The 115,343-nt window shown below is 51.5% G+C and carries 82 protein-coding genes and 1 tRNA gene (2 of these 83 cut by a window edge); 34 read left to right on the top strand and 49 right to left on the bottom strand.

Annotated features, from left to right (window positions below):
* Positions 1–25: the 5' end (the start) of a dethiobiotin synthase gene (gene bioD / locus ACJJI3_RS14945; protein ID WP_413664193.1), read on the bottom strand. 674 nt of this gene lie to the left of the window's left edge; the window shows 25 of its 699 coding nt (coding positions 1–25); it begins with the start codon at positions 23–25; its stop codon lies beyond the left edge, outside the window.
* Between the two features lie 233 nt (positions 26–258).
* Here bioD and ACJJI3_RS14950 point away from each other — a divergent pair, with 233 nt between their 5' ends.
* Positions 259–747 (top strand): L,D-transpeptidase family protein, encoded by a 489-nt coding sequence (locus tag ACJJI3_RS14950; protein WP_282934516.1) that lies wholly within the window; start codon positions 259–261, stop codon positions 745–747.
* Between the two features lie 46 nt (positions 748–793).
* Here ACJJI3_RS14950 and bioC read toward each other — a convergent pair whose 3' ends face one another.
* The 3 genes from bioC to bioB are packed head-to-tail and all read right to left on the bottom strand — an operon-like array spanning position 794 to position 4,574.
* The gene (gene bioC / locus ACJJI3_RS14955) at positions 794–2,338 is read right to left on the bottom strand and encodes a malonyl-ACP O-methyltransferase BioC (protein ID WP_444940157.1); all 1,545 of its coding nucleotides are present in this window, start codon (positions 2,336–2,338) and stop codon (positions 794–796) included.
* Entirely contained in the window at positions 2,335–3,528 is a 1,194-nt protein-coding gene (gene bioF, locus ACJJI3_RS14960; RefSeq protein WP_413664190.1) for an 8-amino-7-oxononanoate synthase, read from the bottom strand. Before bioF ends, bioC begins: the two co-directional genes overlap by 4 nt.
* Positions 3,525–4,574, bottom strand: a complete 1,050-nt coding sequence (gene bioB / locus ACJJI3_RS14965; protein ID WP_444894787.1) for a biotin synthase BioB — start codon at positions 4,572–4,574, stop codon at positions 3,525–3,527. The genes bioF and bioB overlap by 4 nt, the downstream gene beginning before the upstream one ends.
* A gap of 180 nt (positions 4,575–4,754) precedes the next feature.
* Here bioB and ACJJI3_RS14970 point away from each other — a divergent pair, with 180 nt between their 5' ends.
* Together ACJJI3_RS14970 and ACJJI3_RS14975 are read left to right on the top strand one after the other, a co-directional pair.
* Entirely contained in the window at positions 4,755–5,447 is a 693-nt protein-coding gene (locus tag ACJJI3_RS14970; protein WP_444906553.1) for a ComFC family protein, read from the top strand.
* Between the two features lie 159 nt (positions 5,448–5,606).
* Positions 5,607–6,752 carry a beta-ketoacyl-ACP synthase III gene (locus ACJJI3_RS14975; RefSeq protein WP_444940158.1) on the top strand — a complete coding sequence of 382 codons (1,146 nt, stop codon included), beginning with the start codon at positions 5,607–5,609 and terminating at the stop codon, positions 6,750–6,752.
* A gap of 135 nt (positions 6,753–6,887) precedes the next feature.
* On the opposite strand, the gene ACJJI3_RS14980 is transcribed toward ACJJI3_RS14975, so the two are convergent.
* A complete protein-coding gene (locus tag ACJJI3_RS14980) occupies positions 6,888–7,376 on the bottom strand; it encodes a DUF1203 domain-containing protein (RefSeq protein ID WP_444912000.1) in 489 nt (162 codons plus the stop codon).
* Between the two features lie 96 nt (positions 7,377–7,472).
* Positions 7,473–8,018 (bottom strand): PadR family transcriptional regulator, encoded by a 546-nt coding sequence (locus ACJJI3_RS14985; RefSeq protein WP_444906556.1) that lies wholly within the window; start codon positions 8,016–8,018, stop codon positions 7,473–7,475.
* Positions 8,019–8,260: 242 nt separating this feature from the next.
* Here ACJJI3_RS14985 and alaE point away from each other — a divergent pair, with 242 nt between their 5' ends.
* The 5 genes from alaE to ACJJI3_RS15010 all read left to right on the top strand — a co-directional run bounded on the left by alaE (position 8,261) and on the right by ACJJI3_RS15010 (position 12,863).
* Positions 8,261–8,758: an L-alanine exporter AlaE gene (alaE, locus tag ACJJI3_RS14990; protein ID WP_413664185.1), complete on the top strand. Its 498-nt coding sequence runs from the start codon at positions 8,261–8,263 to the stop codon at positions 8,756–8,758.
* Positions 8,759–8,798: 40 nt separating this feature from the next.
* Positions 8,799–9,500, top strand: a complete 702-nt coding sequence (locus tag ACJJI3_RS14995) for an aspartate/glutamate racemase family protein (protein ID WP_444906557.1) — start codon at positions 8,799–8,801, stop codon at positions 9,498–9,500.
* 374 nt (positions 9,501–9,874) lie between these two features.
* On the top strand, positions 9,875–11,248 hold the full coding sequence (locus tag ACJJI3_RS15000) for a response regulator (protein ID WP_444911999.1): 1,374 nt from the start codon (positions 9,875–9,877) through the stop codon (positions 11,246–11,248).
* Positions 11,249–11,416: 168 nt separating this feature from the next.
* The gene (locus ACJJI3_RS15005; RefSeq protein WP_413664182.1) at positions 11,417–11,770 is read left to right on the top strand and encodes a DUF4870 family protein; all 354 of its coding nucleotides are present in this window, start codon (positions 11,417–11,419) and stop codon (positions 11,768–11,770) included.
* A gap of 373 nt (positions 11,771–12,143) precedes the next feature.
* On the top strand, positions 12,144–12,863 hold the full coding sequence (locus tag ACJJI3_RS15010; protein ID WP_413664181.1) for a cysteine hydrolase family protein: 720 nt from the start codon (positions 12,144–12,146) through the stop codon (positions 12,861–12,863).
* A gap of 562 nt (positions 12,864–13,425) precedes the next feature.
* On the opposite strand, the gene ACJJI3_RS15015 is transcribed toward ACJJI3_RS15010, so the two are convergent.
* Positions 13,426–14,733 carry an NAD(P)/FAD-dependent oxidoreductase gene (locus ACJJI3_RS15015; protein WP_444911998.1) on the bottom strand — a complete coding sequence of 436 codons (1,308 nt, stop codon included), beginning with the start codon at positions 14,731–14,733 and terminating at the stop codon, positions 13,426–13,428.
* 1,188 nt (positions 14,734–15,921) lie between these two features.
* Positions 15,922–17,796, bottom strand: a complete 1,875-nt coding sequence (locus ACJJI3_RS15020; protein ID WP_444918875.1) for an MFS transporter — start codon at positions 17,794–17,796, stop codon at positions 15,922–15,924.
* Between the two features lie 322 nt (positions 17,797–18,118).
* Between ACJJI3_RS15020 and ppc the strand changes: the two genes are divergently transcribed.
* Positions 18,119–20,782 carry a phosphoenolpyruvate carboxylase gene (gene ppc / locus ACJJI3_RS15025; protein ID WP_444940159.1) on the top strand — a complete coding sequence of 888 codons (2,664 nt, stop codon included), beginning with the start codon at positions 18,119–18,121 and terminating at the stop codon, positions 20,780–20,782.
* Positions 20,783–20,853: 71 nt separating this feature from the next.
* Here ppc and ACJJI3_RS15030 read toward each other — a convergent pair whose 3' ends face one another.
* The gene (locus ACJJI3_RS15030; protein WP_444940160.1) at positions 20,854–22,098 is read right to left on the bottom strand and encodes a DUF945 family protein; all 1,245 of its coding nucleotides are present in this window, start codon (positions 22,096–22,098) and stop codon (positions 20,854–20,856) included.
* Positions 22,099–22,778: 680 nt separating this feature from the next.
* Between ACJJI3_RS15030 and ACJJI3_RS15035 the strand changes: the two genes are divergently transcribed.
* The 3 genes from ACJJI3_RS15035 to ACJJI3_RS15045 all read left to right on the top strand — a co-directional run bounded on the left by ACJJI3_RS15035 (position 22,779) and on the right by ACJJI3_RS15045 (position 24,885).
* Positions 22,779–23,165, top strand: a complete 387-nt coding sequence (locus ACJJI3_RS15035) for a hypothetical protein (RefSeq protein ID WP_444940161.1) — start codon at positions 22,779–22,781, stop codon at positions 23,163–23,165.
* 215 nt (positions 23,166–23,380) lie between these two features.
* The gene (locus ACJJI3_RS15040) at positions 23,381–24,238 is read left to right on the top strand and encodes an NADP-dependent oxidoreductase (protein WP_444942564.1); all 858 of its coding nucleotides are present in this window, start codon (positions 23,381–23,383) and stop codon (positions 24,236–24,238) included.
* 47 nt (positions 24,239–24,285) lie between these two features.
* Positions 24,286–24,885, top strand: coding sequence for a DUF1287 domain-containing protein (locus tag ACJJI3_RS15045; RefSeq protein ID WP_444940162.1), 600 nt, complete (start codon positions 24,286–24,288; stop codon positions 24,883–24,885).
* 27 nt (positions 24,886–24,912) lie between these two features.
* Here the strand turns inward: ACJJI3_RS15045 and ACJJI3_RS15050 are convergent, their stop codons facing one another.
* The 3 genes from ACJJI3_RS15050 to ACJJI3_RS15060 all read right to left on the bottom strand — a co-directional run bounded on the left by ACJJI3_RS15050 (position 24,913) and on the right by ACJJI3_RS15060 (position 26,640).
* A complete protein-coding gene (locus ACJJI3_RS15050) occupies positions 24,913–25,767 on the bottom strand; it encodes an AraC family transcriptional regulator (protein ID WP_413664174.1) in 855 nt (284 codons plus the stop codon).
* 80 nt (positions 25,768–25,847) lie between these two features.
* Entirely contained in the window at positions 25,848–26,150 is a 303-nt protein-coding gene (locus ACJJI3_RS15055; protein WP_444940163.1) for a DUF1330 domain-containing protein, read from the bottom strand.
* A gap of 58 nt (positions 26,151–26,208) precedes the next feature.
* A complete protein-coding gene (locus tag ACJJI3_RS15060; protein WP_143729557.1) occupies positions 26,209–26,640 on the bottom strand; it encodes a DUF4345 domain-containing protein in 432 nt (143 codons plus the stop codon).
* 209 nt (positions 26,641–26,849) lie between these two features.
* Here ACJJI3_RS15060 and ACJJI3_RS15065 point away from each other — a divergent pair, with 209 nt between their 5' ends.
* From ACJJI3_RS15065 to ACJJI3_RS15080, 4 genes are all read left to right on the top strand, one after another.
* A complete protein-coding gene (locus tag ACJJI3_RS15065) occupies positions 26,850–27,764 on the top strand; it encodes an SDR family NAD(P)-dependent oxidoreductase (RefSeq protein ID WP_444940164.1) in 915 nt (304 codons plus the stop codon).
* Between the two features lie 117 nt (positions 27,765–27,881).
* The gene (locus ACJJI3_RS15070; protein WP_444940165.1) at positions 27,882–29,789 is read left to right on the top strand and encodes a multicopper oxidase family protein; all 1,908 of its coding nucleotides are present in this window, start codon (positions 27,882–27,884) and stop codon (positions 29,787–29,789) included.
* A 565-nt stretch (positions 29,790–30,354) separates the two neighbouring features.
* Positions 30,355–30,681, top strand: a complete 327-nt coding sequence (locus tag ACJJI3_RS15075) for a hypothetical protein (protein WP_444940166.1) — start codon at positions 30,355–30,357, stop codon at positions 30,679–30,681.
* Between the two features lie 128 nt (positions 30,682–30,809).
* Complete coding sequence (locus tag ACJJI3_RS15080) at positions 30,810–31,172, top strand: hypothetical protein (protein WP_444940167.1); 363 nt, start codon at positions 30,810–30,812, stop codon at positions 31,170–31,172.
* 50 nt (positions 31,173–31,222) lie between these two features.
* Here ACJJI3_RS15080 and ACJJI3_RS15085 read toward each other — a convergent pair whose 3' ends face one another.
* The 7 genes from ACJJI3_RS15085 to ACJJI3_RS15115 form a co-directional block, all read right to left on the bottom strand.
* Positions 31,223–32,122: a hydroxymethylglutaryl-CoA lyase gene (locus ACJJI3_RS15085; protein ID WP_444936772.1), complete on the bottom strand. Its 900-nt coding sequence runs from the start codon at positions 32,120–32,122 to the stop codon at positions 31,223–31,225.
* Positions 32,122–34,122 carry an acetyl/propionyl/methylcrotonyl-CoA carboxylase subunit alpha gene (locus tag ACJJI3_RS15090; protein ID WP_444940168.1) on the bottom strand — a complete coding sequence of 667 codons (2,001 nt, stop codon included), beginning with the start codon at positions 34,120–34,122 and terminating at the stop codon, positions 32,122–32,124. Before ACJJI3_RS15090 ends, ACJJI3_RS15085 begins: the two co-directional genes overlap by 1 nt.
* Positions 34,123–34,127: 5 nt before the next feature.
* Positions 34,128–34,925, bottom strand: coding sequence for an enoyl-CoA hydratase/isomerase family protein (locus ACJJI3_RS15095; RefSeq protein WP_282934596.1), 798 nt, complete (start codon positions 34,923–34,925; stop codon positions 34,128–34,130).
* Positions 34,926–34,997: 72 nt separating this feature from the next.
* A complete protein-coding gene (locus tag ACJJI3_RS15100) occupies positions 34,998–36,605 on the bottom strand; it encodes a carboxyl transferase domain-containing protein (RefSeq protein WP_371838961.1) in 1,608 nt (535 codons plus the stop codon).
* Positions 36,606–36,723: 118 nt separating this feature from the next.
* The gene (locus tag ACJJI3_RS15105; RefSeq protein ID WP_108731530.1) at positions 36,724–37,893 is read right to left on the bottom strand and encodes an isovaleryl-CoA dehydrogenase; all 1,170 of its coding nucleotides are present in this window, start codon (positions 37,891–37,893) and stop codon (positions 36,724–36,726) included.
* Between the two features lie 110 nt (positions 37,894–38,003).
* Positions 38,004–38,420: a MerR family transcriptional regulator gene (locus ACJJI3_RS15110; RefSeq protein WP_444911985.1), complete on the bottom strand. Its 417-nt coding sequence runs from the start codon at positions 38,418–38,420 to the stop codon at positions 38,004–38,006.
* Positions 38,421–38,518: 98 nt separating this feature from the next.
* Positions 38,519–39,631 carry a hypothetical protein gene (locus ACJJI3_RS15115; protein WP_444940169.1) on the bottom strand — a complete coding sequence of 371 codons (1,113 nt, stop codon included), beginning with the start codon at positions 39,629–39,631 and terminating at the stop codon, positions 38,519–38,521.
* Positions 39,632–39,941: 310 nt separating this feature from the next.
* Between ACJJI3_RS15115 and serB the strand changes: the two genes are divergently transcribed.
* On the top strand, positions 39,942–41,051 hold the full coding sequence (serB, locus tag ACJJI3_RS15120; RefSeq protein ID WP_444940170.1) for a phosphoserine phosphatase SerB: 1,110 nt from the start codon (positions 39,942–39,944) through the stop codon (positions 41,049–41,051).
* 427 nt (positions 41,052–41,478) lie between these two features.
* Here serB and ACJJI3_RS15125 read toward each other — a convergent pair whose 3' ends face one another.
* A complete protein-coding gene (locus ACJJI3_RS15125) occupies positions 41,479–43,422 on the bottom strand; it encodes a M1 family metallopeptidase (protein ID WP_444940171.1) in 1,944 nt (647 codons plus the stop codon).
* 311 nt (positions 43,423–43,733) lie between these two features.
* Between ACJJI3_RS15125 and ACJJI3_RS15130 the strand changes: the two genes are divergently transcribed.
* Complete coding sequence (locus ACJJI3_RS15130) at positions 43,734–45,395, top strand: alkaline phosphatase D family protein (RefSeq protein WP_444940172.1); 1,662 nt, start codon at positions 43,734–43,736, stop codon at positions 45,393–45,395.
* A gap of 68 nt (positions 45,396–45,463) precedes the next feature.
* On the opposite strand, the gene ACJJI3_RS15135 is transcribed toward ACJJI3_RS15130, so the two are convergent.
* Positions 45,464–47,551, bottom strand: a complete 2,088-nt coding sequence (locus ACJJI3_RS15135) for a GGDEF/EAL domain-containing response regulator (RefSeq protein WP_444940173.1) — start codon at positions 47,549–47,551, stop codon at positions 45,464–45,466.
* A 381-nt stretch (positions 47,552–47,932) separates the two neighbouring features.
* Positions 47,933–48,973, bottom strand: coding sequence for an EF-P beta-lysylation protein EpmB (epmB, locus tag ACJJI3_RS15140; RefSeq protein WP_444940174.1), 1,041 nt, complete (start codon positions 48,971–48,973; stop codon positions 47,933–47,935).
* A gap of 749 nt (positions 48,974–49,722) precedes the next feature.
* On the opposite strand from epmB, the gene ACJJI3_RS15145 reads away from it, so the two are divergent.
* The 4 genes from ACJJI3_RS15145 (at position 49,723) to epmA (ending at position 53,322) form a co-directional block, all read left to right on the top strand.
* Complete coding sequence (locus tag ACJJI3_RS15145; protein WP_444940175.1) at positions 49,723–50,433, top strand: iron-containing redox enzyme family protein; 711 nt, start codon at positions 49,723–49,725, stop codon at positions 50,431–50,433.
* Positions 50,434–50,635: 202 nt separating this feature from the next.
* On the top strand, positions 50,636–51,430 hold the full coding sequence (locus ACJJI3_RS15150; RefSeq protein WP_444911975.1) for an aldolase: 795 nt from the start codon (positions 50,636–50,638) through the stop codon (positions 51,428–51,430).
* Positions 51,431–51,742: 312 nt separating this feature from the next.
* Positions 51,743–52,315, top strand: coding sequence for an elongation factor P (gene efp, locus ACJJI3_RS15155; RefSeq protein ID WP_108731510.1), 573 nt, complete (start codon positions 51,743–51,745; stop codon positions 52,313–52,315).
* A 53-nt stretch (positions 52,316–52,368) separates the two neighbouring features.
* A complete protein-coding gene (gene epmA / locus ACJJI3_RS15160; RefSeq protein WP_444940176.1) occupies positions 52,369–53,322 on the top strand; it encodes an EF-P lysine aminoacylase EpmA in 954 nt (317 codons plus the stop codon).
* Here epmA and ACJJI3_RS15165 read toward each other — a convergent pair.
* The 13 genes from ACJJI3_RS15165 to ACJJI3_RS15225 all read right to left on the bottom strand — a co-directional run bounded on the left by ACJJI3_RS15165 (position 53,309) and on the right by ACJJI3_RS15225 (position 65,490).
* Complete coding sequence (locus ACJJI3_RS15165; protein ID WP_444940177.1) at positions 53,309–54,121, bottom strand: GNAT family N-acetyltransferase; 813 nt, start codon at positions 54,119–54,121, stop codon at positions 53,309–53,311. The two genes, epmA and ACJJI3_RS15165, sit on opposite strands and share 14 nt — an antisense overlap.
* A gap of 92 nt (positions 54,122–54,213) precedes the next feature.
* Positions 54,214–55,041: a serine O-acetyltransferase gene (gene cysE / locus ACJJI3_RS15170; RefSeq protein WP_413664156.1), complete on the bottom strand. Its 828-nt coding sequence runs from the start codon at positions 55,039–55,041 to the stop codon at positions 54,214–54,216.
* Between the two features lies 1 nt (position 55,042).
* Complete coding sequence (locus ACJJI3_RS15175) at positions 55,043–56,029, bottom strand: SrkA family protein kinase (RefSeq protein ID WP_444918853.1); 987 nt, start codon at positions 56,027–56,029, stop codon at positions 55,043–55,045.
* Positions 56,030–56,188: 159 nt separating this feature from the next.
* Positions 56,189–56,659: an ankyrin repeat domain-containing protein gene (locus ACJJI3_RS15180; RefSeq protein WP_444940178.1), complete on the bottom strand. Its 471-nt coding sequence runs from the start codon at positions 56,657–56,659 to the stop codon at positions 56,189–56,191.
* Positions 56,660–56,715: 56 nt separating this feature from the next.
* Positions 56,716–58,215, bottom strand: a complete 1,500-nt coding sequence (locus ACJJI3_RS15185) for a catalase (protein ID WP_444940179.1) — start codon at positions 58,213–58,215, stop codon at positions 56,716–56,718.
* A gap of 165 nt (positions 58,216–58,380) precedes the next feature.
* Positions 58,381–58,767, bottom strand: a complete 387-nt coding sequence (locus ACJJI3_RS15190) for a DUF6632 domain-containing protein (RefSeq protein WP_444940180.1) — start codon at positions 58,765–58,767, stop codon at positions 58,381–58,383.
* Between the two features lie 25 nt (positions 58,768–58,792).
* Positions 58,793–59,170 (bottom strand): VOC family protein, encoded by a 378-nt coding sequence (locus tag ACJJI3_RS15195; RefSeq protein WP_444892625.1) that lies wholly within the window; start codon positions 59,168–59,170, stop codon positions 58,793–58,795.
* Between the two features lie 146 nt (positions 59,171–59,316).
* A complete protein-coding gene (locus ACJJI3_RS15200; protein ID WP_444906581.1) occupies positions 59,317–59,733 on the bottom strand; it encodes a hypothetical protein in 417 nt (138 codons plus the stop codon).
* Positions 59,734–59,930: 197 nt separating this feature from the next.
* Complete coding sequence (acs, locus tag ACJJI3_RS15205; RefSeq protein WP_444940181.1) at positions 59,931–61,868, bottom strand: acetate--CoA ligase; 1,938 nt, start codon at positions 61,866–61,868, stop codon at positions 59,931–59,933.
* A gap of 216 nt (positions 61,869–62,084) precedes the next feature.
* Entirely contained in the window at positions 62,085–62,450 is a 366-nt protein-coding gene (locus ACJJI3_RS15210) for a cupin domain-containing protein (RefSeq protein ID WP_444914935.1), read from the bottom strand.
* A 40-nt stretch (positions 62,451–62,490) separates the two neighbouring features.
* On the bottom strand, positions 62,491–62,865 hold the full coding sequence (locus tag ACJJI3_RS15215; protein ID WP_444940182.1) for a 2-thiouracil desulfurase family protein: 375 nt from the start codon (positions 62,863–62,865) through the stop codon (positions 62,491–62,493).
* Positions 62,866–62,921: 56 nt separating this feature from the next.
* Positions 62,922–64,730: an Ig-like domain-containing protein gene (locus ACJJI3_RS15220; protein ID WP_444940183.1), complete on the bottom strand. Its 1,809-nt coding sequence runs from the start codon at positions 64,728–64,730 to the stop codon at positions 62,922–62,924.
* Positions 64,731–64,995: 265 nt separating this feature from the next.
* Entirely contained in the window at positions 64,996–65,490 is a 495-nt protein-coding gene (locus ACJJI3_RS15225; protein WP_444940184.1) for a 2-thiouracil desulfurase family protein, read from the bottom strand.
* Positions 65,491–65,668: 178 nt separating this feature from the next.
* Between ACJJI3_RS15225 and ACJJI3_RS15230 the strand changes: the two genes are divergently transcribed.
* Positions 65,669–66,586 (top strand): polysaccharide deacetylase family protein, encoded by a 918-nt coding sequence (locus ACJJI3_RS15230; protein ID WP_444940185.1) that lies wholly within the window; start codon positions 65,669–65,671, stop codon positions 66,584–66,586.
* A gap of 44 nt (positions 66,587–66,630) precedes the next feature.
* Here the strand turns inward: ACJJI3_RS15230 and panD are convergent, their stop codons facing one another.
* Together panD and panC are read right to left on the bottom strand one after the other, a co-directional pair.
* Positions 66,631–67,017 carry an aspartate 1-decarboxylase gene (panD, locus tag ACJJI3_RS15235; protein WP_413664143.1) on the bottom strand — a complete coding sequence of 129 codons (387 nt, stop codon included), beginning with the start codon at positions 67,015–67,017 and terminating at the stop codon, positions 66,631–66,633.
* Positions 67,018–67,030: 13 nt separating this feature from the next.
* Positions 67,031–67,879: a pantoate--beta-alanine ligase gene (gene panC / locus ACJJI3_RS15240; RefSeq protein WP_444895400.1), complete on the bottom strand. Its 849-nt coding sequence runs from the start codon at positions 67,877–67,879 to the stop codon at positions 67,031–67,033.
* Between the two features lie 293 nt (positions 67,880–68,172).
* On the opposite strand from panC, the gene ACJJI3_RS15245 reads away from it, so the two are divergent.
* From ACJJI3_RS15245 to ACJJI3_RS15270, 6 genes are all read left to right on the top strand, one after another.
* Positions 68,173–68,871, top strand: coding sequence for a DUF6515 family protein (locus ACJJI3_RS15245; protein WP_413664141.1), 699 nt, complete (start codon positions 68,173–68,175; stop codon positions 68,869–68,871).
* A 232-nt stretch (positions 68,872–69,103) separates the two neighbouring features.
* The gene (gene speA / locus ACJJI3_RS15250; protein ID WP_413664140.1) at positions 69,104–71,026 is read left to right on the top strand and encodes a biosynthetic arginine decarboxylase; all 1,923 of its coding nucleotides are present in this window, start codon (positions 69,104–69,106) and stop codon (positions 71,024–71,026) included.
* A 72-nt stretch (positions 71,027–71,098) separates the two neighbouring features.
* Positions 71,099–72,292 carry a saccharopine dehydrogenase family protein gene (locus tag ACJJI3_RS15255; protein ID WP_444906588.1) on the top strand — a complete coding sequence of 398 codons (1,194 nt, stop codon included), beginning with the start codon at positions 71,099–71,101 and terminating at the stop codon, positions 72,290–72,292.
* Positions 72,293–72,361: 69 nt separating this feature from the next.
* Complete coding sequence (gene nspC, locus ACJJI3_RS15260; RefSeq protein ID WP_444940186.1) at positions 72,362–73,555, top strand: carboxynorspermidine decarboxylase; 1,194 nt, start codon at positions 72,362–72,364, stop codon at positions 73,553–73,555.
* Positions 73,556–73,618: 63 nt separating this feature from the next.
* Positions 73,619–74,491: an agmatinase gene (speB, locus tag ACJJI3_RS15265; RefSeq protein ID WP_413664138.1), complete on the top strand. Its 873-nt coding sequence runs from the start codon at positions 73,619–73,621 to the stop codon at positions 74,489–74,491.
* Between the two features lie 111 nt (positions 74,492–74,602).
* Positions 74,603–75,301 (top strand): DUF6515 family protein, encoded by a 699-nt coding sequence (locus ACJJI3_RS15270; protein WP_444940187.1) that lies wholly within the window; start codon positions 74,603–74,605, stop codon positions 75,299–75,301.
* On the opposite strand, the gene ACJJI3_RS15275 is transcribed toward ACJJI3_RS15270, so the two are convergent.
* The 6 genes from ACJJI3_RS15275 to rpsF form a co-directional block, all read right to left on the bottom strand.
* A complete protein-coding gene (locus tag ACJJI3_RS15275) occupies positions 75,291–76,382 on the bottom strand; it encodes a winged helix-turn-helix domain-containing protein (protein WP_444940188.1) in 1,092 nt (363 codons plus the stop codon). The two genes, ACJJI3_RS15270 and ACJJI3_RS15275, sit on opposite strands and share 11 nt — an antisense overlap.
* A 54-nt stretch (positions 76,383–76,436) precedes the next feature.
* Positions 76,437–77,879, bottom strand: a complete 1,443-nt coding sequence (gene dnaB / locus ACJJI3_RS15280; protein ID WP_282930237.1) for a replicative DNA helicase — start codon at positions 77,877–77,879, stop codon at positions 76,437–76,439.
* A 109-nt stretch (positions 77,880–77,988) separates the two neighbouring features.
* A complete protein-coding gene (gene rplI, locus ACJJI3_RS15285; RefSeq protein WP_282930238.1) occupies positions 77,989–78,435 on the bottom strand; it encodes a 50S ribosomal protein L9 in 447 nt (148 codons plus the stop codon).
* A gap of 36 nt (positions 78,436–78,471) precedes the next feature.
* Positions 78,472–79,314 carry a hypothetical protein gene (locus tag ACJJI3_RS15290; protein ID WP_444940189.1) on the bottom strand — a complete coding sequence of 281 codons (843 nt, stop codon included), beginning with the start codon at positions 79,312–79,314 and terminating at the stop codon, positions 78,472–78,474.
* A 43-nt stretch (positions 79,315–79,357) separates the two neighbouring features.
* The gene (gene rpsR / locus ACJJI3_RS15295; RefSeq protein WP_108731487.1) at positions 79,358–79,588 is read right to left on the bottom strand and encodes a 30S ribosomal protein S18; all 231 of its coding nucleotides are present in this window, start codon (positions 79,586–79,588) and stop codon (positions 79,358–79,360) included.
* Positions 79,589–79,600: 12 nt separating this feature from the next.
* Positions 79,601–80,044, bottom strand: a complete 444-nt coding sequence (gene rpsF / locus ACJJI3_RS15300) for a 30S ribosomal protein S6 (RefSeq protein WP_282930240.1) — start codon at positions 80,042–80,044, stop codon at positions 79,601–79,603.
* A 353-nt stretch (positions 80,045–80,397) separates the two neighbouring features.
* Here rpsF and ACJJI3_RS15305 point away from each other — a divergent pair, with 353 nt between their 5' ends.
* Positions 80,398–81,225 carry an alpha/beta fold hydrolase gene (locus ACJJI3_RS15305; protein WP_444895409.1) on the top strand — a complete coding sequence of 276 codons (828 nt, stop codon included), beginning with the start codon at positions 80,398–80,400 and terminating at the stop codon, positions 81,223–81,225.
* Positions 81,226–81,447: 222 nt separating this feature from the next.
* Complete coding sequence (locus tag ACJJI3_RS15310) at positions 81,448–82,254, top strand: isocitrate lyase/PEP mutase family protein (protein WP_444940190.1); 807 nt, start codon at positions 81,448–81,450, stop codon at positions 82,252–82,254.
* Positions 82,255–82,701: 447 nt separating this feature from the next.
* Here the strand turns inward: ACJJI3_RS15310 and ACJJI3_RS15315 are convergent, their stop codons facing one another.
* From ACJJI3_RS15315 to rnr, 3 genes are all read right to left on the bottom strand, one after another.
* Positions 82,702–84,606 carry an RCC1 domain-containing protein gene (locus tag ACJJI3_RS15315; RefSeq protein ID WP_444940191.1) on the bottom strand — a complete coding sequence of 635 codons (1,905 nt, stop codon included), beginning with the start codon at positions 84,604–84,606 and terminating at the stop codon, positions 82,702–82,704.
* A gap of 772 nt (positions 84,607–85,378) precedes the next feature.
* Complete coding sequence (gene rlmB, locus ACJJI3_RS15320; RefSeq protein ID WP_444914946.1) at positions 85,379–86,134, bottom strand: 23S rRNA (guanosine(2251)-2'-O)-methyltransferase RlmB; 756 nt, start codon at positions 86,132–86,134, stop codon at positions 85,379–85,381.
* A gap of 12 nt (positions 86,135–86,146) precedes the next feature.
* Positions 86,147–88,885: a ribonuclease R gene (gene rnr / locus ACJJI3_RS15325; protein WP_444940192.1), complete on the bottom strand. Its 2,739-nt coding sequence runs from the start codon at positions 88,883–88,885 to the stop codon at positions 86,147–86,149.
* 244 nt (positions 88,886–89,129) lie between these two features.
* On the opposite strand from rnr, the gene ACJJI3_RS15330 reads away from it, so the two are divergent.
* Positions 89,130–89,216, top strand: a tRNA-Leu gene (locus tag ACJJI3_RS15330).
* Positions 89,217–89,385: 169 nt separating this feature from the next.
* On the opposite strand, the gene ACJJI3_RS15335 is transcribed toward ACJJI3_RS15330, so the two are convergent.
* From ACJJI3_RS15335 to ACJJI3_RS15345, 3 genes are all read right to left on the bottom strand, one after another.
* On the bottom strand, positions 89,386–109,080 hold the full coding sequence (locus tag ACJJI3_RS15335) for a filamentous hemagglutinin N-terminal domain-containing protein (protein WP_444940193.1): 19,695 nt from the start codon (positions 109,078–109,080) through the stop codon (positions 89,386–89,388).
* A gap of 61 nt (positions 109,081–109,141) precedes the next feature.
* Positions 109,142–111,109, bottom strand: a complete 1,968-nt coding sequence (locus ACJJI3_RS15340; RefSeq protein ID WP_444940194.1) for a ShlB/FhaC/HecB family hemolysin secretion/activation protein — start codon at positions 111,107–111,109, stop codon at positions 109,142–109,144.
* Between the two features lie 83 nt (positions 111,110–111,192).
* Positions 111,193–113,814 carry a bifunctional serine/threonine-protein kinase/formylglycine-generating enzyme family protein gene (locus ACJJI3_RS15345; RefSeq protein WP_444940195.1) on the bottom strand — a complete coding sequence of 874 codons (2,622 nt, stop codon included), beginning with the start codon at positions 113,812–113,814 and terminating at the stop codon, positions 111,193–111,195.
* A 589-nt stretch (positions 113,815–114,403) separates the two neighbouring features.
* On the opposite strand from ACJJI3_RS15345, the gene ACJJI3_RS15350 reads away from it, so the two are divergent.
* Entirely contained in the window at positions 114,404–114,892 is a 489-nt protein-coding gene (locus tag ACJJI3_RS15350; RefSeq protein ID WP_444940196.1) for an Hcp family type VI secretion system effector, read from the top strand.
* Between the two features lie 164 nt (positions 114,893–115,056).
* Positions 115,057–115,343: the beginning of a type VI secretion system Vgr family protein gene (locus ACJJI3_RS15355; protein ID WP_444940197.1), read on the top strand. 1,621 nt of this gene lie beyond the right edge of the window; 287 of the gene's 1,908 nt are visible here — the first part of the coding sequence; its start codon is at positions 115,057–115,059; its stop codon lies off the right edge, out of view.

Here is a 115,343-nt window from a genome sequence, read left to right on the forward strand (position 1 = left end):
CGGCGATAAAATAGGTTTTTGCCAAGGCCTAACCCCCTCCTCTAATAAAAGTTAACTTTTTTTATAACGTGACTTTTCACGCCACTCAGATGGTGATAAATTAACCCGGTAGCGCAAATTTTGAACAGATCAAGCCGTACATCGATAAGAAGGCACGGGGTTGCGCTCACACAATAACCCCCCTCTTAAAGGGGACAGACAGCAGGGATGCGGTGTCATTGCGAAATAACCGACAACTACCCGAACTGCTTAAAGACCATGCGATACCTGACCTTTGCCCTGCTCCTGCTGGTGCCAATCTTTGCTTCAGCGAAAGTTGATCCCGTTGACCACGTCGTAGTTTATAAGTCCAAGAAACTCATGCAGCTGATACGGGACGGCCGTGTCGTGAAAAGCTATACCGTGTCTTTTGGGGATAACCCCAGGGGACACAAAGTTCGCCAGGGGGACGAGCGCACCCCTGAAGGCCGCTACACACTGGACTGGAAGAATCCCAACAGCCGCTTTTACCGTTCAATCCACGTGTCCTATCCCAACAAGCAGGACCGTGCACGGGCAGCCAAAATGGGGGTCAGTCCCGGCGGTGACATTATGATCCACGGTATCAAGCCCCAGTGGTCCTATATGGAAAGACATCTGCGCCGCACCAACTGGACCGATGGTTGCATCGCGGTGGCCTCCAACCGTGAAATGGACGAAATCTGGGCTCTGGTGAAGACGCCAATCCCTATCGACATCTACCCCTGATCTCTTCAATCTTGCACCCGGCTCCCTGCGTTGCGATAGGCGCAGGTCAGCCGGATTTTTTTGCCCTGCAAGCGGTGAGATTCATATAGATCACCTCGTAAGTTACCGGCAATCCTCGCTCTTCCCGCTTATTTTCATAGGCTACGGACAAGTGCTGCAGTTTGCGACGACCTGTCATACCTTTATCCGCCGCCCGGTTAATATTGTGTGCACCCACTCCCTTAAGCTCCCGCATCAACTGCCGCAGGCTATCAAAGTGCAGTAGGCGCAATTCATCCGTAACCAATCCGCTGAGGTCACTGTGCAGTGCCGCTTCACGCCATTGCTCGGCGGGCAGGAACTGATTGACATGTACACCCTCATCCACTTGAGCCCAACTCTGTTTCAATTCCACCAGGGTTTTAGGGCCAAGGGTGGCAACCAGGCACCGCCCTTCAGGGGCCAGTATTCGCTGCAACTCAGCAAACAATTGCGGCAGGCGGTAGCACCATTGCAGCGCCATACTTGAAAACACCAAATCAATACTACCCGCCGCCAGGGGTAACTGCTCGGCATCGGCCGCAATGTAACCATCAGCTTCGGGTCTTTGCGTCCGGGCAAACTTCAGCATCCCCTCCGCCAGATCCAGGGCAATAATTTGCGACTGAGGAAAGTGCCGCCGCAACAGTTCAGTACCGAATCCGGTGCCACTGCCCAAATCGAGGATCGTACGGGGTGCACAGCTGTCATCGGCTTGGGCCAACAGTTGCCGGCAGACTGCCCGCTGCAGATGGGCGCAATCATCGTAGCCCTGTGCTGCCCGGGTAAAAGAGCGAGCTACCGCAGCCTTATCAAACGGCTCAGCCGGGGGATTTCCAATAGACTCGAGAAGCTCGAATAGATATTCAGCGACGATGTCAGCTTTGGTGCAATGGGGTAAATGGCCCGTCTCGGGTATGACTTTGACGGTGCCCCCACACGCCTCAATGGACCGAGCAGCTTCAATGGGAACCAGGGCATCCCTGTCACCAAACAGGTGCAGTGCCGGCACGGACAGATGTTCCAGGTATTGGCGATTATCCAGCTCTGCCAAGCAGCACAATGCTCCCCGCCAGGCATCACTATTTATTTGTGGTTTTTGTGCCTTTAGGTCTTTAAGCAAAGAGCGCATGGAGCTATCACCCCGCGCCTGTAGTGAGCAAAAACGCTCCCAGGTACTCTCCGGAGATGATGTAAAAGCATCGAAAAATGCCTTGAAAGTGCTCTCGGCCATGCCTGGCCAGCCGTCTCGTTCCACAAAGCAGGCATTGGCAGCTATGGTCACTAAACCCAGAACTTTGTCCTGCTTCGCTATAGAAGCCAGGCGAACGGCCAGCATACCGCCGAGGGAGTGGCCAACCAGGATACAGCTAGGGGGAAGTTGCTGGTAAAGCTTCTGCAGCAAAGCTTCTAGTGGGGGCCAGTCTTCAGCACCTTGTGTAGCAAATCCAGGTAACTCAATACAGTGGAGTTGCACTTCTGTACGACGCGCCAGGGATTCTATAAGCGGCTGCCAAAGGTCTGCACTCCCGCCCCACCCGTGCAGGGAAACCAAGTGTTCAACCCGTGTCACTTATCCAGTACCCCTGCGCCCTGCAAAATCTGCTGCAGTGCGCCTAGTAGCTCATCGATATCCTCGGCCAGATGAGCCGCGCTCAGGGTAATGCGCAAGCGTGCAGTGCCCAGCGGCACTGTAGGCGGGCGAATGGCACCCACCAGGAATCCACGCTCCTGCAATTCTCTGGCAACCGCCATCACGGTGTTTTCACAGCCCAACACCAGCGGCTGTATCGCACTGGCCGACGCCTGTAGAGGTAAGCCGAGCTGTAGTGCCCTGCGGCGGAAATAAGCGATATTTACCCGCAAGCGCCCTTGTAACTGAGGCTCATCGCGAATCAATTCGATAGCAGCCAAGGCACCGGCAGCCACTGCTGGCGTCATTCCGGTGGTATAGATATAGGGCCGCGCAAACTGGGTGAGGAAATCTATCAGTGCCCGGGAGCCCGCAATAAAGGCACCGGCATTGCCAACCGCTTTACCCAAGGTACCCATCACAACCGGGGCTTGTTCCTGGGTCAGCCCCGCCAGGGCACAGCTGCCCGCCAGCGGGTATGCTTCACTACCCATTACGCCAAAGCCGTGGGCCTCATCAACCATTAACCAGGCGTTGTATTGCTTACACAGAGTGGCAATCTCAGCCAGAGGGGCCAAATCACCATCCATGCTGTAAACGCCATCCACCGCTACTAAAGTAGCGCCACCCCGGCTAGTAGCGCGCTGCAATTGGCGTTCAAGGCCAGCGAGATCGTTATGGGCAAAGCGCAGACTGTTGGCGCCACTCAAGCGGGCACCGTCAATCAGTGAGGCATGATTAAGCCTGTCCGAAACAATATTGTCGGCTCGCCCCAACAGGGCACAAATAGTGCCGATATTCGCCATGTAGCCACTCGAGAATATCAGCGCCGCTTCTCGCCCACTTACTTCGGCGATGCACTGCTGCAAGCGGTGATGAATATCCAGGTGACCATTAACCAGGTGAGAGGCTGTGGCGCCTGCACCACACTCTGCTCCCGCCTTCTGTGCTGCGATGACTTCCTCGCGGCTGGCAAGCCCCAGGTAGTCGTTACTGCTAAATACCAGTAGCTCCCGCCCATCGACCCGGGCTCGCGGCCCGGGTGCGCGATCGAGGGTTTTTAGTTCCCGGTACAGATTCTGCTGGCGGCGCTCGGCGAGGCGCTGTTGCAGGACTTCATTCAGGGTCATTTGGCCGCGTCGTAGAAGAAGGCATCATTTTGCTGTTCGGTGATCTGCGCGTTCAATTCCGCTTCCACCTCAGCCTCATCGGCGTACTGCTGATACTCTTCTGGCTTAATACCCAGGCGACTGAACAACTGCATATCTTCGTTAGCTTCCGGATTCGCAGTCGTCAGCAGTTTTTCACCGTAGAAAATAGAGTTGGCGCCGGCGAGGAAGGCCATTGCCTGCATCTCATCGCTCATCTGCTCGCGACCGGCGGATAGGCGCACATGGGATTTCGGCATCATGATACGGGCCACAGCAATGCAGCGAATAAATTCGAAGGGGTCCAAGTCCTTTTGTTCTTCCAGCGGGGTACCTGCGACTTTTACCAGCATATTGATGGGCACTGATTCGGGGTGCTCCGGCAGGTTCGCCAATTGCATCAATAACCCGGCGCGATCTTTATCGCCTTCACCCATTCCCACAATGCCACCAGCACAGACCTTCATTCCCGCTGAGCGCACTCGCCCCAAGGTTTCCAGGCGATCCTGGTAAGTGCGAGTGGTAATAATCTCACCGTAATATTCCGGCGAAGTATCCAAATTGTGGTTGTAGTAATCGAGGCCTGCATCCGCCAACTCCTGGGCCTGATCATCATTTAACATGCCCAGGGTCATACAGGTTTCCATACCCAACGCCTTTACTTCACGTACCATCTGGGTCACGTAAGGCATGTCTTTTTTCTTGGGGGAGCGCCAGGCGGCCCCCATACAGAAGCGGGTAGCACCGCCGGCCTTAGCTGCCCTTGCCTCCTGCAACACCTTTTCAACCTTCATCAGTTTTTCCCGCTCCAGCCCGGTGTCATAGCGGGCACTTTGGGGACAGTAGGCACAGTCCTCAGGGCAAGCACCGGTCTTGATAGAGCAAAGGGTACTGACCTGTACCCGATTGGCATCAAAATAAGCTCTGTGCACTTGCTGCGCGGTAAACATCAAGTCGCTAAACGGCATGGCGAAGAGGTCCAGTACCTGCTCGCGGGTCCAGTCGTGGCGGATCTCTGCGGCGGGCATTTGCTGGGCGGCAGTCACAGGGCGTACTCTCTCTGTTGCTTATTAAAATCGGATACTCACAGCCTGTTAGCAGGCTCTAGTGGAATCGATCAGCGGGCTCTAATTCAGCCTCTGCCGTTCAATCCACCAGACTGGCCAGTTTAGCCACGGCCAAACCGCTGTCAACTCGGAAGAGACGATATGGTTTACAAGCTTTTCAGTAGAAAACTTGCCCAAAGTCTGGCCCGCTGCCTGCTGTGCGGCGGAGTATCGGGAGAGGTTGGAATCTGTTCTGCCTGCACTCAGGAACTACCGGCGCTAGGCCGCGGCTGCCGCTACTGCGCCCTACCCTTGGCGGCGGCAAAAGATAATATTTGCGCGGCCTGTTTACAGAGGCCACCCGCCTTAAAGAAGATCAGTGCTGCCTGGCAATACGCTTACCCAATCAACCACTTAATCCAACATTTCAAATACCACCGGGACCTGGCCGCCGGACACAGCCTTATACAGCTAGCAGCCCGCCAATTGGGGCTTCCAGAGGATATGCCTGACATACTTACCCCGGTTCCTCTGCACTGGCGTCGCTATTGGCAACGCGGTTACAACCAGGCTCAACTTATTGCCAGTGGTCTGGGGCAAAACTGGTGCCTGCCAGTAGATCTGCAACTACTGCGCAAAACAACTTCCACCAAAACCCAGTCTCAACTCAGCCGCAACCAACGGCTGAAAAACCTGTCTGACAGCTTTGCCGTGCGCGGAGAAATATCGGGTGCCCATATCGGCCTGGTAGACGATGTTGTAACCACGGGAGCGACCCTTGAAATCATCACTCGCCAGCTACTCACAGCCGGGGCAAAACAGGTCAGCGCCTTCGTTTTGGCCAGAACGCCATGACTGTTCGGCGCGACTACAAATAGACCCATAGTCACCCCAACGTCACAATAGCTTACCTTGCCGTTCTGGCGCCTCAGTCCCTCATCTGCCAGCACTGCTAAGGTTCTAACAGCGACTAAATTGCCCGCATTTCTGTTGTCGCGGGCCAGGAATTCAGCGATGAGTGAATACAAGTTGCCACGGGGCATTGTCATCAGCGGCACAGGCCTGTGGACCCCACCGGAATCTATTAGCAATGAAGAGTTGGTAGATGCCTATAACACCCATGCCCAGCAGTACAATCTTGAGCATGCTCAAGAGATTGAGGCCGGTGAGCGTGCGGCAAAACCTTTCTCTTCTGCAGAATTTATCGAGAAGGCCTCAGGCATCAAGAGCCGCTATGTGGTGACCCGCGATGGCATCCTTGACCCGAAGCGCATGCGCCCCCTTATTCCCGAGCGCGCAGATGACGAGCTAAGTGTACAAGCCGAAATGGGCTTAAAGGCCGCCAGACTAGCCCTGGAGAAAGCCGATAAGCAGGCGTCTGACATTGATTTGGTCATTGTCGGTGCCTCCTATATGCAGCGCGCCTACCCCGCTATTGCTATTGAAATCCAAGGTGCACTGGGTATCGATGGTTTTGCCTTTGATATGGAAGTGGCTTGCTCCTCAGCCACCTTCTCACTTCAGCGTGCGGTGGATGCGATCTGCTCAGGCTCAGCCAAAGCTGTACTGGTCATCAATGCCGAGCTGGCTTCACCACAAGTGGATTACACCGACCGAGACAGCCACTTTATCTTTGGCGATGTAGCCGTAGCCAGCATTATCGAGCGCAGAGAAACCTGTACTGTCGAAAGCGCCTGGGAAATTCTCGGCACCAAAGCGAAAACCGTTTTCTCCAACAATATCCGTTCGAACTTTGGCTACACCGCTCGCGCCGCCGATGTGGACCCTTTTGGTCCCGGTAAGTTGTTCCGCCAGAACGGCCGAAAAGTATTTAAAGAAGTTTGCCCCATGGCGGCGTCTCATATTGAGGCCCACCTGCAAGAGACAGACACCGATCCTCACAGCGTGCGCCGCTACTGGCTCCATCAGGCCAATATCAATATGAACAACCTGATCGCCAAGAAGCTAATGGGTGACAATGCAAGCGTTGAACGCGCGCCCATCGTTCTGGACCGCTACGCCAACACGGCAAGTGCCGGCTCAGTTATCGCATTTAATTTGCACAGCGATGACTTGCAGGTCGGTGACCGGGGAATTATCTGTTCCTTTGGCGCAGGCTATTCTATTGGCAGCTTGGTATTGGAAAAAATCTCCATTTAATTTTGAAATATTTTCGGAGTTCGGGAATAAATACTGAACTCCGAAACAACCACCAAAAAGACCGGTGGTTCTCACTACCACTGACACCAGGATTTTATTAACCGGCGACCTGGCCTTCACAAATATCTATTAAAACTATGCGCGATCCAGCCGCAGCGCATAGCAACCATAAGCAGCGAAGCGCAGCAGAGCGAAATCAATCTGATCCTGCATAAAATATTCACTCACTTCTGTTTTTATTTGTTCAGGGCCCACCAATTTCGCAGACACGATATGCTCTTCAGCGCTATAGGCGCGAAGCACTAGTGGCACACCATTCTTGAAATAATCTTCCGCATTATTATTTAGCGGGGGGAAGCTGTTCTGTACTCTGAAGTTTTGTTCCGGCTGTGGCTGCGCCAGTACAAATACAGGCCCGTACTCCCGATAAGGACCGGCAAAAGAGAAAGGGCAGTAGCTGGCCAGGAGGATTTTCTCCCCGGGCCGTGCGCGCCGCCGCACATCACGACATGGCTCACCGCCCTGGGCGCTCAGCTGCCGTACCGGTTGCCCTAGATCATCTAGACCTGCTTGACGAACCTTTTCTAAAAAATCTTCGCGGATAGGTGTTACGGTAAAAGTCATGGCTAAGGTCACCCCACTTGCTAAAAGAGCGAGGTTACTGAACACCAAACAGCATCGCTGGCCAGATTCGGGCGCGTCATTCCAAGTGAGTAGCAGTTATTTTTTTGCGGACTCTTCAAGCTCACTCAACAGACCTTCCGCCCAACTGATCCAGGTCTTTTCCGCCTCAATACCCAAAAGCAGGGTTTGATGTGCCAACCAGTAGCGCTCCTGGAGCGCTGTATCACTCTTTAATACGCGCTCATTTTGCTCCTGGTAACTTTCCAGAGAGCTGCGATGTTGGCGCAGTTGGCCCTCCAGAGCATCTCGCATTTCATCCTTGCTCAGGTTGTGACCGGCGAACATACGCACCAGAAAAGGCTCGCGAATCTTCTGCGGCGCACTGGGCTGAATGACCCAGTCACGCAGCTCGGCGCGGCCTAGATCCGTGAGGCTATAGACCTTCTTGTCCGGCTTGCCTTCTTGGGCCTGCTCCTCACAGTCCAGCAGGCCCTCCTCATGTAACTTGTGCAGCTCGCGATACATCTGCTGATGGCTGGCACTCCAGAAGTGGGAGACGCTGCGCTCAAAGCGCCGCTTAAGGTCATATCCACTGCCGGGCTCAATATCCAGCAAGGTGAGAACGGCAAAGCGCAGAGACATGAAAACTCCAACTCATCTTATGCAAAGAGTTGCATATTAACCGGAGCCAGCCATTTATGACCAGCTGCCGGGTTTTCATAACAAGATAATTAGATTAATAAAACATTAAAAAATAGGACAAATGTATCGACAGAAACTAACAGTCGAGATGTAAGGCTAGCTTTTATGCAAATTGGAGATATAATCGCCGGCTTGTCGCCAAAGTCGTTTAGGCGACCACTGTCTACGAGGTTGTTTGCCCAATGTCCGCGCCCGCACTATCCCCATCCAGTCCAGATGCCCCAGATGAAAAGGCTTCTGGTGCGCGCCGCTGGGACTTTATGCTGGACATCTTCGCCATGAATAGCTTCTCTTGGGCTGTAGCGATCCCCATCGAGCTGGTTCTGGCGGGTATGAGTTGGAACGAACACCTGAAAGTTCGCCTGATGGCCCTGGTATTCAATACCCTTATCGCCCGCCCATTCAGTATGTATCGCAACTGGATTGTGAACCGTTTTGGGGGTGGCGGCTTTATCAATGCCTACCTGGTAGACACCTTTGTATTCCTCAGCTTCCAGTTCCCGCTATATATGGCCAATATGCGCCTCGGTGGGGCCAGCTGGGACGAAATTGCCACCGCCAGTATTACTTTTATGCTCATCGCGGGAGCTCTTGGCCGCCCCTACGGAATTTATCTCGACTGGGTGCGCCGAGTATGGATTAATACGCTTGTCCCCCTGTGGAGCAAACGCGCTGCCTGAGGGGTCACCGATACTCGATTAGGCATTACGAGAGAGGAACATGACTGTGTTGACCGATAACGCCATTGAAAACAGTTCCATGACCGTTGGCGTGGTCGCCGGCACCCCCACAGATACCCGCTTCGGGTTGGACTTCCTCGCCGCGCGCCAACTTCGTGGCGTGGGCCTGTCCCTATCCTCGTCTCCCCAGGCCCAGACTCAATTGCAGGCGCTGGAGCGCGACGCCCTTACCCAACAATTGATCGAAGCCATTGAGCAGCTGTACCAGGCCGGTGCAGAAGCGGCCATGATCTACTGCAACTCTCTTTCCGGTGCTGTGGATATGACGGTGGTAAAAGCTGCCTCCCCCATTGAGGTGGTATCCCCTCTCGAGGTCTACGCTGAGCTTACCCAGCGCTATCGCAACTTTGGACTGTTGGCCGCCAACTGCCAGAGCTGCGCCAATATCGAGCGGGAAATACTCGAGCGCAATACAACCGCCAAAGTCATCGGTATTGGCAACTTGCAAATTGTGGAAGATATCGAGGACGGCCTCGCCGCAGAAATGATTGTTCGCCAACATGCCCTTGATGACTTGGTCGCGGCATTGGTGAAAAGCGGCGTACAGATCCTGATTTTGGGCTGCACCCATTTCGATTATTTTTATCGGGAATTGCTCGCACACTGCGATGGCATTCGCCTTTTCCTTCCCTCAGAGCGTATGTTGCAATTGCTGCAAGAGCGCATTCCCCAGGCTGCCTGAATACTATTTCCTCACGGCAGCTCCCGCGCAATTTGTTCTGGAGCTGTCGCTAAACTACCCATCCAACCTAGTAAATTGCTGCTAGATCCCTCTATGTAATCAGATGCAATCTGTGGATTAACTCCCTGCCAACAACCCGGCTACCCGATCCAAGGGCTGAACAGACGGGGCTGGCAGGCTACTTCTCTATTGGTACGTTCACTGAAGCGCCTCTGCTCCCCCCACAGCAGAAGGAAAATTTTTCTTGTACCAAAAGCGGGCTTATTGCAGTATCAAAAATCTCCGATGTGCCTGGGTATCCATTACAACAAGTCGTATTAAAACCTTTTTGGACTGCAGGATTTAGTCCAATTTAAATAACGTTGGTTACAAGGATGATAGAAACCACTTTGTCTGGGGGAATTCCCTCTCGTCACGTATTCTTGCGTGCCATATGCCTCGGCCTATTGGTCTCGGGTTCGGTATTTTTATCGAGTACTGCACAGGCCGATGTTATTACCACACTAAAAAGTCAGGTCCCGCTCTTTTGGGTGGGAATACCCGCTGTACTTGTACTGCTAATTTGTGCGTTTGCAATAAATAGGCAAGTTAAATTACGCCAATTAACCCTCGATACCAATGCTCGGCTTAAAAATTTGAGCAAGGAAAATAGCAATCTTTTCCAACAGGTACACAGTCGTAACAGCGAATTTGTCGCACTGGAAAAACAACTTGCTGATGCCCTTAGTGAGCTTGAACAATTGCGCCAGGAAAAATCTGATCTCCTCACCATAACCCGGCACCATTTACAGCATCCCCTGGATACACTTCTCGGCACTTTGAATTTATTAGCTCGCAGCGAAGACAACAATACGCGCGCCCTGGTAGAAATCGGGAAAAGACAATTAAACAGCGCCCTTAAATCCCTGGAGAACTTACATCAGTGCGGTAATGTTGAGACAGTAGAATTAAAACTCCCCACTGAAAGCCATCGTGCGCCCGGCAAACGGCTCTCTGTTTTACTCGTTGAAAACAGTAAGCATGACTCCCTTCAACCCACCCTGGAAACCATGGGCCATAACGTACAGCGGGAGTGCAATGGGATCGATGGGAGCAGCGCTGCACTGCAAAAAAACTTCGATCTTATTTTGGCAGATACCCATCTTCCGTTGATGGATGGCGTTGAAGCAGTGCGGGAAATCCGTAGGGAGAGAGGTGCTGAACTACCTATTTTTGCCCTGTTACAAAATGCCAGCTCTGGCGATAAGGAGCGCTACCAGGCCAGAGGCTTTACCGGGGTATTGACCCACCCGATCGGCGACCGACAGCTGATGCAATTATTGAGCTGGGCTGTTCGCCGAAGCCAGGGCATTGCAGGCCCCCAGGGAGCAAAGCCCACTCGACTCCTTAATACCAATACCCTATTTCGCCTGCGGGATACATTGGACCACCATACGTTTGCCGAATTACTCAGCGAGCGTACCGCCACCCTGCCAAAACAAATAACGTCATTAACCAGCGCTATTACTGGACGCCACTGGCTTGATGCAGAACAGCAGGCACAAAGACTGGCTCGCTCAGCTATTGAGGTCGGCCTCGAAACAATAGCTTCTCGCTTACGTACCCTGGCCGCAAACCTCTCTATCGATAGTGAAAGAGAACACTGTCGCCAACAGCGCACAGAGCTGTTACAGCTTATGCGCGAATCTGTGCGCCAACTAAAGGCCTGGCGCGAGCGCAATGTTCACACTGAGTGGGCATTAAAATAAACCACCCTACTGTGGCCCGATTTCGAGTCACAGTACTCTTACTGGGAAACAATGGGGCGGAAGAGGCGTCTGCAGTCCACCGCGCAAATAACACATCCCAGCGCAGCTAAGTTGAAATGCACTATTTGCACCACACTATATTGGAGTGAATAGTAGAGAGAACAAGTTATGTCAGAGCAGTATCCCGAACGCAGCCACGAAGCCCGAGAACAAAGCGGGCGCGACCTGGCCATCATGGTTTACCTGATCCAGGCGATCAGCTTATTTACCGCAGTACCATTTTTTATCGGGGTATTAATCAACTACTTTAAGCGCAGCGATGTTCGCGGAACCCTGGCCGAGTCCCATTTCCGCTGGCAGATTCGCACCTTCTGGTTTTGGCTGCTGTGGACCATTGTTGGCTCCCTAACCATTTGGGTACTGGGGCTGGGCTATCTGATTCTGGCAATTAACTGGGTGTGGGTAATCTATCGGGTTATTCGCGGCTGGCTGATGCTGGTAGACAGACGTCCGACCTATTAAAAGTAAGCCTTCAATTTGGGGCCCGAGTGATTGTGGGCCCTTGTAAAATTCTGAGTTATTTAAATAAATTCCCCACTTCGAATATTTAATCCACTTTCACACTTCAATACTTCGGACAGTTTTAAGAGATGAAATGGGTAGGAATTATGGGCAGGTATTGCCTAACGTCTCATGGACACAACTTTCAACGACTTAGATCTAGGTCTAAGATGTAGAAAAGTTGCCAGTATTTATGAACGGTATAGTGACTACGGGGCTATAGCTGGATAAAGCCTTCCGAAGTGTTACGATTTAAGAATTACAAGATAGTACTGCTGTGGGGCTGCTATAACAGTTTTGTCTCATCGATAACCCCAACAACTAAGACTTGAGTATGGCTGATGATGGAGATGACAATGTGGTAAATTATCTGTCAACGAATATCAGCGCGGCTCTGGTTGTTGTCGACATGCAAAACGATTTTTGTTGCGCGGGGGGCTATTACGACCGTAGGCGACAGGGTTCCAGCAATATTGAGCTTGAAACTCCGTCACCAAGTAGAGATTGGAGTCCGCGGATCATCCGCAAAGGTGATGATCTGAAAAAGGTAGTTAATAATATTATTTTATGTATGAGGGTTGCCAAAGAGAGAGAGATTCCTATTCTTCTGTTAAAGACAGTTATTAAGCCAGATCATAAATATCTTAATTCTTTTCTTCGTGGCGAGGAAAATAGAGGTAGGTGTTACTATCCGTGTAAGTTAGGTACTTGGGGTGCGGAAATTATAGAGCCTATTTGGCAGATGGCAGAAGAGGGGGTAATTGTAGTTGAAAAGCATGTTTATAACGGCTTTGTTGGTACCTCCCTGGAAGAGGAATTACTAAGTTTAGGGGTTGATACAGTTTTTATTGTCGGTGTGGAAACACACATATGTGTCCTGGCTACTGCACAAAGTGCTTCATTTCGCTTCAAGACGTATGTTTTTGAAGATGCTGTTTGGAGTGCCAATTGTGAGCTTGCTAAGCATGCACTTTCAATATTTAAAGATGGTTATGGTTATATCGCTGACCACAAGATTTTGTATTTTGTGGGGGTATCACATGGCTCTCCATAAACAATATTTTAGAGTTGGTTTATCTTGAATTTAGTTTTCTGTCTAAACTATTTCGAATAGCTTGCCATATCCTAAAAATTTCGCGCAGTTTTAGGCTGTAAAACAGGCCGGCCCTTGGGTAGACCCTGAGGAAAATAAGGTTCGGCCCTTCCGGGTATCTCGCTAAGATAGTAAAACTGTCAAGCGAGGTTAAGTATGAAAACAAAAAGTACACGAAGGAAATTCAAGCTGGAATTCAAGAAAGGGGGCTGAGCTCTAGTCTCTGAGCAAGGATATTCATTTTCTAGGACTGCAGAGGCTGTAGGAACCAATACCTGCGACGTGAGGTAAAGCAGTTGTGTATGGAGAAAGAAATCATAATTTTTTTCATGGGGAGGTTGTCTTCCTGTCGATATTACTAATAAGCCAACTCCCCGATCCCTGAAGACCTTTTGCCCTGCTCGCGCCTCAGTATCCTATGCATTGTCACTACTTCAGTGCCCCCCGGTGAGGATTAACCTTAAACAGGGCGACTTCGGTGTGTAGTCATCTTTTTGTCGTGATAGTTTTTTATTTATCCTTATCAGTGCATTTTAAGACCGGGATTCAATGCTCGATTGGCTTGACTAAGTAAATAGAGCAGTATGGCCTTGGGCCAGCCGTGGATTGCCGCCAAGTGCATTTGGTAAAGGGAGTGGTAGGCCAAACTGGCAATACGGCCCTCAAGAGTAAGGTTTCTTCTTACAAAAGACCCCCTTAAGTTTCCTACAGCAGTGTTTGTACTAAGAGAAACCAGCGAACCACGATCCCGGTAATAGAAGTGCCCCAGGGATTTTTTTTCTATCAGGGCGATCAGGTTGGTGGAACAGAGCTTGGCCATCTGTTGTGCGGCGAGTGCGCGTGATGGTACACGCCGTTTGTTACCGTCGATGCAGCTGGCACAATCCCCTATAGCAAAGACATGGGGGTCATTTTTGCTTTGCAGGGTGGTTTTCACCTCTATCTGGTTGAGTTGGTTGGTGAAGAGACCATCCAACTGAGTGAGGAACTCCGGTGCCTTAACCCTGGTGACCCAGGCTCGAATTGCTGCGGGGATCTCTTTGCCGTCATCGGTAGTGAGGCTGTTGGCACTTGCAGTCTTAATATGGCAGTTGGTAAGTATACGAACCCCCATTTTAGATAGTTCTCGCGCGGCGCTGTTGCCTAATCTTGCCGGTAATCCCGGTAGTAACTGAGGCTCGGCCTCGACTAATGTAATGTCAATGGCACCGGTTCGGATACGCCCATATTGACTAACCTGTCTACTAGCAGCCATCAGCTCCGCAGAAAGTTCCACCCCAGTACAGCCACCGCCGATAATGGCAATTTGTAATGTTCTATCGGGGTGTGTTTCTAGGCATAAAAAGTAATCGAGCAGTTGCTTGTGAAATTTGTGTGCCTGCTCAATGCTGTCGAGAGGAATGCAGTGCTCGCGCACTCCTTGTGTATTGGAGTCATCGCTTATGCTGCCAACGCAGATCACTAGATAGTCGTACTCTAGCTCGCGCGGAGGTATTAGTTCGCAGCCTTTGTCATTCAGCACCGCCCCTAGGGTCAAAATCTGGCGCTTCCTGTCGAGGGATTGTAGTGAGCCGAGCTGGAATTCATAGCCATTAGAGCTGGCGTGAATTTGGTAGTTAAGAGCATCCATGCTGGTATCTAATGTGCCAGTGGCCACCTGATAGATTAGGGGCTTCCAGATATGGGTGCGATTCTTATCGACTAAAGTGATCTGAGCAGATGGGGCCTTACGCTTAAGCCCAAACATCCGAGTAGAATTGAAATGGCGTCCAAGTCGAGTTGCTAAATGAAGGCCGCTGGCTCCGCCACCGATGATCACAATCTTTTTCATGAAGGTTGGTCATCCTGTTTATTACTTAAAAAGTTGACTCACTAATCTTTTTATAACTCTTGTTATATATAGGTGCTTGTCGGCGTCAATTTTGACGTCATAAAACTCAGAATTAACGGCGATAAAGTAATTTAGGCTAGTACGGGATTATCACACTTGGCTGTGTTCCGCTTCGTTATCGCGGGTAAGTAACTGCCGTCATTAGCCATTTCTACGCAGGTTTACCTTTGGGTGTGGCTTCTCATTGCTACTGATCACATCAATGATAGAGGCTTGGCTGCAACTCTCTACGGTAGTGCGCACACACAGGGCTCCACTTTGTCTGCCGCCTCTGCAACGAACAGGCCACCACAGTCCTATGGATCTATGAACAGGGCCCAATGTCGCAGGGATTGCCATTCTCGCAGGTTTTATACAAAAGCCGCGATACAGGTACGCGCCCGGCAACGGATTAGTAGCCCACATTTACAACGCTATGGCGTGGGCGTGGGAAATCTATCTCTATTGAGTAGACGCCAACCTTTTGGATAGGGTAGGAAAAAAATGGTGAAAATACAGAGTGAAGAACATGTATATCGAATACTCAAGAGATTTCAAAGTTAGAGTGGTAGTTCTCATTAATCAACTGAAAGTAGAGAAGGCAAATTGGTCGAGAGGCCCAGCCGTAGAATAAGTATGAAAAAGACAGCGAAATCTCAATCTCAATCTCAATCTCAATCTCAATCTCAATCTCAATCTCAATCTCAATCTCAATCTCAATCTCAATCTCAAAATGATGATAATGAGATAAAATGTTTAAGAAAATAGGTTAAGAAATTATAGAAGGAGGAAGCTTCCCTAAAAAGTGGGAAGTATTTCTGAAAGATTCGCGTGGGCAGCCCTTAATCCGTAGGGAATTGGTGTCAGGTACCTATGTAGATATTTGAGCGATTCACCCCAGGAGTTTTATAAGTGGCTTCACCGTGATGAGAGTGATCGAGACATAGAAAATTGGCGAACTCTAGAAAGCACTTTCTCTCATGAGAATGCTATAGAAGGAGCGCGCGTAGCTTCCTACCGTGAGTATGAGTCAGTTAAATATACAACTTGGCTTCAGGTAATATAAAGGAATTATTGATTTTCTGAGCTAAGAATAACTAAGCCTCTGTACGCATTCTCGTTTCTATCGTTCCTATCGTTCCTTCCTTATTAATTTTCCTTAAGATCTCGCATTTGTTTTTGTAGGCTTTCCGAATCTGTATTAATACTTTCTACCGGTTGCCCTGCGATAACAAGAACTTCGGGAAATAAGCGTCGTTTTCTTTTCTTTTTAAACTGCTGCACTGAATTCTCGGCTTGGGAACCGGCTCCATGTAAGGCAATGGGAATAACCGGAACAGACTTGCGCTTTAAAATTTCCTCAAGGTCTTTCAGAAATGGCTGCAACTCGCCATCTTCGCTGATTTTTCCCTCAGGAAAAATACAGAGTAATTCCCCATTTTCAAAACTTTCCACTATGGTTTTGTAAGTGCGTTCACGGCTGTTTGGATCATCGAGATCCAAACCTATGGGAATAGCATCGCTCATATGCAATATACATCGCAGTAAGCGGGACTTATAGATTTTAGGGTGTGCGATAAAGCGCACATAACGCTCGATGGTGTCCGCTAATATTACTGGATCTAGAAAACTGATGTGGTTACTGATAATGAGGGCGGGTCCCTCTCTGGGGATTTGATCCAATCCTTTTAGGCTGACCCGATAGAGGATTCGTGCAGGCAGCAATAGCAGCCCGCGCATGATGAACTCTGGTAGCTTGGCAAAAATCAGGGTGACCACAATCAGGTTTAGTAAAGCGATAATGATGAAATATGTGGGGATAGAGATCTTTAGGATATCCAGGAAAGTGATACTCACGAGAGTAGCGGCCACCATAAACAGTGCATTGACCATATTGCTGATCGCGATAATCTGCGAGCGGATCTTTACACTTGAGCGGTCTTGGATCATTGCGTACAAAGGAACAGTAAAAATACCGCCAAAAATACCAAGGAGCGCCATATTGAGAAGGATCCAATAGGAACCATGATGATTAAAAAATTGAGTCAGGTTTGCGTTGGGAAGTGTATGAAAACTATTGGATTGGAGACCCAGCGCCAATCCAGCGCAAGTGATGCCAATAGCACCCAATGGCACTAAACCCGATTCGATACGACCTCGGGATAGCCAGTTGCACAGCAACGACCCCAAGGCAGTGCCCACAGTGAGGCTGCTCAACAACAAAGTGATAACATCTTCATTTCCACCAAGAGTATCGCGGGTAAAGTTGGGAATCTGCGCAAGGAATGCGGTGATTGTCAGCCAGAACCAGGAAATAGCGAAAATGGAGTAAAACACTGGAGGTGTCTGCCATGCCAAGTACATGACACGCACGACGTGTGCCACCGGGTTCCAATTGATGTGCAGTTTCGGAGATAAAGGCGGGGCCTTAGGAATTGCACAACTTGCCAGAAAACCAATGACGGCCATGAATACCAAAATGACCGCGATAAATGTCAATCCGTGTTGGCCGGGATGGGTGAATCCGACCAATATAGTACCGACAATTGTTCCGGTCAGGGTACCAATAAAAGACCCCATTTGGATTAACGCATTGCCAGCGAGTAGCTCACTTCTATTTAATTGCTGGGGTATCAGGGAAAATTTTGCCGCACTGAAAAGTGTAGAGGAAGTGCCATAGCAGAAAAAGACCACCATGCTCAGGGCATAATGCTGGGTAAACATAGCAATAATACCCACGATACCTATGCCTATTTCGGCCAATTTGTAGATTCTGATGAGCTTACTTTTATCGAACTTATCGGAGATTTGGCCTGCCAAGGAGGAAAAGAGGAAGTAGGGCAGAATCATCAGGCTAAAGGCAATATTGATCAGCGTGTTAGCTTCTTCTTCAGCCATACGGAATGCGAGTAGAACTATTAACCCATTCTTGTACATATTACGACTGAAAACTGCAAGAACCTGGGTTACAAACAGCGGTAGAAAACGCCGCGTACCGAGCAGCTTAAACTGGTTTTGAGCCATTACTTATCGCTCTTGTGGGCAATGCTCCGCATGGTGGCTGTGGCGCTATAGATTGCTGCTTAAAGATCCAATGATGCTTATGCAGCTATGGATCTATCGGCTGAAATCCGAATCTGTACCTGAATATAGCGAATTCAGTAAACTGTCCGAAATGTTGACACTTTAAAACCGCCACAATCTGGCTGGACATTAACGCACCGATATTTCCCGTTATTTTTCCGCCAAAAGTTGCAGCTGCAACATTGCATGCTTCATCACAAAGTGTGCGAATATGCCCATCCGATTGACTTTCACCGCGTTGTTAACAGGGAGAAATAGATTCGTGAACCAGGACCAGAATGCCCCCTTGCGGGAAGATGTACGCTTGCTGGGTGAAGAACTCGGCGCAGTATTACGATACCAAGTTGGCGAGCCACTATTTGATACCGTTGAAAATATTCGTCAGGCGGCCGTTGAAAGCCGCAGCAAAGGGGCTATGCAGGCCGACCACTTACGAGAGCTACTCGACCCCCTGGATGATGCGACCCTATTGGAAGTTGCCCGGGCATTCAGCCAATTTCTAAACCTGGCCAATATTGCCGAACAGCGCCATCGCGAGAGACTGCACCGCCAGCACCAGCGCTTTCCCGGAGATCCCGATACTGACCGCGGCCTGCGACAGGTACTGGCGGAGTTAAGCAAAGCGGGTAAGTCTCCCGAGGAAATCCACGGAACACTTAAAGAGCTATCCGTAGAACTGGTCCTAACCGCTCATCCCACCGAAGTGACACGCCGTACCCTAATTCGCAAATACGATCGAGTCGCAGACCTGCTCAACACACTGGACAGGCCCGACCTGACCCCAGAAGAATCCCAGGATTTACGTCGCCACCTACAAGAGCAGATCCTTTCTGCCTGGAGCACAGACGAGATCCGCCGCTCCAGGCCCACCCCAGTTGATGAAGCCAGGTGGGGCTTTGCCACCATTGAACAATCCCTGTGGCAGGCACTTCCCAGAAGTATGCGGGAAATAGACAGTGAATTGGCCCTGGCCAAGCTGCCCCCATTACCGGTGGATTGGGTTCCCATCCACTTTGCCTCTTGGATGGGGGGAGACCGGGACGGCAACCCCAGTGTCACCGCGAGCGTCACCCGGGAAGTCCTGCACCTAGCCCGCTGGATGGCCGCCGACCTCTATCTGCGCGATGTGGAAAACCTGCTCGCAGATTTGTCCATGCATCGCGCCAGCGAAGAACTTTTACAGCGCACTGGCCCCAGCCACGAGCCCTATCGCCTGGTACTGCGCCAGGTTCGCGACCGTCTCAAAATAACCCGGGAAAAAATGGAGGCCCGCATTGGTCGACGCGCAGAGCCTTCCGGCCTCGCGTTTACCAGCAGCGAGCAGCTGGCCGACGAGCTGCGACTGATCGACCGCTCCTTGCGCGCTGTGGGCCTCTCAGCCATCGCCGATGGCCAACTTAAAGATACCCTGAGGCGACTCAACTGCTTCGGCATCACTTTATTGCGCTTGGATATACGACAGGAATCCACCCGCCACGCTGACACCCTGGATGCCATTACCCGCTATCTGGGTATGGGCAATTACAGCAGTTGGAGTGAAGAGGAGAAACAGGAGTTCCTGGTGTCCGAGCTAGACAGCCGCCGCCCACTGGTGGACAAAAGCTTTTACCGCAGTGACTTTTGTGACGAAGAGGTAAGCGAGGTCTTACAGACCTGCAAGGTCATTGCCGAACAGGGTCCCGAGGGATTAGGTGCCTACGTTATCTCAATGGCAACCACACCTTCCGATGTTCTCGCAGTAATGCTGCTGCAAAAAATTGCCGGGGTGCAGGTGCCAATGCGAGTGGTTCCCCTGTTTGAAACCCTCGACGATCTCGATGGTGCAGCTACCACTATGAGTACCCTGCTGAATATCCCCCTCTACAAGCAGCGTGTCCTAGATGGCCAGGAAGTGATGATCGGCTACTCGGACTCCGCCAAGGACGCTGGCTTCCTGGGCGCCGCCTGGGCCCAGTACCGCACACAGGAAGCTCTCACCGGAATATTCCGCAACCACGGTATCCCCCTAACTCTGTTTCACGGCCGGGGCGGCTCCATATCCCGGGGCGGCTCGCCTACTCGTATGGCCCTGCTGTCGCAACCACCGGGATCAATAGCCGGGCGTATTCGCGTTACCGAACAGGGAGAAATGATTCGCTTCAAATACGGCCGTCCCTCTGTAGCCGCCTACAACCTGGAGCAGTATGTCGCCGCAACTCTGGAGGCGACACTGATGCCCCCGGCAGAGCCGCGTTCGGAGTGGCGCGTAGAGATGGACCGGCTCACGGAAGTCTCCGTCGGCAACTATCGGGAAGTCGTGCAGGATGATCCAGCCCTGGTGGCTTACTTGCGCACTGTCACCCCGGAAACCGAGCTGAGCCGCCTGGCCCTGGGCAGCCGCCCGGCAAGGCGTAAACCCGGTGGCGGTGTCGAATCACTGCGGGCGATTCCGTGGGTGTTTGCCTGGACCCAGATACGACTGATGCTACCGGCCTGGCTGGGCACTGGCGCCGCCTTGGAGAATGCCCTCAAGCACGCAGATGAAACTGATATCTTGCGGGATATGAGCCGCCAATGGCCCTTTTTCCAAGGCGTTGTGGATATGCTAGAAATGGTACTGGCCAAGGCCGATCCCCGCGTTGCCTCCTGGTACGAAGAACGACTCACCCAGGATGCAGACCTAATCCAACTGGGTGTCAGTTTGAGAGAGCGACTGGCTCACACCGTAGAGGCCCTAAAACAGCTTACCGGGCGGGAGAGCTTATTGGATAACAATCCCGTAATGCGCTGGTCCATCCGCGTGCGCGATCCCTACACTGACCCTTTGCACCTATTGCAGGCCGAGCTGATGGCACGTTTGCGCGAACGGGAAAGTGATGCGGTACTGGAAAGTGCGCTGATGGTCACTATCGCAGGGATTGCAGCGGGCATGCGCAATACGGGTTAAAAGACCCCGGTAGCTGCGATGATACAGGGATTTGAGGCCTGCTTTTTTCACAACAGCAGGCCCCCAAGCAATCAGAATCTGCCGGTAAGTGCCATCACGAACAGGTCTGCCGGCAACTGCTCTCCATTCACCTCCAACTGGCCTCGGTTGACCTTGAGATACATTTGCAGCTCACCCTTGTCTTCGATCAGCAGGCCATAATCTCGCAGAAGCATTGCCTGCCCTACCAGGGGGGACTGCAAAAGCGCCTGCTCTGCAGCGCTAACGGTCATACTACCTACCAGCGGTTTAAGCCACTGATCGATTTCACTGGCACCTCGGCGGGAGGATTTGCGCATACCCCGCCAATCGAAATCAGCATCTACTAACACAGGGCCATTGCGAGATTGAATCGCCAGCTGTTGCTCCAGGCGCAGCGGGCGGCTCATTTCACGAGCCCAATTCCGCTCAGGGGCCGGCAACAATACACGCAGGTAGTGCCCCAGATCCGCAGTCTTAATTCTCGGCAAGGTCATCTGCTGGCGCACAGAGGTAATCGGTGTTGCCGAATCCACCGTGGGAAGCTTCAGGTCACTGATAATTTTCAGGGTCTGTGCCGCCAATTCTTCCAAGGTCAGGTCCAGGGTAACATCGCGCAATTGAACTGGCCCGGAATCTGACTCTGCCCTCAGCAACGACAAGCGCAGCTCCGCATTACCGCCCTCGCCGGGCGTATATTCAAACTCGCCCTCAAGGGGCTCGGTAAACAGTACTTCGATACCTTCACGAATTTGGCGCAAGCTTCCCAGCTCCACGACACCGTTCAGCACAGCACCGCTGTAATCCGTAGATACGGCAATCTCCCCACCATCAAACTCCAGCTCCCCGAGTGGGCCGGTAGTTTTGAAGGGATCTAGACGCAAGGTATTCAACACCCGGTTGTCGGCGGTAACCAGGGTTTCCAGAACTACAGGACTCGCCTGCAAGGCGCCATAAATGGATTCCAATTGAGCGCGCAATTCAGGCTGTAGTTGATCCAGCTCCAGCCGGGTTTCGGTATAAACCACACCCAGGCGCGGCCCCTTAGACGTAAGCAAAACCGGCCCATGATGGATCTCTGTATTGAGCTGGGTAGTGCCATCCGGCAATGCCACCTCAGTATTGGTTTCAGCACCAAACCATCCGCGTTCGTAACCCGTGGAATTCCCCCCCTGCAAGCGGCCCAACTGCTGCTTCCAAATTTCCTCTACTTTGGGGCCAATAAAACCCGGCGCAGCCAGGGCAGATATCACCATTAGGGCAAGCACAATAAATAGAAGTGAACGCAGTAGTTTCATAAAAAATCATCTAGCGAAGGGGTTTGCGCCGATGGTATCAGATTATGAGGCTATTAGTGCGACAAGAGCCTCGTTACTTGGTACGAGTGTGAACATTCATCAACCACGGCATAAGGACTTACGACCCATTTCTAAAGAGCAGAATCTCGGCTTGTAAATTAGTAAATCTAATATTTCAAAAGCTCTGATCAAGCCTAAGAAGAGGGATTTGTAAGCGGCCATAAATTGAAATTGACCATTATCGCTAGAGATCACCTCACAAGTCTCTTGATCCCCTGTGGCACGCCTGAGTAATTTTATGGCTCGATGACAGTTTTAAACAACAATGTAATTTTTTAAACCACCCTTTAACTTCCCTTATTCAGAGCCGTTTAAAAGGTAGCTAACAATCTATTTTTCTTGTATTTCAATCTAACCCAGATTCCTATCTCCACGATTTAGCTTTCTTAAAAATACCTCCGCAAAATAAAGGTCCCGATTACTATAAGAAAACCTCTATCTAGGAAATTTTTTTGATTTCTACCTATTCATGTAAAAAATAATTATTGAATTCATAGCCGTTATCTCGATCAGATCTTAAAAGATACCTTTACAACAACCGAAACTTCCATTACCGCACGTTGGGACACTCCCCCAGTTTGAGTAGACTTGTGGCCAAACTAGGAGAAGGAGAAGACGTTATGCGATATCTTGTTTCAATGGTGCTCTTGTGTTCTCTCGCAGGTTTCAGTTATGCAGATGACCGCATGACGCGCCTCCCATCCAACGCTGAACCCGTGCAGATTCTCGGCAAGACTTATTATCAAAGTGGTAATAATTTCTATGCCTTTAACGAGCAGGGCCGCTATTTCTACAGAGTACAGCCCCCCACCCGTATTCGTAGCTATGAGAATCCCCGGGATATGTATATCCGCGGTTCACAACCCCGCCCCCAAACTTGGGGTCTGACTAGAGACCAGGTAGAAGGCTGTATGAATGCCGCTGCAGATATGGCAAATGCTAACCCTGCGGTAGGTGGTAAGATTTATATTCGCGAATATAACCGCTGTATCAGTAACTTGCGCTAGCCATTATGGCTATATTTACTGCTACAAGGGGCCTTCGGGCCCCTTTCTCAATTGTTGTTTTTTTACAGTTACTCAACTAGTAAGTCTTTCAACACACTTAAGCTTTCAATCCTCTAATTTTAGAGCTGTGAAATATGCTAGCCGCTATTATCAGGTCTTATGGCAATCCCATCGAAATGGCAGAGATGCCTAAACCCTCACCGGACTAAAATAGTATTTTAGTAAAGGTTCAATCGGCCAGTATCAACCCCCTCGATAACTGGGCAATATCAGGGGCTTTACAAAATGTAATGCCTGTAAAAATGCCGCATATTGTCGGGTACGATGTTACTGGGAAAGTAGTAGAAATTGGCAGCGCTGTCAGAAATTTTAAAATTGGCGATCTGATATTTGCACGCCCCGATACAAATCAAGCAGGTACGATTGCCGAATACACTTCAATCAAAGCAATGGACGCAGCTATCCGCCCCAGCAATCTTTCCAACAATGAGTGTGCCGCTTTCCCTCTCGTGGGTTTAACAGCCTGGCAATCTCTCGTTGAAGTGGGAAAGTTACAGAAAGGACAAAAAGTTCTTATTCATGCCGGCTCTGGCGGAGTCGGTACTATCGCTATTCAAATTGCCAAATATATAGGCGCCTTCGTAGCCACAACCACCAGTGATGCCAACTTTACATTAGTCAAACGGCTCGGTGCCGATACTGTTATCAATTATAAAACCGAAAAATTTGAGGAATTACTCGAGGATTATGACCTTGTACTCGACTCTTTAGGCGGAGAAGTATTAGAAAGGTCTGCCAAAGTTCTTAACAAACATGGTCTATTAGTATCAGTCTCCGTCAAAGCTAAAGGGGCATATACCTTAATTGAAAAGATGAGGCAGCGTCTCCAACTAGTCTATTCATGGCCAAGTGGCACTACTCTCGCAGAACTTGCTTCATTACTTGAGAAAGGATTTTTGAAACCGGTTATTGATCGGGTCTACCCCATACATGAAACTCAAGCCGCACTCGACTACCTAAATAAGGGAAGAGCCAAAGGTAAAATAGTTATTGATGTGTTGCAGGGTAAATAAACGATAGTATAGGATTTCAGCCTAGACTCAAAAAAACTGGAGCCCTAGTGAAACGGATATTTCTATTTTTGGGTACCCTGATTTCTGCCGCCAGTTATGCACAAAATATAACTTTGGCCGAAGCTGCTCTGGAGCGAACCTATCATAAGGTACGCTACGATCCTGCTTATGTGTCTATTCCCTATCCAAATGGAGATGTGCCGGCTGATACCGGTGTTTGTACCGACGTAGTGATTCGATCATATAGGAAGCTGGGGATCGATTTGCAAAAAGAAGTTCACGAGGATATATCGGGTCATTTTCAAGCCTACCCATCTAAACGCATTTGGGGACTTTCCAGGCCAGATAAAAATATTGATCACCGGCGATTACCCAATCTACAGGCTTTTTTTACTCGCAAAGGGCAATCACTCTCAATAAGTGACAAGGCAGAGAATTATCTACCAGGGGACATCGTTACCTGGATGCTGCCCGGTAATTTACCACATATCGGTATTGTGACTGCGAAACGCTCTCTAAAGACCAACCGGTACTTGGTCGCACACAATATCGGGGCTGGACCCGTGTTGGAAGACATGCTGTTTTCCTTTAAAATTACCGGGCATTACCGATACAACGCAGGTCAGGCAACCGAAAAGATTGAGTAGCGAAAAAACTACGCTATTGCCAAGCGATTACGGCCTTTCTTTGACCGGGATATGGAGAAACATTTCCGCTGTCGGGCTGGTAACCTGGTATCTGGGTGGGTACAGCTCAAAGTCTGGCCTCTCAATATAGTCGTAATTGGACTTTGGCAACCAGCTTCCCCAAATATACTTCAATGTCTGTTCCAGGGTGGTAATAGATCCGCGGTGAACAAATTTTGCATATAGCTGCTCCGGTAGTTCCCGCGCCACCATTCCCTCGGGTACCTGAGTCAGGTCGGCAACCGGCGCACAGCAGACATACTTAAACTGAATTTCATCACCCGCTTCCTCATAACATTCATAGATACCAAAAGATTCATCGCTGATACGATTGGGGATTTTATCCCTGTAGGGCCGAAATGCAGACCAGAGCTTTGGCAAGCTGAGATTTTCATGGTCGTATTCCTGCGCTACCCCCACCAATTGCATCGCTGGCCGCGAAATAATTTGTGGCTCCATGGACAACTCATTTTGCAAGAAGTGCAGCATATGAGGGCTAAATTGATCCTTATACAACAACCGAAAAGGATCCTGCTGCTTTCGATACTGTGCCGGGGTTACGTTAAATAAAGCTTTAAACGCGCGAGTAAACGCTTCTTGGGAGTCAAATTGGCACTCCATGGCAAGCTCAAGAATACCAATATCTTCACTCAACAACCTCTTTGCGGCGACGGTCAATCGGCGCTTACGCAAATACTCTTTCGGTGAGTCCCCCACTAATGCCTTAAAAATACGGCTGAAGTGGTAGGTGGAGTAATGAGAGGCAGCAGCAATTTCGTGAACAGAAATTTTGTCATATAGATGCTGCTCTACGAAGTTAATACTTTTAAAAAATCGCTGCATGAGAGGCTCCTTTACTGCCAGTCTACGTTGGGACGGTGAAATTTTCGAACAATACCTTCCCGGTTTAGTATGCCTTTAAATTAAATTCGCTCACTAGTGATAAAAAAGCGTAAATGGGCAAATGCTTTGTCCCTCAAAGGAATAATAGCCTGGTAGGCTGGATCATTAAAGAATGCATAGATCGCCTCCCGATCCGGAAAAGATACCACAACAAATGCCCTTGGTGACCGCCCCCCGTCCAGGGCCTCTTCCACATCATAAGAAGCAATAGGCACCCCCCCATACTGTTGCATTAATTGCGGTGCCAGACCACTATACTGCTGAAGAGCCTGCAATTCCTGTAAGTTTGGTGAAGACTCTATATGTAAAAATACTGGTAACAAAGTAATAACCTCTTAAGTGTAAATAAATTTTAGTTGCTTAACTAAGAGCTTCTAATGACTAACTTTGAGAGGCTACTCGCCTATGCCAAAAAACCAGAAGTGGAACTATCGCAAGCTCAATAATCGTAGGGGGTAAGACCTGATCATCCACCAATCCAAATTCCAGAATATTGCTTAAGCGGCCCAGACCGCCAATAAAGAGGGATAAAGCCACGAAGTAAAACAATGCTTTATGTTTTTCGATATTGCTCAGGAAATACAGTAGAACCAATCCCTGGGCAAAGAAAACACCAAAGGCAAATCGATATTGATTATCCCCAAATCCTCTCAAGGGGCTATCCGGGCCAAAAATCATAGCACCACCACTCAGAGCTGCACTGCCATTCAGCCCTCCAAATGCACTGATACCACCGGGTACAAAACAGATCACCGCTAGCGCTACCACTAACAATTGGAAAATTTTTCTTTCTATAGAACTCGCCTGATTCATAGTGTCACCTTAGTTTGCCGTATTTGGAGTGATGACCTAATCATATTGGCCAGTAAGGCCCTATTTTTGATATTTCTTGCGGTCTTGGTATCCCACTAAGACAGCAAGAAATGTCAAAAGACGAGGCGCTTAACCGCTTATCTTTCTCTCCAACAGCCGGGTATATCCATATCCGGGCACCAGTTCCCAATATCCACAGAGACAGAAAGATGATTAAGAGTGTTTTGATTACCGGAGCCAATGCAGGCTTAGGCAGGGAATGCGCCAAGCAACTGGCGGAATACCAGCAGATTAACAAGATCTATCTCGGCTGCCGCAATCTGCACAAAGCCAAGGAAGCCCAAGCCGATCTGGTGTCGGTAACAGGCAGGAATATCTTCGAAGTATTGCTGATCGATGTCGCGGATCAACAATCTGTGAAAGAGGCAGTTAAGAACCTGGACTTCCCAGTTGATGCGCTGGTTATGAATGCTGGCGGTACCGGGGGGAAAGAGTTTTACAACAAGACCCCCGAAGGAGTCACACAAATTTTCGCCGTCAACCTGCTTGGGCATGCTCTACTGACTAACGAGTTACTGAAAGCCAATAAATTAACCCAGACTGCTATCTATGCCGGCTCCGAGGCCGCTCGCGGCGTAAAAGAGATGGGTATGAAGCGACCAGACCTGAAAAGCGCCTCTGTGGAGGAATTTATGCAGATCTGCGAAGGAGAGCTCTATGCCAGTACCAAAGACGCTACTGTACCCTATGGTCCGATAAAGTATATGGGCGCCCTATGGATGTCTTCCATGGCACGGGAATTCCCCCATATCCGCTTCGTAACCATGAGCCCCGGGGCTACGGTAGGCACAGAGGGCTTCAATACACTGTCGTTATTCAAGCAATATATGATGAAGGGCATGATGCGGATTATGCTGCTACTTGGCAAAGTCCACAAAGTAGAAATAGGCGCCAAGCGCTATATCGATGCCCTACTGGATACAAGATCCTTCCGCACAGGTGTTTTTTACGGCAGTGAACACGGATTAACTGGACCTCTTGGTGAACAGCGAAAGCTTTTCCCGGACCTGGACAACCCTACCTATCAGGACAATGCCAAAACGGCGATCAATCGCTTTATCTAATGAAAGTTCGCATCAGGGAAGGGCCCTGTACACCCTTCCCTGCCCCCAAGTTAACGCCACCGATACCGCTTGTTTACCTATACTTGACTGTTAAATACTTACTGCTAAAAACAGCCAATGTTTCGGGTAATCTTTTCCCTGCTGTTGTTAATTCCCCTTGCCCTGACTGCTGCTGAAGATGTAGCTAAAGCAACTCCCCTGCGGCTGCTGGATCCAGCAACTGTGGATAAGTTCGTCAATGAACTGCCAATACCCGCAGAAATCCGCCCTCAGGGCTCAGCCTCGATTAAACTACCCGCCCGCCCCACTGAAGTTTGGATGGGGCTACGGGATAAGGAAGGCAAACGTTTAATGACAAAAGCCTGGGGTTTTGAATATGCAGGTCGCATCCACTCTCCTGGCCCTACTATTCGCGCCCGAGAAGGCCAACCGGTATTTGTACACTGGGCCAATGAGCTACCGGGTCCACATCTATTTCCTGTGGATCGATCCATTCACCTCGCCGACGTAAAAGATCCAAAAGCTGTACCTATGGTTATCCACCTTCACGGCGGGCATACAGAGTGGAAAAGTGACGGCAACCCCCTCGCTTGGTACACCCGCAATTATCGTGAGACGGGACCATTATTTGAGAAAAAGATTTACGAATACGACAACTCCCAGGATGCCGCCACTATCTGGTATCACGACCACACCCTGGGCATGACGCGCCTTAATGTTTACGCAGGTCTATTCGGTTTTTACCTGGTTGGCGATGACAATGAAGACCGTCTGATACAGGAGAAACTGCTCCCTGCAGAAGAGCGCACTTTTGTAGCCGCTATTACAGACAGCTTGTTTAGCTCCGATGGGCAGCTGTATTTTCCTGGCTGGAGGGACCAGCCTCCATCACCGGTTTCCCATGAGGTGGTTAAGGCCAATTGGCCCAATCCCTCCCATCTCGACGAATTTTTTGGCAATTTTATTCTGGTAAACGGCATGACCTGGCCCAAAGTCAGTGTCACCCCACACGTCTATCGATTGCGATTACTCAACGCATCTGATACTCGCACACTGATACTCAGGATCGACGAAAATACACCCTTTGTACAAGTCGGCGGTGACGGCGGATTTCTCGATTACCCTGTAAAATTGAACGAGTTGATATTGGCACCCGCAGAGCGAGCAGATGTTTTAGTAGATTTCAGCGGTTATGAAGGACGTGAACTAACACTGCGAAACTTTGGACCGGATGTCCCTTTTAAAGGCTTTGTAGAGGCCAATGACCCAAAGAGTTCGATTCCACTTGTCTACAACCCGGGAGGTAAACGCGTATTAAGCGATGGACGCGGCGGCATCACACCAGCTACCGATCCAAATACTACAGGCCAGATCCTACAATTTCATATTACTTCAACACCGATAAACACCCCGTCTAATAAACAGAAATCAGAGATTAAAAATAACATTGGAGATTTAAAACTCACCCTAAATACTCCCTTGCGCGCCCCACTTAATAGGCTTAACCAAGCCAGTCGCACACGACAACTTGCCACCTACCGGTTAGACGATCCTTACGGCCGTAACTTGCTGATGCTAGGTCCATTAAAGGAGGGCTCCCTATTTTTTGAAGACCCTACTACAGAAATAATCCAACACAACGCCGTTGAGATCTGGGAGATATACAACCCTACAGTATCGGCCCACCCTATTCATATTCACTTGGTGGAATTTCAGGTGCTGAACCGCCAGCCTTTTAAAGGAAAGCTTATCCCCAAACCACAGAGATTTATGCACACAGGTGAAGTATTTCAGGGAGCACGACTGGAGATAGAATCTCTACAGGGAAAACCTCTTCCGCCACAGCCAGAAGAAAGCGGCCCCAAAGATACAGTCATCGCGCTTCCCGGCCAAGTGACCCGGGTAATTGCGCGCTTCGACCGCGAAGGCCTTTATGTATGGCACTGCCATCTGCTCTCCCATGAGGATTACGATATGATGAGGCCGTTTAGGGTAATGGAATCAGAGCCAGTAAATAGCAACTAATCTACCAACCTTAATTCAGTGCCTTAGGGCAGCAAAAAAGCAAATAAATCAAAAAGTGTCTGGCCGCCAATTAGATCCGAATACGGCTTTAACTATTAAATTACAAATATAACACCAACAATAATCTTAACTTCCTCAACGACATCTACATCTTCCACCACTTAAAAGCCAATTAAAGCAACAGAACTTTAAAAATAAAATATCGATGAAACGCACCATCACTGGCAATTACAATTCATCAGCCGCACTTGAGAAATCAGCCCTGCAAAGATATTTACAGAAAATAATGAAAAAAATAAAAACATCAATTATTTGCTAAACAATAAGATATCTCCACCAATAGTGCCACGAAAACCAAACCTTAAGAGATTAAAACATCTAGAGAAGTTCAGCATTGAGAGTAACAAAAGACACAACCCCCCTCAAAATCTGGACATACAATCCACCAAGCAAAATCTCAAAAAGGAAAAAATTATATGCAAAAACATAAAATTATTTTATACTAAAATATAAACTATCAAATCAAAATATAATCATTCTGATTAAAACTAATCAAGAGATTCAGATGAAGAAATTTTTGGCTGCAACTATATTGCTTGCATTCTCCGCAAATGTTTTCTCTGCTGCTTGGACAGCAAAAATAACAAAGATCCAGGCCGAAGGCATTGGAGAGAACTATAATGTTTTATATCTTGATACCGATATAACTAACTCTATGTGTGAGAACACAAATGCACAAGATAGAATTACCATAGTAAATGAAGCCCAGCATAGCACTGCTCTTGCTGCATTGATGGCAGGGAAAATTGTACAAGTTATGGAAAGTGGCGCAAATTGTAATGAAGCTGGGCTAGCCAACATAAATTATATAATGATTTACTCTGATAAATAAGCGCTGGCGATGACTATTCTATTATTAGAAATAACGTTACTTGCACAAGCAACATCACAGAATAGAAAAACCACTTAATAGTTTCCATCCTATTTGTAGAGAACCAAAAAATATTAGTTTTTATGAAAATGAAAAATTTATTCTCCGGACTACTATTCGCGCTACTATCCAGCACCAGTTTTGCATCAAGTACAATTGAGCCTAATAAAACTATCGAAGGCATTACTACCTATAAATATTATGCAGTAATTAAATTCTCACCAGATGCTAGCGGCGACGAATTAGGGGAAGACTGCTCATCTGGGTCAAGTAACCATGTAGTCATAGAGTTCGATCACAATGATGGAACAGACAATAATGACACTAAAGAGCAATTTTCATCACTTCTGGCTGCATATTTTGCTAAATCTAATACCGTAGGTTTTGGAGTAGAGGGTTGCAGAGAGGGTAACGGAAATAACCACCCTCTGATTTATCGGGTAGATATCTGATCTTCAAGTTTGTAGTTTCAGGGCGGTGCTCTAACCGCCCCAGAAATTCCTCAGCAGGGCATCAAAGCCTTAGCCACACGAGAGTTGGTCTCCCTTCCCAGCTGTTCAGAAATAAAGTTCCCAGCCTCTGCCAGCAACTGTAAATCCACGCCGGTTTCAATACCCATGCCATTGAGCATATAAAGTACATCCTCACTGGCAACATTACCGGAAGCGCCACGGGCATAGGGGCAGCCGCCCAGGCCGGCTACGGCGGAATCTACTACTGCGACACCCATTTGTAAGGCCGCGTAGATATTGGCCAATGCCTGGCCGTAGGTATCGTGGAAATGCACCGCAAGTTTTTCCACAGGCACGCGGGCCATTACCTGCTCCAGCATACGCTTGGCGGATTCCGGGGTGCCGACACCGATGGTGTCGCCGAGGGAAATTTCGTAGCAACCCATTTCCAATAGAGCGGCACTAACTTCTGCCACTTTGGCCGGATCAATATCGCCTTCATAGGGGCAACCAAGTACGCAGGATACGTATCCGCGCACGGGTATACCGTCTTGCTTCGCTTTTTCCACCAGTGGACGGAAGCGCTCAAGACTCTCAGCAATACTGCAATTAATATTTTTCTGGGTGAAGGCTTCTGAGGCCGCGCCGAATACGGCGACTTCATCCGCTTTGGCTTCCACTGCGCGCTCATAGCCTTTTAAGTTTGGCGTGAGCGCGCTGTAGATAACTCCGTCTTTGCGCTGGATACCCGCCAGCACTTCCTCGCTGGCGGCCATTTGCGGTACCCACTTGGGGCTGACAAAACTGCCGGCTTCAATAACCGACAGCCCACTGGCACTGAGCTTGTCCACCAGAGCGATACGGGTCTCCACAGAGATAGGCTGCTTTTCATTTTGTAGCCCATCGCGGGGGCCCACTTCGACGATTTTGACCTGTTTGGGCAAAGTCATTATTGCTCCTCCCCGGCAAAATCCACCAGCAGACTACCGCCATCCACTAATTCACCTTCGGCACAGAAGAACTGCTGCACGGTGCCGGCGGCTGGAGCCCGCAGGGTGTGTTCCATTTTCATGGCTTCCATTACCAGTAGCGGCTGGTCTTTTTCCACCGCAGAGCCGGGCTCAACCAGCAGCGAAATTATGGTGCCGTTCATGGGGGCATCGAGGCCGTGGGCCTGGTCATTGCTCTCGCCCATATCCGGTGGCAACAGCTTGAATTCCACCTGGGTGCCATCGATAAATACAGCACCGCCATCGCGGGTATCCACGGCGGAGAAACTCATGCGGCGGCCATCCACCAACATCAAGTCACGTCCCGGGAGCAGGCGAATCTCACCGCTGTTTTGTTCCTCAGGCAAGGCATCGCAAGTCCAGCGCAGGCTATCGCCCTCCGCAACAAAGCGAATTTGAGCGTGCTGGCCACGGTAGTCCACCGTCTGGGTGCGACTGCCAGCCAGAGCATTGCGCCAGTTATCACCATTGTGCCAAGGAGAGAAAGGATCCCGCTGAGGTGCGCTATTGCGCAGATCGCGCTCTTCACGCTGCTGCAAATAACCGGCAATAGCAGCACATTTCAGCGGCGTCAGTGTCTGCTCCTGGTGCAGTACTTCCGCCTCGTAGTCCTCGATAAAGTGCGTCGAAATACAACCGCTGGCAAATGCCTGGTGATTGATCACTCGGCGCAGGAATTCGATATTGTGGCGCACACCAGCAATCTGGTAATCACGCAGTGCGCGATCCAATTTGGCCAGGGCTTCTTTGCGGGTGCGGCCGTGGCAGATTAATTTGGCGATCATCGGGTCGTAATGCACGCTGATTTCATCGCCGGTCTGCACACCGGTATCCACTCGCACACCCTCGCCTTCCGCCGGGGGCTGGTGGCGCACCAACACGCCCGTTGCCGGCAGGAAATCATTGTCCGGGTCTTCGGCGTAGATCCGCACTTCCATGGCGTGGCCGTTGATCTGCAGCTCATCCTGGCTCATGGGCAGGGTATCGCCAGCGGCAACTGACAGCTGCCAGGCCACCAGGTCCTGGTCGGTGATCATTTCCGTCACCGGGTGCTCCACCTGCAGGCGGGTATTCATTTCCATAAAGTAGAAGGCACCGCTGGCATCCAGCAGGAACTCCACCGTGCCGGCCCCCACGTAACCAATCGCGTGGGCCGCGCGCAGGGCCGCTTCACCCATGCGGGCGCGCAGCTCCGGAGCCATGCCCGGTGCGGGAGCTTCTTCCACTACTTTTTGGTGGCGGCGCTGCACCGAGCAATCCCGTTCAAACAGGTAGACGCCATTGCCCTGCTGATCACAGAACACCTGGATTTCCACGTGGCGGGGACTCACCACATAGCGCTCTAGCAACATAATGTCGTCGCCAAAGGCATTCATGGCCTCACGCTTGGCAGCGGCCAGAGCTTCGTGGAATTCATCGGCACTGTCGACACGGCGCATGCCCTTACCACCGCCGCCGGCAGCAGCTTTCAGCAATACCGGGTAACCGATGCGATTGGCATGGCCTTCCAACAGCTCTTCATTTTGATTGGTGCCATGGTAACCGGGCACCAGGGGCACATTGGCCTCTTCCATAATACGCTTGGCTGCGGACTTGGAGCCCATCGCCTCAATCGCGCCGGTGGGTGGGCCGACAAAAATAATGCCGTTGCTATCGCAGGCGCGGCAAAACTCCGCGTTTTCCGACAGGAAGCCATAACCCGGATGGATGGCATCGGCACCAGTCTGCTTGGCAGCACCCAATACTTTGTCGATATCCAGATACGAATCCCTGGCCGGGGCCGGACCCAGGTGCACCGCTTCGTCCGCCATCTGCACATGCAGAGCGTCGGCATCCGCATCGGAATAAACGGCGACAGTGGCCACCCCCAGGCGGCGCGCGGTCTTGATAATGCGACAGGCAATTTCGCCGCGATTAGCTATTAACAGTTTGCGAATCATAAAAATTACCCTTCGCTACCATTCATCCAACTGGGTGCACGCTTTTCCAAAAACGCACTCAACCCTTCCTGTCCTTCCGGCGACACACGCACGGCAGCGATCAGCGCGCTGGTCTGGCCCTGCAATTCATCGTTGATAACCCGGTTGGACATGGACATAGCCAGTTGCTTGGCCATGGCGACTGCCTTGGGGCCATTGTCGGCAATGGCATTCACTAATTTCTGCACATGCAGGTCCAGATCAGCCTCGGCACAGACTTCGGATACCAAACCGATCTGTTCCGCGCGCTCGGCGGGGAAACGTTCCGCTGTGACAAAGTAACGACGCGCATGGCGAGTGCCGATAGCATTGATGACATAGGGACTGATGGTGGCGGGCAGCAACCCGATTTTGACTTCGGACAAACAGAAGCTGGCGCGCTCAGAGGCCACGGCCATATCGCAGCAGCTCACCAGGCCCACGGCCCCGCCAAAAGCGGCGCCCTGTACTCGCGCAATGGTGGGCGCAGGAAAAGTGTCGAGCTTGTACAGCATGGCGGCGAGCGCAGCTGCGTCGCGGCGGTTTTCCTCTTCTGAATAAGTCGCCATGCGCTTCATCCAGTTGAGGTCGGCTCCGGCAGAAAAGCTCTTGCCATTGGAGGCCAGTACCAACACACGTACAGCGGGGTTTTGCGCCAGGGTGTCAAAGGTGGTGGCCAGCTCGTGGATCAGTTCATCATCAAAAGCGTTGTGGATTTCCGGCCGGTTCAGGGTGACCGTGGCCACGCCCTCGCTATCCACTTCGCACAGCAATTTATCGCTCATTGTAATTCCTCGATTGGGGCGTCTATCAAAAGCGGCACCGGAACATTTCGCTGGCGCCGCAACCACGGTTCCTTACATGCGGAACACGCCGAACTTGGTCTCTTCCGGTTCCTTGTGGCTGGCCGCCGCCAGGCACAGACCGAGCACGCGGCGGGTATCCGCCGGATCGATAACGCCGTCATCCCACAAGCGCGCGGAGGCGTAATAGGGATGCCCCTGGTGTTCGTAGTTATCCACAATCGGCTGCTTAAACTGGCGCTCTTCCTCTTCGCTCCAGGATTCCCCTCGGGCGGCCATCTGGTCGCGCTTCACCTGGGCCAATACGCCAGCAGCCTGTTCCCCTCCCATAACCGAGATACGCGCATTGGGCCACATAAACAGGAAGTTGGGATCGTAGGCGCGGCCACACATACCGTAGTTACCGGCGCCGAAAGAGCCGCCGATAAGGATGGTAATTTTGGGCACCTTGGCGGTAGCGACAGCGGTCACCATCTTGGCGCCGTGTTTGGCGATACCGCCCGCCTCGTACTGCTTGCCCACCATGAAACCAGTGATATTTTGCAGGAAAACCAATGGAATCTTGCGCTGCGCGCACAACTCAATAAAGTGCGCGCCCTTCTGCGCACTCTCCGCAAACAGGATGCCATTATTGGCAACAATTCCCACCGGATAGCCCTGGATACGGGCAAAACCGGTTACCAGGGTGGTGCCGTACAACGCTTTAAATTCATCGAACTCAGATCCGTCCACAACCCGCGCTATAATCTCGCGCACGTCAAACGGCTGGCGCGAATCTTTGGGCACCACGCCGTAAATGTCTTCCGGTGGATAAATCGGCTCCACAGGCTTTTGGATATCCAGGCCAGGATTTTTGATACGGTTCAGGCGAGCTACAGAGCGGCGCGCTAACTGCAGGGCGTGTACATCATTATTGGCGTAGTGATCGGAAACCCCGGAAGTGCGACAGTGCACCTCGGCACCGCCAAGTTCCTCCGCGGAAACTTCTTCACCGGTGGCCGCTTTCACCAGGGGCGGGCCCGCCAGGAAGATGGTGGCCTGCTCTTTCACCATAATGGATTCGTCTGCCATGGCCGGCACATAGGCTCCACCGGCGGTGCAGCTACCCATAACCACCGCGATCTGCGGAATATTCTGTGCAGATAGATTGGCTTGGTTAAAGAAGATGCGACCGAAGTGCTCACGGTCTGGGAAAACGTCGTCCTGGCGCGGCAAATTAGCACCACCGGAATCCACCAGGTAAATGCATGGCAGATTGTTCTGCTCGGCGATGGTCTGCGCGCGCAGGTGTTTTTTTACTGTGAGGGGATAATAGGTTCCACCTTTTACAGTGGCATCGTTAGCTACTATCACACAGGGCTGACCGGAAACGGTGCCAATACCGGTAATAATACCCGCGGCCGGAACATCCTCACCGTAAACCTCGTGAGCCGCCAGCTGGGAGAATTCCATAAAAGGGCTACCCGGATCGAGCAGCGCATCGATACGGTCCCGTGGCAATAATTTTCCTCGCGCCAGGTGTTTTTCCCTTGCGCGCTCGCCGCCGCCCTGGGCGATGGCTTCCACTTTCTCGCGCAGGTCTGCCACCAGCGCCTGCATCTGCTCGCGGTTTTCGCCAAAGGCGGCGTCGCGCGTGTTTATTTTGCTCTGCAACTGATTCATAAAGTCCGATTCACTTTCCCGGAGAAAAGACCTCCACAGGGCGCAGCTTATTGCCGCAGTGCCCGGCTGGAGACAGCTGCCGCCGACAGGCGCCGGCGGCGAGAAGAAATGCCCAGCCTTAGCGGGTCTCTTTAAACAGCTCGCGACCAATCAGCATACGGCGCACTTCAGAAGTGCCCGCGCCGATTTCGTAGAGCTTGGCATCGCGCAGCAGACGACCAGTGGCGTACTCGTTGATGTAGCCATTGCCGCCCAGTGTCTGGATAGCCTGCAGGGCCATCTGTGTTGCGCGCTCCGCAGTAAACAGGATTACAGCGGCGGCGTCCTTGCGCGAGTCCTCACCGCGATCACAAGCCCGGGCCACAGCGTACAAGTAAGAGCGGCTGGCATTCAGGTCAGCGTACATATCGGCGATCTTGCCCTGCATCAGCTGGAACTCACCGATGGCCTTGCCGAACTGCTTGCGCTCGTGAATATAGGGAACCACCACATCCAGGCAGGCCTGCATAATTCCGACAGGGCCTCCAGAGAGAATCGTGCGCTCGTAGTCGAGACCGCTCATCAATACGCGTACACCGCCGTTCAGTTCACCGAGGATATTTTCTTCCGGCACTTCACAGTCTTCGAACACCAGCTCACAGGTGTTGGAACCGCGCATGCCCAGCTTGTCGAGCTTTTGCGCCTGGGAGAAGCCGGCAAAACCGCGCTCAACGATAAATGCAGTGATACCACCGGAGCTGATGCCCGGTTCGGTGCGAGCGTAGATCACATAGGTATCGGCATCGGGACCGTTGGTGATCCACATTTTATTGCCGTTCAAAATAAAGCGATCACCGCGCTTCTCGGCGCGCAGTTGCAGACTTACCACGTCGGAACCGGAGTTGGGTTCACTCATGGCCAAGGCGCCTACATGTTCACCGGAACATAGCTTGGGCAGGTACTTGAGCTTCTGCTCGCGGGTACCATTTTTACGGATCTGGTTTACGCACAGATTGGAGTGGGCACCGTAGGACAAGCCCACAGAAGCAGAGGCGCGGGAAATCTCTTCCATGGCCACAGCGTGTGCCAGGTAACCCATATTGGAACCGCCGAACTCCTCTTCCACGGTCATGCCCAGCAGACCCAGCTCGCCAAACTTTTTCCACATATCCGCAGGAAACAGATTGTCTTCATCGATCTGCGCCGCGCGCGGGGCCAGCTCCGCCTGGCAGAACTTGTAAACCATGTCACGGAGCATATCGATGTCTTCACCGAGACCGAAATTCAGGGTTGGGTAGGAGGTGTTCATAACGGCTCCACTGATATTTAAAAATGTCTTTAATTCAAATAACCGCCTTGGCGGCTGTTCAATACCACATGAGGCAACTGCGCCACTCTTGGCACAGTGCCGAAATCTGTTTAGGAAACGCTGCTGTCATCGCTTTGCGCCAGGGACTCACGGGCCCTGGATTCAGCTTCATCCAACTCTTCCATCAGGCTTTCGATATCCCGCAGTTGCTGTTGTAACTGCAGTCGCTTTTGCGCGATGCGCTCCAATAGACGGTGCAACTGCTCTACATTGCCGTGGGCCGGGTCGTACATATCGATAATTTCGCGGCTCTCATCCAGGGAGAATCCCAGCCGCTTTCCGCGCAGAATCAGCTTTAGGCGCACACGCTCTTCGGGACTATAGACGCGAGTCTGGCCGCGACGCTCCGGATTGAGCAGGCCCTTGTCCTCATAGAAGCGGATGGCGCGAGTAGTGATATCGAACTCCCGCGCCAGCTCGGAAATGCTGTAACTATGGGGCTCCATTTGGCTTGCTTCTGCTTTCATAACGACTTCCTCAAGATGCCATCAAGCCTAGCAAGAGTTTACGTTAACGTAAACGTAAAGCACGCGCCAAAAAAGAACCCTAAGGCACTTCCAGTCACTTAGCCTACGGGGGTCCTGTGGGGAGTAGACTCAGCGCCGAGCAGCTGTTGCAACTGATTGTTGAGAAGTTTTTGATAGGAAGGGGTTAGGCCGGTCACCTCCAATGCCCAACCGGCACCGTGGTGCTCAATTCGCCCCACCAGGGAACTGTCCTCAAGAAGTTCCGGGTGCAAAAACAAGCCACGGGACTGGTTGAGTAGCTGATCGGCACAGAAATCCGGACTCTGTGGCTGGGATGGGACTACCGCCAGAGCCAGCTTCAAACCGGTCGCACGGCTAACGCTCTGCATCTCCCGCAGCAATAAACCACAGCAGACTGCGCGGAAGGCCGCATCAGTTCCAGAGAAATCCAGGCCGATCTGTGGCCCAGCGCAACTCAGGGGGGTGGCACCGTATATGCGCTGCAGCAAACGCATACGTCCATCTAGCTCCCGCTGCAAACCCTCCAGGGCGCTGCGACTTAACTGGTTGCCCAACTGCGCCCAGTTGAGGGGGCGAAGATAAAGCCCAACGCTGGGCTCGGTAACTTCAGCTACAGCTTGAGCAGACTCAGTAACTTGTGCGGGCAATTTGCGCTCCCGGGACAAGCTACCGGTAAGCAGGGCCGCAGCTGCACTAAATGGCAGGGCAAAAACGAGGGTCAGCAACAAGCTGGCCCAAGGGAAGGTAACGGAATTACCGGGCTCAAACGCTACGGTAATATTGCCGGCAATACTATCGTGCAGGACCACTGGCTCGGTGATCGTCTCCCCCTCTTTCAGGTCCCCCACTTCGGCCAGGGAATTCGATTCCACATCCTCAATTAAAATGCCAGAAACCATTGGAAGCTCCAGCAGTTGGCGAGCGATCAGCTGTAAGCTGATACGATCCCCGGCCACAATACTCTCCAGGCTCTGCCCCGCGAGAATAGTCGCTGCCGCCTTCGCAGTAATTCTGTCTCGCTCTATCTGACCATCGCGCTGCTGACCATAAAAATGCCCCAGTGCCGCCGCACAGAATATTGCCAGTGTTAGCCAGATAACCAGTGCCAATAGGCGCTGACGGGCGCGTTTGGACAACTGTGCTAATTGAGCCGGTATTTTGCGAAGAGTAGATACAATGGAAACTGACATAAACGGCGGCAGACATCTTGCGTATTGTTTTTTTACTATTGCCCCAGCTGTTTTGGAGCAGCGAGCATTTTAACGGTAGGCACCAAAATTGTGCATACCCAATTAATTCCTGAGCGATTGGTAAAGCAGGCGGCGAAATAGTTCAACTCAACTCGCACAATTCGAAAAGAAATTTTACTCCCCACTCGAACTGAGCCCATTAAAAACCCTACTGACCGGCAATCAATGAAATTAAAGCCCGGCAATTTTAGCGAAGAATCTCATAAGAGCTATAATGCGCCGGACATTTAATTCAATCGGGACAGAGCTTATGGGTGATCAAATAAATTCACAGGAATTCCACCTCTCCCTGAAACAGATTTCCCAGGCTTCAGGAAGTGGCACCCTGCGCTACCTGAGCTTCCGAGATCAAGTCGCCAAGCTCGGCCTGGAGTATTCCGGTGAAGCCCCTTTTCCCGGTGAGGCTACGGACTTTACCCCGCCCCCCGAAGAACCGAGTGCACTTGAAGCCATTTGGTGTATCACCCTGCTGAGCCCCTCTGTCTCCCTGGCTCAACTCCAATACCTTCTGCGATTTTTTGATGAACAACAGTGGAGCCTATTCGCCGCTGATACTTTGGCACAAAGATGCGATCGCACCGTAATCCGCTTCCAAATTGATGGCGATCTCGATTTTGACAGCGCGCGCCTGGCCTGCCTTGGAGTGGCCGATGAGTTGGGAGTAGACCTAACAATCCAGGCTTCTGTTACCCAGAGGGTGCCAAAGCTGGCGGGCTTTGATATGGATTCAACCCTCATCGATGCCGAGGTTATCGATGAACTGGCAAAAATTACCGGTATCGGTGATCAGGTCGCCGCCATTACTCAGGCCACAATGGCCGGTGACATGGATTTCTGCGAGAGTTTTAAACGGCGCATGGCCCTGCTAAAAGGCTTTTCAGAGCAGCGTTTGGCAGAAATTGCCCGGGAATTGCCGTTAAAAGAAGGGGCCTATGAATTGCTGGCAGCCTTGCGCGCACTGGGCTGCAAAACGGCACTGCTTTCTGGCGGCTTTACCTACTTCGCAGAATTCCTGCAGCGAGAGCGCCTGCCCCTGGATTATATCCATGCCAATGAACTGACATTTGCCGAAGGGGCCCTCACCGGCGAAGTAGTGGAACCCATTATTGATGGCGATCGCAAACGCAAGTTACTGCAGGAAATTGCCGGAAGCTTAGATTTGGCACTGGAAAGTGTGGTTGCTATGGGTGACGGCGCCAACGATATTCCCATGTTGAATTTAGGGGAACTGGGTATCGCCATTCACCCCAAGCCCAAGGTGAGGCTACAGGCCCCCCAGGCCATCAATCTGTTTGGCCTGGACGCCGCCCTTTACTTGTTTGGTCTCAATGACCAACAAATTGCCAAGCTCGGGGTATAGCCCGGCTTAGCTCTTAAAGCATCGCGTGAGGAAAAGGGAAACTCGGCCGCTTGTTGTGATCTGTGCAAGCACTGGGCCCGGGTTTCTGCCCACAACTGGCAAGAAAAAGCCCCAGGACAACTATTAGTAAAGCCCGTTTATACATAGGTGCCTCCCTTCCTGAGTAAAATCTCTGCGCAGCAGAGTACGCAAAGGCAATCCATTTGAACAGCCATTTAATGATTTTTATGCCAGAAATCTGGCGTATTAATCACGTAATCGTACCAGTTCACTTAGCCATAAAAATAAACTGAAAGAATGCCCATAAAAAATATTTTGTGGAGCAAACTTTAGCATTAGCCAAAGTGGAAAGGAAAAAGAAAGGGTAGAGTTGTCGCAACTCTCATATTGACCTATGGGAATTGCGACAACTGGGAAAAGAGAGCGATTAACTCTCTTTTTTACCGTAAATAACTAGGCTATTTACTTTTACCGTCAGCGGGTGATAACCCACCTTGGCGCGCTCAAAAATGCGTGCAGCCACGTCTTTTTTACCGGTCTCAACCATATTGCGATATAGCGGGCGCAGGAACTTGTTGCGGCCGATACTGGTGAGGAAATTCTCAAGGCGCTCGAAGGCCGGCTCGTAGTCGTTGCGCACTGCGATCATCAGCCAGCTGAAAGCCACCTCGTTATTGCGGGATTCGGTCAGGCCAAAGGCGCCGTCCAATTCCTTCAACTGCGCTTCCGTCAGTTTTTCCGGCATACCATCGAGGAAGTACTTCCACTGGTGGAAAGTCCAGCCTTTGGTATCGATATCCTTCGCCGCCAGTTTGCCGTCCAACCACTGTTGACGCACTGGATCCAATTTAGTGAAGGCATCGGACTTCGGATGCGGCGCACCTTCGGGAATACCCGGATCGAAGATCCACTGAAGGATGCGATCGCGGTCCAGCTTGTCGGCGTGCTCAACCAACAGGGTCTTGTCGAGATACTTAACGAAGTCCTCGGTGGTGATGCTCTGGAAGGAGAAGTGGTTGAAGTACTCCATCAGGAAGCGGTCAAACGCTTCGCGACCTACTTTCTGCTCCAGCTCATACAGGAATAGGGAGCCTTTCTCGTAGGGAATATTGGAGAAGACTTCATCGGGGTCACGTCCGCGCAGGTCGATCGCCATAATCTCATCGCGAGGCTCTTTATCAGCCAGATCCGCTTGCAGGTCGTCATAGCCCAGGGCCATTTCCATCTGATAGCGCTCATCACCGTAGACGAACTGCATAATGCGGTTAGTCAGGTAGGTGGTGAACCCTTCATTCAGCCAAAGATCACGCCAGCTGGCATTGGTCACCAGGTTGCCAGACCAAGAGTGGGCCAGTTCGTGGGCAATCAGGGCTACCAGGCTCTTATCGCCGGCGATCACCGTCGGAGTGATAAAGCTAAGGCGTGGGTTTTCCATACCGCCGAAGGGGAAGCTGGGCGGCAGAATCAGCAGGTCGTAACGATCCCAGTGGTAGGGGCCATAAGCCTTTTCAGTCACTTCCAGCATGGATTCGGTATCGGCAAACTCCGCCGCCGCAGATTCCAGCATGGAAGGCTCGGCATAGACACCAGTGCGCTCGCCCATGGGCTTGAACTTCAGGTCACCAACCGCCAGGGCAATCAGGTAGGAGGGAATGCGCTGGGGCATCTCAAACTCATAGACGCCATCTTTGGCCGCCTGCGGGTCATTGTTCGCACTCATGACTGCGCGGAGTTCTTTCGGAGTGCGTACAGTGGCGTTGTAAGTGATACGAACTTTCGGGGAGTCCTGCAGTGGAATAAAACTGCGCGCGTGAATCGCCTGGGCCTGGGTAAACAGGAACGGATGCTTTTTACCCGCAGTTTGCTGAGGCTCCAGCCACTGAACGCCGGAGGCGCCCGGCGCTGTACGGTAGCGGATAGTAATGCTGTCGGCATCTTCCGGCAGCTCAATATTCAGCGGAGTGCCCAGGTGACTGTCTTTCTCGCCCATGGAGAATTTTACTGGCGCGCCATTAGCGGATACAGAAACCACTTCCAGTTCGCGGGTATCCAGTACCATCGGCAGGTTCTTGTCGTTGAGACGCTTGAAGTCCAACTTGGCTTCACCTTCAAGAACCTTGCGGGAGAAGTCGACAGTCAGGTCCAGATCCAGGTGCAGAACCTGGTAATCATTGCTGTTGGCAAAAGAGTGGTAATCCACTCCGGACTGGGGCGCTTTTTCAACACCCGGCTTCTTCTCGATCACAGCGGACGCCTTCATCGGCGCGCTCGCACTGTCTAATTCGGCCTTGGAAGGCTCCGACTTGGAACAGCCACCGGCAACGGCAAGGCCGCCAACGATCAGACTGGTACACAGTAAACGGGGCAACATGGGTCTACTCCCTGAGTTCAGCTTTTCAATTTGCGCCACAGGATACCTGACAGAGCGCAGATGAGAAACGACAGGGGACTCTGCACTCGCCGTAAGGGGGCACACCGATTACCCGCTCGAGCCACGGGTACCGACGGTCATGCCGCGTTTTGCCAATAAACCAGATTAATGTCTCAGTTTCCTCGCCTTAGGACGAATTTCATGACTAATAGCAGCAAGGGAAGAAAAATACTGACCGTGAATTAATACATCGTTCACTTTCAAGATTCAGACTGCGGTTCTTTTATAACAAGCACTATAAGGAGAACCCCATGTCTCTGTCCCGGAGGCGGTTTTTACAATTTTCCGGCGCAAGCCTGGCGGCCCTGCCCCTACTGAAAGCCTACGGTTCCGGCCAGGAGCCCTTCCAGCACGGCGTAGCCAGCGGTGACCCCCTGGCAGATCGCGTAATTCTCTGGACTCGTATCACTCCGTCTGCCGATCCAGAATTCCAGTCCATGGTGCCCTACACCTGGCAGGTCGCTCTAGACCCGGAAATGGCCATGGTGGTCAATAGCGGCAGCGGTATTACCGGGCCCGATGTGGACTACACCATTAAAGTGGATGCCAGCGGTCTGCAACCCGGCACCAGTTACTATTACCGCTTCTACTCTAACGGTATCGACTCGCCCATAGGCCGCACCCGCACACTGCCCATCGGCCATGTGGATAAGCTGCGCTTTGCGGTGACCAGCTGCTCCAACTATCCCATGGGTTATTTCAATGTTTACCGGGAAATTGCCCTGCGTGCAGACCTGGATGTGGTGCTGCACCTGGGGGATTACATTTACGAGTACGGACCCGGTGGCTACGGTACCGGCACGGGCCTGGGGCGAGAGCCAATCCCCGCCAAGGAAATGGTGGATATCCAGGATTACCGCCTGCGCTACGCCCAATACCGCTCCGACCCGGATTTACAGGAAGTACACCGCCAACACCCGTTTATCTGTGTCTGGGACGACCATGAAACCACTAACAACGCATGGGCTGGCGGTGCTGAGAACCACAATGTCCAAGATGGCGAGGGCGACTGGTTTGTACGCCGCTCGGTAGCCAACCAGGCCTACTTCGAGTGGATGCCCATCCGCGATAACGGCATCTTTGATCTATTTGGTGACAGGGCCATCTACCGCAGCTTCCGCTTCGGCAATCTGATGGACCTGATGATGCTGGATACCCGCATCGCCGCGCGCTCCGAGCAGGCCAACTGGTTCGATCAGCAGACCGCCGACGACCCGGAGCGCAGCATCCTCGGTACCCAGCAGGAACAATGGCTGCACAACAGCCTGACCCAGTCCCAGTCGGATGGCGTGCGCTGGCGGGTATTGGGGCAACAGGTAATGATGGCGCAACTCACCCTGGCCAGGGATTTGTCTGTGAATATGGACCAGTGGGATGGTTACACCGCATCCCGCGAGCGTCTGTTCGACCACATTGCCGACAATAATATCGACAATTTTGTCGTCCTCACTGGAGATATCCACAGCTCCTGGGCCTGGGACCTGGCCAGCAATCCTTTCAGCATCTTGAAATACGGGCGCCTGACCGGACGCGGTGCCCTCGGCGGTGAGTTTGTCACTCCCGGAGTAACCTCCAGCTTCCTGGACAAATCCCACCTGACGGATGTTGCAGCGATCGCTATGGACGGATTGATACCACACCTCAAGTGGGTGGAGATAACCCAGCGCGGTTACCTGTTGATGGATGTTTCCCACTCCCGCGCCAAGGCCCACTGGTATCACGTGGATACAGTCACCAGTCAGAATTACAACGCCAGCCTGGCAAGGATTTATAAGCAGGAAACGGGGCAGAACCATATCCAACGTGCCTGGAGTGAAAGCACAGCTGATGAGTTGGTACCGGCACCGGCACCGCAGTACGGCGCCCTGGCGCGCAATACCATCGCCGCCCTACGCAGCCGCTACAACGTCTGATTTGCAGGCAATAAAAAACCGCACCCCTGTAAGGCGGTGCGGTTTTTTAAAAAGCTTACAGAGAGAAATTATTCGAGACTGAAATCGAAGTTCATATCCTCCGCCGGCGCCTGCACATAGTACCCCTGAATATAATCAGTACCGGTCTGCCACAAAGTCGGCAGCATACTGGCCTGCTCAATATGGGGCACTATCACCTTGGTATCCGCCTCACCCAAGCGCTGTACCAATCCTGCCAGGGAGTCACTGCTCTCGCCTTCATCCTGGACCTCGCGCACGAAGGAGGGATCGATCTTGGCGATATCCACTTTCACATGCTCAAGAGCCTTGAACGGATTGAGCCCGGTGCCGAAATGACAGACCGAAACGCGACAACCCAATTGCTGGACCTGAGTGGTAAAGTCCCGGGCAGCGTGCAGGTTGCTGTTGATATCCTCCTGACGCAACTGGAAGATCACCGTTCCCGGCGCAACCTTGGCAGCTTTGAAGGCAACCCCCAGCCAGCCGGGTAAGCTGCTGTCCACCAGTGAAGCAGTGGTGATATGCAGCATCAAAGAAATATTCTTACCTTCAGCCCTGGCGGCTGCGGCGGCCTTGATCGCGGTAATAATTATCCAGCGATCCATTTTTGCGGACAGGCCCGCATCGCCGAGTTCCTGCAGGAAGGCCAGCGGCGCCAGCTCTTCCTTGTCATCGAGCATACGCACCAATACTTCGTACAGTTGCTCGCCAGTTCCCTGCAAACTGAGAATTGGCTGGTAGAGCAGCTTCAGGCTGCCGGCCTCCAGGGCCTGAACCACCCGTGCACGGTGATAGGTATCGGCGTCGGCACCACCTTCAGTATCCGGCTCGTAGAGCGCAAAATTCCCACCTTTCTTCTCTTCACCCAGAGCCTGCTTGTGAGCAGATAGCGCTTGGTCCAGCACTTGTTGCGCACCGCTGGAGGCCTCACTCATCAGGGAAATACCGATAGAGGCAGTAATTTGCAGGGTTTTGCCATCTGCATCGAAGATGGTGTCGGAAATCTTCTTCAATATATCCTGCGCGCGTTGCTCGATGCTGTCCGGAGTTGTATTCGGGCTGAGCAGGCAAAAGGCATCTTCACTGTAGCGGGCCAGGGTATCGCCACTGCGTTGGCAGGACTTGAGTAATTCCGCCATGCCTTTTTGCAGAGCATCGGCACCGGCCACTCCAACAACTTTTAACACTTCATCTTCAAAGCGATCCACTTCTATCAGCATCAGACCGCCAGTATTGTGGGAGTCCGCTGCAGATTTGATGCTGGAATCCAGTACCTGCAGGAAGTGCTGACGATTGAAAAGCCCGGTCAGCGGATCGCGGTTCTTGATATCGCTGAGCTGCGCTTCCAATTGCTCCGTATCACCCCGGCGCGAGGCAATACGCACCTGCAAACAACGCTCATCGTCGTAGGTGGTACTGAGTACTTCTGCGCGAGTGGGCAGGGATTCGCCAGAGGCGGTCTTAGCGGTAAATTTCCACTCTTTCGCCTCCAGCTCATTGTTATCGATAGCGCAGCTTTTGAGGAATTCACGCCCCTCTTCCTGCTCATTTTCAGCCAGCATATCAATCAATGGCTGGTATTCAATGTCCTCGCCAGAGTCGTAACCAAAGCGCTCTGCAAGGGAGTCATTGGCGTAGACGATCAGACCATCAGATATATAAGCGATGGCATCTTTGGAGCTATCGAGTAGCTCCTTGGCACGGTTAAGGGTCGCGTGATAGCGGCGGTCGTGTAGGCGAGCCTGACGGCGATTGGCGAGCGCCCCCAGCTCCCGCTGTATCACAAAGAGAAGGTGTTGGTCTTCATCCACCACTACGACATCGCGGGCTCCGAGCTTCAAACCTTCCACCACGGGTTGGGCACCGGTGCGCTCGGTCAGCATAATTACCGGGACATCTTTTTGCAGCTTGCTGATGGTACGTAACGCCACTGAGGGGGGCACCTGAGTACTGCTTTCAGCCGCAATCACTAAATCCCAGGTTTTATCCTGGAGTAGGCGGTTAAACACAGCCTCGCTGGCCACATGCTGTGCTCGGTTGGGACGGCCTGCGTTGTGCAGCATACTCACAAGGCGCTGGGCTTCCGACGGGGTATCGTGAATCAGGAGAAGTCGTATTGTGTCGTTGCTACTCATTATTTGCTCTATTTTTTTAATGGCGGCACACAGCTACCGCTGGCGGTAATTTTAGGGGGCGTCAAGGATGGCATACAAGGGTAGATCAAACTGGTACCTGTGATCTAAATCACACAACGCTCCCCTATAAAAGCTTCCGCCTTTCCCATTTGCGAAACCACAGCCGCTAATCAAACTTTCCCAACCTAAGAAGCCCCTGAATACAGCGCTATAAAGCGAAATAGCAGCTGCTGAATAGGTCGACCGGACAACTATATCTGGCACTGGCGTTACGGGGTTAGCCTAGATCAATTTGGCGGTATTTATTCGTCCAACCTATCTCTCTTTATGAAAATCCCTGTCGAATACACAAAGATAACCCATACAGCTATCAGCTGAGGTTTAGCTATGTTCAGCAACTATCGGGGATTTTGATGGGACGCCGGGGATTTCACGCACCAGTTTTGGTACCAGATAACCGGGTAACTGCTGGCGGAGATGTTCGATTAACTTCAGCGCTTTCGCATCAGAGACTTCAAAATGTGCGGCACCATTTACTCGATCCAGCTGATGCAAATAGTACGGAAGTACTCCTGCTGCAAAGAGGGATTCGCTCAACGCGCCCAGCGCCTCGCGACTATCATTGACGCCTTTTAATAGCACCGCTTGGTTGAGCAGGGTGACCCCTGCGCTTCGCAACTGTTGCAGAGACTCCCGCACCTCACTATCAATTTCATTAGCGTGGTTGCAGTGCAACACCAGCACGGGCTTCAAGCGGGAACCAGTAAACCAATCCAACATTTTCTGGTTTACCCGGCTGGGAGCAACTATCGGGAGGCGGCTGTGAATTCGCAGCTTATCCACATGGGGAATCTCGGCCAGCTCATCGGTGAGCCAGGCCAGTTGACGGTCACTCATTACCAAAGGATCACCGCCACTCAGAATCACTTCGCGCAGCTCAGTGCGCGCGCGAATGTAGTCTAGAGCTGCCAGGCTCTGTCTGCGAGTTAGGTGGTTGTCACCGTAGGGGAATTCACGTCGGAAACAGTAACGACAATTGACCGCACACTGGCCCGCAGTGATCAGCAGTAGGCGCCCGTGGTATTTGTGAACAACTCCAGGCAGAGGGTTAGCTTCTGCCTCTTCAAGGGGGTCTGAACTAAATCCCGGCACTTTCTCCAACTCATCCGCACCGGGTAAAACCTGTAACAACAATGGGTCTTCGGGATCGCCGCAACGCATGCGCCGGACAAAGGGGCGCGGCACGCGCAGGGAAAAGCCAGAAGCTGCTTGCAAGGCCTTGGGGAGCTTACGCGGGTCTAGCTGTAGTAATTGAATCAACTCTGCCGGATCAGTGACCAGATCAGACAACTCATCCTGCCAGCAGCGGGATTCCTGTGTGTCGATAAGCTCTATACCGGGGGCCGATGATGACGCCATCATGGAGATACACTACAAAATAAGAGATTGTATCAGATCCCCCACAGCAATCTCCCGCCACCACTGACAGTGATGCCCCACAAAGGGTTAAGTGACCAGGTAGACATGGTAATTCGCACAAACCCATTAGAGAAATAGCATCTGTTTCAGACCCTATCTAGTGAGTTAGTTGAACCCTCAAATCGATTCCCTAGGGTAATTACATAAACTGAATTTATTTTTGCAGAAACCCTATCAACATAATCAAAAAATCTTCACCAATCTTCTGTGGAAAAATATCGGATAGTTGGACTGTATCTTTAAGCAACCAGAGCCTTAACTCTTCTTTACCCGAATTTAGGAATAGACCCATTATCGGTGAAGCAAGTATTCACTCTACCTACCAATAAAAACCCTTACCCCACAAAACACTCCACTGCAACAAAGAAAATCTACACAGTCGACATTTCCACAGTGAATTCAGGGAGCAAAAAACATTTTCTTTGATAAATCCAACAAGGATAAAGCAAAGCAAAAATTATTTATTAATAAAATTTTTATCACTAGAAAAAACATCTTCCAAAAACCATCAACAAATATCAAAAAATTCATAATTCCCTTATTCACAATAGGGATAATTCGGTGTTAATTTAAACGCCGGCAAAGAAAACCATTTTGTCGACCCCGCCAAAGGCGGGCACTATCAAGAAATAAATAAAACACCTAAAAGGTGTTCAAACAGTAAGTTTAGAATTACAAAAAGGAATTACCCAATGGAAATGCAGCTTGAATTGCTTGAAGCCAATAAAGACCTACTGATTGAGCAAACTCGCGCACATCCTTTCTTGAAGCGTTGCCGTGAAGGCTCCATTACGCTGGACGAATTAAAAATATTTTTGGTTCAACAAGGTATTTACAGTGGATTTTTTGTTAGATATCTCTGTGCAATGATGGCAAACCTCCCGAGTAACCACGAAGTCCTGGAGCTTGCCGAAAATCTAATGGAAGAGCTGGGCCTGGAACCAGACAGCCCCAAACCCCACGCAGAAATCTATCACGAAACCCTCGAGCATTTTGGTTTGACCCTGGAAAACGCAGAAGTTTTACCAGGCACTCAGCACCTGATCGATACCATGTTCAAAAACTGTCGGGACCTCAGGGCCAGCGCAGGATTGGGAGCCCTATGCCTGGGAGCCGAAGCCCTGGTACCCGATTTATATACAGATATTGTTGCCGGATTCCGCTCTTGCGGCGTAACCGATGCAGAAATGCAATTTTTCCTGCTGCATATTGAATGTGATGACGGCCATGCAGAAACCATTCGCGATATTATGGTAGATATCGGCTCCAAGGATCCCAGCCAACTGGACATAATGCTTGAAGCCGGGCGCCACCTTGTAGAGGCCCGCTTACAATTCTTCGATTCTATTGAAACCGCCTACCACTCCACTAAACATAAAAAAGTTGAAGCTGTTACAGCTTAATGAGCAAGCACTTATCAACCCACTCACAGGTGTTGTTGGAGAAAGCACGGGCATAGGGAAATGCCACCAACATAAATTCGACAGAGATCGAATCATTTTGAGTTAGGTTTTTAAAAATTATTCTGCGATAAGAAAATAAAAAAGGAAAATTTATTAAATATCGCAGAATTAATATGACTTGCTGTGAGAATTGGAGACAACAATGGCTGAAACACTATCACTGGCAAAAAACGAACTGGTTGAACGAGCCAGTGAAGCAATGAAACAGCACCTCAGCACCCCCGAGTGGTCTCTGAGAGAAAAGCTTGCGCTGACTTGCCGAATTTTATTTAACGATGGCCACGACTCCGGCCTGGCTGGGCAAATTACCGCCCGCGCGGAAAAACCCGGTACTTATTACACCCAACGCCTGGGCCTCGGCTTCGATGAAATTACCTCATCCAACTTATTGGAGGTCAACGAAGACCTCGAAGTACTGTCCGGAGAGGGCATGGCCAATCCGGCCAACCGCTTTCACTCCTGGATCTACCGGGCGCGCCCCGATGTGAACTGCATCGTGCATACCCACCCCATGCACGTATGTGCACTTTCCATGCTTGAGCGCCCGCTAAAGATTTCCCATATGGACGCCTGCATGTTGTATGAGGATATTGCCTTCCTCAAAGACTGGCCGGGTGTACCCGTGGGTAACAGCGAGGGCGAGCTGATTTCCGCCGCTATTGGGGACAAGCGCGCAATCCTACTGGGACACCACGGCCTGATTATGGCCTGTCGCTCTGTAGAGGAAGCCTGTGTAATGGCAGTTCAGTGCGAGCGCGCTGCCAAACTGCAAATACTGGCTGAATCCGCCGGCACCATCCAGGATATTGATCCCGAACTGGGCCGCGAAGCCCACGACTGGATCCTCCAGGAAAAACGCACGCAAGCGACTTTTGCTTACTTTGTGCGCCGCATGCAGAGAAAAGGTTATGGCGGCGGGGACGACCCATTAAGTTAAGTGCTTTTGTGCAATGGGCTAAAGCCCATTGCACTGCCGGCTGCCCCAATAATTGCAGCTTGGCGATAACAACCGGAACGCCTCCCCTCCATTTCTCTCTGGTATTCGTTCAAGCTCCCACCCTCCTGTATAATCCCGCTCCATCATGCAGGGCTGGCGGTGAAGTCTCTTTTCCCCAGCCAGACGAGTTACCTGCGGCTACCATTTGTGGCGGAAGCGGAGGGCGTTAGCCCAGCCTTGGCCGGAATCGGCTAGAAACAAAAAACTCGTTAAAAATCATATAGATAAATGACTTAAAGGGCTCTATTTGCTATGGCTAGTTACTCCACTAACGAATTCAAGGGCGGCCTCAAGGTGATGCTGGACGGCGACCCCTGCTCAATCGTGGAAAACGAATTCGTCAAACCTGGTAAGGGCCAGGCGTTCAACCGCGTGAAGCTTCGCAATCTGAAAACCGGTCGCGTATGGGAGCGCACCTTCCGCTCCGGTGAAAGCCTGGAAGCGGCGGATGTGATGGATCGCGAAATGGAATACTTGTACAACGATGGCGAGTTTTACCATTTCATGGAGCCCGAGACTTTTGAGCAGCACCAAGCCAGCAGCGATGCTGTGGGCGATGCTTCAAAATGGCTCAAAGAGCAGGATATCTGCACTGTAACCCTGTACAACGGCTCTCCGCTGGCAGTTACTCCGCCCAACCACGTTATCCTGGAAATTACCGATACCGATCCGGGCCTGCGCGGAGACACCGCCCAGGGCGGCACCAAGCCGGCCACTTTGGCTACCGGCGCCGTTGTGAAGGTTCCTCTGTTCTTGGAAATCGGTGAAACCATCAAGGTAGACACCCGCACTGCCGAATACCTGGGCCGTGCCAAGGAAGACTAAGCACCTCCTCCCCTCGAGCGGCCTACGGTCGCTCGTCTCCAGAGCTACCCCCCATGAGCACAGATACCTGGCGCCCCACCGCCACTATTGCAGCCCTGCGCCAACGCGCTGCGCTACTCGCTGAAATACGCACATTTTTTGCTGAGCGAAATGTTGTAGAGGCCGAAATTCCGGTGCTATCCCAGCGCGCCACCAGCGACCCCCATATCGAGTCCATCACCACAGAGTGCCGGGGCGAAAACGCCTACCTGGCCACCAGCCCCGAATTTGGTTTAAAGCGTTTACTCGCCGCAGGACTCGGAGATTGCTACTACTTGGGTAAGGCTTTTCGCCAGGGCGAATCCGGCGGTCGACACAACCCCGAGTTCACCATGTTGGAGTGGTACCGCTGCGGTTGGGACGATCACCAACTGATGGAGGAGGTCGCCAAGCTGCTCTGCGGTATTTTGGCGACGGACCAGGTTCAGTCCCTCAGTTACCGGGAATTGTTTTTAAGGGAGCTACAACTGGACCCCCACAGTGCCAGCGAAGCCGAGCTGATTTCCTGCGTCAAGCGGGAAATAGAATTGTCTTTTGTACCCCGTGAACGCAGTGAGTGCCTGGACCTGCTGATGAGCCACCGCCTGGAACCCACCATGAGTGAGGGCATCACCCTGCTCTACGACTTCCCCGTAGAGCAAGCGGCACTGGCAAAAGTGGTGACGGACGAACAGGGGACCCCCGTAGCCAGGCGCTTCGAAGCCTATGTCGGTGGATTGGAACTGGCCAATGGCTATTGGGAGCTGACCGACAGCCCAGAGCAGCAGCGCCGCTTTGAAAAGGATCTGGAATACCGCCGTGCTAACCAGCGCCCTGTACACCCCTTTGAAGAGCGCCTGGTTGCGGCCCTGGATCAAGGCATGCCCGAGTGCGCCGGGGTCGCGCTGGGAGTCGACCGACTGCTGATGTTAAAAGCCGGTTACCAATCGATTGATGAAGTTATCGCCTTCCCTTTCAGTCGGGCTTAGCGGCCGCCGGCGCCGGAGTGTATTGATAGCGGGCAACCTCGCCAACTGCAAAAAAGCCACTAGCGAGTAATAACTGCTGGCGATCCGCCGGCACCAAAGCCACCAGATTTTTATGGTGGCTGCCCTGGGCAGCGGTAAGCAGATGCTTGAACAGAGCCCGGCCAATCCCGCGACCCCGGTAGTCCGGAAGCGTCACCATGTCATAGAGTCCCAGTGCATCCGCTGCCGCAAACAGACACCCAGCGGCCACCGGCACACCATCCAGCTTAGCCAGAAATAATTTCAGTCGCCCGCGTCGCTGCTCGGGGATTTCCTGCAGGCCCTGATAGAAGTGCGCCAACTGTGCCCCCTCCAGCTCCCCTGCCGCCGCTGCCTGCACCGCGCCGTAATCAGGCAAGGCCTCCTTTTTCACCGCACTAATAGTCAGCTGTTCCACTACCGGAACCTCGGCAACGCTGAGTCGGGGTATCTCGGCGGCCATAGCTACCAGGGACTGGCGCCGCTTTAGCCCAAGCTCATCCAAAGCGTCATTGTCCAGGGGTTTGGTGGCACTGTGCCAAAGGGTGAAGGGGCTGTGCCGCTCGGCAAAATAATCCAGCGCAAAACGCTGAATAATGCGCGGCGGCATTACCATATTGGAAATCACCTGATTGAGCCCAATGGAAGGCAGGCCGCTATCACTGCGGACAATACCTGTAATTTCCTTGGTGCAATCTGGAGTTACCAGGCTCGCGCGGTAATCCGCATAAGCCTCCAAATTTCGGCAGGTAAGATTTTTAGCGCTGAGACTATATTTCATGGGTCAAAGGATAGTGCCAAAAACAGTGCCGTTGCATCATTTCCCCAGTGATCCCAGCCCCGCAGCCGGTGTTCGCTACGGGGCGACAAGCCTTACTTCTGTACTTGCGACAGGGCACACTGATCCATGGATAATGCCGGTTCAGCACAGGTGGCTGCCCCGACAACTTTTGCCGGCACTCCGGCCACTAACACCTTTGCCGGTACCGTTTTAAGAACCACACTTCCGGAAGCAATTTGGGCGCACTCGCCAATTTCAATATTGCCCAGCACCTTGCTGCCCGCACCGATTAAAACCCCGTGGCGGATTTTCGGGTGGCGGTCCCCGCTCTCTTTGCCAGTGCCGCCCAGTGTAACGGACTGCATGATGGAAACATTGTTTTCCACTACAGCCGTTTCACCTATAACGATACCGGTCGCGTGATCCAGCAATATACCGTCACCCATACGCGCAGCCGGGTGGATATCCACACTGAATACGACAGAGACACGGTGCTGTAAGAACATAGCCAGGGAGCGGCGCTGCTGCTGCCACAGCCAGTGGGCCACACGGTGAACCTGCAAGGCGTGAAAGCCCTTAAAGTACAGGAAGGGCTCGTGCAGGGAGTGGCAGGCGGAATCCCGCAGGTAAATTGCGTTCAAATCCGCTCGCGCCGCATGCCCTATGGAAGGGTCAGCTTGTAGCGCCTCATCGATAACCTCGCGAATTAACAGCGCCGGTGCCACCGCATTGTCCAGCTTGTTGGCCAGGTGAAAGCTGAGCGCCGCCTCCAGGGAATTGTGGTTCAGGATGGTCGCGTGTAGAAAGCTGGCCAGGATCGGCTCCCGCTCTACCTGCTGCGCCACCTCTATACGAATCTTCTCCCAGATCAGATCCGCCTCAGCCTCGGTGCATGTCGCATCCATTATTGCTTTCTCCATGTTACACAGCCCCCAGGGTCAACGGGGGCTCCAGCAGCGCAGACTGCTGCTCGCGCAATGCCAGTATATGCTCTGCCCAGTAACGGGCAGTATTAAACCAGGGAAACGCCTGGGGAAAAGCCGGGTCCTGCCAGCGTCGCGCCAACCAGGCGGCGTGGTGCATCTGCCGCAGGCAGCGCAGAGGCTCCACCAGCTGCAACTGCTGGGGATCAAAACTATAGAAGGTTTCATAGCCTTCCAACACTGCATCCAGGTAAGCGGTTTGCTCTGCGCGATTGCCGGAAATCAACATCCAGATATCCTGGATCGCCGGCCCCATCAGGCAGTCGTCCAAGTCCACAAACCAGGGAGTCTCATCCCGCCACAGGAAGTTGCCACTGTGACAATCACCGTGCAAGCGCAGCATATCCCAGTCCCGCTCAAACAGCGGGGCTATCTGTTCGATAATGTGGCCCGTGACGGAAGCGTAGGCCTCGCGGTTCTCACGTGGCAGGAAATCTCCATTCAGGATAAATTCCCGGCTATCAATTGCGAATCGCTGCAAAGTGAGGGATGGGCGATAGCTGAAAGGTTTGGCGCTGCCGGCCGCATGAATGCGACCCAACATGGTCCCCACCTGCTCCAGGTGATCAAAGTTATCCAGCTCCAACTGGCGACCGCCCCGTCGGGGGAAAAGCGCAAAACGGAATCCAGCGGACTCCATCAGGGTGCGCCCATCAAACTGTATCGGTGCCACCACAGGAATTTCGGCCTCTGCCAGCTCCAGGGTGAACTGGTGCTCCTCCATTATCTGCTCATCACTCCAGCGCCCCGGGCGATAGAACTTGGCAATCAACGGCTCGGCATCCTCAATACCCACCTGATAGACGCGGTTTTCATAACTGTTTAGAGGGAAAATACGCGCATCGGAAATCAGCCCGGTAGTCTCGACACAGTCGATCACCACGTCCGGCGTGAGGGCTTCATAGGGATGATGATTCGACGTCATAGCGGGTACCAACTGGATTGCAGCTGGCTATGCTAACGCGGTCGCGGGGGCCGGGACAAACTGAGAAATGTGCCGCAAGCTAAAGCGGCCAACTCAAGAGGATTTCACGCAGGACAGGAGCGGTGACACCATCCAATGCCAACCGCACAAAAAACTGCCTTAGTCGCCATTTGCCCGCTGTTGCTGCAATAGTCGAACCATCTGGTCACGACCAAAGACTTCGGCAAAATCCTCTGCGGAGTGGCCGGCCTTATTCACCTGCTGCGAATCGCAATCCTGCTTTAGCAGGGTTCGTGCAAGGGCAAACTCACCGCGAAAAATCGCTGCCATCAGCGCAGTATTGCCACGGCGATCCTGGGCACAGGCATCTGCACCTCTCTGCAACAGGTAGTCCACAGCCTCCCCGTTGCCGTTGTAAGTGGCAATCATCAGTGCTGTGTAACCTTTCGGGTTGCGTACATCCAGGGGGAAACCCGATTGCGAAAATTCACGCAGCACCTCGGTATCACCAATCCTGGCTGCGGCAAAATAATACTGGGAGAGTTCGGTAAAATCAGATTCCGTTTTTTCCGGCTCCCCTGCCTGAACCCCCAGGGTGAGAAAGAGTAGTGCGAATAAAAATGATCTCATAATTTCACCTGTATAAATTTAGCGGGCGACAGAGGTCGCCCGCACTTGGGTAAAAATTACCGGGCCAGTTTTTTCACGCGATCCAGATTTCCACCAACTGCTTTGGTTAAGCGCTGTCCGTAGTCCTTGTCCGCTTGGTAGAAGTGACTCAGCATAATGTGCTTAGTGTTTTCATCACTCACTTTACCCAGATCACCAGCGAGGTTTTCAATCAGATTCCGGCGCTCTTCAGGACTCAGGCTGCGGTAGAAAGCACCCGCCTGGGCAAAAGGCAGTTTCTTTTCAATGGCCTTTTGCTGGGTGCTGCCATTCAATGCCTTGTTGCTATAAAGACCTTTGGGGTCCTCGGTGCGCGCATCGATACGGCTCGGCTGATAGTTCACATCTGAAGTCTGGTGGCCGTAATTACCCGCCCCATCCTGGTTCCAGTTACTTACTGCAACACGGGGGCGGTTGATAGGCAATTGCTGGTGGTTGGCCCCCAGGCGATACATTTGCGTATCGGAGTATGAGAACACGCGGCCCTGTAACAAGCGGTCTTCTGAAGGCTCAATACCCGGAACAATATTGGCCGGCGCAAACGCGGATTGCTCAGTTTCCTGGAAGAAATTAGTGGGTACACGGTTGAGTGTCATGGTGCCCACTTTGGTTTCCTTCACGTCCAACCACATTTTGGTGGCGTCCAGGGGGTTGTAATTAAAGCTGTTAAGCTGGGAGGGCTTCAGTACTTTAATAAACAGATCCCACTGGGGGTACTCGCCTTTTTCAATCGCGGCATACATATCGCGAGTTGCGTGGCTGAAGTCCTTGCTCTGAATTTCTGCTGCCTCTTCCGCAGTCAGGTTCTTGATACCCTGACGGGTTTTCCAGTGGAATTTCACATAGTTCACTTCACCCTTGTCATTGATAAATTTATAGGCGTGAACACCCCAGCCATCCATCTGGCGCAAATTAGCCGGTGTACCGTAATCGGAATAGACCCAGCTCAGCATATGGGTGGATTCCGGCACATGGCTAAAGAAATCAAAGAAACGGTTGGGGTCCTGTTGATTAGTCACCGGGGAGGGCTTTAGGGAGTGAACCATATCCGGGAATTTAATCGCGTCGCGGATAAAAAATACCGGCAGGTTGTTACCCACTAAATCCCAGTTGCCTTCTTCCGTATAAAACTTGGTGGCAAATCCACGGGGATCGCGCAGGGTTTCCGGGGAACCTTTTGAGTGGATTACTGTTGAAAAACGCACAAACACTGGCGTTTTACTACCGCGCTCAAACACCGCTGCGCGGGTTAAATCACTGAGATCAGCCGTCGCAACAAATTCACCGTGAACACCAGTTCCACGAGCATGAACTACACGCTCGGGAATACGTTCACGGGCAAAACGCTGCAATTTTTGAATCAGTTGAACATCTTGCAGCAAATTACCGCCATTTTCTCCAGCAGTTTGTGCGTTCTGGTTGTCTCCGACAGGTGCGCCATTATCGCGAGTCAATGTCTCTGCATTGGCACCGCCTATCAGACCGATAGTTAATGCAAATAAGGGTAAGTATTTCATGGGATTATTTATCTCTACTGCCATCTCTATTACAGGAGTAGAGCTTATAGGGGAGAACAATAAGCGGGAAATTAGACCTTGTTATCGCTCTTATAGCAGAGATCAATAACTGTGAGTCAGAAAGAGCAATTCAGATTTTTTAGCAGGTCAAAATTAAGTAACTGTTCAATCAGATTTTTTCCGCTTGGGCATAAGGTACCAAAGCACAGCGGCAATCAAAAAAAGTGCGGGAATATCTCCCATCAAATTGATTCGCTCTGTTTTATCCACCAATGCCTGCACCAACATAATGACGGCGTGTACAAGGCTGGACCATATAGTGAACCAAATTAAACTGGCATTTGCGGCGGGATTTTTTGCAGCGCGTATCAAGAACACCCCCAAGGTGACATAAATACCGATAATCATTTGCTCGTATTCCGGCTGCCGTGGGGTCCAGCCCCACCCTTCCGGCCAAATCCACATCATCATCGGGTAAATCGCCAGAATAAAAAGCACTCCTACAACGACCAACGCTATTTGCAGGTACTTTGCTCGGGTTGCCTCGTTCATAAATTACTCCCAAATCTCGATCGACTTATTCCTGTAAGTCCCCCGGTAAATGACACACCACTTCCAGGTTATGTCCATCGGGATCAAGTACGTAGGCGGCGTAATAATCCGGGTGATATTGTTCGTAGACAGCCGGTGCGCCATTGTCCTTGCCCCCAGCCTCCAAAGCCAAGCGATAGAACTCCCTGACCACTTGCCGCTCTTCAGCGCGAAAGGCGATATGCAATTGTGGAGTGGTGCTGGTCCCGCCACGAATCCAGAGTTCCGCTTTATCCGCCCAGCCAAAGCCCGCCCAATCCTCAAACTCCATCACTAACTGGTATCCCAGCGGCATCAGCGCCTGCTGATAGAAGTCCTTACTGCGTTCATAGCTGTGCACATAAAGGCGAATATGATCAAGCATCGTATAAACCTCGGGAGGGAAGCGGATACTTCTGCAAGATAGCCTAGAGAGGCCGGCAGCGCCGACTTTTAAACGTACGAGACAAAGAGGAGGTTGTGGCAGGTGGTTCACTTCATGCAATCATACCCGCCACTGCAAGGTTGGGATTAGGGGGAGATATACCAGTGATAAATACCGTAAGAAGCGACGCCCAGACCAAAGAACAGCTGCCCCACCAACAAAACCCTGAAAGCGAAAGTGTAACGGGCCAAGTCACCTCGACGAATGGCATCGTTGGAAAAAATTCTCGCTTCCTCCGGGAATCCCATTTCCAGGGTTTTCAGTGCCGGAACAGCAAGCTTGAGAAGCTGGCGGCTGCGAATGTCCATCAGCCAAAATACGGTTACCAGTATGACCACAAACCCTCCCAGCAACGCCAGGATTAGAGGGTGGAAGTCTTTCTCCATGGCAGTGAAAATTCCGCCCTCAACAAACATGGTTAACACAACAAAAAAATTAAAAACCTTGAGGCGCTGATCGGCGGCGAAGCGGTAGTGATCACAGAGGTACTGTCCCTGTTCCAAACGGAATCTCCTTAACTGTAAATACCCTTAAAACAATATCCGGAGTTAGAGGGTTACTAACTGTGCAAAGCAGCAGGCATTTACTTGTCTATTTAGCTGAAAATGGCGCAAAAATCGGGGAGGAATTTAACCTCTTGCCCCAATGAAAAGGCCGGGCTATGCCCGGCCAATAAAACCTTCACGCGCCACACCTATGGTCAGCGATTTTCGCGGTGATCAATCAATGCGTCAACCACAGTGGGATCGGCAAGAGTGGAAACATCTCCCAGATTATCCAGTTCATTGCAGGCAATCTTCCTCAGGATACGCCGCATGATTTTGCCGGAACGGGTTTTTGGCAGTGCAGGCGCCCATTGGATAAAGTCAGGCTTGGCAATTGGCCCTATCTCCTTGCGGCAGAGCTCAATTAATTCAGCCTTCAGCTCATCACTGGGCTTATGGCCAGATTTGAGCATTACAAAGGCATAAATCCCCTGCCCTTTGATATCGTGGGGATAACCTACCACCGCTGCCTCCGCCGTATCATTGTGCAGTACCAGGGCGCTCTCAATCTCCGCTGTTCCCAGGCGGTGTCCAGAGACATTTAACACATCATCAATGCGCCCAGTAATCCAGTAATAACCGTCACTATCGCGGCGGGCGCCATCGCCGGTAAAGTAATAACCGGGGAATGCAGAAAAATAAGTATCCAGCATTCTCTGGCGATTGCCGTACACATCCCGAATCATCGAGGGCCAACTCTTTTTAATCACCAGAGAGCCCTCGCCCTCCCCTTCAATCTCCCGGCCTTCACTATCCAGCAGCGCGGGCTGTACCCCAAAGAAGGGCCGGGTTGCCGACCCGGGTTTCAGAGCCATGGCACCGGGCAGTGGAGTGATCATCTGCGCACCGGTTTCAGTCTGCCACCAGGTGTCCACAATCGGGCAGCGCTCATCGCCCACTACGCTGTAATACCACTCCCAGGCCTCCGGGTTTATGGGCTCACCCACGGTGCCTAAAAGTCGCAGGGAGCTGCGCTCGGCGGCTTTTACAAACTTGTCACCCGCTCCCATCAACGCCCGAATCGCTGTCGGCGCAGTGTAGAAAATATTGACCTGGTGCTTATCCACAACCTGCCAAAAGCGTGAAGCATCCGGGTAAGTGGGCACTCCCTCAAACATCAGGCTGGTGGCCCCGGCACACAATGGTCCATAGACGATATAGCTGTGCCCAGTGATCCAGCCCACATCGGCAGTACACCAGAAAATCTCTCCCTCGCGATAATCAAAGGTATATTTGAAAGTCATGGTGGCCATCAGCAGATAGCCGGCAGTGGTATGCAGGACCCCTTTGGGTTTACCGGTCGAGCCCGAGGTATAAAGGATAAACAGCGGGTCCTCCGCTCCCATTACTTCAGGCGCGCAGTCCGGCTCCATCTCACCTATGGATTCGCCATACCAGATATCCCGCTTGCTATCCCAGTCTACCGGTGTGCCCGTATGTTTAACCACAATAGTCGTATGCACATTGGGGCAATCCACCAGCGCTTTATCCACATTGGCTTTCAGCGGTACTCGCTTACCGCCGCGAACCGCTTCATCAGCAGTGATCACCAGGCGACAATCGGAATCGAGAATACGGTCTTTCAGGGACACCGGGGAGAAACCACCAAATACTACCGAGTGCACAGCGCCGATACGGGCACAGGCGAGCATGGCGTAGGCCGCCTCGGGGATCATCGGCATATAAATACACACCCGATCTCCCTTTTTAACTCCCCGGGATTTCAGCAGGTTGGCCAAGCGACACACATTTTCATAAAGGCTCTGATAGCTGATTGCCTTACTGTCAGCGGGATCATCTCCTTCCCACAGAATTGCGGTCTGCTCGCCACGGCTTGCCAGGTGCCGATCGATGCAGTTTACAGTTACGTTCAACTGGCCATCGGAGAACCAGGCGGTATGACCTTTGTGCAGATCCTCCTCAAGAACCTGAGTGAACGGCTTGTCCCACTGCAAAAAGTCCTTGGCCTGTTGTGCCCAAAACGCCTCTGGGCTCTCTACCGACTGGCGGTACATTGTCTCGTAGTCTTCGGCGCTAATAAGCGCATTGGCAGCAAAACCGGGGGAGACTGGGCGGGTATGCACTTCAGACATCATCTTCTCCTTTATTATTAGCGCGGCATGGCTAGCCTAGAGAAATCTGAGTTTATTAGAGCTTTATTCTTGTCACTTTATAACATAGCCGCTGCGAAACAGTCCCCTCATCTCAAAATTTGGCATGGGGCGAAGACAATCCAACGCAGGCCCTGAAAGGTGCAAGTTAATCAGACAAGCAAACAGTAAAAGAAAGTTGATTAACAGCTCAATCACTTAGATCCAGACATCATTTTTCGCAGTTAGATCTCCACCGGCATCGCCCGTATTAACGACCCCTTTAGGCTCAATCAATAGTACTTCACATTCCTGTTCAGCTCTGGGTTTATGCTCCACACCCTTTGGTACTACCGTCATCTCACCAGGTCCAAGGGATATGACACTATCGCGAAACTCGATCTGCATATGCCCGGAAATTACAACAAACACCTCATCGGTATCGGGATGATCATGCCAGGTAAATTCACCCTGGATCTTAACCAATTTAAACTGGTAATCGTTCATCTCGGCAATCACTTTAGGGGACCAATGCTCCGAGAACAGGTTCAATTTTTCTTTAAAATTGATAACTTTAGAATTCACTTTTATACCTACCTTTAATATGACTATATATCTGGAAAGCTTAGTTATCTCTGGATACTTCCAAAAATTTCCTAAGCCTGCCCACAATATTCTGGTTAAATACCTGTATGCCCTCCCTCTTCAGTAGTGCAGACACAACGCCAGAACCAACTATTTTCGCACCAGAAAAACTACCATCGTAAATATAATCACTACCACATGATGGGCTATTTTCCGTAAGTACTGCGTATTTAATATTGTGCTGCAGACATAGCTGTAATGCCCGTTTAGCTCCCCGTATAAATTGCCCAGTTAAGTCTTCTTTATTTATCCCTAAAACTTTGGCTGAGCCCGCTAAAACCTCTGCACCTCTACCGCCGCTAATCTCAGCCGGAACCCTGGGAACAGGCAGTCCGACTGCAACCTCAGAAAACAAATCAACTTAAGTTTGCCTGTACCGGGTTACCAGCCCGGTACATTTAGGAGAGAAAACTAACGAGATTGGAAAATAAGAAAGCGGTTATTACCCGAGTCGTTGATAATCAACTTATCTTCATAAGCGGTAATTCCGTCGGGCCATTTCAACGTAGCAGCACTTGGCAACTCCCCCTCGTCAGCAACCCCATTTTGGTTGCTGTCGTTGAAGGCACTGCGATCAAAATCTCCCTGCCCCAAGACAACATCTGCTGGAGCGAAATTTTCCTGTGGCCACTGGTTCCAGATCAACACTCGGTTATTTTCGCCGTCCACCACAAAAAGCTGAATGCCGTTAGACCAGATACCCCGCTCTAACAAACTCAGGGTTTGTCGACTCGGGGGCTGACTTTCATCACTGACAAAATCTGCTTGCCCCAAAACTATATCCGCCGGAGCAAAGCTACTAGTAGGCATTGAGTTCCACAGAAGTACCCGGTTATTTTCCGAGTCGGTGATAGCTAACTTTTCTCCATCGCTCCACACATCTCCGGGCGTAGCCAATGTGCGAGCACTGGCCTGCATAACCGAGCCATCTTGCTCACGGTCGTTAGGGGTGCAGTTTTCCAGTGTGGATTGGCCCAGCAGCCAATCCGGTGCCGTATCTTCCATTGAGGGCAAGTCATCCCACACCACCATTCGAGCTTTAGACCACGAGGCCGCGAATACGCGTCCCTCCGCAATCATTGCACTGGAATATACGGAGCCGTTACCCTGGCAGCTGTCCTGCGGCAGTTTGGCACTAGGCAGTGCCCGACCATCTTCGGGAATAGTATCGTAAACAAAAATACTGTGGCCCCGAGTACCAAACAAGTAATTTATTAAAAGTTTTCCACTATCAAAACTTATGCTTGTGGGCCCGCCACCAAACTCTCCCCCGCTGCTATCGTCAAGACTATCTTTATTGAGCGCCGCATTGGCCGGCGCTCCATTGCTTGTGGGGACCGAATTAAAAATTAACACCCGATTATTTGTATAATCGGGTACGAACAACTTCCCCTCATCAGTAACGGCAGCGGAACCCAGGGGCCCCTCGCCAAGATTTTTTGCACTGATGGCCGTCAAAGTACTAGAAAAATCATCCTGGCCTATCACGACCTGCGCACTGTCAAAATTCTCAAAGTACAATGGCACAGTAAAATTGTGCTGTTCAGCGGGGAGATCCAGGCCAGCGGGGTCTTTGGCTTCAAGGTGCAGGTTGCGATTCTCCCCGGACAGCCAGCGGCTCTTGGGAGCTATCACCAAGGTGTCGTCATTAAAGCGCGACTGGGACCAGGCCAGAGTGTATTCATCATCCAGCAACGAACCGCTAATTTGCAGGCTGTCGCGATCTATCGACTCGGAAAACTGTATCGTGATTGCGCCATCCTTTTCCAAACGCTCCTGTGCTGGGGATACACTGACTACGGAAGGGGCAATTTCATCCACGGTATAGTGAGCATCAACCTCTGCCATCTGGTTGCCAGCCGCATCCTGCGCGGCAATTGTCAGGGAGAGTTCTAGTCCCTTTGCCCACTCCGCTATCGGGGTTAAGATCAGGGTGTCCTGATCGACTTGAGAGAGCTCTCCCATTTCCTGCATGGCGCCACTTAGAGACACATCCTCCATTGCCACCGCTTCGCTAAAATCCAGCAGTAGGGTGCCGGTTGCTGCAATAGAGGCCCCGCTGGCGGGAGTCAGTGTCAGGCTCGGCGGAGTGGTATCCACAGGCGCAGGATCTTCATCACCACCGCTGCCACCGCTGCAGCCATAAAACGCGGAACTGATCGCCAGTACCAATGCGGCTTTGATAAACTTGCTATCGGCTTTAAAAAACTTGCCTTCCACCACTGCCTCCTGCAGCCATTTAAATAGCCAACAGGGTATTCAGTCTTACCTGTTTATTGCCACAGCAGTCACTGCCAATCTGGACCCTAAAAATGACAAAACCTAACAGGCTGGGTGCTGCGTCACAAAAGGAGAATTTTCAGGGACACTGCGCTAATCGTACTGACATCTGGGAGCCACCGGCTTCGCTGGTATTAATCAACCTATAGGGCCTAACTGTGACCAATGCCCTTTTTACCGATCTAATTTTATTGATGCTAACAACTTAGTTAGCTCTGGATACACTTATCAAGTCTCTAAGTTGCCCAACAGTATGTTGACTAAAAACTTTTATTCCCATCCTTTGAAGAAGCGCAGACACAACACCAGAGCCCATTATTTTTGTCCCTGAAAAACTGCCATCGTAAATATAGTTACTTCCGCAAGAGGGACTATTTTCCGTAAGCACTGCATACTGGATATTGTGTTTCCTGCATAATTCGAGAGCCAGTTTAGCCCCCAGCATAAATTGCTCAGTTAGATCTGTTCTATCACTACCTATAACCCCAGCAGTTCCATCTAACACCTCTGTTCCATTTGCGCCATAGATCTCAGCCGGCGCCCTCGGAATAGGCAATCCCGCCGCCACTTCCGGACACAAGGAAACAATTTCCTGAGTATCCACAAGCCACTCAAAATCATCGCTACAAGCCTCAACACTACTACCGTCATAGCGCACGGCGCAGTTCAAAAGGCAGGAACTAACAAGTATTTTGGCCATATACATCTGAAGCTATAGTGGACACAATAGGAAACCGTACTCTACCGCAACTGAGCCTAGGCTACTGGACAACGCAGGTTATCTGACTAGTAAATTAAGACAGAAAACCTGAATAGAAGGACAACTAAATCCTAGCCTGGCGAACAGCTCGTAAATAAACTCATTAGAGTAATAAACCATGCAGCGTTCAGTCATATTATTGATAATTTACTTATTGGCATTCCCAGTCGCTAACGCCAAACAACTGGCAATTACTTTCGATGATGCCCCCCGTAAAGCCGATGGTTATTTTGATGGACCAACCCGGGCCAAAACGTTAATTGAAAACTTAGAAGAATATAAAGTTGGCAAAGTAGCCTTCTTTTCCAATACTCAATCCTTCGATAAGGAAGGGGTGGAGCGGATGAACCGCTACGATAAGGCTGGGCATATTATTGGCAATCACACCCATAGCCATCCCAACTTTCTGGAAACAGGGCTATCCACTTATCAAGCGGATTTTTTGCAGGCCCACCAGCTGCTTCAACAATTTGACAACTTTAAACCCTATTTTCGCTTTCCCTATCTGCGCGAAGGCGAAACTGTCGAAAAACGCGATGGTATCCGGAGGCTACTACAGAAAAATAACTATCAAAACGCCTATATCACTTTAAATAACTACGACTGGTATATCGAAGAACTTTTCCAAACGGCAGTGAAAAATGGGAAATCAGTTGATATGGAAAGACTCTCCAATTTTTATGTCGACGTTCTTATGGCGAGTATTAAGTACTACGACGATATGGCAATTAAATATCTCGGGCGCTCCCCAAAGCACGTCATACTGTTGCATGAAATGGACATTTCAGCCCTGTTTATTGGTGATCTGGCTGAACGACTGAGGAAGGAAGGCTGGGAGATAATTCCTTTAGAGGAGGCCTATCGGGACCCCATCGCCAAATACCAACTCGCCCAACCGATCAAATATAACCCTGGCAGAATCGGCGAAATCGCTTTAGCTAAAGGACAAAAGAAAAACCTCTGGCACTACACCCTGGACGAGTCCTACTTGGAAAAGAGGTTTAATCAGGAAGTGTTATTAATGTCTGGTCAATAAGTGGCGGGAGTGCTACAGGGCACAACGCCCTGTAGCGAGAAGAGTCAGGCTTCGGCTAGCTGAACCGGAATCGTATTAGTGCTGCGCTCTACTTTGTTGTTCTCATCCAGGTAGACCAGCTTGGGCTTGTGGTTATCGGCTTCGCCCTCTGTCATCTGCGCATAGGAAGCGATAATAATGCGGTCACCCACCTGCACTCTACGTGCAGCGGCGCCGTTCATGGAGATAATACCGGAACCGCGCTCGGCGAGGATCACATAGGTGTGGAAGCGCTCACCATTACTCACATTGTAAATATCGATCTTCTCGAATTCGCGCAGGCCAGCCAGTTCTACCAGGTCCTCATCAATTGCACAGGAACCGTCATACCAGAGTTCGGCCTGAGTCACTGCGGCCATGTGCAACTTGCACTTCAACATTTCAATTTGCATAGTTGGATGCCCCTCAGAGTTCCAGGGAAACATTGTCGATCAGGCGCGCTGCACTGGTGTACATAGCTCCCAGGATCGTGATTTCTTTATCATCATCTGCCGCTGGCTGTAAATCCTTGCTGTAACAGATGGAGAAGTAGTCAACTCGAAAGCCACTCTCTTCAATTCGCTTGCGCGCCTCTGTCTCGAGGTCGGCGAAATCCCGGCGTCCAGCCACAATTTCATCCTTAGCCCAGTTAAGTAACTGGTTGAGTACAGCAACCTTCGGTCGCTCTTCCGCAGTGATATAACCATTCCGAGAGCTCATTGCCAAGCCATCTTCCTCACGATGCACCGGCGCCGCCACAATTTCCACCGGCATACACAGGTCTTCCACCATACGGCGGATCACTGCTAACTGCTGGAAATCCTTAATCCCGAAAATAGCCTTATCCGGCTGCACAATGTTGAAAAGCTTCGAAACTACGGTGGTGACCCCTTCAAAGTGACCCGGTCGGCTGGCGCCGCACAGGACATCGGTCATCGCCGGACAAACCACGCGGGTCTGCTGGTCCATGCCGTTGGGGTAAATCTCACTCTCATCCGGATGGAACAGGAAGTCACAGTCCGCTTCCCGCAGGCTGGCCATATCCCGCTCCATAGTGCGCGGATACTTATCCCAATCCTCATTCAAACCGAATTGCAGTCGGTTGACGAAGATGGATACCACAACCAGATCGCAGTGTTGCTGGGCGATTTTGACCAGCTCTATATGGGCATCGTGCAGATTGCCCATGGTTGGCACAAAGCCGACGGTCTTGCCGTCTTTGCGGGCCTGGGCCAGCGCCTCGCGCAGACTTGCTACGTGGTGGAAGACTTGCATCTTGCTACCGCTCACTATGAATCAGCGCGGCATCATACTCGCTGAGACCAGGTGTCTCAACATAGCAAAATTGCCGCTCTCAATAAGATTTCGCCGCAGAATCCAGCCTGTGGCCCCACCAGACAATCTCTACCCATACCTGAACTATTAGTCACAATCTACGCCGTCGACTGCCGCCGAATTTTACCCCATTCAGTTCAGGAAGTGTTCAGACCCGCCAGGGCAAACTTCACGCCAAGATACACAAAAGACCTGATCTGAAAGAAAAGAGCCCCACGCTCGGGAGAGATGTTATGAAACACCTCACTACTGCCATCGCCACCCTAAGTCTGCTGCTGATCGCAGCACCCGCCCTGTCCGAGTCACATCGCGGGCACCAGCGCGCCATGGACGACCACCACAAATATGGAAGAGCCGAACGCGAGCAGCGCCATTTAAAGAAACAGCACGACAAGCATCACGACCGCCAGCAGGAAAAGAAACGCCGCAGACAAGAGCGCAAGAAAGAAGAGCGCAGACGTGAACGCAGAGAGGAGCGCCAGCACCGCCGCGAAGTTCGCCACGCCTATAAAGAGGGCTACAACAAAGGCTATAACAAAGGGCATAGAAAAGGCCACAAGCAGGGCCACCGCCACGAATATCGCGCGGCACACAGACCGGTTTACCGCCACGGTTATCGCGGCCACCGCCCCCACTACCGTCCCTCGCACTACGGTTATGGCTACCGCTGGCGCCACCTGCCGCGTAATTTCGTCAGTATCAGTATCGGAACAGCGGGCTTCTACTATAGCGATGGAATTTTTTATCGCCCGGCTTCTCACGGCTACGTAGTAGCCCAGGCCCCCCACGGCGCTATCGTGCACAGCCTGCCAGCATCAGCACTGACCGTGGTAGCCGGTGGACACAATTACTACGTGGCCTATGACACCTACTACCTGTGGGACCATAGCCACCGCGGCTACCGGGTTGTCCCCAAGCCGACCTATTACTGATTACCCAATCCCCCCCTCCCTGCGGCCCTCGGGCCGCCTTTTTTTACTCAAATTTGCGCAGATCAATCACCTTCTTAAGTCCCCTGTCGCAGAGTGCAAAAGAGCTGGCCATCCACTCGCTCCCCATTTACTTTTCAGTGCGCAAAAATTAGCGTTTTTTTATCTATAGTTATTGCTTTCCGGCCCTGCTGGGCCCAAGATTCGCGCCCGCCAATATCAACAGAAAGGCGCCATGAAAAAGCAACAAGTAAAAGACTGGACTTGCGAAGATTCGGCCGAGCTCTACGGCATCCGCAATTGGGGCGCCGGATATTTCGATTTGAACGAAAATGGTGAAGTTTCACTGCAAGTCGACGGCCCCAACGGGGTAACACACAGTGTTTCGCTGATGGACATTGCCCGAGGCGCCACCGAGCGCGGCCTGGGTATGCCCCTGCTATTGCGTATTGAGAATTTACTCGAAGCGCAGATCGCCCGGATTAACGAATCCTTTGCTCGCGCTATCGACGATTGCGGCTACGGCAATGTTTTTCGCGGCGTGTTCCCCATTAAGGTGAACCAGCAGTGTCAGGTCATTGAAGAAATTGCCAATGCCGGCCGCCGCTTTAACCACGGCCTGGAGGCGGGCAGTAAAGCAGAACTTATCGCTGCCCTATCCATTCTGGATAACACCGAATCCCTGATCGTTTGCAACGGCTATAAGGACGAGGAATTTATTAACCTCGGACTGCAGGCCCAACGCCTGGGCGTACAGGTTTTCTTCGTCGTGGAAACGCCCTCGGAAGTGGAGACCATTATCCGCTGCGCCGAGCGCGAGCAGGTGCGCCCCAATATCGGCGCACGGGTAAAACTCGCCTCCAAGGTGGGCGGCTACTGGAATGCGACCAGTGGCGACCGCAGTATTTTCGGTCTGGGCAGTAACGACCTGATCGCCATGGTCGATCAACTGCGCAACCACGATATGCTCGACTGTCTCAAGTTGTTGCACTATCACCTGGGCTCACAGGTACCGAATATCCGCGACATCCGCACCGGAGTTCTGGAAGCCTGCCGCTACTACGCCGATCTGGTGGAAGAAGGCGCACCCATGGGCTACCTGGATCTGGGCGGTGGCCTGGCGGTGGATTACGATGGCAGCAAGACCAATTACACCCACTCAAAGAATTACTCCCTGGACGAGTACTGTGTCGATGTAGTGGAAGCCATTATGGGCACCCTCGATAGCGAGGGAGTCGAACATCCGGTGATTATCACCGAATCCGGCCGCGCCACTGTAGCCTACTCCTCTGTACTGCTATTCGATATTCTCGACACTACCCGTTTCGAGCCGGTGGAGCTGGAGCACACCAAGATCAGCGAAGGTGACCACCAGATGCTGCTCAACCTGCAGGACGCAGTGCGCAGTATCACTCCCAAAAACCTGCAAGAGAGTTACAACGACGCACTCTACTACCGCGATGAAGTGCGCTCTCTGTATCTGCACGGCCAGGTGAGCTTGCGCGAACGCGCCAATGCGGAAAACCTGTTCCTGCAGAGCGCCCAGGATATTCGCAAATTACTCGATGAGGCCGAAGAGATTCCCGCAGATCTGCAAGCTCTGCCGGAGGTACTGTCGGATATCTACTACGCCAATGTGAGCGTATTCCAATCGGTACCGGACATCTGGGCTATCGATCAGGTATTCCCACTGCTGCCGATCCACCGCCTGGACGAAGCCCCGACGCGCTCCGCCATCATCGCCGACATCACCTGTGACTGTGATGGTAAGATCGACCGCTTTATTGGCCGGGAAAAAGAGCAGAAAACCCTGCCTTTACACGAGCTAAAGGATGGCGAGGACTATATTCTCGGCACCTTCTTAATTGGCGCCTACCAGGAGACCCTGGGTGACCTGCACAACCTGTTTGGGGACACCAATGTTGTGAGTGTGCGCATCCAGGAAGACGGCAGCATAGACTTCAGCCACGAGATTCACGGTGACAGTATTTCTGACGTGTTAAGCTACGTGGAATACCAGCCCAAGGCGCTGTTTGAGCGCTTCCGCCGCCTGGCAGAACGCGCCGTCAAGCAGGGGTTGATTACCGCCGCCCAACGCAAACAGATTTTGCAAACCTATACCGCCAGCATGAGCGGTTACACCTACTTTGAAAAATAAATTTTAAAAATGAGGCGCCAACGCCTTTGAGAATATAGCGGTAACATTAGCCGCAGATTTAAGGAGATCTTTATGGCCAACGTACTGATCATCGGCGCCGGCGGTGTCGGCCAGGTGGTTGCGCACAAGTGCGCACAGGTTGCTGAGGTATTTGAAAATATCACCCTGGCAAGCCGCACCAAAAGCAAGTGCGACAAGATTGCCGCTATGCTGCCGCGCAAAATCGACACCGCTGAAGTAGATGCGGACAATGTGCCTGAATTGGTAAAGCTGATCGAAAAAGTGAAGCCGGACCTGGTCATCAACGTGGCCCTGCCCTACCAGGATCTGCACATTATGGATGCCTGCCTGGAAACCGGCGTGCACTACCTGGATACTGCCAATTACGAACCGCCGGAAGAGGCCAAGTTCGAGTACAAGTGGCAGTGGGCCTACCAGGAGAAATTTGAGAAAGCCGGCCTGATGGCACTGCTGGGCAGCGGCTTCGATCCCGGCGTCACCAGCGTATTTACCGCCTACGCCAAGAAGCACCACTTCGATCGTATCCACACCCTGGATATTCTCGACTGTAATGCCGGCGACCACGGCCTGCCGTTCGCCACCAACTTCAACCCGGAAATTAATATCCGCGAGATCACCGCCAACGGTCGCTACTGGGAAAATGGCCAGTGGGTTACCACCAAGCCGATGGAAGAGAAACGCGTATTCAACTTCCCAGAAGGCATTGGCGATAAGGATATCTACCTGCTCTACCACGAAGAGCTGGAATCCCTGTCCAAGCACTTTCCGGAAATTGAGCGCGCGCGCTTCTGGATGACCTTTGGCGAGAGCTACCTGAAGCACCTGGAAGTTCTGCAGAACGTCGGTATGACCGGCATTGAGCCAGTGGAATTCCAGGGCCAGCAAATTGTACCTATCCAGTTCCTTAAAGAGCTGCTGCCAGATCCCGCCAGCCTCGGCCCGCTGACCAAGGGCAAGACCTGCATCGGCAACATTATTCGGGGCACCAAAGACGGCGAAGAGAAAATCTACTACGTCTACAACACCTGCGACCACCAGGACTGCTACCAGGAAGTTCAATCCCAGGCGATCTCCTACACTACCGGCGTACCGGCCATGATCGGTGCCAAGATGATGCTGGAAGGCAAGTGGATGAAGCCCGGCGTGTGGAATATGGAGCAGATGGATCCAGATCCCTTTATGGATGACCTGAACAAGTACGGCCTGCCCTGGCAAGAAACCTGGTTGGATAAGCCCTTCCAGTAAATCGCTTCTTTCCCGACCTAGCGGGGCGGACTCCAGTGCCCGCCCCGCCGCACCAGGATATAACGCACCATGGACCTCACTCCCCCCGTTGACTATTTCGGCAGCTTCGATCCCTACCGCGTTCCCTCTCCCTGTTTTGTGATCGATGAAATTGCCCTGCGCAATAATTTGGCATTGCTCGCCGATGTACAGGAACGCAGCGGTGCCAAGGTACTGGCAGCGCTCAAGGCCTTTTCCATGTTCAGCACCGGGCCCATCGTGGCTGAATATCTATCCGGGACCTGTGCCAGTGGCCTGCACGAAGCCAAACTGGGGTTCGAGGAGTACGGCGGTCGCGACAAAGGCAAGGAAGTTCATGTCTTCAGTGCCGCTTACAAGGATGAGGAACTGCGGGAAATACTGCAATTTGCCCACCACGTAATTTTCAATTCCTTCTCCCAGTGGAAGCGTTTTCGGGAGTTGTGCCTGGATATGCAACAGCAGCGGCCAGAGCTGCGTTTTGGCCTGCGTATCAACCCCGAGCACTCCGAGGGCCACACCGATCTCTACGACCCCTGCGCCCCTTGTTCGCGCCTGGGCATCGTGCGCTCGCTGTTTGAAGGGGAATCCCTCGAAGGCATCAGCGGCCTGCACTTCCACACGTTATGTGAACAAGATTTCAAACCTCTGCAGCGCACAATCGCTGCCGTGGAGGAGAAGTTTGGCGATCTGATACCACAAATGGAGTGGATTAATTTCGGCGGCGGCCACCATATTACTCGCCGGGATTACCAGGTGGATGAGCTGGTCGAAGCGGTGCGCAGCTTTTCCGACAAGCACAGTGTACAGGTCTACCTGGAACCCGGTGAGGCCATCTCCCTGTTCGCAGGAGTCCTTGTAGCTGAGGTAGTGGATATCGCCTGGAATGGTGAAAACCAAGCCATCCTCGACGCTTCTGCCACCTGCCATATGCCCGATGTTCTGGAAATGCCCTACCGACCGGAAATTACCGGTGCCGCTCGCCCCGGTGACTTACCCCACACCTATCGCCTGGGCGGACAGAGTTGCCTGGCCGGCGACAGCATCGGCGAATACAGCTTCAGTCAACCACTGCGGATTGGCGAGCGACTGGTATTCGAGGAAATGGCCTACTACACCATGGTGAAAACCAATACTTTTAACGGTATCCCCCTACCGGCTATCGCCCTGTGGAATTCGGATACCGACGACCTGAAGATGATCAAAACTTTCGGCTACGAAGATTTTAAGGAACGCCTCTCCTAAACAGTGCCGATAGAGATAGGTGCGGCAGGCAATGAGTTATTGCCTCCGCCAGAGGACCAGTAGATGTTGTCAGAAAACGAATACCCTATTTTTCTCGGCTCCGAAATCGAGCAGCCGAAACCGGAAGACGCCCTCTTTCACATTATCCCCATCCCCTATGAGGAGACCGTCTCCTACGGTGGCGGCACCGGCAAGGGCCCGGCCTCCATCCTGGAAGCATCCTGGCAACTGGAAACTTTTGATAACTTCTCCAACCCCTGTGACCTGGGCATCTACACCCGCTCGCCGGTCTCGGTTTCCGGCCCTGCAGAACAGGTGATGGAGAATATCGCCGCCGCCACCAAAGAAGTGTTGGCGCTTGGCAAGATGCCGGTGGGTATCGGCGGTGAGCATTCGGTGACCTGGGGTATTATCAAAGGGCTACTGGACGCCGGTGAAACCGATTTTGGCGTGGTGCAGATCGATGCCCACGCCGATCTTCGCGATCGCTATGAGGGCCACAAACACAGCCACGCCAGCGTGATGCGTCTAGTGGTAGAAGCCGGTGTCCCCCTGTTCCAGCTGGGTATCCGCGCCTATTGCGAAGAGGAAGTTCAAGCCCGCAAGGACCACAACGTGGGCTACCTGGATGCCCACCAACTGGTGCCCAACAACGTGCAGGAATTCCAGTTACCGGAGAATTTCCCCAAGAAAGTCTTCTTTACCCTGGATGTGGACGGTATGGACCCATCGGTCTTCCCTTCCACCGGCACCCCGGTACCCGGCGGTCTCGGCTGGTACCAGACCCTCAACTTATTCGAATCTGTTGCGCGACAAAGAGAGATAATTGGCTTCGATCTGCTGGAATTTGCGCCGATCGAGGGCTTTCACGCCTATGACTTTGCCGCCGCACAGCTGATGTATAAGCTGATGGGAATCATCCAGCGCAACCGCTGACCACTGATCCAGCCTCCGGCACTTTGACAATTCTTAACCGATTAACCTGTCTTAAATGTCAGGATAAGGGTTAGTATGTCAAATGTGAGTAATCACTTCGCTGGAGAGACTGTGAATAAACTGAGTATCATAATCGGCGCTAGTGCATTTCTGGCACTGGCCGCTTTTGCCTTTAGCCCACCGGCAGACGCTCGCGGCTATGAACGACAACACCACAAGCACCCACCACCGCCCCCTCCCAAGGCCGGAGTTTATCGCGGGCCTCGTGTTTCGATCGGATTTGTTGCGCCCGTACTACCCGTTGGCCATGTGCGTGTCGCAGTTGGCGGACGTCCCTTTTACTACCATGGCGGACACTTCTACCGCCACGGTCCCCGTGGTTACGTCGTTGTCGCTGCCCCCCTGGGCGCCTCGGTAGTCACCCTGCCAGCCAGTGCGGTAAGAGTCCATGTAGGCGGGGTTACTTATTACAAGTATGGCAACGCCTACTATCAGTGGTACCCTGCTACCCGAACTTATGTCGTAGTAGCACCACCTGCAGTGGCTGTAGCTCCAGCACCCGTGGCCGTTGTTCCAGCGCCTGCGCCGGCTGTAGCCGTTCCTGTTGCAACGGCAGTAGCTCCCGCTACTGTGCCTGCAACCCCGAACCCGGGCCCGCAGGGTTTCCAGCCCGGACAAGTGGTGGAAACCCTACCCAATGGCTACGCCGCTGAAATTATCAATGGCATCCAGTACTACCGCTATGGCGGCAATTACTTTATGCCGACCCAGCGCGATGGCCAGGAGGTCTACGTAGTCGTCAAGCTGTAAGCGCAGCTTCGCTTTCCAGCCCGTGAAAACGGGCAAACTGCCCCAGAGCCCGGTGGTAACTCGCCTCCAGCGAGACACCGGGTTTCTTGTCCCAGTGCAGGGCCTCTACCCGCAATACACCCGCATCCCGGTCAGCCTTCAAGTCCACCTGCCCCACGAATTGATCGCCGTATAAAATCGGCAGGCAAAAATAGCCATAGCGGCGCTTGGCCGCCGGTACATAGCACTCCAATTGATATTCAAAATCAAACAGCCGGCGCAGGCGTTTGCGCTGCAATATCACTGGGTCGAATGGGGATAACAGGCGCACTTTGCGCGATGGTCGTACTGGCTCCCAATCCAGATGCTCGGTGAGCATCAGCTCTTTCCCCCACTGGGTGAGTTCACCGGTTGCCAACATGCGCTTAATTGCCAGCTGGATAAGGGGTTTGTCGTCCCTGCGCAGGTAAGCAATTTCCTCCGCTCGGCCAATCCCCTGGCACCCCAGGAAAGTGCGCACCAGATGGCTACCATACTCAATTTCCGAGGCAGCACTGGTCGAGATTTTTGCTGGCAGTATCCGCTCCGGGAGATCGAAGACTTTTTGAAAGCCCTCCCGGTGGCTGACCATCAGCTCACCTTCATGAAACAACTGCTCCAGGGCTTTCTTTTCATCGGACCACTCCCACCATCCACTCTTGGTGCGCACAAAATCACTGGCCCTCAGGGCGCCCTCCTCTCGCACACGATCGAGAACATAGCGACACAGCTTGGCATTCTTTTCAAACCAGTGGCGCTGACCGGCGCGGATACGATCCATACGCACCCGCGCATAGGGGTAGTGGGCCATTGGCAGGTAGGCAGTGGCGTGGGACCAGTACTCGAAAATTTCGCGGCGCTCTTCAGCTTCAGCCAGGTGTGACTCGCGGTAACGGGGCAGGCGATTGTAGAGCTGGTGGTGATGGGCCCGGGTAATTCGCTGGATAGCATCCAACTGTAGGGCGCCAAGGTGTTGCAACAACCCCGACAACCCCTCAGTCCAAGAGCTGTGGATAAATTGGCGTTGCAGCACCAGTGCGCGGATCTTTTGCTCGGATAACAAGAAGTGGCTCCCCTAGGCTCGGATATTCGATAGCCGCAAACCTAGCAGAAAGGCTTATTCGCCCTGGTAGTATTCCGGCGCCAGATTATCGAAGCGAGTGTATTTGCCCACAAAGGCTGCGCGGCAGGTGCCGATCTCACCGTTACGCTGCTTGCCGATAATCAACTCGGCCATCCCTTTATCCGGGCTGTCCTCGTTGTAGTATTCATCGCGGTAGATAAACAGGATCACGTCAGCATCCTGCTCGATCGCCCCGGATTCCCGCAGGTCCGAGTTCATCGGCCGTTTGTTGGGGCGCTGCTCTACTCCCCGGTTGAGCTGCGACAGGGCAATCACCGGGCACTCGTATTCTTTCGCCAGCGCCTTGAGAGAGCGGGAGATCTCGGAGATCTCCTGGGTGCGGCCCTCAGTAGACCCCTTCACCTGCATCAGCTGCAGGTAGTCCACCATAATCATGGCGGGCATACTCTTGGCCTCGGCGTCTTCGCGGCTTAACTTGGGGTTCTCGCGCATCAATTTGTTGATGTGATCGCGCACCGTGCGCTTGGTACGGGCGCGCACCTCGCTGGGACTCAGTGCCGGCGTATCATCGATATATAGGGACTTGCCTTTCATCTTCTGCACGGCGCTGGATAGCTTGGGCCAATCCTCTTCCTGCAGCTTGCCGTTCCTGATGCGCCCCTGGTCGATACGACCAATAGAGGACAACATCCGCATCACCAGGCTGTCCGAGGGCATCTCCATACTGAAGACCAGTGTCGGGCTCTCCTGGCAGAGCATGGCGCTCTCGATAAAATTCAATGCCAGTGCGGTCTTACCCATGGAGGGACGCGCGGCGAGAATAACCAGTTCGCCCGGCTGCCAGCCGGAGGTGCGCTGGTCCAATTCGGTAAGACCGGTACTGATACCGGTGATATCACCCTCGGTCTTGAATAGCTCATCGATGCGCTCGACGGTCTTTTTCAGCAGGGTATCCACGCCGACAAAGCCGCCCTCTTTGGCGCGCCCCTCGGCGATTTCCGCCACGCGGCGCTCGGCCATCTGCAGCAGATCGGCGGAAGCGAGGCCACCGGGATTAAAACTGGTGCGGCTGATCTCACCGGCGGCGGCGATCAACTGGCGCAGCATGGAGCGCTCACGCACGATCTTGGCGTAGGCGACGATATTCGCTGCGGAGGGAGTGTTTTCAGCCAATTCCGCCAGGTAGGCGGGGCCACCCACTTCACCGAGCAGGTCGCGGCTGGCGAGGCCTTCGGCGAGAGTAACGATATCCAGGGGCTGTTCGCCATTGCTCAGCTCGCCCATAACCGCAAAGATCTTGCGGTGGCTAGCACTGAAGAAGTCCTCTTCACTCAGCTGTTCGGCAACGGCATCAATACGGCCCGGGTCCAGCATCAGGCCGCCGAGCACAGACTGCTCCGCCTCTACCGAATGCGGCAGGGGTGAACTCTCTTCGCTGTGGATCTCTTCTTCAGGGGCGGCGTATTCGTCGATCATGGGACTTTACTGGATAGTAAAAACAAAACAGGCGCTGGACCCGATAGGGTGCAGCGCCCGATTGTAGCGCGGCTGGCGCCCGAAGCACCAACCGTTCGTCAGCAAAACCTTACTCGGCTTCGATAACGACTTTAACTGCAGCAATTACGTCGGAGTGCAGCTGTACGTCTACGTCGTACTCGCCCACTTCGCGCAGCGCGCCTTCCGGCAGCTTAACTTCAGCTTTAGCTACTTCAACGCCACCAGCGGAGATCGCTTCAGCGATGTCGCGAGTGCCGATAGAACCGAACAGCTTGCCTTCGTCGCCAGCGTTAGCAGCGATGGTAACAACCAGGTCGGCCAGCTTGGTAGCGCGGCTCTCAGCTTCAGCCAGCTTAGCGGCAGCAGCGGCTTCCAGTTCAGCGCGCTTAGCTTCGAACTCAGCAATGTTAGCGGCGGTAGCAGCAATTGCCTTACCAGTCGGCAGCAGGAAATTGCGGCCAAAACCGGCTTTAACATCAACGCGGTCACCCACGTTGCCCAGTTTGCCTACTTTATCGAGCAGAATAACTTCCATCTCGGTTTCCTCAATTTCTGTATTGTGCGGGCGCGCTTATTTGGAAGAGCGTCCGCGAATATCTATCCAGCTATCTACCAGGGCCAGGCCGCAGAGGAAGCCCGCCAGGGGCAGCCCTCCAATCACCAGCATGATGTACATCGCCACCAGGGGACCTACCCCCCAACCGCGACTGGCAACCAGCCAGTGGACCAGGGCAATACCAGCTACCACCATCGGGAACGCGATCACCGCTCCCCAAAATGCATAGCCTGGGGTTACCAAGCTGACTACCCACAACAACATGCTTGTCGCTGACAGCCACAGGGGCAGGCGCAGCTGGTGGAACTCCTGGCGGAAACCGCCGGGGTTGTACAGCAGGGCCTGCCAGTAACGCCCCAGTACCAGAGCCAATGTGGTACTTATCGCCGAAATCAGGCTCAGGTAACCGGTAATTTGCAATTCACCCGAAAATATCTGCTTCAGTTCATCCATTGGAACAGTATTGGGCTGTTCCGCTGCATTCTCGACTGCCTGCAAGAACCCTTGCATCAGTCCTCCACTGAAGAGAGAGGTCAGCAATATGCCTGCTGCCGATACCGCCGTTACAGCCACCAGGCCAGTGGCCCAGGAGCGACTGCTGCGCAATGCCATGGCGCCGCAAAAAACTGCAACAAAATGGCCTGCGGATATACCAGTCACCAGTGGTGGTACATGACCACTCATACCCATAACGACAATCGGCAACAGAGCCCAGGCCAAAACCATCAGGCCGTCACTGCCGCCTCGACGCAAACTCACCAGAGCGAGAATTGCCGGGCTTATCAGCGGTAACCCCAACATGGTGAGGATTACCGCCCTGACGCGTCCGCGCATAATAAATTCAGCTACGGCGCGCATATCTAGATAGCTTCTCTATTAATGAGTCTAAGCAAACTGCGGCTTAGGCTTCGTGGCTGTCCGTGTACGGCAGCAGGGCCAGGTAGCGAGCGCGCTTGACCGCAGAGGCCAGCTGACGCTGATACTTGGCTTTGGTACCTGTAATACGGCTAGGAACAATTTTGCCAGTCTCGGAGATGTAGGCTTTCAGGGTATCGAGATCTTTGTAGTCGATACGCTTAACACCTTCAGCGGTGAAACGGCAGAACTTGCGACGACGGAAAAAACGTGCCATCTGATAATCCCCTTACTCTTCGCTTTCAGCGTTATCGGAAGAAGCTTCTGCAGCGTCGGAAGAAGCTTTCTCTTCTCCGGCGCGCTCGCGACGCTCGGTGCGCTCTGCACGGGCAGCTTTGCGCTCACGGCTTTCTTTTTCCGCTTTCATGATCGGGCTCTCTTCAGTGATCGCCTCGTCTTCACGAATTACCAGATTACGGATAACCGCATCGTTGTAACGGAAGTTGGTAGTCAGTTCCTCAAGGGCTTCTTCAGAACATTCTACGTTCATCAGAATGTAGTGAGCCTTGTGGATCTTGTTGATCGGGTAAGCCAGACGGCGACGGCCCCAGTCTTCCAGACGGTGAACCTGTCCACCGCTCTCCTTGATGGACGCAGTGTAGCGCTCCACCATGCCAGGTACCTGCTCGCTCTGGTCCGGGTGAACCAGGAATACAATTTCGTAATGACGCATTTTAGCTCCTTACGGGTTAATCAGCCTCTCGGACAGTCCGATGAGGCAAGGAGTACAACGGGCACGGATAAACCGGGCCCATTGCGGGCGGCGTATTCTAGGCAGTTGTGGAGTTGGTTGCAAGTTGATCAATTACTTCAGCCCAATGCCTTCGCTAACCCGGTTGCAAGTTAACCAGTTGCATCAGGCCCTGTGCCTTCGCCCACCCGGTTGCAAGCTGATCAAAATGACTACCCTGCCACTCGCCTTGTTTCTGGGATTTGGCGGATTGGGACACAGCACTGCTCGGTCTGGTCATGGGTTTGGCAAGCTGGCTTCGCCTATGATGCCGGACTGTTAAAGGGAGAAGTACCATGCCCCAACAAACCCACCAATTAGAATTTGGCGCCTTCCAGGTACCAGTAACCACAGTACACAACGGCGAAGGCCCCCTGGTATTGGTGCTTCCCGCGATGGGCGTACCGGCCAACCGCTACCGCCTGCTCTTGGAAGAACTGCAAAAGCTCGGTTACAACACCGCCATCAGCGAATTGCCCGGCACCGGGGAGAGCCTGCCACGCCCCCACCGAAATGCCGACTACGGCTACAACGATCTGGTGTTTTCGTTTATCCCGCAGTTAATCCAACTGCTGGAACAGCAATTCCCCCAGGGGCCAGCGCTGATTCTCGGCCACAGTATCGGCGGTCAAACCAGCACCCTGGCAGCCCGCGCCGGCCTCACTGGTAACGCCAAGGTTGTCAGCATCGCCTCCGGCCATGTGGACCACCGCAGCTGGAGTGGTCTGCACAAGTACGCCATCCTGCTCTTCGCCTCAATTGCCAGTGTGACCTCAAGCCTGCTGGGTTATTTCCCCGGTGCGCGCATGGGATTCGGCTGGCGCGAAGCGCGCAGACTGATGAAAGACTGGGCCCGATCCATATTTAGTGGCCGCTTTGCTCCAGAGGATCGCTTTGGGCAAATGGAAAAGACAAGCCAGCCCACCCTGCATATTGCGCTGGACGGCGACCCCTTCGCCCCTATTCAGGCCGCCCGTAAATTAGCGGCGATCGTCGGTGGTGAAACCCGGGAGATGAAACCCACTTATCCCAAGGGCAACCCTCACCTCAGCTGGATCAAGAATCCCGCCCCCGTAGTTGAGGCGGTACAGCAGTGGCTACATAAAGATCCCGCTCTCAACTGATTTTTCTTTTTCTGTCTTTCCTGTATGGCTAAGAAAGCAATTCACAGCTTTCTTAGCCATGTATTGATAGAACCTGTCCGCTCTACCTCTCTACCACATCGCAGCCAACAATCTTAATTGTCTTTCCGGTTTTCACGGTTCAGTTCCGTTTGTGGCCAGTGAATCAATCTCTTGAGCGGTAAATTCACCACTCAAACGACATCGCTCAAGTAGGTTATCCCGATGAACAACAGCCCATTCAATACCTTCACCAAGTTGCACCAAACTGACGCCCCATTGATCCTGCCAAATGCCTGGGATGCTGCCAGCGCTTTAATCTGCCAAAACACAGGCGCCCAAGCGGTAGGTACCAGCAGTGCCGCCGTCGCCTGGTCGTTGGGTTATGCCGATGGCGGTGCCCTGCCAGTTGAGGAACACCTAAATGCAATCGCACGGATTGCCAGGGTGACCTCTTTACCTCTGAGTGTGGATATTGAAGATGGATATTCCCAAAACCCCAAACAGGTAGCTGAGCTGGCCTGTAAAATGGTTGCGCTGGGAGTTACAGGCATCAATATTGAAGATGGTAACGACACCCCCGAATCTATCGGCGAAAAAATCAACGCTATTCGCCAAGCACTTAACGGCCGCCCGCTTTTTATTAATGCCCGTACCGATGTTTATCTCAATGCACTCGCCAACGGTGATAAGGCGGTAAATATGTGCATAGAGAGGTTAGAGCTTTATAAGAGTGCCGGTGCTGACTGCGGCTTTGTGCCTGGGCTCTCTTCAGTTGAGGAGGCAAGGAGTTTGGCAGCGGGTATCGACCTGCCAATCAATATTATGCTGCTTCCGGGAATTGCTCCTATATCGGAGTTTTTTGCCGCAGGCATAAAGCGCTTTAGTACCGGACCAGCATTATTCCAGTCTATCTACGGCCATTTAAGCGAATCATTAAAACAGCTGGCAGCGGTTAAAAGTGACACTAATTTGTTTAGTAAGGCGTTGGACTACGGCACACTGAACTCTGCCTTTATTAAAGAGGCGTAGATAGAGGAAATATAGCCGGGGCATATCGATGTTCGATTTATTGCCAGCTACGGAAGCCCCACGGAAAAACCTTTTGAGTGACTCCTATAAAAAGAACAAGCATAAACTAGAAACAAATATTGAGATAATGAAAACCCAATATGAAATTCAAATAAAAACTTCAGTAGGACTCAGGAAAAACACTATTGCTTAAATAGCTAATACTGGAATATCCAATAAAGAACCATAAAACAATTACTTGGGCGTTAAATTGTAAAGTAATAGTGATGGAGTGCATTTAATACAAAAGGTGAGTATTGGAAAATCAACGTATTTTTAAGGTAAGAGCCGACTATCAAGGCTTGCTTTGATAGTCGGCTCAAGATTTACCAGTCCTTAAACATCACCAATTGGTACATTTATTAGTAGTCAGTAAATAGATTCTATCCTCAGCAATAAAATTTCTATCTAATAGAAATCAATATCAGTGCTATCTCCACCGCGAGAACTATCTCCCCAAGTCACAACAGACTTATCGTCTTTTAGCACTGCACACCCCCCCCAATTAGTTCCAGTAAATGTCAACACACCATTCGACAATTGATCACTAACACTACTGCTATCAGCAACACAATTACCCCAAGTAGTTGCCGCCCCATTACCCGTTATTGCCGCAAAACCACGCGGAGAGGCCTGAATCACTTCCACAGCTCCAGTCAGCTCAGAGCTTACTTCACTACTATCACCCCCGTATTCACTATCCCCCCAAGTAACAACAGAGCCATCAGACTTAAGAGCAGCAAAAGCATAAAAGGATGCAGAGACTGTTTCTACGTCTCCTACCAACTGATCACTCACACTACTGCTATCACCACCGCCATCAACGTCACCCCATGTAACAACAGAGCCATCTGACTTGAGTGCGGCAAAAGCATAATCGGTTGAAAAAACAGTGACCACATCGCTGGAAATTTCTGCGCTCACCGCACTACTATCTCCACCGCGAGAACTATCCCCCCAAGTCACAACAGAACCATCTGACTTCAGTGCAGCAAAAGCATAATTTGTTGAAAAAACAGTGACTACATCACTGGAAATTTCTGTACTCACCGCACTGCTATCGCCACCCGAATTCCCCCAAGTCACAAGAGAGCCATCGGATTTAAGTGCAGCAAAAGCACTTCTTGCAGGAAAGACCATCACCACATCACTGGCGATTTCGTCACTAACTGCACTACTATCCCCTCCTCTACTCCCCCAGCTTACGGCAGAACCATCCGCTTTGCGGGCGGCAAAAGAGTACCCCTTTCTTGTATAAACTTCCTCAACGCCACTGCTCAGCTGAACACTAACGTCACTGCTATCACCGCCATCCCTACTGCCCCCCCAAGTCACAACGGAACCATCAGACTTCAATGCTGCAAAGGCATATGTCCCTGGATAAATCTGAACTACATTATCAGCCAAGCTTGCACTCACAGCACTGTTATCCCCACCATAATCAACCTCCCCCCAGGTGATAACAGAACCATCAGACTTTAATGCCGCAAAAGCAGCAGCTGTAGCATAGATTTCAACTACATCACTGGTTAGGTTGGCACTAACATCACTAAAGCTAACATCTACTGGAAAATAATCATCAGGCCACGAAACAACCGAACCATTATTTTTTAATGCTGCAAATTCGGTGCGGGTGGCAACAATCTCACGCACATAGACAAGGTGCTCAATCTCCATATCCGCAGTTTCGCCCTCAAATGAGGCGCTCAGAGTCGCTGAGCCACTCTGCAGGGCGGTGATAAGGCCAAGCTCTACGGTTGCCAAACTAGTATCACTGATCGACCACTCGGCCTCCTCGGTAACCTCCACTGAGGTGTCATCGTTATAGTGGGCCGTAAGGTAATATTGATCAAAATTAGTGGTATCCCTACTCAGTTGTAAACTTTCAAGAAGGACGGGCAACTCAATATCTACCTCTGAACTCACCCCTTCATAAACTGCTGTTAGAGTGAGTGAACCTGCTTTCAGCTGTGTGATTACCCCAGCATCAACAGTGGCCAAATTACTGTCACTTACAGACCAGTCCGCATCCTCAGTTACATCGACAGAAGAGTCGTCACTGTAATAAGCCATTAGGAAATACTGGTATTCATTAGTGCTATCTTGTTCCAGCCCTACACTTTCCAGCGTAATAGGAGTAGGAACAGGATATGTCGTGCCCGTATCCTTATTACTACTGCTACCCCCTCCGCCACAAGCACTGAGCAGGCCAATAGTGAGCGTGAATAACCCGAAACGTAAAATGTGCAAATGCCAAGATTGATATTGGCCTGTAACTCCGTTCATATAAACCCCCTCCAGTAAAGTCGACATGATAAAAAGCCAAGTGCCATATAGCAATTCAAATGGCTTTCAAATTACAAATATTTCAGCCGACTCTAAATCTACAAAAACTATTAAAACTCGACACTCCAACAATTAAGACCAAATTTTATTATTTAAATAAAAACGAACAAACCATTCAGATACACCAGTACCAAATGAAAGGAGCCAAGCCCAAAATTCAGTAAAAGTTTTGCCTATCCTCACCATCGGCAAACACTCTCTTAAATCCACTTTTTATTTTATAGCTACATTAGAGAGGCATTATTAAAAATCGCACACAACCAATTACTAATATCTGAACATTAAGAATCCTTTACCACAAAAATAGCAGAACAATTAACACTGCATAAAATTAATAAAACCTAACCAACCATTTATCCCCACGAATAAAAGAGATTTTACAAATATTCATTCGGCAAAAATTTCCGTAATTTCTCGGTAACAGGTTAACTACAGATTGCTTTTATTACTTTAGCTACATCAAGATATAACCTACCCAAAGATGTCGAGAAAGTTAGATCTCAGGCTAAAATAAACTTATTACTTCAGATAAGAAGTAGTGAAAATTATTTTCACACCAATATTGTGCGAACTTTGCTTTTCGCAATTCAATTTAGTGATAAGTAGGGTAAAGGGAGCCTATCGATAGTCCGTCACAGGCTATCTGGAAAAAACGTTATGAATGTAATGAATGGCATAAGCACCGACCTGTACGCCCAGAGATAAATTCTCCCCAGCCAGTACAGGTCATACCGGCCCCTTAGCCGTTGCGCTGACGCACGGCCTCAAACAGGCAAACACCCGTGGCAACAGAAACATTTAAGCTGCTTACCTCTCCCGCCATAGGAATCTTGATCAAATGATCGCAATGTTCCCTAGTCAGGCGCCGCAAGCCGCTGCCCTCAGCCCCCATAACCAGCGCCAGAGGGCCGGTTAATTGGCTTTGGTATACATCCTGTGTCGCCTCACCGGCTGCGCCATATATCCACACTCCCGCCTGTTGCAGCTGCTGTAATGCGCGAGCCAGGTTAGTCACGGTAACAAAGGGCAATACTTCAGCTGCACCACAGGCCACTTTGCGAGCTGTTGGCGTCAGCCCGGCAGATTTGTCTTTTGGTGCAATTACTGCATGGACTCCGGCAGCCTCTGCCGAGCGCAGGCAGGCTCCCAGATTGTGGGGGTCCGTCACGCCATCCAGCACCAATAAGAAGGGCACTTCCCCGCGCTGATCCAGTTGTTTTAGCAGGTCGAACAGGAATTTTTCATCGTGTACCTTTGTTTTGCCAGAACAGATGGCAACAACACCCTGGTGGTTAGCACCATCCTCAACCTTTTCATCCAGCGCTCTCCGGTCAATAAAGCGCACGGCAATATCATTTTTTTCCGCCTGCTGGATTATTTTTTGCAGGCGCTGATCCTTGCGGCCACGCAGTAACAGAAGCTCCGATACATTCTGCGGAGAACCTTTTAGAAGGGCCTGCACTGCGTGCAGGCCATAGATAACTTCCTGACTCAATTTATTCCTCGATCACTTTTTCTTTTTACTGCTAGAAGAAACCTTTTTCTTCTTTTTTAATTTACCCGAACGGGTTTTGGCGTTTTCAGCCTTTTGCGCGGCTTTACGAGCCGCCACTGCAGGTCGCTTTCCACCCTTGCGTGTCGGGGTACGTTTTTTAATCTTGCGCTTGGGTTGGGCATCATCACTTTGCCCGCCTTCCCCTCTCCTATTGGCAGGCTCTTTTTCCGGCTTTGCTACAGGGGCTTCAACACTGGCCTCTACTGGCACAGCCTCATCTGAGCCTACCTTGCGCTTGCGGAAAGGCGAGGGCTTGGCTGTGGTCTCGGTATGCTTGGCCCAGGGGTTAGCACTGGTATTACTGGGCTTTTCTTTTTTATCGCGGCCCCGGCGCTCGCGTTCCAACTGATGTTCTACTGCCATTTCCATTGCCCGGGCACTCACCCGCGTACTCTCTTTCTTTTGCTTCGACTCACGCTTGGCGCGAGGGACCAGTTCATTCAAGGTGAAATCCACCTTGCGCTCTTCGAGATCCACCCGTGCAACCTGCACGGTGACAGAGTCACCCAAATGGTAACGTTTGCCACTGCGCTCCCCGATAAGACGCTGGTGCGCCTGCTCAAAGCGGTAATAGTCTTTGGGTAGGGCGGTGACATGAATCAGCCCCTCCACGTAGAGATCATCCAACTCCACAAATAATCCAAAGCCGGTTACCGCACTGATAACACCGGAATAGGTTTCGCCCACATGATCCTGCAGGTATTCACATTTTAGCCAGCTGAGTACATCTCGGGTCGCATCGTCGGCGCGCCGCTCGGTCAGGGAACACTGCTCCCCAAGTTGCAACATGGCCGGCATGTCGTAGGGCAAAATCTGCTCGCGAGCTATCGGTTTGGCACCGGGCACAGAGTGAACTTTTTTTGCCACCGCAGCTTGGTTGGCGCTGCCGTTGCGTATCAACCAGCGCAGCGCTCGATGCAGGAGCAAATCCGGATAGCGGCGAATCGGGGAGGTGAAATGGGCATAGGCCGGGTAATCCAAACCGAAGTGTCCTCGATTCTCCGGCTGGTAAACCGCTTGGTTCATAGAGCGCAGCAGCATCACCTGAATAATATGCGCATCTGCACGGCCCTCGATCTGCTCCATCAGGTCCTGGAAATCTTTGGGCTGTGGCTTACCACCACCGGGAAGGCGCAGCCCCAATTCACCCAGGTATTCGCGCAAATTACTGAGCTTTTCCTCTTTGGGTGCATCGTGCACCCGGTAGAGTGCGGGCAGTTCCGATAGCTCCATCAGACTCGCCGCGCAGACATTGGCCGCGAGCATACACTCTTCGATCAGCTTGTGAGCATCGTTGCGCACCACCGGGATAATCCGCTCAATTTTTCGCTGGGCGTCAAATACTATCCGGGTCTCAGTCGTCTCAAAGTCAATAGCACCCCGGCGCTCCCGCGCTTCGCGCAACGCCAGGTAAAGATCGTGGAGGTTGTCCAGGTGTGGGGTAAGGGTCGCAAATTGCTTGCGGGCACCACTGTCGCGGTTATCCCGCTCATCGAGTATTTGCCCTACCTGGGTGTAAGTCAGGCGCGCGTGGCTGCGCATAACCGCCTCAAAGAAACGATAGTCCTGAATTTCACCGCTTCGGTTGATGTGCATTTCGCACACCATACACAGCCGATCAACATCGGGGTTTAGGGAGCAAAGACCGTTGGACAATTTCTCCGGCAACATGGGTACAACGAAATCCGGAAAATAAACCGAGTTTCCACGGCCGTGCGCTTCCTCATCCAACGCACTACCCGGACGTACATAGTGGGAAACGTCGGCAATGGCTACCAGCAATTTCCAATTGCCATCGGGTAAAAGTTCGCAGTAGACCGCATCATCAAAATCCCGCGCGTCTTCACCATCAATAGTAACCAGCGGCAGCTGGCGAAGATCCACCCGGGATTTTTTGTGATCCTCAAGCACTTCATCGGCGATTTCATTGACCTCGGCCGTCAGTGCACTGGGCCAGGTGTGGGGAATTCCGTAGTTGCGAATAGCAACATCGATCTCCATACCCGGAGCGAGGTGGTCACCGAGAATTTCGCTAACCTTACCTTGCGGCACTTTATCCCTGCCCGGTTGGGTAACTATTTTTACTACAACATACTGGCCGTGATCAGCTCCGGCGGTGTCCTCAGAGGCCACCATAATATCCAGGTTAATGCGCGGATTATCCGGGCGCACAAAACAAATGCCGTTTTCCCGGTACAGGCGCCCGGCCAGCTGCTCGGTATTGTGCTTGATCACCCTAACAACAGCGCCCTCGCGTTTACCGCGAAAACCTCCGGGGGTTTCCCGCACTAATATCTCGTCACCATCAAAGACTTTACGCATCTGTCGATGGGATAAAAATAGATCGGTGCCACCATCACTGGGGATAACAAAACCAAAGCCATCCCGGTGCCCAATAACCCGGCCGCGTATCAGGCTCATTTTATCCAGTACACCAAAATCACCGGCGCGGTTGCTTGCAATCTGCCCATCCCGGGACATGGCGATCAAACGGCGCCTTACCCCTTCGCGACGATCCTCGTCGGCCAATTCGAGTAAATCAGCCACCGTTTCCCAGGGTACAGGCTCCGCTTGTTTTTCCAGAATTTGCAGCAAGTACTCCCGACTGGGCACGGGCTTTTCGTATTTCTTTGCCTCGCGCTGGGCATGAGGGTCAGCATTGAAAGGGTCTGAGGTATTTTTTTGAGTCAAAACAGCATCCGTTGTTGGGCAGTTGCCTGGGTTTGGCAACCTCCGGAGATTATCCGGCCATAAAGAAAGGCAGCGTTGGTGGTGGATTCCTGGTCAATAATTCGCCGCTATTGCACGCATTATAAGCGATTTCGCCAATTTTCCCGACCTAAGAAAAAAATGATGAAAAAAGCGCAACGCAGCCGTTGACACAGGGGGGGCAGATCTCTATAGTTCGCGTCCTCAACGGAGCACACGTTGATTTGCCCAGGTGGCGGAATTGGTAGACGCGCTAGCTTCAGGTGCTAGTGACCTAACGGTCGTGGAGGTTCAAGTCCTCTCCTGGGCACCAATTCCAAAAAGGCTGACTCGCAAGAGTCGGCCTTTTTTCGTTTGGGGAATTAATTTTTCTGCCCTGCCGCTCCTACTATTTGCTGAATGTGTATGAATATTATTTACTTGGCATAAAAAAAACCGGCCCATAAGAGCCGGCTTATTATTGCCCCCTTCAGGAGACCCCATCAGCCTCCTGCATTACTGTCGGTCAAACTTCCCATATCCCCAACACCTTCATCGGACAAATCTGAGGTCCCAACTTCTAGTTCGGCATCAAACGCTGTATCGACTTCTGTGCCCTCGGCAGCAGAAGTAACAGTGGGTTTTAATTCCCCAGCCTTAAGTCGCATCTCAGGGGAATTGACCGCATCAATTCCGCTGCTATATGGCTTCACAGCGCTGAAGATTGCTGGATCTACCTGAGTGAAATCTTCAACCGCACTTTGAACCGCAGACTTAAGCCCTTGAGATGCCTGGGCACCGGCAACAGACTCTAATTCATCACCAGTACTGGTCACAGTTGGGATCTGTCCAATGTATTCCGGCTCATAGTAGCTGACTGAATAGATATCGAGTGTATCGGTAATATCCACTCTAAGAGGATTGGTCGTGTCACCAATAATTGTCCAAAGATGAGTTTCAGAACCTAAAGTTACGGCAGAAGCTGTTATATGAGTGTCTCCATAAGTTTCAGCCGTTAGAACTCCGAAGTTTGAACTAGCCAGCGACACAGTGCCCCGACCAGAGTTAATCTCATCAATAACAAGGTCTCCGGCAGCCATAACACTAACGTCAATATCTGCTCCAGAGGTAGCGAGCGCCAGGGTACCCACTTCTGTTTCGATATCAACATCACCGCTAACAACCAGTTCCGCTCGATTTGCTGCCAGACTTCCGCCAATGGTTTCTGTTGTGCTGCTGGTGATATATATATCACCCTCACCATCGTAGCCAAGTCGCATGCCACTGGTAGAAAACTGGATTCCAGCCCCATTTTTATTGAAGTTTTCGGAAGTATTACCGCCATTTTCAAAATTAAAGGCCAAGTCTGTATCGACAGTAATACTGTCAGCGGTATTGTCTAGATATTCGAAACCATTAAATCTAAAACTGCCTACCTGATTTCCGCTAGAGTAAATTTCCCAGGTATCTCCCGCAAGGTTGTATTGAAAATCATCGTTTCCATCCCCGCCTGAAAGGTTGACGTCTTGACTAGCCTCCACATCCACCTGAACGTAGTCATTGCCGGCACCAAGGGAAATAATGTCAATTACGGTTCCCGATAAAATGACGACATCGTCACCAGCGCCACTATCAATTTCAGTCAGGGCGCCACCACTCAGAGCAAACTGATCGGAGCCGCCTCCAGCCATAATGGACTCGATACCAGTAATAGTGATTGACTCCCCATCACTGGTTACCGTGTTGCCCGAATCATTGATATCCCAATCGGTATCAATATTGGCGCCATACACAACATCAGTACCTGAACCAGCAGTAATGCTGTTCAAATCAGCAAAAGTTACTCCGCCGATCTCCATAATATCTAGTGCGCTAAATACATACTCACCATCTAAATTCTGACCTACATAGCTTCCAGCACCTTCAACCAGTTCAAGGTTCTCGAAAAATACCGTTAGGCTATTAATTTCAGCCTCAACACTACCATCGACGAGGGAGCCTCCAGAGCTAGTTGAAGTCCAGGCCGCTCCATCGGCACTAACGGTATCACTACCTTCCGCACCATCAATCGTTTCAAGTCCGCTGAAGTCAATACCAGCCACGCTAATATCGCCATTGGAGCTAAGTCTAAAGCTATCGTCGCCATCAGTTCCCAGTAACAAACTACTACTGCCTGAAGTATTCACACTTTCCAGGCCAGTAAAGCTAATGCCTGCTGTATCAAGAGCTTGGCTGCCCTGCAATTCGAATAGGGCAGAATCATAGGTATTTGTCAGGGTTTCGGTAATCGCACTCGAAATACTGTCGAAGGCCAGTGAGCCCGCCAACAATTGATTGTCAATACCAGTCAAAGCAAGGCCACCGCTATAGGCGCTGGCATCCAAGCTGTCGCTGCCGCCATTACCGTTCACAGCAGTCATGCCGGAAACCGTCATGGAATAAGCTTCAACATCCCCATCCGATTGCAGCACGTAGGCATCCGCACTCGTGGTTCCAACCAGATTGGCATTGACGGTGGTGAGAGTACTGACATCACTGAACGTGATGCTGCTGTTAATCGCTTCATTGTCAGTACCGGTCAGGGTCCAGTCGGCACCATCTGCGCCGATAACACTGTCGCTACCGTCGGCGGCATCTACGGTACTCAGGCCGGTGAAAGCAATATCGTAACTGGTGGCAGCGTTAGTACCGTCGACAGTAAAGCTGTCTGCACCACTGCTGCCCACCAGTGCTCCAGTGACCGCGCTAAATATGCCATTGAAAGTCAGCGCACCGGATTCCGCCGTCACCTGATTGTTGCTACCGGTCAGGGCCAGGCCTGCACTGTAGCCGCTGGCATCCAAGCTGTCGCTGCCGCCATTACCGTTCACAGCAGTCATGCCGGAAACCGTCATGGAATAAGCTTCAACATCCCCATCCGATTGCAGCACGTAGGCATCCGCATTCGTGGTTCCGACCAGATTGGCATTGACGGTGGTGAGAGTACTGACATCACTGAATGTGATGCTGCTGTTAATCGCTTCGTTGTCAGTACCGGTCAGGGTCCAGTCGGCACCATCTGCGCCGATAACACTGTCGCTACCATCGTCGGCATCTACGGTACTCAGGCCGGTAAAGGCAATATCGTAGCTGGTGGCAGCGTTAGTACCGTCGACAGTAAAGCTGTCTGCATCACTGCTGCCAACCAGTGCTGCTGTAACCGCGCTAAATATGCCGTTGAAAGTCAGCGCACCGGATTCCGCCGTCACCTGATTGTTGTTACCGGTCAGAGCCAGGCCTGCACTGTAGCCGCTGGCATCCAAGCTGTCGCTGCCGCCATTACCGTTCACGGCGGTCATGCCGGACACCGTCATGGAATAAGCTTCAACATCCCCATCCGATTGCAGCACGTAGGCATCCGCATTCGTGGTTCCAACCAGATTGGCATTGACGGTGGTGAGAGTACTGACATCACTGAACGTGATGCTGCTGTTAATCGCTTCGTTGTCAGTACCGGTCAGGGTCCAGTCGGCACCATCTGCGCCGATAACACTGTCGCTACCATCGGCGGCATTTACGGTACTCAGGCCGGTAAAGGCAATATCGTAGCTGGTGGCAGCGTTAGTACCGTCGACAGTAAAGCTGTCTGCATCACTGCTGCCAACCAGTGCTGCTGTAACCGCGCTAAATACGCCGTTGAAAGTCAGCGCACCGGATTCCGCCGTCACCTGATTGTTGCTACCGGTCAGGGCCAGGCCTGCACTGTAGCCGCTGGCATCCAAGCTGTCGCTGCCGCCATTACCGTTCACGGCGGTCATGCCGGACACTGTCATGAAGTCGACTTCAACATCCCCATCCGATTGCAGCACGTAAGCATCCGCATTCGTGGTTCCAACCAGATTGGCATTGACGGTGGTGAGAGTACTGACATCGCTGAATGTGATGCTGCTGTTAATCGCTTCGTTGTCAGTACCGGTCAGGGTCCAGTCGGCACCATCTGCGCCGATAACACTGTCGCTACCATCGGCGGCATCTACGGTACTCAGGCCGGTGAAGGCAATATCGTAGCTGGTGGCAGCGTTAGTACCGTCGACAATAAAGCTGTCTGCGCCACTGGTACCCGTTAGTGCTGCAGTGATTGCACTGGTAATACCATTAAAAGTTAGGGCGCCAGATTCCGCCGTCACCTGATTGTTGCTACCGGTCAGGGCCAGGCCTGCACTGTAGCCGCTGGCATCCAAGCTGTCGCTGCCGCCATTACCGTTCACGGCGGTCATGCCGGAAACCGTCATGGAATAAGCTTCAACATCCCCATCCGATTGCAGCACGTAGGCATCCGCATTCGTGGTTCCAACCAGATTGGCATTGACGGTGGTGAGAGTACTGACATCGCTGAACGTGATGCTGCTGTTAATCGCTTCGTTGTCAGTACCGGTCAGGGTCCAGTCGGCACCATCTGCGCCGATAACACTGTCGCTACCATCGGCGGCATTTACGGTACTCAGGCCGGTAAAGGCAATATCGTAGCTGGTGGCAGCGTTAGTACCGTCGACAGTAAAGCTGTCTGCATCACTGCTGCCAACCAGTGCTGCTGTAACCGCGCTAAATACGCCGTTGAAAGTCAGCGCACCGGATTCCGCCGTCACCTGATTGTTGCTACCGGTCAGGGCCAGGCCTGCACTGTAGCCGCTGGCATCCAAGCTGTCGCTGCCGCCATTACCGTTCACGGCGGTCATGCCGGACACCGTCATGAAGTCGACTTCAACATCCCCATCCGATTGCAGCACGTAAGCATCCGCATTCGTGGTTCCGACCAGATTGGCATTGACGGTGGTGAGAGTACTGACATCACTGAACGTGATGCTGCTGTTAATCGCTTTATTGTCAGTACCGGTCAGGGTCCAGTCGGCACCATCTGCGCCGATAACACTGTCGCTACCATCGGCGGCATCTACGGTACTCAGGCCGGTAAAGGCAATATCGTAGCTGGTGGCAGCGTTAGTACCGTCGACAGTAAAGCTGTCTGCATCACTGCTGCCAACCAGTGCTGCTGTAACCGCGCTAAATATGCCGTTGAAAGTCAGCGCACCGGATTCCGCCGTCACCTGATTGTTGCTACCGGTCAGGGCCAGGCCTGCACTGTAGCCGCTGGCATCCAAGTTGTCGCTGCCGCCATTACCGTTCACGGCGGTCATGCCGGACACCGTCATGAAGTCGACTTCAACATCTCCATCCGATTGCAGCACGTAGGCATCCGCATTCGTCGTTCCAACCAGGTTGGCATTGACGGTGGTGAGAGTACTGACATCGCTGAATGTGATGCTGCTGTTAATCGCTTCGTTGTCAGTACCGGTCAGGGTCCAGTCGGCACCATCTGCGCCGATAACACTGTCGCTACCATCGGCGGCATCTACGGTACTCAGGCCGGTAAAGGCAATATCGTAGCTGGTGGCAGCGTTAGTACCGTCGACAATAAAGCTGTCTGCATCACTGGTGCCTTCCAGCGCTGAAGTGACGGCACTAACAATACCAGTAAAAGTTAGGGCTCCGGACTGTGCGGTAACTTCATGATTAGCGCCGGTAAGCACCAAGCCATCACTGTAGCTACTGGCGTCTAGGGTGTCGTTGCCATCACCACCGTTCACAGCAGTCATACCAGAGACTGTCATGGAGTAGGCTTCAACATTCCCGCTAGACAGCAAGACAAAGGCATCAGCTGAATCGGTTCCAGTTAGGTTTGCATTTGAAGCTGTCAGGGTTTCAATATTACTGAAAGTAATACCGTTATTGGTTGCTTCGTAAGCAGTACCTGTCAGCTCCCAATCGACCCCGTCTGCACCAATAGCGCTATCAGTGCCATCTGCGGCATCAACACTGCTGATGCTGCTAAAGGCAATCTTATTGGCTGTAAGTGCTTCCCACCCGGTTACTTCAAAACTGTCATTATCGGTAGAAGCCTCTAGGCTGCCCCCACTGACGCTATCGATTCCACTAAACAGGATGGAGGCTGTTGAGACTTGATTATCCGTACCTGTCAGCGTGACAACGCCCAGTGCGGTAATACTGTCGCTACCATCTGCGGCATCTACGGTACTCAGGCCAGTAAAGCCGATATTGTAACTGGTGACTGCGTTATCGCCATCGACAGTGAAGCTGTCCGCACCACTGGTACCCGTTAGTGCTGCAGTGATTGCACTGGTAATACCATTAAAAGTTAGGGCGCCAGATTCCGCCGTCACCTGATTGTTGCTACCGGTCAGGGCCAGGCCTGCACTGTAACCGCTAGCATCCAGGGTGTCGTTGTTACTATTACCGTTCACGGCGGTCATGCCGGACACCGTCATGGAGTCGACTTCAACATCCCCATTCGATTGCAGCACGTAGGCATCCGCATTCGTGGTTCCGACCAGATTGGCATTGACGGTGGTGAGAGTACTGACATCGCTGAATGTGATGCTGCTGTTAATCGCTTCGTTGTCAGTACCGGTCAGGGTCCAGTCGGCACCATCTGCGCCGATAACACTGTCGCTACCATCGGCGGCATCTACGGTACTCAGGCCGGTAAAGGCAATATCGTAGCTGGTGGCAGCATTAGTACCGTCGACAGCAAAGCTGTCTGCATCACTGCTGCCAACCAGTGCTCCAGTGACCGCGCTAAATATGCCATTGAAAGTCAGCGCACCGGATTCCGCCGTCACCTGATTGTTGCTACCGGTCAGGGCCAGGCCTACACTGTAGCCGCTGGCATCCAAGCTGTCGCTGCCGCCATTACCATTCACGGCAGTCATGCCGGACACCGTCATGGAATAAGCTTCAACATCCCCATCCGATTGCAGCACGTAGGCATCCGCACTCGTGGTTCCAACCAGATTGGCATTGACGGTGGTGAGAGTACTGACATCACTGAACGTGATGCTGCTGTTAATCGCTTCATTGTCAGTACCGGTCAGGGTCCAGTCGGCACCATCTGCGCCGATAACACTGTCGCTACCGTCGGCGGCATCTACGGTACTCAGGCCGGTGAAAGCAATATCGTAACTGGTGGCAGCGTTAGTACCGTCGACAGTAAAGCTGTCTGCACCACTGCTGCCCACCAGTGCTCCAGTGACCGCGCTAAATATGCCATTGAAAGTCAGCGCACCGGATTCCGCCGTCACCTGATTGTTGCTACCGGTCAGGGCCAGGCCTGCACTGTAACCGCTAGCATCCAGGGTGTCGTTGTTACTATTACCGTTCACGGCGGTCATGCCGGACACCGTCATGAAGTCGACTTCAACATCCCCATCCGATTTCAGCACGTAAGCATCCGCATTCGTGGTTCCGACCAGATTGGCATTGACGGTGGTGAGAGTACTGACATCACTGAACGTGATGCTGCTGTTAATCGCTTCGTTGTCAGTACCGGTCAGGGTCCAGTCGGCACCATCTGCGCCGATAACACTGTCGCTACCATCGGCGGCATCTACGGTACTCAGGCCGGTAAAGGCAATATCGTAGCTGGTGGCAGCGTTAGTACCGTCGACAGTAAAGCTGTCTGCATCACTGCTGCCAACCAGTGCTGCTGTAACCGCGCTAAATATGCCGTTGAAAGTCAGCACACCGGATTCCGCCGTCACCTGATTGTTGCTACCGGTCAGGGCCAGGCCTGCACTGTAGCCGCTGGCATCCAAGCTGTCGCTGCCGCCATTACCGTTCACGGCGGTCATGCCGGACACCGTCATGAAGTCGACTTCAACATCCCCATCCGATTGCAGCACGTAAGCATCCGCATTCGTGGTTCCAACCAGATTGGCATTGACGGTGGTGAGAGTACTGACATCGCTGAATGTGATGCTGCTGTTAATCGCTTCGTTGTCAGTACCGGTCAGGGTCCAGTCGGCACCATCTGCGCCGATAACACTGTCGCTACCATCGGCGGCATCTACGGTACTCAGGCCGGTAAAGGCAATATCGTAGCTGGTGGCAGCATTAGTACCGTCGACAGTAAAGCTGTCTGCATCACTGCTGCCAACCAGTGCCGCTGTAACCGCGCTAAATATGCCGTTGAAAGTCAGCGCACCGGATTCCGCCGTCACCTGATTGTTGTTACCGGTCAGAGCCAGGCCTGCACTGTAGCCGCTGGCATCCAAGCTGTCGCTGCCGCCATTACCGTTCACGGCGGTCATGCCGGACACTGTCATGAAGTCGACTTCAACATCCCCATCCGATTGCAGCACGTAAGCATCCGCATTCGTGGTTCCAACCAGATTGGCATTGACGGTGGTGAGAGTACTGACATCGCTGAATGTGATGCTGCTGTTAATCGCTTCGTTGTCAGTACCGGTCAGGGTCCAGTCGGCACCATCTGCGCCGATAACACTGTCGCTACCATCGGCGGCATCTACGGTACTCAGGCCGGTGAAGGCAATATCGTAGCTGGTGGCAGCGTTAGTACCGTCGACAATAAAGCTGTCTGCGCCACTGGTACCCGTTAGTGCTGCAGTGATTGCACTGGTAATACCATTAAAAGTTAGGGCGCCAGATTCCGCCGTCACCTGATTGTTGCTACCGGTCAGGGCCAGGCCTGCACTGTAGCCGCTGGCATCCAAGCTGTCGCTGCCGCCATTACCGTTCACGGCGGTCATGCCGGAAACCGTCATGGAATAAGCTTCAACATCCCCATCCGATTGCAGCACGTAGGCATCCGCATTCGTGGTTCCAACCAGATTGGCATTGACGGTGGTGAGAGTACTGACATCGCTGAACGTGATGCTGCTGTTAATCGCTTCGTTGTCAGTACCGGTCAGGGTCCAGTCGGCACCATCTGCGCCGATAACACTGTCGCTACCATCGGCGGCATTTACGGTACTCAGGCCGGTAAAGGCAATATCGTAGCTGGTGGCAGCGTTAGTACCGTCGACAGTAAAGCTGTCTGCATCACTGCTGCCAACCAGTGCTGCTGTAACCGCGCTAAATATGCCGTTGAAAGTCAGCGCACCGGATTCCGCCGTCACCTGATTGTTGTTACCGGTCAGGGCCAGGCCTGCACTGTAGCCGCTGGCATCCAAGCTGTCGCTGCCGCCATTACCGTTCACGGCGGTCATGCCGGACACCGTCATGAAGTCGACTTCAACATCCCCATCCGATTGCAGCACGTAAGCATCCGCATTCGTGGTTCCGACCAGATTGGCATTGACGGTGGTGAGAGTACTGACATCACTGAACGTGATGCTGCTGTTAATCGCTTTATTGTCAGTACCGGTCAGGGTCCAGTCGGCACCATCTGCGCCGATAACACTGTCGCTACCATCGGCGGCATCTACGGTACTCAGGCCGGTAAAGGCAATATCGTAGCTGGTGGCAGCGTTAGTACCGTCGACAGTAAAGCTGTCTGCATCACTGCTGCCAACCAGTGCTGCTGTAACCGCGCTAAATATGCCGTTGAAAGTCAGCGCACCGGATTCCGCCGTCACCTGATTGTTGCTACCGGTCAGGGCCAGGCCTGCACTGTAGCCGCTGGCATCCAAGCTGTCGCTGCCGCCATTACCATTCACGGCGGTCATGCCGGACACCGTCATGAAGTCGACTTCAACATCCCCATTCGATTGCAGCACGTAGGCATCCGCATTCGTGGTTCCGACCAGATTGGCATTGACGGTGGTGAGAGTACTGACATCACTGAATGTGATGCCGCTGTTAATCGCTTTATTGTCAGTACCGGTCAGGGTCCAGTCGGCACCATCTGCGCCGATAACACTGTCGCTACCATCGGCGGCATCTACGGTACTCAGGCCGGTAAAGGCAATATCGTAGCTGGTGGCAGCGTTAGTACCGTCGACAGTAAAGCTGTCTGCATCACTGCTGCCAACCAGTGCTGCTGTAACCGCGCTAAATATGCCATTGAAAGTCAGCGCACCGGATTCCGCCGTCACCTGATTGTTGTTACCGGTCAGAGCCAGGCCTGCACTGTAGCCGCTGGCATCCAAGCTGTCGCTGCCGCCATTACCGTTCACGGCGGTCATGCCGGACACCGTCATGGAATAAGCTTCAACATTTCCACTGGATAGTAAGGCAAAGGCATCAGCTGAATTAGTTCCAGTTAGATTTGCACTTGAAGCGGTCAGGGTTTCTACATTATTAAATGTGATACTGTTATTTGTCGCTTCGTAGTCTGTGCCGGTCAGCTCCCAATTAAAACCGTCTGCCCCGGTGACACTATCCGCGCCACCTTTTGCATCAATATTTCCAGAGAAACCGCTAACATCAATGGCATTTGCCGTAATCGTACCGTCACTTGCCACGACAAAAGTATCTGGATCTGCGGAGCCAATAAGACCAGCATTCACTGCAATGATATTTTCTATGGTGCTGAAGGTGATGCCGCTGCTTTCAGCCTTATAATTTGCACCAGTCAATGTCCAGTCCGCGCCATCGGCGCCAGTCACACTGTCCTCTCCACCCAAAGCATCGATTGTGCTCAGGCCGGTGAATGCGATGTTGTAGCTGGTGGCAGCGTTAGTACCGTCGACAATAAAGCTGTCTGCATCACTGGTGCCTTCCAGCGCTGAAGTGACGGCACTAACAATACCAGTAAAAGTTAGGGCTCCGGACTGTGCGGTAACTTCATGATTAGCGCCGGTAAGCACCAAGCCATCACTGTAGCTACTGGCGTCTAGGGTGTCGTTGCCATCACCACCGTTCACAGCAGTCATACCAGAGACTGTCATGGAGTAGGCTTCAACATTCCCGCTAGACAGCAAGACAAAGGCATCAGCTGAATCGGTTCCAGTTAGGTTTGCATTTGAAGCTGTCAGGGTTTCAATATTACTGAAAGTAATACCGTTATTGGTTGCTTCGTAAGCAGTACCTGTCAGCTCCCAATCGACCCCGTCTGCACCAATAGCGCTATCAGTGCCATCTGCGGCATCAACACTGCTGATGCTGCTAAAGGCAATCTTATTGGCTGTAAGTGCTTCCCACCCGGTTACTTCAAAACTGTCATTATCGGTAGAAGCCTCTAGGCTGCCCCCACTGACGCTATCGATTCCACTAAACAGGATGGAGGCTGTTGAGACTTGATTATCCGTACCTGTCAGCGTGACAACGCCCAGTGCGGTAATACTGTCGCTACCATCTGCGGCATCTACGGTACTCAGGCCAGTAAAGCCGATATTGTAACTGGTGACTGCGTTATCGCCATCGACAGTGAAGCTGTCCGCACCACTGGTACCCGTTAGTGCTGCAGTGATTGCACTGGTAATACCATTAAAAGTTAGGGCGCCAGATTCCGCCGTCACCTGATTGTTGCTACCGGTCAGGGCCAGGCCTGCACTGTAACCGCTAGCATCCAGGGTGTCGTTGTTACTATTACCGTTCACGGCGGTCATGCCGGACACCGTCATGGAGTCGACTTCAACATCCCCATTCGATTGCAGCACGTAGGCATCCGCATTCGTGGTTCCGACCAGATTGGCATTGACGGTGGTGAGAGTACTGACATCGCTGAATGTGATGCTGCTGTTAATCGCTTCGTTGTCAGTACCGGTCAGGGTCCAGTCGGCACCATCTGCGCCGATAACACTGTCGCTACCATCGGCGGCATCTACGGTACTCAGGCCGGTAAAGGCAATATCGTAGCTGGTGGCAGCATTAGTACCGTCGACAGCAAAGCTGTCTGCATCACTGCTGCCAACCAGTGCTCCAGTGACCGCGCTAAATATGCCATTGAAAGTCAGCGCACCGGATTCCGCCGTCACCTGATTGTTGCTACCGGTCAGGGCCAGGCCTACACTGTAGCCGCTGGCATCCAAGCTGTCGCTGCCGCCATTACCATTCACGGCAGTCATGCCGGACACCGTCATGGAATAAGCTTCAACATCCCCATCCGATTGCAGCACGTAGGCATCCGCACTCGTGGTTCCAACCAGATTGGCATTGACGGTGGTGAGAGTACTGACATCACTGAACGTGATGCTGCTGTTAATCGCTTCATTGTCAGTACCGGTCAGGGTCCAGTCGGCACCATCTGCGCCGATAACACTGTCGCTACCGTCGGCGGCATCTACGGTACTCAGGCCGGTGAAAGCAATATCGTAGCTGGTGGCAGCGTTAGTACCGTCGACAGTAAAGCTGTCTGCACCACTGCTGCCCACCAGTGCTCCAGTGACCGCGCTAAATATGCCATTGAAAGTCAGCGCACCGGATTCCGCCGTCACCTGATTGTTGCTACCGGTCAGGGCCAGGCCTGCACTGTAGCCGCTGGCATCCAAGCTGTCGCTGCCGCCATTACCGTTCACGGCGGTCATGCCGGACACCGTCATGGAATAAGCTTCAACATTTCCACTGGATAGTAAGGCAAAGGCATCAGCTGAATTAGTTCCAGTTAGATTTGCACTTGAAGCGGTCAGGGTTTCTACATTATTAAATGTGATACTGTTATTTGTCGCTTCGTAGTCTGTGCCGGTCAGCTCCCAATTAAAACCGTCTGCCCCGGTGACACTATCCGCGCCACCTTTTGCATCAATATTTCCAGAGAAACCGCTAACATCAATGGCATTTGCCGTAATCGTACCGTCACTTGCCACGACAAAAGTATCTGGATCTGCGGAGCCAATAAGACCAGCATTCACTGCAATGATATTTTCTATGGTGCTGAAGGTGATGCCGCTGCTTTCAGCCTTATAATTTGCACCAGTCAATGTCCAGTCCGCGCCATCGGCGCCAGTCACACTGTCCTCTCCACCCAAAGCATCGATTGTGCTCAGGCCGGTGAATGCGATGTTGTAGCTGGTGGCAGCGTTAGTACCGTCGACAATAAAGCTGTCTGCATCACTGGTGCCTTCCAGCGCTGAAGTGACGGCACTAACAATACCAGTAAAAGTTAGGGCTCCGGACTGTGCGGTAACTTCATGATTAGCGCCGGTAAGCACCAAGCCATCACTGTAGCTACTGGCGTCTAGGGTGTCGTTGCCATCACCACCGTTCACAGCAGTCATACCAGAGACTGTCATGGAGTAGGCTTCAACATTCCCGCTAGACAGCAAGACAAAGGCATCAGCTGAATCGGTTCCAGTTAGGTTTGCATTTGAAGCTGTCAGGGTTTCAATATTACTGAAAGTAATACCGTTATTGGTTGCTTCGTAAGCAGTACCTGTCAGCTCCCAATCGACCCCGTCTGCACCAATAGCGCTATCAGTGCCATCTGCGGCATCAACACTGCTGATGCTGCTAAAGGCAATCTTATTGGCTGTAAGTGCTTCCCACCCGGTTACTTCAAAACTGTCATTATCGGTAGAAGCCTCTAGGCTGCCCCCACTGACGCTATCGATTCCACTAAACAGGATGGAGGCTGTTGAGACTTGATTATCCGTACCTGTCAGCGTGACAACGCCCAGTGCGGTAATACTGTCGCTACCATCTGCGGCATCTACGGTACTCAGGCCAGTAAAGCCGATATTGTAACTGGTGACTGCGTTATCGCCATCGACAGTGAAGCTGTCCGCACCACTGGTACCCGTTAGTGCTGCAGTGATTGCACTGGTAATACCATTAAAAGTTAGGGCGCCAGATTCCGCCGTCACCTGATTGTTGCTACCGGTCAGGGCCAGGCCTGCACTGTAACCGCTAGCATCCAGGGTGTCGTTGTTACTATTACCGTTCACGGCGGTCATGCCGGACACCGTCATGGAGTCGACTTCAACATCCCCATTCGATTGCAGCACGTAGGCATCCGCATTCGTGGTTCCGACCAGATTGGCATTGACGGTGGTGAGAGTACTGACATCACTGAATGTGATGCCGCTGTTAATCGCTTTATTGTCAGTACCGGTCAGGGTCCAGTCGGCACCATCTGCGCCGATAACACTGTCGCTACCATCGGCAGCATCTACGGTACTCAGGCCGGTAAAGGCAATATCGTAGCTGGTGGCAGCGTTAGTACCGTCGACAGTAAAGCTGTCTGCATCACTGCTGCCAACCAGTGCTCCAGTGACCGCGCTAAATATGCCATTGAAAGTCAGCGCACCAGATTCCGCCGTCACCTGATTGTTGCTACCGGTCAGGGCCAGGCCTGCACTGTAGCCGCTGGCATCCAAGCTGTCGCTGCCGCCATTACCATTCACGGCAGTCATGCCGGACACCGTCATGAAGTCAACTTCAACATCCCCATCCGATTGCAGCACGTAGGCATCCGCATTCGTGGTTCCAACCAGATTGGCATTGACGGTGGTGAGAGTACTGACATCACTGAATGTGATGCCGCTGTTAATCGCTTTATTGTCAGTACCGGTCAGGGTCCAGTCGGCACCATCTGCGCCGATAACACTGTCGCTACCATCGGCAGCATCTACGGTACTCAGGCCGGTAAAGGCAATATCGTAGCTGGTGGCAGCGTTAGTACCGTCGACAGTAAAGCTGTCTGCATCACTGCTGCCAACCAGTGCTGCTGTAACCGCGCTAAATATGCCATTGAAAGTCAGCGCACCGGATTCCGCCGTCACCTGATTGTTGTTACCGGTCAGAGCCAGGCCTGCACTGTAGCCGCTGGCATCCAAGCTGTCGCTGCCGCCATTACCGTTCACGGCGGTCATGCCGGACACCGTCATGGAATAAGCTTCAACATTTCCACTGGATAGTAAGGCAAAGGCATCAGCTGAATTAGTTCCAGTTAGATTTGCACTTGAAGCGGTCAGGGTTTCTACATTATTAAATGTGATACTGTTATTTGTCGCTTCGTAGTCTGTGCCGGTCAGCTCCCAATTAAAACCGTCTGCCCCGGTGACACTATCCGCGCCACCTTTTGCATCAATATTTCCAGAGAAACCGCTAACATCAATGGCATTTGCCGTAATCGTACCGTCACTTGCCACGACAAAAGTATCTGGATCTGCGGAGCCAATAAGACCAGCATTCACTGCAATGATATTTTCTATGGTGCTGAAGGTGATGCCGCTGCTTTCAGCCTTATAATTTGCACCAGTCAATGTCCAGTCCGCGCCATCGGCTCCCACCGCCGTATCTGTACCTAAATCTGCAACAACAGAACTTACGCCGCTAAAATCTATTTCTGCCACAGATAAAGCATTGGTGCCCGTAACTGTAAATTCATCCGTACCCGTTGTGCCAGTCAGTGTCGACACCACAACTTCGTTCATATTTAAAAAGGATAAATCGCCAGAGTCAGCGGTAACTTGATTATCACTTCCCGTTAACGCTACGCCAGCACTATAAGCGCTGGCATCCAGGCTATCTTGTTCAGCCGCGTCTCCATTACCGTCTACTGCTGACATACCGGCAGCGGTAATTTCATAGGCCTTCACTGTTCCATCGGCATTAAGCGTAAAACTGTCTGTGTCGGTTGTGCCGACTAAATTGGCATTGGTTACCGTAATTGCATCAATGCCACTAAAAGTGATCCCGCTATTTTCCGCCTGATTATTTGTCCCGGCCAGATTCCAATCTATGCCGTCGGCACCCACCGCCGTATCTGTACCTAAATCTGCAACAACAGAACTTACACCGCTAAAATCTATTTCTGCCACAGATAAAGCGTTGGTGCCCGTAACTGTAAATTCATCCGTGCCCGTCGTGCCAGTCAGTGTCGACACCACAACTTCGTGCATATTTAAAAAGGATAAATCGCCAGAGTCAGCGGTAACTTGATTATCACTTCCCGTTAACGCTACGCCAGCACTATAAGCGCTGGCATTCAGGCTATCTTGTTCAGCCGCGTCTCCATTACCGTCTACTGCTGACATACCGGCAGCGGTAATTTCATAGGCCTTCACTGTTCCATCAGCATTAAGCGTAAAATTGTCTGTGTCGGTTGTGCCGACTAAATTGGCATTAGTTACCGTAATTGCATCAATGCCACTAAAAGTGATCCCGCTATTTTCCGCCTGATTATTTGTCCCGGCCAGATTCCAATCTATGCCATCGGCACCCACCGCCGTATCTGTACCTAAATCTGCAACAACAGAACTTACGCCGCTAAAATCTATTTCTACCGCAGATAAAGCATTGGTGCCCGTAACTGTAAATTCATCCGTACCCGTCGTGCCAGTCAGTGTCGACACCACAACTTCGTGCATATTTAAAAAGGATAAATCGCCAGAGTCAGCGGTAACTTGATTATCACTTCCCGTTAACGCTACACCAGCACTATAAGCGCTGGCATCTAGGCTATCTTGTTCAGCCGTGTCTCCATTACCGTCTACTGCTGACATACCGGCAGCGGTAATTTCATAGGCCTTCACTGTTCCATCGGCATTAAGCGTAAAACTGTCTGTGTCGGTTGTGCCGACTAAATTGGCATTGGTTACCGTAATTGCATCAATGCCACTAAAAGTGATCCCGCTATTTTCCGCCTGATTATTTGTCCCGGCCAGATTCCAATCTATGCCATCGGCACCCACCGCCGTATCTGTACCTAAATCTGCAACAACAGAACTTACGCCACTAAAATCTATTTCTGCCGCAGATAAAGTATTGGTGCCCGTAACTGTAAATTCATCCGTACCCGTCGTGCCAGTCAGTGTCGACACCACAACTTCGTGCATATTTAAAAAGGATAAATCGCCAGAGTCAGCGGTAACTTGATTATCACTTCCCGTTAACGCTACGCCAGCACTATAAGCGCTGGCATCCAGGCTATCTTGTTCAGCCGCGTCTCCATTACCGTCTACTGCTGACATACCGGCAGCGGTAATTTCATAGGCCTTCACTGTTCCATCGGCATTAAGCGTAAAATTGTCTGTGTCGGTTGTGCCGACTAAATTGGCATTGGTTACCGTAATTGCATCAATGCCACTAAAAGTGATCCCGCTATTTTCCGCCTGATTATTTGTCCCGGCCAGATTCCAATCTATGCCATCGGCACCCACCGCCGTATCTGTACCTAAATCTGCAACAACAGAACTTACGCCGCTAAAATCTATTTCTGCCGCAGATAAAGTATTGGTGCCCGTAACTGTAAATTCATCCGTACCTGTCGTGCCAGTCAGTGTCGACACCACAACTTCGTGCATATTTAAAAAGGATAAATCGCCAGAGTCAGCGGTAACTTGATTATCACTTCCCGTTAACGCTACGCCAGCACTATAAGCACTGGCATCCAGGCTATCTTGTTCAGCCGCGTCTCCATTACCGTCTACTGCTGACATACCGGCAGCGGTAATTTCATAGGCCTTCACTGTTCCATCGGCATTAAGCGTAAAACTGTCTGTGTCGGTTGTGCCGACTAAATTGGCATTGGTTACCGTAATTGCATCAATGCCACTAAAAGTGATCCCGCTATTTTCCGCCTGATTATTTGTCCCGGCCAGATTCCAATCTATGCCGTCGGCACCCACCGCCGTATCTGTACCTAAATCTGCAACAACAGAACTTACGCCGCTAAAATCTATTTCTGCCACAGATAAAGCATTGGTGCCCGTAACTGTAAATTCATCCGTACCCGTTGTGCCAGTCAGTGTCGACACCACAACTTCGTGCATATTTAAAAAGGATAAATCGCCAGAGTCAGCGGTAACTTGATTATCACTTCCCGTTAACGCTACGCCAGCACTATAAGCGCTGGCATTCAGGCTATCTTGTTCAGCCGCGTCTCCATTACCGTCTACTGCTGACATACCGGCAGCGGTAATTTCATAGGCCTTCACTGTTCCATCGGCATTAAGCGTAAAATTGTCTGTGTCGGTTGTGCCGACTAAATTGGCATTGGTTACCGTAATTGCATCAATGCCACTAAAAGTGATCCCGCTATTTTCCGCCTGATTATTTGTCCCGGCCAGATTCCAATCTATGCCATCGGCACCCACCGCCGTATCTGTACCTAAATCTGCAACAACAGAACTTACGCCGCTAAAATCTATTTCTGCCGCAGATAAAGTATTGGTGCCCGTAACTGTAAATTCATCCGTACCCGTTGTGCCAGTCAGTGTCGACACCACAACTTCGTGCATATTTAAAAAGGATAAATCGCCAGAGTCAGCGGTAACTTGATTATCACTTCCCGTTAACGCTACGCCAGCACTATAAGCGCTGGCATCCAGGCTATCTTGTTCAGCCGCGTCTCCGTTACCATCTACCACAGACACACCGGAAGCGGTCATTCCATAAACGGTAACAGTACCATCAGCATTAAGTTCAAAACTATCCGTCCCCGATGTACCCTTTAAATCAGCATCGGAAAGCTCATTAACATTGCTAAATGCAATCGAACTAATGGTCGTTTCTTTATTATTTCCGGTCAGCTCTGCTATCGCATCAGAAATACCGCCGGCAGAAATACTATTTTCTCCTCCACCCAAATTCACCTGCTCAATTTCGGAGAAGGAAATATTGCCAAATGTAAATGCGTTATCGCCACTAAGGATTATATTGTCATCCGCATCTGAAAATATAAAAGTATCAGCATCACTATGACCAGTAATAGTGCCAGCTTGCAGTACAGTAAGGTCACCCAGAGTGTTGCTGCTTTCATTAATATCGTCAGAATCGAAAGGGTTTACCCCTACACTGAGCTCAAAGTTATAAACATTTATACTTCCTGCATTAGTGAATGATCCACCTGCATCGATAAAAAGTGTAGCGTCAGCATTACTACTAGAAATACTACCGGTACTGGCAATTTCAACATCCGTATATGACTGTAATATAAGACTATTATCAGTACCCCAACTTAGCGCAGAAGAAACCAAAATGCCTTCAGAAAAGCTATCACCATCCTCAGGTTCGAGCGCATCGTCATTGACGTCCCCTGAATTTGCACCCGTCACTTTGATAGTTACATCGCTATTATTCAGGGCAGATTCAATAGCTCCTGTTGAAACACAATTACTTGCATTAATGTCACAACCAGCAGAAATCTCCATCGAATCCGGATCCAATAACCAGAGCCCTGTCTCCCCGTCGCCATGGCTAAGGGTGGAGACAAACATATTGTCTTCATCCAGATTTAGGTAAATCTTGCCAGAGGTTTCTACCAGACCACCATCACCACCGTCCGCCCCTGACTCAGCCAAAATCGTACCACCAAAATTGGTAGTTTCATCAGCCCAAACAATAACGGTGCCGCCATCAGTATCGCCAACCCCACTGGCATCGATAGTGGCTTCCGCCGTAACCGTGGTGGTTTTGGCATTGCGAATATCCTCGTTGTCCCCCTGGTAGTCACCTCCAACAAGGACTTCGCCACCGGAGGAAGTGCCGCGGGCATCAACGTTCCCGCTGACAACCACTTCATCACCTAAAACGTTAACAGCACCACCACTGCCAGAGTGTGCTGCTACCGAAATATATCCACTGTGCTCAGCGAAATCGCCATCCAGGACAACCTCACCACCGATACTGCCCGATGCATCAAGAGTTCCGCTATTTACGACTCCAGAACCCGAGCCAAATAGGCGAATCTTACCTCCACTAGTGTCAATACCATGAGCGGTAATAGTACCTTCATTGTTTACTGCGGCAGTAAACAAGTCACCGGAAACGCTTGCCTCCATTAAAACCTGGGCGCCTTCGATAGCCCCTTCATTTAATGCAGCGCTATCTAGGCCGAGGTCATTTTCCATAACCTCTTTAGTAACTTTAATACCAATCATTCCATCGGCATCAAAAGTTAATAAAGCCTCATCTGCTGCTGCCAGGCTAACGAGTTCAGCACTGATCAAACCACTAGAAGCATTTGTAACCTGTTTACCTACCAAAACCGCACTGGATGCATTAATCACACCGCGGTTAACAACAACTCCAGAAGAACCCGATTCACCTTTAAAGGCAAAGTCACCATTCATAAAGTCTTCAGGGCTCATATCGAGCCCAGAAGCCGTTATCGCACCAACATTGACCGTGGCCGTTTCTGTAAAAAGAACGCCTCTCGGGTTCACCAAAATAACGTGGCCATTGGCTTCTATCGCACCTTGGATTGTGGTGACATCCTGATCCAAAATCCGGTTAAGTACGATAGAGGAAGAATCCGGCTGCAGAAATTTAACCAGTTCCTCTTCACTTAAATTAAAGGACTCCCAATCGATTGATAACAGGTCTGTTACCTGATCGACTGTTGTTGTAGTTCCATCAACATCAATGGTGCCGCTGCCGCCGGTTACCACTCCACCTTCAGGTCCAGCATGAACCATCGGGCTGATTAGCCCAGCAAACAGGCCAGCATAGGCAAAACTTGACACCTTAATGGCACTTGCTAATTTTCTTAACTCAAGCTTTTTGTTTTTGGCTTTCATACCAGCACCTTGCGAAGAGGAGAACCCTGCTACTTTTCTGTATCTGGGAATTAATCTTTGTTTAATTATAAAAAACTGAAAAATCAGCGTAGACAGTAGGCTCGTCTTCGCCAATTGCAATATTCGTTAAAGAGGAGCTCGACTTGATAGGCCAAGCAACTGACACTTTGCTTGAAAAACTATCACTCCAATTCATTTTGAATAGCATTCCAGCTCCCGAAAATTTGGCCCAATCGTCTTCTAGGTTATTCTCATAATTATTGACATAGCCATATCCAACGTCCGCAATAAATGCAACCTGGAGAATATCATTCAAACGTTGATTAAAGAGAATTGGATTAATCATCTCGGGAAAATTCACATACCATTCCGCAGATAAAACTGCTCCCATATCTGCAGAAAAATCTCTTGCGGAGAAGGCTCGGACAGAGTTTGCGCCTCCTAGCGATAACTGCTCAAAGCCCGGCAAGTTACTCTCACTGTATTGGGCCCTGCTTTTTAAAATCAACCTTGAATGATCTTCCATAAAAGGCATAGGTATAAACACTAGGGAACTAGTATTTATCGCTAACTTAGTAAAATTCTCTCCACGCCCTGCTTCCACAGTATTTTGGTGCTCACCATATTGCACAGTAGCATTCAATATATTAAGCATTGAAAGGAAGCCGTTAGAGAGACTATCCATATAAAGGCCAATCTCTCCGGCGTAGATATGATCATTGGTAAAATCGAGCGCAAGATCAGATTCAAGGTCTGACTCTTTTTCAGTCAAACCCAAGGAGCCGGTCAAATTAAATCCGCGGGAGCGTCTAAATTTATGATCTAAAGAAATCCCATAGCTCTTATTAACACCAGAGATGTTCAGCAGGTTAATTACATCGCCATCATCTTCTTCATTAGCAAGCTCAAATTTATTGTGATCAGCAGATATCTGCAACCTGGTACGAGGACCAAACAGCGGAAAACTATATGTAAACTGACCAAGATCAGAGCCATAATAACTGTTAGAGCCTGGATTTGATTTTAAATACCCTAAAGTTAATGCATCACCAATACCCAAAGGATTTAACCAGTCTACAGTCGTATAAACCCTTTCACTACCGGTATACAGGGAACCGTGATTATCGGCCCTTAATGAAGCCCGCCAGGAATCCGATTCACGTACTTTCAAGTTAAGTTTGGTTTCACCTGGGTTATCGCCTGCACTAAAGTATCCAGTAACATTTAATCCAGGCAAATCATTTAAGAGATACAAGCCCTCTTCAATACTCTCATGATTAACCAGTTCGCCCCGTTGTGCCTCAAAAGGTTCAGCTAATTTTTCTTCCTTATAAGCCTCATTATCTTCTGCGACAATCTGCCCCAACAAGCCCTCTTGGACAGTCAGAGTAACCACTCCATTCTCTACATCCTGAGCGGGGATTTGAACCTGGGCCAAAAACAGCCCCTGGCGACGATAAAAGCTGGTTAGCTCGGCTGCAATTTCTTCAAGATCACCATAACTCAAGCCGCGTTCTTTATTTTGTTTTTCTATCACGCTTACGAGCTTTTTAAGCTCAGCTGGCCCTAGTCCCCCAGGGTTAAACTGGGCCTTCATATGATCAAGTAGTAGCGCCAGTTCTTCCAGATTCTCAACTGTATAACCGCTTGCGAGGATTTTATCCTCTTTCATAAATTTCACTCTAAGCTCTTCGGCCATTTCCTCAACAGCTTCACGAGAAATACCGAACTCTGGGTATTCCTCTAAACGGTGAAATTTAAACTCCTTAACAGTAATTCTTGGACCTTGGTTACGCTGCGATACCTCTGGAATCTCGGTATTTAAGTTGGGGTCATCAGCTTCATACGTACGCTGTAAAAAATCTTTAGTGATATCTACTTCATTAATAGTAGGTGTCGTCTGGTCAAAGGCATCTCTGACGCGACTACGGAAGCTGGACCCCTCGTCCTGGGCAAAAGCCGGCAATTGCGATACAAGCAAACCAGCACCTATTAAAAATGCCAGCTTACTCTTTTCTAGGCCAAGCATATTTCCCCCAAGTAAATTAATATCTTAATCTTCATGCTAATCAGCAGTTACTTCACTTAAATACCTGCCAACAGTTATTTCACTCAATTAACATCCCTAACAACACGAAAACCTGTGAATTCATCTGGCTGTCCACTGTGAAGCTTTTTAGTGGTTGCCAGGCAGCGGCTCATTGGGTCAATACGGCTACCGCCAAGAGCCAGTAATTCACCATCTGTACCACGCCCCCATTCCTGGACATTGCCAACGGCATTAAGTAGGCCAAAGCCATTGGATGAGCCGGCATTAGCAGGAACTAATTCAGCCCCTTTTTCAATACCTCCATACTTTAGGTGGCAATTTCGGTCAGCGACTTCATCTTCCCCCCTAACGCTGGCGGCCGCAAACCACTCCTGCTCAGTGGGCAAGCGATACCGATAACCGGTCTCATCACTGAGCCAACTAAGGAAAGCTTCCGCAGTTTCCAGGGAGAGTTTATTTGCAGGGAAGCCAGAAGCAATTGGGGCCTCTTCTTCACACTGACCAGCGATCATGCAAAACTGAGCTAGCTCCGCAGCGCTCACCTCGTACTTTCCAACCGCCAAAGGTCTGCCACTCAGCCCCTTAATCACCACCATTGTCGGCCCCTTACTACCATCGGCCAAACGGTCTTGGCAACTGTAACGATCCCCTCTTCGGCCACTTCCCGGTACCAAGTGTCCGCAAAAGTCTAACTTAAACTCCTTCAGTGGCTGATACGTAGGAAGCAGTGCCCTAAATTGATCCACCAAGTCTTCCGTCTGTAGCGGATCTTTAGTGCCTAAACTAGAAGCACAGTTTAATAGCTCCGCTCCAATCACCGGGCGAATCTTCCGCGCCTTTGAACTATCAAGCTTTGCCAAGCGAGCCAACTGTGCACCAACAGAAGGAACACTCATAGTAAAGCCACATGTAAGCGCAACTTCCATATCATCGAGCACAGCATCAATCTGTTGTTGCTTTTGCGCAGCCAGGCGGCGACGCTCTGCCCGCTCTTCCGCCAGTCGGATACGCTCGGCTTCACGCTCTTCAGCAATCCGCTCCGCTTCAAGGCGAGCGCGCAGATTCTCTCTATCATTCGCCAGTTGAGTTTTGATAGCCTCAGCTTCTTTAGACTCACCATACCAGTTGGCCACCCCCGCCAGCATGACATCGGCCTGATCGAGGTTACCCAGGTTTAACTGACCGGTTGCAGCAGCCAGGAAAAGCTCTGATACCTGGCGACGAGAAGAACCCAGGAACTCTTTATCCGCAGGGTTCAGCTCAGAGTACTCCTCTAACTCCAGCTGAAGGTCTCGCTCCCAGGCTGGGGTCAAAATACTCAGGCCAATCAAGCGAGTGATGGCCTCTTTCTTATCAGCAATACGCCTGGCCAATAGCTCCTGTTCGTGCTTGCGTTCGAGCTCGATTCTGACTCGCTCTTGCTCTACAGCATTTTGCTGCTGCAGATGGCCATAACCCACTACAGCACCGCCCAACACCATGACAAACGCACTGCCTAGTACCCACTTCCAGGCATGGCTAACAAAGAACGCCTGTACAAACTTCTCTACGGTACTGGTGCGGTTTTCGCGCTTTAGTTCGAGTGCTGACTCAAGTGCGCGCCACTGCCTGCGATTAAGCCCTTTGATCCGCTTGGGCCGCAGGCCCTGCTCCATGGCCTTATCGGCAGGTGTCTTGTCATAAGGGTGGCGCCCGCAGAATAGTTCGTAGGCAACACAACCCAACGCAAATACATCATCACTCGGTGCCGGTTCAGCTCCCTTGAGCATCTCAAGGCTCGCATATGCCGGAGTCAGGGCTCCGAGAGTGCCAGCGTCAAATACTGTCGTTTCGCCAGCTTTATTTGCGATTCCCCCTTCAGAAACAGCTCGGGCAATACCGAAGTCAAATACTTTTGCACCTTTCTTATTGGTGACAAAAATATTGCCTGGCTTAAAGTCCGAGTGAACAATTTTATGGGAGTGGGCATATATCAGGGCTTGGGAGATATCCCAAAATACCGAGCGGGCACGCTCAGGCTCCAACCCAACATCGGCATGATCGCGCAACAACTTGTCCAATGGAGCACCCTCAAGGAACTCCATTGTCATAAATACGCGATCTCCATCGCGGTCAAAATCGTAAACCGTTACGATATTAGGGTGAGCAAGCGTTTGTGACTTGCGCGCTTCCCGCTGGAGAGAAATAAAAGCATCGGGGTGCTTTTGGAAATCATCATTAAGCAGCTTGATAGCGACATAGGGCTCGCTGTCACTGGCTTCTAATTTACGGCGGTCAAGGGCTTTGTAAACTGCCCCCATCCCCCCAACACCCAGGAGTTTGTCAAGCTCAAATCGACCTTTGATTACAGTTTTGGTCACTGCATTTGAGCCAGAAGCTTCAAAGGGTTCAGGTATTACTGCCGAATCGGCAGAAACTCCACCCAAAACTTCATTGGTCCCAGCCCCACTTCCCATCCGATTAGGATTAGGGGAAGGCGCAAAGACAGTAGCATCTGAGCTAAAGCTGGCAGCAGCCGAAGGGATTACCGGTTGGGCACCTTTAACCGGGGGGTGATCATTTGCTCCAGTCTTATCCTGCTGCACAACAACGGTGATATCACCATCTTCTGTCAGCCCGCTGGTTGATTGGCCTGAGCCCGGCGGAGTGTCACTCGGCCGAACAATACGCGTCTTATCGTTCAATTCCGCCTCCATGGGAAACCATTACGACACATCCAAATCCGCAAAAACTTTGTTATTGATCTAATGGGCAAGGCAATATAGTAGGGTGCGAAGTATATCGAACAGCCTATGTGGCAACAATGAATCAATATTCAAATAAATTTGCCTTAACACGCCATCAAACTATTATTTTGATCCAGCCCCCGAAAACACTGAGTATCGCTCCGATATAAGGCTGAATTACATATTATTACAAAGCAAGCTTATCAAAAAAATACCGGTAAATGCTTTCAAATAGATATTTGACTGTCAATCAATATCCATGACTCAAACCACTTATTTATCCCCGTTAGAGATTTGTTAGTTTTTAGCAATATTAAATTAGTGTCAGAGTCAATTTGAGCAAACAGGCATAAATCGTAACGGCATAAAATCGCCTCTCGAAATTAGTGCCAGAGTCGATTAAATAACTCGAAAATTAGTTTGTTTTTAGCTTTCTCTTTGTTTAAATCATCACAGTTGCCACCGCGACGACCACCTGAACTACTGCGAATCGCGGTGGTAAGGGATTAACCACCAACATCACACGCCAAATAATGAGGGACATCCCATGGCTATTTACATGAACTTCAACAACAAAGCCATCAAAGGCAATGTTACTGCTTCTGGCTACGAGGACTGGATCGAAATTGACAGCTTCAACTTCGGTGTTGGCCGCGGCATTACCATGGAAGCTGGCGCTATGTCAAACCGCGAAGCTTCTCGTCCGAGCCTGAGCGAAGTAAGCTTCACCAAGCGCATCGACGCTGCTTCCGGCGGTCTGTTCAAATCCTCTGTAACTGGTGACGAAGGTGTTACCGTTGAGATCCACGTAGTACAAACCGGTGCTAACTCTGTAGAGAAGTACGCTGTTTACAAACTGGAAAACACCCTGATTTCCTCCTATAGCATCGGTGCTTCCGCTGGTGGCGCTCCGGCTGAGTCTGTATCCCTGAGCTACGCTAAAATCGAAGCGGACCTCAACCACGCAGACAAGACCAACAAGAACCCCAAGAATATGCGTGTTGGATACGACCTGGAAACAGCCAAGCCGCTGTAAGCCAGCAGAATCTGATCTGCATATACAATGGTCTGCAGGAAATTCTGCAGACCATTATTTAGCAGTTATTTAGCTGAGCGCTTATTGAGTTTTCAGCTAAATAACTGAATGTATAATAACTAGTACTATTCTCCAAGGCACCGTAGGGATAGTAGGGGCTGCCCATGACTACATTAAATCAAGATAGAAGACTGATTAAAGTCGACAGCCCGCTCGGCACGGATGCGGTAATCGCTACCAGCCTGCAAGGCGAAGAGCATATATCCAAACTCTTCCGCTATGAACTTCAGCTCCTATCCGATGACCATGCAATAAGCCAGAAAGATATCGTCGGCAAGGCTGTTACAGTTTCTGTGCACCACTCAGAAACTCCTCGCTATATCAATGGTTACGTTACTCAACTGTCTCTGCGCGATGTTAACGCTGAGGGAGTGCGAAGTTATAGCGCCAC

This window comes from Microbulbifer maximicatervae (SeqCode), from assembly GCF_052466985.1.

Excerpts from the sequence above, each read along its gene's own strand:
- ACJJI3_RS14950 (WP_282934516.1), top strand. The coding sequence starts at position 259 with ATGCGATACCTGACCTTTGCCCTGCTCCTGCTGGTGCCAATCTTTGCT.
- bioF (WP_413664190.1), bottom strand. The coding sequence starts at position 3,528 with ATGACCCTGAATGAAGTCCTGCAACAGCGCCTCGCCGAGCGCCGCCAG.
- bioB (WP_444894787.1), bottom strand. The coding sequence starts at position 4,574 with ATGCCCGCCGCAGAGATCCGCCACGACTGGACCCGCGAGCAGGTACTG.
- ACJJI3_RS14970 (WP_444906553.1), top strand. The coding sequence starts at position 4,755 with ATGGTTTACAAGCTTTTCAGTAGAAAACTTGCCCAAAGTCTGGCCCGC.
- ACJJI3_RS14975 (WP_444940158.1), top strand. The coding sequence starts at position 5,607 with ATGAGTGAATACAAGTTGCCACGGGGCATTGTCATCAGCGGCACAGGC.
- ACJJI3_RS14980 (WP_444912000.1), bottom strand. The coding sequence starts at position 7,376 with ATGACTTTTACCGTAACACCTATCCGCGAAGATTTTTTAGAAAAGGTT.
- ACJJI3_RS14985 (WP_444906556.1), bottom strand. The coding sequence starts at position 8,018 with ATGTCTCTGCGCTTTGCCGTTCTCACCTTGCTGGATATTGAGCCCGGC.
- alaE (WP_413664185.1), top strand. The coding sequence starts at position 8,261 with ATGTCCGCGCCCGCACTATCCCCATCCAGTCCAGATGCCCCAGATGAA.
- ACJJI3_RS14995 (WP_444906557.1), top strand. The coding sequence starts at position 8,799 with ATGACTGTGTTGACCGATAACGCCATTGAAAACAGTTCCATGACCGTT.
- ACJJI3_RS15000 (WP_444911999.1), top strand. The coding sequence starts at position 9,875 with ATGATAGAAACCACTTTGTCTGGGGGAATTCCCTCTCGTCACGTATTC.
- ACJJI3_RS15005 (WP_413664182.1), top strand. The coding sequence starts at position 11,417 with ATGTCAGAGCAGTATCCCGAACGCAGCCACGAAGCCCGAGAACAAAGC.
- ACJJI3_RS15010 (WP_413664181.1), top strand. The coding sequence starts at position 12,144 with ATGGCTGATGATGGAGATGACAATGTGGTAAATTATCTGTCAACGAAT.
- ACJJI3_RS15015 (WP_444911998.1), bottom strand. The coding sequence starts at position 14,733 with ATGAAAAAGATTGTGATCATCGGTGGCGGAGCCAGCGGCCTTCATTTA.
- ACJJI3_RS15020 (WP_444918875.1), bottom strand. The coding sequence starts at position 17,796 with ATGGCTCAAAACCAGTTTAAGCTGCTCGGTACGCGGCGTTTTCTACCG.
- ACJJI3_RS15030 (WP_444940160.1), bottom strand. The coding sequence starts at position 22,098 with ATGAAACTACTGCGTTCACTTCTATTTATTGTGCTTGCCCTAATGGTG.
- ACJJI3_RS15035 (WP_444940161.1), top strand. The coding sequence starts at position 22,779 with ATGCGATATCTTGTTTCAATGGTGCTCTTGTGTTCTCTCGCAGGTTTC.
- ACJJI3_RS15050 (WP_413664174.1), bottom strand. The coding sequence starts at position 25,767 with ATGCAGCGATTTTTTAAAAGTATTAACTTCGTAGAGCAGCATCTATAT.
- ACJJI3_RS15060 (WP_143729557.1), bottom strand. The coding sequence starts at position 26,640 with ATGAATCAGGCGAGTTCTATAGAAAGAAAAATTTTCCAATTGTTAGTG.
- ACJJI3_RS15065 (WP_444940164.1), top strand. The coding sequence starts at position 26,850 with ATGATTAAGAGTGTTTTGATTACCGGAGCCAATGCAGGCTTAGGCAGG.
- ACJJI3_RS15070 (WP_444940165.1), top strand. The coding sequence starts at position 27,882 with ATGTTTCGGGTAATCTTTTCCCTGCTGTTGTTAATTCCCCTTGCCCTG.
- ACJJI3_RS15075 (WP_444940166.1), top strand. The coding sequence starts at position 30,355 with ATGAAGAAATTTTTGGCTGCAACTATATTGCTTGCATTCTCCGCAAAT.
- ACJJI3_RS15080 (WP_444940167.1), top strand. The coding sequence starts at position 30,810 with ATGAAAAATTTATTCTCCGGACTACTATTCGCGCTACTATCCAGCACC.
- ACJJI3_RS15085 (WP_444936772.1), bottom strand. The coding sequence starts at position 32,122 with ATGACTTTGCCCAAACAGGTCAAAATCGTCGAAGTGGGCCCCCGCGAT.
- ACJJI3_RS15090 (WP_444940168.1), bottom strand. The coding sequence starts at position 34,122 with ATGATTCGCAAACTGTTAATAGCTAATCGCGGCGAAATTGCCTGTCGC.
- ACJJI3_RS15095 (WP_282934596.1), bottom strand. The coding sequence starts at position 34,925 with ATGAGCGATAAATTGCTGTGCGAAGTGGATAGCGAGGGCGTGGCCACG.
- ACJJI3_RS15100 (WP_371838961.1), bottom strand. The coding sequence starts at position 36,605 with ATGAATCAGTTGCAGAGCAAAATAAACACGCGCGACGCCGCCTTTGGC.
- ACJJI3_RS15105 (WP_108731530.1), bottom strand. The coding sequence starts at position 37,893 with ATGAACACCTCCTACCCAACCCTGAATTTCGGTCTCGGTGAAGACATC.
- ACJJI3_RS15110 (WP_444911985.1), bottom strand. The coding sequence starts at position 38,420 with ATGAAAGCAGAAGCAAGCCAAATGGAGCCCCATAGTTACAGCATTTCC.
- ACJJI3_RS15115 (WP_444940169.1), bottom strand. The coding sequence starts at position 39,631 with ATGTCAGTTTCCATTGTATCTACTCTTCGCAAAATACCGGCTCAATTA.
- serB (WP_444940170.1), top strand. The coding sequence starts at position 39,942 with ATGGGTGATCAAATAAATTCACAGGAATTCCACCTCTCCCTGAAACAG.
- ACJJI3_RS15125 (WP_444940171.1), bottom strand. The coding sequence starts at position 43,422 with ATGTTGCCCCGTTTACTGTGTACCAGTCTGATCGTTGGCGGCCTTGCC.
- ACJJI3_RS15130 (WP_444940172.1), top strand. The coding sequence starts at position 43,734 with ATGTCTCTGTCCCGGAGGCGGTTTTTACAATTTTCCGGCGCAAGCCTG.
- ACJJI3_RS15135 (WP_444940173.1), bottom strand. The coding sequence starts at position 47,551 with ATGAGTAGCAACGACACAATACGACTTCTCCTGATTCACGATACCCCG.
- epmB (WP_444940174.1), bottom strand. The coding sequence starts at position 48,973 with ATGATGGCGTCATCATCGGCCCCCGGTATAGAGCTTATCGACACACAG.
- ACJJI3_RS15145 (WP_444940175.1), top strand. The coding sequence starts at position 49,723 with ATGGAAATGCAGCTTGAATTGCTTGAAGCCAATAAAGACCTACTGATT.
- ACJJI3_RS15150 (WP_444911975.1), top strand. The coding sequence starts at position 50,636 with ATGGCTGAAACACTATCACTGGCAAAAAACGAACTGGTTGAACGAGCC.
- efp (WP_108731510.1), top strand. The coding sequence starts at position 51,743 with ATGGCTAGTTACTCCACTAACGAATTCAAGGGCGGCCTCAAGGTGATG.
- epmA (WP_444940176.1), top strand. The coding sequence starts at position 52,369 with ATGAGCACAGATACCTGGCGCCCCACCGCCACTATTGCAGCCCTGCGC.
- ACJJI3_RS15165 (WP_444940177.1), bottom strand. The coding sequence starts at position 54,121 with ATGAAATATAGTCTCAGCGCTAAAAATCTTACCTGCCGAAATTTGGAG.
- cysE (WP_413664156.1), bottom strand. The coding sequence starts at position 55,041 with ATGGAGAAAGCAATAATGGATGCGACATGCACCGAGGCTGAGGCGGAT.
- ACJJI3_RS15175 (WP_444918853.1), bottom strand. The coding sequence starts at position 56,029 with ATGACGTCGAATCATCATCCCTATGAAGCCCTCACGCCGGACGTGGTG.
- ACJJI3_RS15180 (WP_444940178.1), bottom strand. The coding sequence starts at position 56,659 with ATGAGATCATTTTTATTCGCACTACTCTTTCTCACCCTGGGGGTTCAG.
- ACJJI3_RS15185 (WP_444940179.1), bottom strand. The coding sequence starts at position 58,215 with ATGAAATACTTACCCTTATTTGCATTAACTATCGGTCTGATAGGCGGT.
- ACJJI3_RS15190 (WP_444940180.1), bottom strand. The coding sequence starts at position 58,767 with ATGAACGAGGCAACCCGAGCAAAGTACCTGCAAATAGCGTTGGTCGTT.
- ACJJI3_RS15195 (WP_444892625.1), bottom strand. The coding sequence starts at position 59,170 with ATGCTTGATCATATTCGCCTTTATGTGCACAGCTATGAACGCAGTAAG.
- acs (WP_444940181.1), bottom strand. The coding sequence starts at position 61,868 with ATGTCTGAAGTGCATACCCGCCCAGTCTCCCCCGGTTTTGCTGCCAAT.
- ACJJI3_RS15225 (WP_444940184.1), bottom strand. The coding sequence starts at position 65,490 with ATGGCCAAAATACTTGTTAGTTCCTGCCTTTTGAACTGCGCCGTGCGC.
- ACJJI3_RS15230 (WP_444940185.1), top strand. The coding sequence starts at position 65,669 with ATGCAGCGTTCAGTCATATTATTGATAATTTACTTATTGGCATTCCCA.
- panD (WP_413664143.1), bottom strand. The coding sequence starts at position 67,017 with ATGCAAATTGAAATGTTGAAGTGCAAGTTGCACATGGCCGCAGTGACT.
- panC (WP_444895400.1), bottom strand. The coding sequence starts at position 67,879 with ATGCAAGTCTTCCACCACGTAGCAAGTCTGCGCGAGGCGCTGGCCCAG.
- ACJJI3_RS15245 (WP_413664141.1), top strand. The coding sequence starts at position 68,173 with ATGAAACACCTCACTACTGCCATCGCCACCCTAAGTCTGCTGCTGATC.
- speA (WP_413664140.1), top strand. The coding sequence starts at position 69,104 with ATGAAAAAGCAACAAGTAAAAGACTGGACTTGCGAAGATTCGGCCGAG.
- ACJJI3_RS15255 (WP_444906588.1), top strand. The coding sequence starts at position 71,099 with ATGGCCAACGTACTGATCATCGGCGCCGGCGGTGTCGGCCAGGTGGTT.
- nspC (WP_444940186.1), top strand. The coding sequence starts at position 72,362 with ATGGACCTCACTCCCCCCGTTGACTATTTCGGCAGCTTCGATCCCTAC.
- speB (WP_413664138.1), top strand. The coding sequence starts at position 73,619 with ATGTTGTCAGAAAACGAATACCCTATTTTTCTCGGCTCCGAAATCGAG.
- dnaB (WP_282930237.1), bottom strand. The coding sequence starts at position 77,879 with ATGATCGACGAATACGCCGCCCCTGAAGAAGAGATCCACAGCGAAGAG.
- rplI (WP_282930238.1), bottom strand. The coding sequence starts at position 78,435 with ATGGAAGTTATTCTGCTCGATAAAGTAGGCAAACTGGGCAACGTGGGT.
- ACJJI3_RS15290 (WP_444940189.1), bottom strand. The coding sequence starts at position 79,314 with ATGCGCGCCGTAGCTGAATTTATTATGCGCGGACGCGTCAGGGCGGTA.
- rpsR (WP_108731487.1), bottom strand. The coding sequence starts at position 79,588 with ATGGCACGTTTTTTCCGTCGTCGCAAGTTCTGCCGTTTCACCGCTGAA.
- rpsF (WP_282930240.1), bottom strand. The coding sequence starts at position 80,044 with ATGCGTCATTACGAAATTGTATTCCTGGTTCACCCGGACCAGAGCGAG.
- ACJJI3_RS15305 (WP_444895409.1), top strand. The coding sequence starts at position 80,398 with ATGCCCCAACAAACCCACCAATTAGAATTTGGCGCCTTCCAGGTACCA.
- ACJJI3_RS15310 (WP_444940190.1), top strand. The coding sequence starts at position 81,448 with ATGAACAACAGCCCATTCAATACCTTCACCAAGTTGCACCAAACTGAC.
- ACJJI3_RS15315 (WP_444940191.1), bottom strand. The coding sequence starts at position 84,606 with ATGTCGACTTTACTGGAGGGGGTTTATATGAACGGAGTTACAGGCCAA.
- ACJJI3_RS15335 (WP_444940193.1), bottom strand. The coding sequence starts at position 109,080 with ATGAAAGCCAAAAACAAAAAGCTTGAGTTAAGAAAATTAGCAAGTGCC.
- ACJJI3_RS15340 (WP_444940194.1), bottom strand. The coding sequence starts at position 111,109 with ATGCTTGGCCTAGAAAAGAGTAAGCTGGCATTTTTAATAGGTGCTGGT.
- ACJJI3_RS15350 (WP_444940196.1), top strand. The coding sequence starts at position 114,404 with ATGGCTATTTACATGAACTTCAACAACAAAGCCATCAAAGGCAATGTT.